Genomic DNA, 109,924 nt, shown 5'->3' on the forward strand with positions numbered 1-109,924 from the left:
GATCCGGGGCCGCGTCGCGATCTACAACGAACACGTCCGCGGCATCGCGGCCCGGCACGGCGCGCTGCTGGTGGACATGTGGGCGATGCGGCAGCTGCGCGACAGGCGGCTGTGGGCGCCCGACCGCTTGCACCTGAACTCGTTGGGGCACAACGAGATCGCCATCGCCGTCCTCGACGCCCTTGGCGAACCGCACAAGCTGACGCCCGCCGAACTCGGCCCGCGACCGTTGCTGAGCCCGCAGGCGCGGCGCACCGAGAACCTCCAGTGGGGCAAGGAGCACGCTGTCCCGTGGGTCAAACGCAGGCTGCGTGGGGAATCCTCGGGCGACGCTCTCGCGCCGAAACGACCGACGATGGAGCCCTACGCCTGACGCGGCCGGAGCCCGTCGAAGAGGACGCAGATCGTCCGGGCCCGGAACTCGGGCCCGGCATGCTCCGCCGCCTTCGCCGTTCCGATGATCACCGCGATCAGTTCGTCGACGCCGATGTCCTTGCGGACGTCGCCGGTGTCCTGTGCCCTGCCGAGCAGTACGCCCAGCGCGTCCTTCAGGCGGACGCCGATGACCGACCCGGCCGACGGCACGGTGACGCCGGCCGCCGACAACGCTTCGAAATAGGCGTTCTTGGCACCCGCCATCTCGATCCAGCCGGTCAGGAATCCGAAGAACGTGGCGCCAGGGTCGGGTGATTCGACGGCCACCGTGGCCTCTGCTTCGTCGACGAAGCGGTGCAACCGCGCGAAGAGCACTGCCTCGAGGAGCGCTTCTTTCGTCGGAAAGTGGCGGAACACGGTGCCGACCCCGACGCCTGCTTCGCGGGCGACTTCTTCGGTCGGCGCGCTGGTGCCTTTGGCCGTGAAGACGCGCTCCGCGGCCTCCAACACCCGGGTGCGGTTACGGCGGGCATCGGCTCGGAGCGGTTTCTCGTCCGTCACAGCGGGGATCCTAGACCCGTTGTCGAGAGGCTAGGCCGTGTCCTGCAAGTCATGTTCGCGGTCTCCGCGCCCAGGCGCTCCCTGACGGCACGGGCGGGCTCGGCCGAGTACGACCCGGTACGAGGCCGACCCGCCCGCACCGTCAGGAACCACCTGGATCACGAAGCCCATCGAACAGACTTACAGGACACGGCCTAGTCCGGCATCTCGTCCAATACGCGCGCCAGCGCCCTCGGGACTCCGGTACGCCAGCCGCCGCCCATGATCCGGCGCGACATCCGCTGAAACTCGTCTTCGGGGTCGAAGCCCTCGTGGCTGAGGAACAGCCGCGTCCCACGGCCCTCCGGTTCGAGCCGCCAGGTGACCGTCCACTTCGGACCCCAGCTGATCCTGAGCAACCGCTCCGGCTCGACGGCCAGCACCTCGCAGTCGACCGGGCCGCCTGCGAAACCGGCGGCGGGGACAGGATCGGCGAGCAGCTGGAACCGATGTCCCACAACGGGTTCGATATCGTTCGGCATCCGAAGCCAGCGTTCCAGCAGCTGTGGTTCGGTCAGCGCGCGCCACACCTTGCGCGGCGGATGCGCCAGGAACTGGTCGACGTGAACGGCCGTCGGATCCTCGGCGTTCAGAAGTCCTCCTCGTCCAGCAGGTCGCGCAGGTCGCCCAGTTTGCCGCGCCAGTACCGCTCGTACGGCGAAAGCCAGTCGGAAACCACCCGCAGCGGCTCGGCCTCGAGCGAATATACGCGATTGCGGCCCTGCCTCTCTTCCCGGACGAGCCCGGCTTCACGCAGCACCCGAAGGTGTTCCGACAGGCTCGGCCGCCGCATGTCGAACCGTTCGGCGATCTCCCCCGCCGCCCGCGGGCCGTCGAGGAGGATGCCGAGAACTTCGCGGCGGGCCGGGTTGGCGAGCGCGGCGAAGACGTCGTCGTTGACCGGCACTAGCGCGGCCAGTTCCCGTAACCCGAGGGTTCGAGCAGGCCCATCGCGTTGCCGTCAGGGTCTTTCAAGGAGGTCACGCGGCCCCACGGCATCTCCTCCGCATCCCCGACCTCGACGCCTTGGGCGCGAAGCTCCGCGATGTCGGCGTCGACGTCGGTCGTGCTCAGCTGGAAGTGCACACGGATATCCGGGTCCAGGTCGCCGACAGCGCGGTCCACGAGGACGATTCCGGTGTCCGCGCCCTTGGGGCCGACCATGACGAACGGACCGTGCGGGCCACTGACGTCGACAAGCAGGTCGAAACCCAGCGTGCCGACGTAGAAGTCCCGCGCCTTCGCCTGGTCGGAGACCGGCACGGTGAGGAACTGGATGCGATCGATGTTCATGCCGAGACCATACGTAGGAGTTTTCCTACATGGCAAGCCTTACAACCTCGTCTTGAATGGAGGTCCAGGGTTCGTGACCAGCGACGCAAGAGCTTGAGTTCACCTATGGACGAACTTTTAGCGTCGTCCTCATGAGCGAAGAGATCACCACCCAGTCCCCCGTCCGCCTCGCCGTGATCATCGGCAGCGTCCGTCACGAGCGGTTCGCCGACGCCATCAGCGGCTGGCTGCTGTCCGAACTCGCCGCGATCGACGGCCTGGAGGTCGACCCGATCGACCTCGCCGACGTCGATCTCCCGCTGCAGGGAACGCGTCCCGGCGGGACCCGGACGGCGATCAGCGACAAGCTGCACGCGGCCGACGCCTACCTCGTCGTCACCCCGGAGTACAACCACAGCTTCCCGGCGGCGCTGAAGAACGCGATCGACTGGCACTTCAAGGAATGGGCGTACAAGCCCGTCGGGTTCGTCGGTTACGGCGCGGGTTCGGGCGGCATCCGCGCGATCGAGCAGCTGCGGCTGATCTTCCCCGAGCTGCGCGCGACCACGATTCGCGACGCGGTCCTGCTGAACGCGCCGTGGACCCGTCTCGGACCGAACGGATACGAGGGCACCGAAGGCGAACGCGGCGCACTGGCCGCGACGATGACCGAACTGACCTGGTGGGCCCGCACCCTGCGCGCCGGACGCGTCGCGGAGCAGGTGAGTGCGGCATGAACCGCCTGACCGCACAAGAACTCCGCATCGCGGCGGTGATCGCGCTCGGCGGATTGATGGCCGTTCTCGACACCACGATCGTCGCCGTCGCACTGCCGCGGTTCATGACGACCTTCTCCGCGTCGCTCACCACGATCCAGTGGATCGTGACCGCCTACGCACTCGGCATGGTCGCGGCGATGCCGCTCGCCGCTACTTTCGCGCAACGGTGGGGAGCGCGCCGCGTGTACCTGACCGCCCTGCTCGTGTTCACGGTGGCGTCCGCGGCCGCCGGGGCCGCCGGTGATCTGGGCTGGCTGATCGCCGCACGAGCCGTGCAGGGCCTCGCCGGTGGCCTGATCAACCCCTTGGGTATGACCATCGGCTTCGGCGCGGTGGCCCCGGAACGCCGCAGCCGGATGACCGCGATCACCGGGCTTCCCTTGCTGATCGGGCCGATCCTCGGCCCGATGCTCGGTGGCGTCCTGCTGGACAGCCTTTCGTGGCGGGCACTGTTCTTCATCACCGTTCCACCCGCTCTGCTCGCCGTCGTGGGCGTGCTTCGCTGGGTGCCCGCCGATACCCCGTCGGCGAAACGCGCTCCGATCGATTTCGCCGGCGGCCTGCTGCTCGTCCCCGGTGTGGTCGCGGTGGCGTACGGCTTCAGCGAGGAGACGCTCGGCATGGACGTCCGGTCGGGCATCGTCGCCGCCGGGCTGGTGCTCATGGCCGTGTTCATCCGAAGGTCGTGGAGCCATCACGCGCCGCTGCTGAACGTCCGGCTTCTGCGTGACCGGACATTCGGCCGCAACACCGCGGTCTTGGTCCTGTATGCCGCGCCGTATTTCGGCTCGATGCTGCTCATGCCCGCCTACATTCAGGTGATGCGCGGCGACTCGGCCCTGACCAGCGCGCTGATGATGGTCCCCGCAGCGATCGGGATGGGTATCACCATCCAGTTCGCCGCCCGTGTCCTGGAACGCTTCGGCCCGAGGATCGTCGTCGGGACGGGACTGAGCCTGGCGATCGTCTCGACCGCCCTGACGGCGCTCGTCCTCACGCCGGACACTCCATACCTGGTGCTGGGGATCTTGGGACTGGTCCAGGGAGCGGGCACCGGAGCGATCATGATGCCCACCATCGTGAGCGCGGGCCGCGAACTGCGCGGATCGGATCTCGCGTCCGGTTCCGCGATCCTTCCCTTGGCCAGCACCATCGCGAGCGCGGTCGGCACCGCGGCGGTGAGCGCGGTGTTCACCGGGCTGATCGCGGCCGCCACCGCCGGGCAGGGTCTCGCCGCGCTGAGCGATCCGGGCTCGGCACTCACCGGGGAGGTCGTCGACGCGTATCGTCTGACACTCGTCGGAGTCCTCGCGGTCATGGTGTTCGCCCTGGTGGTCAGGTTGCGGACACGGCCCGCCCCGGCGACGGAACCAGCCACGGTACGGAGCGCAGCATGACGACGTCGACACTCCCCCAGCTCGATGCCCGGCTGACCGTCAGCGAGGTCGCGAGCAAAGCCGGGGTCTCGGCCAACGCCGTCCGGTACTACGAGCGCTACCGCGTCATCACCGCGGAGCGGACCGCGGGCAACGCACGCCGGTTCACGATCGACGCCATCTGCCGCATCCGGCTCGCGGTCGCCGCCCAGCGGGTCGGGCTCAGCCTCGCCGAAAGCGCGGAGATCCTGGCCGAGATCCCGCCGATGTCCCCCGATCTCGAACTGTGGTCGCGGGCCGGGCAACGACTCATCGACGCCGGGCAGGCTCGTATCGCCGAGCTCGCGTCGGTGGTCGACGAGTACCGGACGCTCGAGTTCCTCAGGAGTTGAACGGTCCGTCCGCCGCGCTCGACCAGCGGAACACAGGACGGTTCTCGAGACCGGGGTAGGCCACGGCCATACCCCGGTCAGGGGACATGGACCACAGACGCGCGTCGGGTGAGGCGGCGTGATCCGCCCAGTCTGTCGACCAGGCTGGAATGTAACGCTCGTAGATGCGTCGGATCCGGGTCACATCTTTGACTTCAAGTCTCGCGGGGCCGGTCATGCGGACCTGTCGGACGTCATCGGGCGGGTCGAAGGTCGCGACCATGACAGCGACCTCTCGGTTGTCGCGGGCGGCGGCCAGGAACGGCGACGGCAGGCCGTCGGACACCGGGGTGTGGAACCACACCCGCCCTCCTCGGCCACGAACCACATCATCGCCAATGCCGGCTTCCCTCGCCCGGTGGTGGTGGCGACGCTGGCGGGTAGGAGCGGCTCGTCGAGAAAGTCTTGTACCGCGAGTATCGATCGGTCCATGACGTCACCCTGCAACCTCGACCGCAGTAGAGGTCCAGAAGTACGTGAAGGCCCCCTTCCTTACGTCTAGCGCAAGGAAGGGGGCCTTCACGTACTTCGAGGAGACAGTCACCGCTGCGGCGGCGGACCACCCTGCGGACCACCGAACGGCCCCTGCTGCGGGAACGGACCGCTGCCCGGCCCCTGCGACGGCGGTCCCTGGTACGGACCACCCTGCGGACCGGCGGGCGGCTGCGCCTGCGGCAACCGAGTGGCAGGCGGGGCCTGCGGCGGCTCCGGAGCGGCCTCCGGCTCGGGAGCCGGAGCAGCCTTGGGAACCTGACGCGGAGCGGGCGGCTCTTGCCGCGGCGTCGCGACACCCAACGCCGGGACCTCCTTGCGCGCCACGGCTTCCGCGGCCGCGACGGCCTCGGCGACCTTCGGGTCGCTGGAGGTGTCGAACCAGCCCTGGACCTCTTCGTCCTCCAGGTCCGGCTTCTCGACCGGGTCTTCCTTCGGCGGCTCGTAGCGGAACACGCCGTCGTCGCCGGGTGCGCCGAGCGCGCGGGCGAAGCCCTCCAGGGCCTTGCCGTAGTCGCTCGGGATCATCCAGACCTTGTTCGCGTCGCCCTGCGCCAGCTGCGGCAGGGTCTGCAGGTACTGGTACGCCAGGACCTCGGGCGTGGGACGTCCGGCCTTGATCGCCGCGAAGACCTTCTCGATCGCCTTCGCCTGACCCTGTGCCTGCAGGTACCGTGCGGCACGTTCACCCTGCGCGCGCAGGATCCGCGACTGCCGCTCGGCCTCCGCGCTCAGGATCGCGGCCTGCTTGGCACCTTCGGCCGCGAGGATCTGGCTCTGCTTCTGGCCTTCCGCGGTCTTGATCGCCGATTCACGCTGACCTTCGGCGGTCAGGATCATCGCGCGCTTCTCACGGTCGGCACGCATCTGCTTCTCCATCGAATCCTGGATGGAGGGCGGCGGGTCGATCGCCTTCAGCTCGACCCGGGCGACGCGGATGCCCCAGCGGCCGGTGGCCTCGTCGAGCACACCGCGCAGCTGGCTGTTGATCGAGTCACGCGAGGTCAGGGTCTGTTCCAGGCTCATGCCACCGACGACGTTACGCAGGGTCGTGGTGGTCAGCTGCTCGACACCGACGATGTAGTTCGAGATCTCGTAGACCGCGGCGCGCGAGTCGGTGACCTGGAAGTACACGACCGTGTCGATGGAAACCGTCAGGTTGTCCTCGGTGATCACGGGCTGCGGAGGGAACGAGACGACCTGCTCGCGGAGGTCGATCCGCGCCCGGACCTTGTCCAGGAAGGGCACCAGAAACGTCAGGCCGGGAGAAGCCACCGTCCGGAACCGGCCCAGCCGTTCGATCACAGCGGACTGCGCCTGTGGCACCACCATGATCGCCTTGACCACGACGACGACCACGAACAACGCGAGCAGTCCGACGACGATGAACACCACTGTCTCTGACAACTACCTTCCCCTTACGTAGAAACCCTGTTGCGGTGCGGCCGTCCGGCTCACAGCTCGGCCGAGACGACCGCCGTGGCGCCCGAGATCTCGACGACCGTCACCGATGTCCCCGGGGCGATCGGTTCCCCATGGGTCATGCTCCGTGCCGACCAGACGTCGCCTGCCAGCTTCACCTGGCCGGCATCGCCGTCCACTGTGGACACTACTACCGCCCGCGCGCCGATCAGCGCGTCGGTGTTGGTCTTGATGTCCGGCCCCGCGAGGAACCGGCGTTTGAGGGTCGGCCGGACGAGGACGAGCATCCCGACCGAGGCGACGGCGAACACCGCGACGTCGATGAAGGGGTTCCCGGTCAGTGCGGCCGATCCCGCCCCGAACAGAGCTCCGACGCCGACCATGAGCAGGAACAGATCACCCGAGAGCAGCTCGGCGATGATCAAGAGGATGCCGGCGATCAGCCAGATGAGAGCGCCTGTCATGCGTTCATGCTCCCAGATCGCGCCGATTCATACCGAAGAAGCGAAACCGACGTGACCGACGCGTGACCTTGAGTGACCTCGCGCAAACCGGGCATTCAGGACTCTTCATCCGGGTCCGAGACGAAGTCGATGAGCCGTTCCACCGCTCCGATCAGCGGCGTTTCCAGATCCCGGTAGCTGCCGACCGCCGCCAGGATCCGCTGCCAGCCCTCCCACGGCTCGCCCCAGCCGAGCGCGTCGCAAACGCCCTCTTTCCACTCCGTGCCGCGCGGGATCTTCGGCCAGGCCCGGATGCCGACGACCGACGGCTTCACGGCCTCCCAGATGTCGATGTACGGATGGCCGGTGATCAGCACGTTCTCGTCGCGGATCGCGTCGACGATCCGCGACTCCTTGCTGCCGGAGACCAGGTGGTCCACCAGCACGCCGAGGCGGCGGCCGGGCCCGGTGCCGAACTCGTCGATGCGGTCGGACAGCACATCCACCCCATCGAGTGGTTCCACCACCACGCCTTCGACTCGCAGGTCGTGTCCCCAGACCCGTTCGACGAGTTCGGCGTCGTGCTTGCCCTCCACCCAGATCCGCGAATCGCGGGCGACCCGGGCCTTGAGCCCCTGGACCTGGACCGACCCGGACGCCGAGATCCGCCGTGCCGGGGCTTTCGGCGCGGCCTTCGCCGGCACCAGCGTCACCGGCTTGCCTTCGAGCAGGAACCCCGCGGGGTTCAGCGGGAACACGCGGTGCTTGCCGTGCCGGTCTTCGAGGACGACGTTGCCGTACTCGATCTTCACCACGGCACCGCAGTAGCCGCTGGCCGGGTCCTCGACCACGAGCCCCGGCTCAGCGGGCACCTCGGGGATCTTCCGCTTGCGCGGGCCGGACAACACGTCGTCGTACGAATGGGAGCGCACGGCGCCCGACGCTATCGGTGCCGAGTGGCGACGTCTTCCCGCCACGCCGGTCAGGCGGCCATCCAGCGCCCTGCCGACGTCGATCGGAGACTCGGGTTCACCTACAGAATGACAGCATCGCGTCGACGAACGGAGTCCGCTCGCCCCGCTCCAGCGGGCGCATCACGAACAGCGGCGCGAGCGCGACACACCACGCGCGCACTCGTCCGGCGTCGAAACCCGGCAGATGCGGGGCGATCGCGTCGAAGCCGTCTTCGAGAGTTCCACCTGCCCGCATCGGCAAGGTGACCCAGTCGGCCAGATCGAACGACGGGTCACCGACACTCGGGCGCGGGTCGATCGCGACCGCTCCCCGCCCGGGCCCGCCGTCGAGGACGTTGCCCGGATGCAGGTCCCCGTGGACGATTGCGTTCCCCTCCCCGCCGGTCGCGAGTTCGAGGGCCCGCAACCGCGCGCGATCGAGGGTCTCCAGCGAGAGCGTGGCCTCGGCCACCGAGCCGCGCAGCCCGCGCTCGGCCAGCTCGTACATGAACACGACACGGTCTTCCAGCGGCGGGAAATCCGACGGCGGGGTCACCGAGTGGATCTGGGCCATGAGGTCACCGACCTCGGTCCACGGGACGTCCGCCCCCGCCTCCATCAGCTCCGTGCCAGGCTCGATGCCCTCCAGCAGGATCGCCCCGGCGGCGAGTTCCGTGTCGAGCACCTGCACGACCCGCGAGCAGCCGTCCCACGCCCTCAGGGCGGCGGCTTCCGATTCGGCGATCGTGCGATCCGGCGTCAGTTTGAGGACCTTCTTCAGTCCGTCGGGCCCGGTACAGATCAAGGTCCGGCCAGAGTTGCCCGGTTTGGCGTCGACGACGGTGAGACCCCACCGTGCGGCCAGCCGCTCCACGAGGGCGGGCAGCTCGTCGCACCACGTCGCGACGTCCGCGCCGAACCGCTTGACCAGACGCGCACGCGCCTCGTCGTCGATCAGAACAACGGCCATGGGATGGCCCGCCAGTCGTCGCCGGGCTCCGGGAAGACACCTTCCGCCAGAAGGAGTTCGGTACGTTCGGCCAGCGCGCGGATCTCGAAACCGGTGAGGTGCTCGCCCAGCGCTTCACCGAGCTCTCCGTCCAGCTTCTCGCGAAGGCCGCGGAGCTTGCCGACCTCGGCGTCGGTCAGCCGCTCGCCGATCCAGCCCCAGAGCACCGTCCGCAACTTCGGATCGGTGTGCAGGCAGATCCCGTGATCAACGCCGTAGATCCGCCCGTCGGCGCCGGCGAGCACGTGACCACCCTTGCGGTCGGTGTTGTTGACCACGATGTCGAGCACGGCCAGCTCCCGCATGCCCTGCCGGTCCGCGTGGGCGAGCACCGCGGGCTCGCCGTCGCGATCGTGCGCGTGGAGCACGACACGCCAGTCTTCCGGCAGGCTCTCCGGTGACCTGACGTCGACGAGTTCCTCGTCGGTGGTCTCGATCCACAGCTGCACCATGCCCGGCCCGAACGGCCCGTCGCGCAGCACCGTCGGCGGGATCGCGCCGAGCCCGGAGGCGTCGGCGACCATGGCCGTCGCGACCTCGCGGCCCGCGAGCGTCCCGTCCGGGAAGTCCCACAACGGCCGCTCACCGGAAACCGGCTTGTACACGACGTTCCCGGTGACGCCGTCGAGCTCGATCGTGCAGAACAGCGTGACGTTGGAGGCGTCGACGAGCCTGCCTTCGACGTCGATCTTGCCGCGCGTCACCAGCTCCCGCGAAGACTCCTCCACCTCGTCAGTCCTCGAGGACGTCGACGTCGCGCCGGTACCCGTTCTGGCGCGGGCAGATGTGGCCCGCCGGGTCGAGCGGTTCCGCGCACAGCGGGCACGGCTTGCGGCCGGCGTTGACCACCCGGTCCGCCCGCTCCGCGAACGCCCGCGCCGCACCGGGGCTCAGGAAGACGCGCACGGCGTCCGGCCCCTCTTCGGTGTCGTCCAGAACGACCGTTTCGTCCACCTCGCCCTCCGTCATCGCGAGCAGCTCGATGACGACGGCACTGCTTTCGGCGTCCCAGCCGAGCCCCATCGTGCCGACGCGGAACTCCTCCTCGACCGGGACGGTCAGGGGGTCGACGTCGAGGAGCTCGTCGGGCGCGTCGTCCGGTACGTCCGCGCCGAACCGGCTGGCGACCTCTTCCAGCAGCGAGCTGAGCCTTTCGGCCAGCACCACCACCTGCTGTTTTTCGATCGTCACACTGATCGTGCGGACGTCCTCGGACGCCTGGAGGTAGAACGTGCGGTCGCCGGGCTCACCGACGGTTCCTGCGACGAACCGGTCGGGCTGGCGGAAGACGTGGATTACGCGAGACATGGCACCTTCGACCCTAGGCCACGGCCCCATGATCGGCATCCGCCGCCCCAAGGTTAAGCCCAGGGCGAAACCGCCGCGCCCCGGGCCGTCACGGGCAAAGGGCCGAACCTAGTCTGCAACCGTGGTTGAGATCGCCCCTTACGGCACCTGGACGTCTCCCCTGTCGGCCGCCGCTGTCGCGGCCTCGGGAGTCAGCGCGCAATGGCTCGATACCGTCGGAAACGAGGTCTGGTGGGCCGAAGCGAGAACCGGTGAAGGCGGTCGCGTCACCCTCGTGCGGTCCCGCGCCGACGGCACGGTCGAAGACGTCCTCCCCGCTCCCTGGAGCGTCCGGAACCGGGTCCACGAATACGGCGGCAGGCCCTGGCTCGTCCTCGGCGACGTCCTGGTCTTCACCCACTGGGCGGATCAGCGCGTCTACCGCCGCGACCTGACCACCGGCGAGACGACACCGCTGACCCCGGAACCGGCGACCCGGCACGGGATCCGCTACAGCGACCTGCGGCCCGGTCTCCCCGGCGAGGTGTGGCTGGTCCGCGAGCGCAGCACCGGACCCCGGCGCGTCGACATCGCCCGCGATCTCATCGCGGTACCCCTCGACGGCGGCCCGGAACGCGTCCTTACGGCGAGCCACCACTTCCTCACCGCGCCACAGCTCTCGCCGGACGCCACGCGCGCGGCGTGGATCGGCTGGAACCACCCCGCGATGCCTTGGGACGGCACCGAACTGTGCGTCGCCGAACTCGGCGAGGACGGGACGTTCGGGCCGCACCGGGTGCTCGCCGGTGCGGCCGACGTCTCCGTCTGCCAGGCCGATTGGGAGTCGGCGGACAGCCTGCTGGCCTTGCTCGACCCGGGCGGCTGGTGGAACCTGCACCGCGTCGGGCTCGACGGCGGCGTCGAGAACCTGGCCCCGGTCGAACAGGAGATCGGCGGCGCGCAGTGGAAGCTCGGCACGCGCTGGTTCACTCCGCTCAGCGACGGCAGGTTCGCCGTCATCGCGTCGGGCAGGCTCGCCATCCTCGACGAAGCGACGCGGGAAGTGACCCCGGTGGCGGCCGCCGCCGAGCTGACCGCGTGGTCCACCAACGGTTTCGCCGTCCACGAAGGCGGCATCGTCGGCGTCGCGGCGGGACCGAAGCGCGAAGGTGCCGTCGTGAAGGTCGGTCTCGACGGCGGGACGGTGACCGAACTCGCGTCAGCACCTGAACCGCCGTCACCCGCCTACCTGTCGACGCCCGAGGAACGGATCTTCAAGACCGACGACGGCGACCGGATCCCCGCCTTCGTCTACCTCCCCGCGAACGCCGACTTCGCCGCGCCGGACGGCGAACTGCCACCGCTGCTCGTCTACCCGCACGGTGGCCCGACCGGCCGGGACAGCGCGGTGCTCGATTACGAGATCGCCTACTTCACCAGCCGCGGGATCGCCGTCGTCACCGTGAACTACGGCGGCTCCACCGGCTACGGACGTGTTTATCGCGAGCGGCTGCGGGAACAGTGGGGCGTGGTCGACGTCGCCGACTGCGTCACCGTCGCCGAAGCCCTCGCCGCCGAAGGCACCGTCGACGGCGACAGGCTGGCCATCCGCGGCGGCAGCGCGGGCGGGTACACCTCCGCCGCCTCGCTGACCACCACCACGACCTACCGCGCGGGCACCGTGATGTACCCAATCCTCGACCTCACGCAGTGGACCGGCGACGGCGGCGAGACACACGACTTCGAATCCCGCTACCTCGACGGGCTGGTCGGACCGCTGCCGGAGGCCGCACAGCGCTACCGGGACCGGTCGCCGATCAACAACGCGGGCACCCTCGCCGGTCCTTTGCTGTTCCTGCAGGGGCTGGAGGACGAGATCTGCCCGCCCGAGCAGGCGGACCGGTTCGTGGCCGGCCTGGAGGGACGCGGCATCGAGCACGCCTACCTGAGGTTCGAGGGCGAGCAGCACGGTTTCCGGAAGGCGGAGACGATCGTGGCCGCGCTCGAAGCGGAGTTGTCGTTCTACGGTCAGATCCTCGGCTTCGAGACGCCTGGTGTGCCGAAGCTCCGGCTGAGCCGGTGAGGCCGCCGAAGACGCGGCCGGGTGACACCATCGCCTTGGTCGCCCCGGCGGGGCCGGTCCCGCCGGACCTCGTCGAGAAGGCGCTGCCGGTGCTCCGCGGCTGGGGCGTCGAGGTCCACGTCGGCGAGTGCGTCCGCGCGACCTCCGCCGGTTACCTGTCGGCTTCCGACGAGGCACGGGCCGCCGAATTCACCCGCGCCTGGCTGGACCCGGGAGTCACCTGCGTTCTCGCCGCCCGTGGCGGCTACGGCTCGCAGCGGATGCTCGACCTGCTCGACTGGACGGCGCTGCGGGCGGCCGGGCCCAAGATGTTCGGCGGATCGAGCGACGTCACCGCGCTGCACCGGGCGGTGAACGTCCACATGGGACTGGAGACGCTGTTCTCCCCCATGCCCGCGACCACCCTGTTCGACGCGGTGGCCGCCGAACATCTGCGGCTGTCGTTGTTCGAACCGGACAGCGTGCGGCTGATCGCCTCACCGACGTCGTCGCCACTGGTGCCGGGCACCGCGACCGGAACGCTCATCGGCGGCAACCTCGCCCTCGTCGCGGCAGGCCTCGGCACACCCGAACAGGGCTCGGGACGTGAGGCGCTCGTCCTGCTGGAGGACGTCACCGAAAGCCCCTACCGGATCGACCGGATGCTGACCCAGCTGCTGCGTTCCGGCTGGCTCGACGGCGTTCGAGGGTTCGTGCTGGGCTCGTGGAAGTCCTGCGGTGATCCGGAGGCGATCCAAGCCCTGATGCTCGACCGCCTCGGCCCGCTCGGCGTCCCGATCGCCTGGAATTTCGGTGTCGGGCACGTCCCGGCGTCGCCGACCATCCCCCTCGGCGCGCGGGCCACCCTCGACGCCGATGCGGGCACACTGCTGGTTTTGCCATAACGGCAACAGGACTTGCGGAACCCGCCGGAACGGAGGCATCTTGCGGTCATGGATGCCACACAGCAGTTCTGGGAAGACTTCTACCGGGACAAGGATCAGGTCTGGAGCGGGAACGCGAACCCGATCCTGGTGAACGAGGTCGCCGCGCTCACGCCGGGGACGGCGCTCGACCTCGGCTGCGGCGAGGGCGGCGACGCCATCTGGCTGACACAGCAGGGCTGGCGAGTGACCGCCGTCGACATCTCGGACGTCGCGCTCCAGCGCGCCGCCGCACACGCGGCCGAGGCCGGCGTCGAGGGCATCGTCTGGGAGCGCCACGACCTGGCGAAGTCGTTCCCGGAGGGGCACTTCGACCTCGTCTCCGCACAGTTCTTCCACTCCCCCGTCGCGGACGACGGCGAGCGGGACAAGGCGCTCCGCCGCGCCGCGGAAGCCGTCGCGCCGGGCGGCACGCTGGTGGTCGCGGGCCACGCGGGCTGGCCGACGTGGATGGAGGAGCCGCCGCACAAGGACGTCCACTTCCCGACCACCGCCGAGGTACTCGAATCGCTGGCACTGGCCGACGGCGAGTGGACGGTGGAACGACAGGAGCTGATCACCCGCGACTTCCCGGGGCCGGACGGCCAGCAGGGAACGCGTTCGGACAACGTGCTCCGCGTGCGCCGCTCGGGATAGGTACCGTCACGGCATGCGGATGACGCCTGCCGAAGCCCGGTCACGGTTCGAAGGCGAGCGGATAGCGAGGCTGGCGACGACGGGTTCGGACGGCGTGCCCCATGTCGTGCCGGTGACGTTCGTTCTCGAAGGCGACTCGGTGGCGTTCGCGATCGACCACAAACCCAAGAGCACGACGGCGTTGCGGCGATTGAGGAACATCGCCGAGAACCCTGTGGTCAGCTTCCTGACCGACCACTACGACGAGGACTGGGCCGGACTGTGGTGGGCGCGGGCCGACGGCGTCGCCCGCGTGCTGACCGATCCCGTCGAACAGGCGCTACCGGCGCGGCTGCTGCGGGAGAAGTATCCGCAGTATGAGGCGCAGCCCCCTCCGCACGCCGTGGTCACCACACTCGTTCACTCATGGAGCGGGTGGCGCGCTTCCTGAGCTTTTTGGCCTTGTTGCCGTTCTACGGCAACAAGGCCCGTCGCCACGCCGTATAGGTCGTTATACACATTGGTGACGGGCAGAAGTACGTGAAGGCCCCCTTCATTGCGCTAGACGCAATGAAGGGGGCCTTCACGTACTGAAAAATCAGGACCGAGGAGCCTCGGCCGGCAGGAACTGCTCCACCGGCTTCCCCCGCCAAGCGGCGATGATCCCGAGTGGGTCCGGCCGCAGCAGCGACGCGGCCGCGTACACGCTCGCCGCGACGACGCCGGCCATGAACCACCAGTCGTACAGCGCCTGCTCCCCCGTCGGGTAGTAGACCAGCGTCACGAACACCGACACCGCGACGACGACCGCGAGGTTCCGGCGCCGCCATTCGAAGGCCGACAGGACCACGAAACCCCAGGTCAGGTACCACGGCAGCGAGGGCGGCGGGACGATCGCGCCGGCCAGCAGCACGATCGCCATCCGGTGGATCGCCGGGTAGCCGCCGTCGCGGGCGAGCCACCACTGCCAGCCGGCGAAGACGAACAGGCCGACCATCGCGATCGCCCGGAAGACGGTGACGAACGGCGAGACCTCGACGTCGATCACCAGGTTCACCAGTGAGTAGAAGATCTCGCCGATCCCGGTCGGGAAGTTCATCCAGTTCGCGATCAGCGTCGGCGCCTTGAGACCGGTCAGCCAGCCGAGGTTGACCGAGCCGAGCGACAGCCACGTGCCCGCGACGAACACCGGCAGGAAGATCCCGACCGACGCGGCGCCAGCGCGGAAGAAGTTGACCACCTTCCGGTCGCCGGGCAGGTGGTTCGCCCACACCCAGACCAGGAACGGCAGCGCCCACGCCGCGGTGGGTTTGATCAGCATGCCGATGGTGACCAGGACGATCGCGACGACGTGCTTGCGCTCCAGCGCGGCCAGCACGCCGACGGTGAGGAAGCCCAGCATCAGCAGGTCGTTGTGCGGTCCGCCGACGAGGTGGATCACCGTCATCGGGCTGGCGATGGCGAGCCACAACGTGATCGGCAGCTTGCCGCCGAGGTGCTTGACCAGCCGCGGCAGCGACCACAGCATCCCGATCAGGCCGATCATCAGCACCAGCCGGGTCGCGATGACCCCGGCGATCATGTCGTTGCCGGTGACCGAGACGATCGCCTTGGCGACCAGCAGGAACAGCGGGCCGTACGGCGCGGGCGTGGTCTGCCACAGCGGATGGACGTTCTGCACGACGTCCGGCAGCACCGACAGCTCGGCCGGGCCGTTGGCGTACGGGTCGAGCCCGTTGAGCAGCTGCGCGCCCTGCGCGAGGTAGGAGAAGACGTCGCGCGTGAACAGCGGCGGCGAGACCAGCAGCGGCGCCATCCAGCAGGCGGCGGCGATGACGATCGGGCGGCTGCCGATGCGGCCCGCGAGCGCGTAGCGGCCCAGCCGTACCCACGCCCAGATGATCAGCGCGAAGCCCGTGTAGAGCACGACGTTGGCGAGGATGCGGCCGTGGCCGTAGCGGATCCACGACAGCGGTCCGTGCCCCAGGATCGGGTCACGGACGAGAGTGCCGCCGGCACCGAGCGCCGCCAGCATCAGCAGCGTGCTGCCGATGGTTCCCATCGCGATGGTGCGGTACGGGAACCGGGAAGGCACCCGGAGCCGCTCGCCGAGGGAACCGGCCGAGGGCGTCTGCTGGGGGTCTGTCGTGGTCGCCATTTCGAGATTGGAGGTTACACACCGCGCCTGTGCGAGTGCGCGGCAATGGGTGTTTCCCGCGCCGTTCCACCGGGCAACGCGGCCAGCAGCGACTTCGTGTAGTCGTGCTTCGGGTCCAGCAGGACCTCTTCCACGGTACCCACTTCCACCAGCTCGCCGCGATACATCACGGCGACCCGGTCGGCGATGTTCCAGGCCAGCCCGAGGTCGTGCGTGATCACCAGCCCAGCGAGCCCCAGTTCACGCCGCAAGCGCAGCAACAGCGCGAGGATCTCCCCGCGCACCGACGCGTCGAGCGAGGCCACCGGTTCGTCGGCGACGATCACGCCGGGATCCAGCGCGAGCGCGCCCGCGATGACGACCCGCTGCCGTTGCCCGCCGGACAGCTCGTGCGGGAGCCGGTCGAGGAACTTCGCCGCGGGCCGCAGTTCGGCCGCTTCGAGCGCCTTCGTGACGATCTCGTGCTCGTTCGCGCCCATTCCGTGGATGCGGGGGCCTTCCGCGACGGCCTCGTACACCGTGTGGTTCGGGTTCAGCGCGCTCGTCGGATCCTGCAGCACCAGCTGGACCTGACGCCGGTACGCCTTGAGCCCGGCACCACCGAGCGGGACCGGCTTGCCGTCGTACCGCACCGCGCCGGAGTCGGGTTTCTGCAGGCCCAGCAGCGTCCGGGCGAGGGTCGTCTTGCCGGAGCCGGACTGGCCGACGAGCGCGACGATCTCGTCCTTCCGCACCTGGAGGCTCACCCCGGCGACCGCGTTGATCCGCTTGCCGGTGCGGTCGCGGAAGCTGACGCGCAGGTCCTCGGCTTCCAGCAACGCGGGCTGGTCGGCACTGCGTTCCGGTTCGGGCGGCAGCGGCGTGCTGGTCGCGGGCGCGAAGCGGGACACCGGGTCGCCGACGGTCGGGAACGCGGCCGCCAGCGCCTTGCTGTGCTCGTGCTGCGGCGCGCTCATCAGCTCGGCGCTCGGCCGTTCCTCGACGATCTCGCCGTCGTACATCACCGCGATCCGACGACAGGTGGCGGCCAGCACCGACAGGTCATGACTGATCATGATCAGCCCGATCCCCTGCTCGGCGACCAGCCTGCCCAGCAGGTCGAGCACCTGCGCCTGGACGACGACGTCGAGCGCGGTCGTCGGCTCGTCCGCGATGATCAGCCGCGGCGAACAGGCGAGCGCCATCGCGATCATGACGCGCTGCTTCTGGCCACCGGACAGCTCGTGCGGGTACGCGCCGGCACGGCCCGGCGGAAGGTCGACCTGTTCGAGCAGTTCCTTGACCTTGGCCTGGATCTCGGCGTCCGAAAGCGCCTTGCCACCGGGCGGGTGCAGCCGGATCGGCTCGGCGATCTGCTCGCCGATCTTCCGCACCGGGTTGAGCGCGTGCATCGCGCCCTGGAAGACGACCGAGGCCTCGGCCCAGCGCACCGCGCGCAGCCTGCCCCATTTCATGGCCGTGACGTCTTCGCCGTCCAGCAGGATCTCCCCGCTGACCTTCGCCGACCGCGGGAGCAGCCGCAGCACGCTCATCGCGACCGTCGACTTCCCCGACCCCGACTCCCCCGCCACTCCGAGGGTGTCGCCGGGTTCGAGCACGAGATCGACGCCGCGGACGGCGGCGACCTCGCCGCCGCCGGTGGCGTAGGTGACGCCGAGGTTCTTCAGTTCCAGCAAGGGGCTCATGAGTGCTGTCCCTTCAGGCGCGGGTTCAGCACGGTTTCCAGCGCGCGTCCGACGAGGGTGAAGGCGAGGACGACCACGACGATCGCGACACCCGGAGGCAGCAGGTTCCACCAGGCGCCCTTGCTGATCGCGCCGTTGTTCAAGGCGGTCTGCAGCATGGCTCCCCAGGAGACGGTGTTCGGGTTGCCGACGCCGAGGAATGCCAGCGTCGCGTCCGCGATGACCGCGTTGCCCACGACGAGCGTGGTGTTGGCCAGTACGAGCGGCATGACACCGGGAAGGACGTGCTTGCCGACGATGTGCAGGTGCCCGCCGCCGAGCGCTTTCGCTCGCTCGATGTACGGGCGGCCCTCGATCGTGAGGGTCTGCGCGCGGACCAGACGCGCGGTACTGGGCCAGGCGGTGACGCCGATCGCGATGATCACCGTCATCGTCCCCTGATCCAGCACCGAGGCGAGCGCCACGGCCAGGACGAGCGACGGCAGCACCAGGAAGAAGTCCGTGAACCGCAGCAGGAGCCCGGACAGCCAGCCGCCGAAATGCGCGGCCGCGATCCCGATGACGGTGCCGATCAGCACCGAGAGGAACGCCGCCGAGAAGCCGGTGAGCAGCGAGATCCGCGCCCCCCAGAACGTCATCAGCAGCACCGAACGGCCGTCGATGTCGGTGCCCAGCCAGAATTCCCCGCTGGGCGGGTCCAGGGAAGTGCCTTCGGCCTTGGTGACGTCGAGACCGGACTCGTCCGAGATCACCGGCGCGAGGATGGCCAGCAGCGTGAGGACACCGAGGAAGGCCAGCCCGAAGACGCCCGCCTTGTTCGTCGTGAACTCGTGCCAGCGCTTCGCCACGGCCTCACGGCGGCGGCGCCAGACGATCGAACCGGGTTTTTCCGCTGTGGTCATGCCGTCCGCACCCTGGGGTCGAGCACGCGGTAGAGCAACTCCGCGAGCAGGTTCATCAGCACCACCGCACCCGCGAGGGTGACGAAGACTCCTTGCAGGACAGGCAGATCAGGCCCGCGGAGCGCTTCGTAGAGCAGCTGCCCGAGCCCCGGCCAGCTGAACACGGCCTCAACCGAGACCGCGCCCGAGACAACCATGCCGAACTGCATGAAGACCAGCGTCACCGTCGGGAGCAGGGCGTTGGGCACGGCGTGCCGCTTGCGGACGAGGTCGTCGCGCAGGCCCTTGGCCCGCGCGGTGGTGAGGTAGTCCGAATTCATCTCGCCGATCAGGGACGACCGCATGACCAGCATGTACTGCGCGTAGAACACCACCAGCAGGGTCACGCACGGCAGCACCAGATGGTGCAGCACGTCGAGCCCTTCGCTGAAGAAGCCCGGCTCGACGTCCGGGGAATGCATGCCCCGGCTGGGGAAGAGGCCGTTGGTGGCCACCAGCAGCATGAGGCCGAGCCAGAACTGCGGAACCGACCAGAGCGTCAGCGCGATCCCGGTCTGGACCTTGTCGAACCTGCTCCCCCGGCGCCAGCCCGCGCGGACGCCGAGCCACAGGCCGAGCGCGACGGCGAGCACGGTCGCGCTGCCGACCAGCAGGATCGTCGGCCACAACCGCTCACCGACCATGTCGAACACCGGACGCCGCTGCAGGTACGAGACGCCCATATCGCCCTGGAGCAGGCCGACGACGTAGTCCCAGAACTGTTGCAGCAAGGGCTTGTCCACGCCCATCTGCGCGCGCAGTTCCGCCATCATCTTCGGATCGGTCGGCCGGTCGCGGACCATGAACCGCACGGGGTCGCCGGGCAGCGTCCGGAACAGGAAGAACCCCAGCACGACGACGAGCGCGAGGCTCGCCAGCGCGCCGCCGATCTTGGAGAGCACGAACCGGGCGGTGCCGGTCCCGCCCCGGCGCTCTTCGGGATCACCGAGCGCCGGGGGCTTTTCGAGGGAACTGAGTGCTTCGGTCAACGCGCTCTTACTCCCGGTCGTCCGCCGACTTGCCGCGCCGCCCGAGCAGCACGCCGCCACCGACGAGCACCACGAGCACGACCGCGCCGATGCCGATCCACAGGCCTGTGTTGCTGCTTTCCTCGGCACCCGCGGCGGCCGCGTCGGCCGGGGTGGCGCCGTAGACGCCCCAGTAGCCGGACTGCTCGAGGATCGCGCCGTCGGGCTGCGGCTGCTTGGTGAACGAGGAGAACTTGTCCGACCGGTAGGCCTCGAGCACGTTGTCGTAGTCGAGGACGACGTCGACGTACTCACCGGCCAGCACGGCCTGCGCCTGCTTGACGAGCTCGGCGCGCTTCGCCGGGTCGAACTCGGTCAGCTGCTTCTTGTACAGGTCTTCGTAGCGCGGGTCGCAGAAGAACGTCGCCGAGCTGCCGCCGTTGCCCTCGGCGTTCGGACGGCCGGCGCAGGTGTTGAGACTGAGGGCGTAGTCCGGGTCGGGCGAGGTGCCGTAGCCGGAGATCGCGAGATCGTAGTTGCCCGCGGTGGTGCGGTCGTCCAGTTCGTCGTCGGAGACGAGTTCCTGCTTGACCCCGATGCCGACGTCCTTGAGCCAGCCGCTGACGAACTGCGCGACCCGCTGGTCGAACGGCCGGTTCGCGTGACCGGCGAGCCGGAACTCCAGCTTCGCGCCGCCGGGAGCCACGCGGATGCCGTCCGCTCCCTTGGCGTAACCCGCCTGGTCGAGGGTGGCGTTCGCGGCCGCGATGTCGAACTTGGTCTTCTCGGCGTCCGACGGGGACCAGGTGTAGGCCTTGTAGATGGCGGGCACGACACCGGTTCCGGGCTGGCCGTAGCCGTTCATCACCTTGTCCACGATGGTCTTGGTGTCGACGGCCTGCGCGATCGCCTTGCGGACGCGGATGTCCTTCAGGATCGGGTTGCCGTCACCGATCGGCTGGTCGAGGACGTTCTTGACGCCGAAGTTGATGATGAGCTCGTTGTACCGGCGGCCCGGCGCCTTGTTCGTGGTGATGTTCTTCTCGCCTTTGAGCGCGTCGAACTGGGTCGGCGTGAGCCGGTTGATGACGTCGACCTCGCCCTGCTTCAGCGCGTTGACCGCGGCCTCGGCGTCCTTGAACTGCAGCAGCTGCAGTTCGTCGACCTTGGGCGCTCCGCGCCAGTAGTCCTTGTTCGCCTTGAACTTCACGAACTCGTTCTTCTTGTACTCGGTCAGCAGGTACGGCCCGCTGCCGACACCGACGACGGAGATGTCGTCGGTCGAAGGGTCGTTGAGATCCTTGATCGGCTCCCAGATGTGCTTCGGCACGATCGGGACGTCGAGCGAGGTCATACTCGACTGCGGGGCCTTGGTCTTGATGACGAGCGTCTTATCGTCCGGCGCCGAAACCGAGGCGAAGTTGGTGACGTAGCTGCCGTTCGCGGTTCGGGCGTTCTCGTCGTCGAGCATCCGCTGGAAGGTGTACGCGGGGTCCTGCGCGGTGATCGGCTTGCCGTCGGACCACTTCATCCCCTGGCGGATGGTGAAGGTCCAGGTGAGTTTGTCGTCGGAGGTCTTCCACGACTCGGCGATCCCGCCCGTGGGCTGGGTGTCCTCGGCCGAGGGCAGGGTCAGGAACTCGTAGTTGAACCGGCCGACCTGTGTCGACGCCGCCAGCTGGGCGGTGAAGGGGTTCAGGTGGTCGATGCCGGTCGTGAGCGCCACCCGGAGCACCTTGCCCTGCTGCTGCGCCGCCGCGGCGGGCACGAAAGGCACCGTCGCGACCGCCGAAGCGGCGAGGACCGCGACCACGCGAAGACCGCGCCGTCGCCTGGGAAAACGCTCTGTGCGCACGAAGACCACCCCATCGAAACTCGCTGTAACCCAACCCCCAAGGCGGAAAAGTAACCACATGTCGCGGTAACCGCGCAATGACTCGCCAATACCGATCGTGCACAGCGGATGCCGTCGCGTGGTCGGCGGCTACTTTACGTCTCCCGAGCGTCGCCCTGCGTCACCGCTTCGGCGCGCGAACCGGCGAGACGTGCGGTGTCCTGGGTATTCAAGGGAAGCGGGCTTGCAGAAGCCTTGCGCGCGATGATGCCCAATCGATACGTGCGACGAAGTGAGAGCAAAGCGTTTCGTCCTCTGGATGCGGTGGTTGCACACGCAAGTACCGCATCCAGAGGACGAAAGGCGGGAGAAGTCAGCCGACGGAGACCTCACGACGCCGCGCGGTGGCCGCGGCCGCGTAGAGCCACGCGAACAAGGCCCACATACCGGCGAAGATGAGCCCGACGGTCACGTACGCGACCGTCCACAGCACGGCGGGCGTCTCCGACTTCCGCTCCCGCTGCAGGAACTCGATCTCCGACATGAACGGGCGCGTGCCGGACGTCGCGTCGATCGAAGGCGCGTTCGCGGCCGGGTCGGCGGGCGCGTAGATCGGGGCGAGCCCCATCACCCGGTTCGGGACGTGCACCCGGATCCCGGTCTTCCACTGGCCGAACACCGGCAGCGGCTGGGCGGTGCGGTACACCCCGTCGCCGATCTTCTCCAGCGGCGCGGTGTAGAAGTCGCCGCCCTGCCAAGCGAAACCGTTGAGCCACACCGCGTCGTCGGCGAGGTCCGGCCGGGAGATCGTGACGGTCGCGTCGACCCAGCGCGGTGTGCCGCCACCATGCGGGTTCGAGATCGGCAGCCCGGTCGCGGCCTCGGTCAGCCGGACGTCGGCGGTGAATCCCGGCTCCGGATCCTGCGGGACGGCGACCGAGGACATCAAGGCGACCGCGCCCAGCGCGCCGACGAGCCCGACCACGTGACGGGGTCCCGCCGCGGGCACCCGCGTCGCCGTCTCCTCCACTCGCTGGTACTGCCAGACACCGATGAACGCGCCCGCGAGGGCCGCGCCGGTCCCGAACAGGACGAACAGCGGCAGATGGGCGGCGGGCCACGGATTCGGCATCAGCCAGTGGGTGAACGCCGCCTCGGCGAGCATTCCGGCCGTCCCCACGAGCAGACCGGCGACAGCGGCGAACGTGTAGCCCTTCCGGTCGCGCATCGCGAGGGCGACGACCTCGATGATCAGCGCTTCGGCGACGTACGGCAGCAGCGACGCCACGTGCAGATCGGCGAACAGCGGGATGACGGCGAACGAAGCACGGGACACGAGGAAGACCGCGAGCACGATCAGCGCGCCGCCCGGCCCCCAGGACAGCCGCCCGTAGGTCAGCGTCCAGGCGCCGATCAGGCCGACGAGCACGACCTGCGACAGCATCGGGAACTGCGGGACGCCGAGGTCGAACTCCATCAGGAACGCCGAAGCGCCCATCATCCAGGCACCGGCGAGCACCGGGCCGAGCAGCCGCACGACCGGCCCGGTCGCACCGACCTGACGCGCCTCGCCGAGCAGCAGTTGCAGCCCCAGCACGACACAGACGCCGCCGCCGATCATCAGGACGTGCGTCGGCCCCCATTCGGTGACGTCCTGGCCGAACAGGCGGTGCCACACGTCGTCGAGCGGGAATCCGGCGATGCCGACCAGACCGGTCGCCATCATCTGGATGGAGCCCATCGGCGCCCGCCAGTGCGGGCCGATCTTGAACGTGCGCTTGGGCAGGTCCTTGGTCGCGAGGGTCGCGCTGAGCACGCCGCTGGCGAAGATGCCCATCAGTCCGAAGTAGATCGGGTAGTGCGACGGGTTCGCGAGCGGACCTTCGTCGCGGCCGAGCTCCATGTGGATCGGCACGTCCCAGTAGACGCCGATCAGCGCCGACATCCCGGAGAGGAAGGCGACGAACATCGGCAGCGCCGCCCAGCGCGGCAGACCGCTGAACTCCGCCATCCAGTCCGCGACGCGGCCGAAGACCGTCCGCTTCCCCGCGCGCTCGCGAAGCACGAAGAGGGCCAAGGGCAGGAAGACCGCGGTGAACATCAGGCCCGCGATGACGATCTGCCCGAATTGCGCGCCGCCGGCAGGCGGGCTCTCCTGAGCCATGAACACCGTTCTCGCCTTCCTGCTAACCTAAGTAACTGTTACCTTGGGGTAACACGATAGGCGCAAGGTCCCGGGCGGGCAAGCCGGGGCGTACGACTTGGAGGCACCTCGATGCGGAGGATCGGCGCGATCACCGTGGCCGCACTGCTGACCGTGGCCGGCTGTTCGGCCGGTTCCGAGCAGGCGCCGGGCAGCGGCAGCCGGACCGTCAAGTTCTCGATCACCGAGGGCAAGCGCACGGCGGGGCCGGAGGAGGTCGCGGTGCGCACCGGCGAGAACGTCACGCTCGAAGTCGCCTCCGACCAGCCCGACGAACTGCACGTCCACGGCTACGACAAGGCCGCCCAGCTGGCGCCCGGGGTTCCGGGGACGGTCGCCTTCACCGCGAACATCGACGGGATCTTCGAGGTGGAACTGCACAAAAGCGGCGCGGCGGTGACCAAGCTCCGGGTGAGCGGATGATCCTGGCGCACGGTCTCGGCGGCCGGTCCGATCTGCCGGTCCCGCTGTGGCTCGCGCTCTACGCGGGAGCGGCGGCCGTCGTGGTCTCCTTCTTCGCGCTCACCGTGCTATGGAAGGAGCCCAAACTCCGCGGCGCCGACGCCGGCCGCCCCCTCCCCCTGCAACGGTTCGTCGACGGCGGGTTCTCGCGGGTCGCGATGCGCGTGCTCGGCGTCGCGCTGTTCGCGGGCTTTCTGGCGATGGCGTGGGCAGGTCCCGGCAACTCGGCCGGCAACCCCGCTCCGGCCTGGTTCTACGTCTGGTTCTGGGTCGGACTGGTCCCGCTTTCCCTGCTGTTCGGTCCTGTCTGGACGCGATTGAATCCACTGAGGACGATCGCGACACTGATCCCCGCCCGCCATCGCGAACTCCCGGACCGGCTGGGCTACCTGCCCGCGATCGTCGGCCTCCTGGCTTTCCTTTGGCTGGAACTGGTGTTCCCGTATTCGGACTCGCCACGGGCGATCGCCCTGTTCGCCACCGTGTATGCCGTTATACACATTGCTCTCGGCGCGGTGTTCGGTCCGCGCTGGTTCGACCGCGGTGACGCCTTCGAGGTCTACGCGCGGCTGATCGCGGCGCTTTCCCCTTTCGGCAGGCGCGCCGATGGGTGCCTGGTGGTCCGCAATCCGCTGGACGGCCTGCTCACCGTCTCCCCCGCGCCGTGGCTGACCGCGCTGGTGCTGGTGGTGCTCGGCTCGACGGCGTTCGACGGTCTCACCCGGCTTCCGTTCTGGACGTCGCTGGACGCCGGTGTCCTCGGCGGCACCGCCGGGCTCGCGGCCTGTATCGCGCTCACCTACGGCGCCTATGCGGGCGCCATCAGCCTGACCAGGCCGTATCTGCGCCGGGGGTTCGACCCGTATCCCGCGTTCGCGCCGTCGTTGATCCCGATCATGGTCGGCTACACGGTCGCGCATTACTTCTCGTTCGCCGTGTTCTCCGGGCAGCAGGGCTTCGGCCGCGCGATCGACTACACGGTCGTCTCGACCGGCGTGATCGCGCTGGTACAGATCGCCGGGATCGTCGCCGGGCACGTGCTGGCCGTAACCTCGGCCCATGACCGTTCCGTCGGCGTGCTGCGCGCGAACTACGTCAAGGTGGGCCAGTACCCCATGCTGGCGCTGATGATCGGCTACACCGCGCTCGGGATCGCGCTGGTCTCCGGCTCATGACCAGCGCGGCGCGGGTGGTGATGATGCACCAGGGCGGCTGGGACGAGATCCTGATCTTCGTCGGCCCCGTGGTGATCATCGGGCTGCTCATCTACGTCGCGCGCAAGCAGGTCCCGACTACGCCCGAGGATGAGGACGACTGAGGGGGACGTAGTCGCCACCGGCCAACGCGGTGGCGAGATCAGGGTACGTGGACGCGCTTCCTGCGAAGCGACCTTGGACGACACGGACGTAGGCACCGTCCAAAGGGAAGACGAGCACGAACTTCTTGCCGTGGTTTCCCCGCAGGACGGCTCCCCTTTTCAGGTTGTCGAGGAACTCGATGATGTCGCGCTCGATCTCCTCCGCGAAGCCACGCTGGTCGTCCCGCGTCAGGTCGTACAGGTCGGTGTCGATGTCGTAGGTGGCGCGCTTGCCCGTCACCGGGTCCAGCGCCTCGAATGCCAGCGCGAGCCACCGGTGCGGCACGACGTCCACCACCGCTTCCCACTCCGGGCCGCCGAACCCCCACGTCGAATCCGCGACCTTCACCGCCTGAAGCTCGCGCAGGAAGGCCAGGAGGCGTTGGCCCGCCTCAAATTCCACGACCGGGCCCGCCGCCGAGAAGGAGTGCTCCGGCCAGCTCGGTGACCTCTTCCCGAGTGCGGCCACCGTGGTCGGCGGCCATGAAGTGCTTGCCGATCAGGAGCGAGAACGCGAGCAGGCAGCGGGCTTCGACCTCGTCCTCGTCGGCGAAGATCTCGCGCATGAGGGAACGCAGGTAGTCCATCCGCTGGTTGTCGACCCGCCGGAGCCGTTCGGCCACCACCGCGTCGCGCCGGGCCCAGTCCCGGATGGCGAGGTCGATCGGCAGGAGACGATCCCCGGCGAGCAGACCCGCGCGCCGGATCTTCGCCCTGGCGTCACCGCCTTCACTCTCCACGCTCTCGAAGAGCAGGTCCGTGCTCATCCGCTCCCACGTGGCGAGCATTTCCTCCAGCAGCGCACCCCGATCGGCGAAATGGCCGTAGAAGCCGCCCTTGGTGACGCCCAAGGCTTTCGCGAGCGCCTCGACGCGCACGGCGTCGGGACCTCCGGCGGCGAGGGCGTGCAGCCCCGCGTCGATCCAGGCGCTCGGCGGGGTCCGGGTTTCGGCGGCCATGGGATCACCGTATCTCCCGTCACTCCGGCACCACGAGGACGATATATACGCTACCGTATAGATGGCGGAAGTTACTGGGAGGAACAACGACGATGACTGTCGGATTCGTGGCCACGCATTACCCGCACACCGATCACCACGACGAATTCGTCTCGCGTGTCCGGCGAGTCGCCGACGTCCTGCGCTCCACTCCGGGCTGTCTCGCCGCCGAATGCTGGGTCACCGCCGCCGGCGACGCAGTGGTGTCGATCGTGCGCTGGGAATCCGAGGCGGCACAGGCGGCCTCGATGCAGGCGCTTGGATCGGCGGACGTGGACGTCGCCTTCGACGAACGCGAGGTCCGCCCGCGCGAGATCGTCCAGCTGGTGTCGGCATGAAACTCGCGAACACGGCTCACAGCACGCGCTCGTGGCGGATCCACGAAATCGCCGGCGACTTCGACCTCGAAGATGTCTGGGCGCTCGATACACCCGGCGGGCCGGACGATTTCGGCAAGCTGGTGAAGCAGTTCTCGTCGGGTAACTTCCCGGACGGGGCGCCGCTCCCCGTCCGGGCGCTGTGGGCACTGCGCTGGAAGCTCGGCGCACTGCTGAGGCTGGACAAACGAGATGCCGGCCTCGATACCCGGGTGGGGTCGCTCCGCGGCAGGCTGCCGGAAGACGTCCGCGACACTCCGACCGGACCGGACGAGGACTGGCTGCCGTTCACCCCGCTGTACCGGCTCGACGACGAATTCGCCGCCGAGATGGCGAACCGGACCATGCACGGGGTCCTGCACATCGCGTGGGTCGAGGACGGGCAGGGCGGACATCGCGGCCAGATGGCGGTGCTGGTCAAACCCAACGGCCTGTTCGGCCGGGCGTACATGGGATTCATCAAGCCGTTCCGGTACCTGATCATCTACCCGGCACTCATGCGGATGATCGCGCGCGAATGGGCTGCCCGCTCCTGACCCCGACCTCGTGAGTGGTGAGGACGGTTAGGGCCAAGGGTGTCTTGTGTACCTACTGCGGGTGCACGGGTGGCGTTTTCGCGTGTCGGCCTGTACTGCCGGGTCCTGTTGCTGGGCTTGGCTCAATGCTGCGAAAGCCACTTTCGCAGCATTGAGCGTTGCGAAAGTGGCTTTCGCAACGTCGGCGGCGGCCGGGCCCGGCACGGCCCTGGCGAGCATGTCGCGAAAGCCACTTTCGAGACGTCTGATGTCCCGAAAGTGGCTTTCGCGACACCCCGGGGCCTTCACCGGCCGGACGTGGCACGCCTGCTGCTCCGCACCAGCGTCATGTCCTTCTCCCGCACCGGTTCGCGGCAGTGCGCGCAGACGGTCTCCGGCGCGAGGACCTCGCCGCACGCATGCCGCCACACCGTCGGCGGCGGCCCCTCGGTGACGTACGCGTCGCCCCACGCCATGAGGTTCAGCAGCACGTGGTTGAGCGCGTGCCCCGCCTCGGTGAGCACGTACTCGTAGCGCGGCGGATGCTCCTCGTAGAGCCGTTTCTCGAGAATCCCCGTCTCGACGAGCTTCCGCAGCCGCGCGGTCAGGATGTCCCGGCTCGCCCCGGTGTTGCGGACGATCTGGTCGAACCGCCGCGCACCGAAGAACACTTCGCGCAGCGCGAGCAGGCTCCAGCGCTCCCCGATCACCTCCATCGCGTTGGCGATCGAGCAGTCCCTCGGTCCTTCGGTCATGCGACCAGCGTAAACCCAGTGAGTCTTGATTTCCAACCCACTCGATGCCACAGTGAGTTGGAGATACCAACTCACTACTGGAGGCAGCCGTGCACGACGCGGTCATCGTCGACGCCGTCCGTACCCCGATCGGCAAGGGAAAACCCGGTGGCGCCCTGCACGGGGTCCATCCGGTCCAGTTGCTCGCCCACACGTTGCGCGCTCTCGTCGACCGCAACGGCATCGACCCGGAGTTGATCGACGACGTCGTCGGCGGCGCGGTCGACCAGGTCGGCGAGCAGGCCCAGAACGTCACGCGCTGGGCGGCCCTCGCTGCCGGGCTACCCGAAAGCGTGCCCGCGACCACCGTCGACCGGCAGTGCGGGAGCAGCCAGCAGGCCGTGCACTTCGCCGCTCAGGGAGTGATGGCGGGCGCGTACGACGTCGTCATCGCCTGCGGGGTCGAGTCCATGAGCCGCGTCCCGATGTGGTCGAACGTGCTGCCGGGCACCGATCCGCTCGGCCCCGGCGTCGCCGAGCGCTATCCGGAAGGCCTGGTGCCGCAAGGGATCAGTGCCGAACTCATCGCCGCGAAGTGGTCGCTCAGCCGCCAGGCGATGGACGAGTTCGCGATGGCCTCGCACCGGAAGGCTGCGCGGGCGCACGAACTCGGACGGTTCGCGAGCCAGATCGTGCCGATCGAGACACCGTCGGGCCGAGTGTCCACCGACGAGTCCGTCCGGCCCGGCACCGATCTCGAAACGCTCGCCAAGCTGCGCCCGGCGTTCCAGGATCCGGCCGTGTCCGCGCGTTTCCCGCAGATCGACTGGTCGGTGACCGCGGGCAACAGCAGCCCGATCAACGACGGCGCCTCCGCCCTGCTCATCACCTCCAGCGAGACCGCGGCCCGGCTGGGCCTCCGCCCGCGCGCCCGCCTGCACAGTTTCGCCGTCACCGGCTCCGACCCGCTGCTCATGCTCACCGGGGTCATCCCCGCGACGGAGAAGGTGTTGCGGCGCGCGGGATTGAGCCTGGCGGACATCGACCTCTTCGAGATCAACGAGGCGTTCGCCAGTGTCGTGCTGGCGTGGCAGCAGGAAACCGGGGCCGACCCGGCCAAGGTCAACGTCCACGGCGGCGCGATCGCGTTGGGCCATCCGCTCGGCGCGAGCGGGACCCGGCTGATGGGCACCCTGGTCAACGCGCTGCACCACCACGGCGCCCGGTACGGCCTGCAGGCGATGTGCGAAGGCGGCGGCCAGGCCAACGCGACCATCCTGGAGGCGTTGTGACCGGCAGGCTCCCCAAGAAGCTGGCGGACCATCCGTCGGTGCGGGCCGTGCTCGCCGAACCGCGGGACAAGCCGTCGCCGGTGATCGACGCGGCCTGGCTCAAGGAGATCTGCCTCGCGGCCGGCGCCGACGACGCGGCCGCGGTCTCGCTCGGCCATCCGGATCTGGCGGGTGAACGCGAGCATGTCGAGCGCGCCCTGCCCGGCACCAAGACCCTCGTCTCGCTCGTGGTGCGGATGAACCGTGACGACGTCCGCTCCCCCGCCCGCAGCGTCGCCAACCAGGAGTTCCACCGCACGGGCGAGATCATCAACGAGGCCGCGCACACGATCGTCCGGACGCTGCAGGACGCCGGCTACCGCGCGATCAACCCGTCCGCGACGTTCCCGATGGAGATGGAGCACTATCCCGGCCGGATCTGGGTCGTCGCGCACAAGACGGTCGCCGTCGCGGCCGGCCTCGGCGCGATGGGTCTGCACCGCAACGTCATCCACCCGAAGTTCGGCAACTTCGTGCTCCTCGCGACGTTGCTCGTCGACGCCGAGGTGTCCACCTACGGCGAGGCGCTCGACTACAACCCTTGCCTGGAGTGCAAGCTCTGCGTCGCCGCCTGTCCCATCGGGGCGATCTCGAAGACCGGCGAATTCGATTTCCTCGCCTGTTCGACGCACAACTACCGCGAGTTCATGAGCGGCTTCACCGACTGGGCCCAGACGGTGGCCGACAGCGAGGACGCCGCCGACTTCCGGTCGAGGGTGACCGACTCGGAGAACGTGTCGATGTGGCAGAGCCTCGCGTTCAAGCCGAACTACAAGGCCGCGTACTGCATGGCGGTCTGCCCGGCGGGCGAGGACGTGCTCGGCCCGTACCTCGAAGACCGGCGCGGCTTCCTCGGAACCGTCGTGAAACCGTTGCAGGACAAGGTGGAGACGCTGTACGTGCGAGAGGGATCGGCGGCGAAGGCCTACGCCGAACGGCGTTTCCCGCACAAACCGGTGAAGGAGGTCGACGGCGGCTACCCGCGGCGGTAGGGCCGCCCCCACCCCGCGTCCGGGGGCCTGTCCCATGCCAGGCGCCGTCCGCGCTCCCTAGTCTGGCGGCAAAGCCTGGGGAGGACCTTCCGCATGATCGCGATCAGACTGGCGTTCTCGTCGCTCCACCGTCGTCCCACCGGATTCCTCGCGAGTTTCGTCGCGCTGTTCTCCGGCGCCACGATCCTGATGACGTTCGCGTCCCTTTTGGACACCCGTGCCGCCGCCGGACCGGAAACCGCCAAGACGCTGCTGATCATGGCGAGCGTCGTCGGCGGCTGGGGCCTGGTGATCGTCCTGTTCGCGACGCTGTCGACGCTCTCACTGCTGATCCGGCAGCGCGCCGCGGAGATGGCGTTGCTGAAGAGCGCCGGCGCGACGCCGTCGCAGATCGGCCGGATGGTCGTCGGCGAAGCGGCGGCCGTCGCGGTCGTCGCCGCGGCCACGGCCGTCGTACCGTCGGTCTTCGCCGGACGGTGGCTGGTCGCGCTGCTCGGTGACACGGGCCGCGTACCGGCCGGGCTGGAGGCACGGTTCGGCCCGATCGCGGTCGCGATGGGCACCGGCATCACGCTGCTCGCGGCCCTGGCGGCGGCGACGGTCGCCGCGCGGCGGGTGACCCGGCGCGGAGCGGTGGAGGCGATTCGCGAGGCCGGCGTCGACACCCGGCGGACCAGCCGGCTCCGCGTGGCCGGCGCCGCGGTCGTGCTGGCCTCCGGGCTCGGCTGCGGCGTGGTGACGATGACCGTGTTCACGGGGACCGAACCCGCGCTGATGGCGATCGGCGGCCAGGGCGCGATCCTCGCCGCGATCGGGTTGGCGCTCCTCTCCCCCGTGCTGCTCGGCCCGATCGCGGCCGCGCTGGCCGCTCCGCTGCGACGCGCGGGCGTCAGCGGCCACCTCACGGTGGCGCACCTTCGGGTCCGGAGCCGTCAGATGGCCGGGGTCCTGGTGCCGATCATCCTGTTCACCGGCATCGCGACCGGGACGTTGTACATGCAGGCCATCGAGAACGCCGCCGTCACCGCGCCTGCCGGGATCGCGGGCAGTATCGAAACCCTGAACTACGTCGTCGTCGGCATGATCGCGCTGTTCGCCGCCGTGATGCTGGTGAACACCGTCGTGGCGGCGATCATCGGACGCCGTCGTGAATTCGGTCAGCAGCGGCTCATCGGTTCGACACCATCGCAGGTCCTGCGGCTCGTCGGGACCGAAGGCACCGTCCTGGTGGTGGTCGGCGTCCTGTTCGGCTCGCTCGCCGCGGCCGTCACCGTGATCCCCTACAGCGTCGCCAGGACCGGCGGTCCCGTACCGGACGCGACGATCGGGGTCTATCTCGCCATCGTCGCGGTCGCGGTGGCACTGACGCTCGGTTCGCATCTGGGCGCGGCGGTGAAGGCGATGCGCACCCCGGCGATCCAGGCGGGCACCCGCGGCTGAAGGCCTGTCACATCTCCGATCCCCCACGCGTCAGGGTTACGACTGATCGATGAAGGATGGGGACCGTGGACGAACACGACTGGCTGGCACGGCGCTTCGAAGGGCACCGGACGCATCTGAGGGCGGTGGCGTACCGGATGCTCGGTTCGCTGAGCGAAGCGGACGACGCCGTGCAGGAGGCCTGGCTGCGGCTGAGCCGGTCGGACTCCGGCGACGTGGACAACCTCGGCGGGTGGCTGACCACCGTCGTCGGCCGGATCTGCCTCGACATGCTGCGCTCACGCAAATCGCGGCCGGAGGAGCCGGTCGGCGCGCAGCTCCCCGATCCGATCATCGGCCGTGAGGGCGGGATCGACCCGGAACACCAGGCCCTGCTGGCGGACTCGGTCGGGCTGGCGTTGCTGGTCGTGCTCGACACCCTGGACCCCGCCGAGCGGCTGGCGTTCGTCCTGCACGACATGTTCGCCCTGCCGTTCGACGAGATCGCGCCGATCGTGGGCCGGTCCTCCGCGGCGACCCGGCAGCTCGCCAGCCGCGCGCGCCGCCGTCTGCACGGCTCGCCGACGGTCCCCGACGCGGATCTGAGCCGTCAGCGGGCCGTCGTCGACGCGTTCTTCGCCGCCGCCAGGGGTGGCGACTTCGACGCACTGGTTTCGGTGCTCGACCCGGACGTCATCCTGCGCGCCGAGGGCGGCGCCGCTCCGGTGGGAACGTCGCGTTTCGTGCGCGGGGCGGCCACGATCGCGAGCCAGGCGCTCATGTTCCGGACGGCTGGCGAGGGCGGAGAGCTGCGGCCCGCGCTGGTCAACGGCGCGGCCGGGATGGTGGTCACCAAGGACGGTGTCCCGACGACGGTCTTCGCGTTCACCGTCGTGGACGGCAGGATCGCGGCGATCGACATCCTCGCCGATCCGGACCGCCTCGCCGCGCTGGACTTCGAACCGCTCGGCTGAACGGCCGGAAAGGGGCTTTCGGAATGTCCTGAAGGCCCCTTCCCGGCGTGCGCACTGTCGGGATCAGGAGGTCGGGAAGTTGTCCGCGGTACGGATGCGGTCCCGGATCCAGACACCGGCGGGCTTCAGCGGAGCCGTGCCGGTGAACGAGCTGCCCGAGCAGGTGCCCGGCTTGAACACCGCGCCCGAACGGCTGTCGTCGGAGAAGTTCCAGTTGGTCCAGCTGATCTTCTTCGACGCGAGGAAGTCGAGGTACTTCTGCGAGTTGGTGAAGTCGTTCCCGCCGTCACCGCTGGCGGTCTGGGTGCCGAACTCGGTCACGAACAGCGGGATCTTGCTCGCGGCGCGGCTCAGCGCGTTGAAGTACTCGGTTTTGTGGGACGCCGCGTAGAAGTGGAACGTGTACATGAAGTTGCTGGCGCGGACCGGGTTGTTGATGATGTCGGTCTCGTTGCGGCCGTCGGAGATGCCGAGCGAGCCCCAGCCGTGCGTGCCCACGAGCACGACGCCGTCGGAGTCCTGGGCGCGGATGACCGGGATCATCTGCTCCGCGTAGCTGCGGACCCGGTCCCAGCTGACGTTGTTGGGCTCGTTGGCGATGTCGTAGATGATGTTGGTCTTGTCCTTGTGCCGCTGGGCGATCTCGGTGAAGAACGTCTTGGCGCGGCTGAGGTTGGCGTTCGGGTCGCCGGGGGTGAGCTGGTGCCAGTCGACCAGGGCGTACATCCCGCGTTTGGTGGCCTCTTCGATGTAGCCGTGCACCATGTCGGTGAACTTGCGCGGGTTGGTCTCGTAGCCGCCTTCCTGGATGTACATCGAGATCCGGAGGACGTCGGCCTTCCAGTCGTTGGCCAGCGCGTCGAGCGAAGCGGTCTTCACGCACTGGCTGAACCACTGGATCCCGTGGGTGCTCATGCCACGGAGCTGGATCGGCTTGCCGGCGGAGTTGCAGAGCTGGAGGCCGCAGACCTTCAGCTGCCCGTTGATCGCCGCGGGGCTGCCCGGCGGCAGCGCGGCGGCTGCCTGCGTTGCGGGCTCTGCCGCGGTCTCGGTCGCCATCGAGGTGCTCGCGGCCGCGACCGGTGCCAGCAGTCCGGCGGCCAGTGCGGCCGTCACCCGGAGACGGATCTTGTCCCAACGCATTCGGCTTCTCCTCTCGCGTCGACGGCACCGACGTTGGCGCGCCGACGGTCAGGGCGGCGGAGTTAAATAGGAAACTTTCCTTACTATTGGAAAGTAAAGGGAAGATTACCCACAGGGTCGACGGACGGTCAAGGGTCCACCACCGTCCGTTCCAGCGGTTTCGGGCATGCTCGGAGCGTGACGACCATCGTTGCCTTCCACGCCCATCCGGACGACGAAGCCCTGCTGACCGGCGGCACCCTCGCCCGCGCCGCCGCGGACGGCCACCGTGTCGTCCTCGTCGTCGCCACCATCGGCATGCGGGGCGTGGACGCGTCGCGCCGGGCCGAACTCGAGGCGAGCGCGGAGGTGCTGGGCGTCGCGCGCGTCGTCCACCTCGGCTATGCCGACAGCGGTCACGGCGCGGTCCTCTACCCGGATCCGCCAGGCCTGGTCCGTTTCGTGCGCGCGAGCACCGACGAAGCGGCGGCTCGGCTCATGGCGATCCTGCGTGAAGAGGGCGCTTCAGTCCTGCTGAGCTACGACCGCAACGGCGGCTACGGTCACCGCGACCACGTCAAGGTGCACGAGGTCGGCAAACGGGCGGCGGAACTCGCCGGCGACGTCCGCCTCCTGGAAGCCACGATCCCCCGCGACGCCGTCGCGCGCCTGATCCGGATCGTGCGCCTGGCACGGATCCCGTTCCGCTATGACGTCGACGCGCTTCTCCGTGCCTACAGCGCCAAGTCCGAGATCACGCACACCTTCGACGTCCGGCGCTTCGCGCGTCAGAAGCAGGCCGCGATCGCCGCCCATTCGTCGCAGGTGAAAGGGGACGGCAGGCTCGCGCCGCTGATGCGCGTGATCACCCGGCTTCCGGCGCCGCTCTTCGGCCTCGTGTTCGCCCGCGAGTGGTACGTCGACGCGACATCGCGAGGCTCACGATCCTGAGCGGCGGGCGCGGTACGCGGCGGCCTTCACCCGGTTCTGGCAAGCCAGCCCGCAGAACCGCTTGATCTGCGCCTGGCTCGCGTCGAGGTACACCTGGTCGCACCGCGGCGCCGCGCACAACCCGACGCGATGCGGGATGTCGTCGCCGAGGGCCGCGGCCACGGACACCGCGAGGCCAGCCGCCCACCGCTGGACGAGGTCGGCTTCGGGGCCGTGGAAACGCAGATGCCACGACTGTTCGCCGTGGCGATGCAGGGACGGCCGGGCCTTGCTGTCGACGAGCATCCGGTTCAGCAGCCCGGCCGCCAAGTCCGGTTCCCGCCGGGACAGCGACTCGATGATCTCCCGCAGCCGCGACGCGAGATTCCGCAGGCGCTCCGCGGTCAGGAGATCGACCTGGCCGTTCCCGGTTCCGAGCGCTTCGGCCGCGGCCCGGACCAGATCTTCCCCCTGGAGCACCGGTTTCGGCCTGCCGTGGACATGCTCCCCCGTCAACGCGTTGACCAGCGTGACCCCGGTTTCCAGCCGCATCGCATGGTGCGCGTCAGCCATTCCGCCCTCCCCCGGGACGTCACTGGTTCGCAGGACGCCCGCGGTGACGCTAGCAAAGGCGGGCGGCGCCGCAAGGGCGATGAAGTCTTTCGGAGCAACGAAATCCAGCGAACGGCGGCGGGCTGGTCCACTGTGGACGCCGTCGGCCGCAGCTCACCAGCGAGGCGGGCCCGCGTCCACGATCTTCTGCGAAAGCTCCAGCGGGTCGAGGTGCATCAGCGACTCCATCCACCACGTCATCCCCGCCTGCCCCAGCGCGGGCAGGTCGACCTTGATCGGCTCCTCCCACGCCGGGCTCGCGTTCCCGGCGACCGCGACGTCGAAGGGCCGCCCCGGTTCCAGCCCGGCGAGGCCGAGCGCGCGGTGGGTCTCCGCGATCTCCTCGGCGGTCGGCGTGTGGTCCTCCGGGTTCGGGAAGATCCCGTCGCACAACGCCGCGCGCCGAACGACACGCGGATTGTCGGTGGAGCTCGCCACCCAGATCGGGATCGGGAACGGCTCGGGCGGAGCCTCGGCGAGCGCGACCTGATAGTGCGCGCCGTCGTGGTCGAAACGCCTGCCGGACCAGATCGCGCGGATGACGTCGAGGCCCTCGTCGAACATCGCCGACCGGGTCAGCAGGTCGGTCTGCTCGCCGAACCGGCTGAAGTCGCCGGATTCGTCCGAACCGAGCCCGGTGCCGAGGATCAGCCGCCCACCGGAGAGCCTGCTGACCGTCGACGCGTGCCGCGCCACCACCCACGGCCGCCGCCGGGCGGGCGGGGTGATCATCGGGCCGAACAGCAGCCGGCTCGTGGCGTGCGCGATGGCGCCGAGCGTCGTCCACGGATCCGCGATGGGCATGGTGTCCGCGACGACGTGGTCCCACAGGAAGAACCCGTCCCAGCCCGCCGCTTCGGCGCGGACGGCGAGGTCGACGAGCACCCCCGGCTCACCGAACGGGCCGAAAGGCGGCAGATAGACGGCGTGCCGGACCGTGCTGCCGGTCAAGTCGATCAACTCCCCAACGTCATCGTCGAAGTCCCCGGACGGCCGCTTGTTTACGCCGTTCACCCACGTTAGCGTGCCGAGGATGACGGACGCTGGTGAACGATCGACGAAGTGGCCGGAGCATCGGGGAAGGTTACGCCGGGTGGTGTCCTCGGTGGTCGCCGTCTCACTATGCGCGACACTTTCCGCGGTGGACGCGTCCGCATCGCAGGACGACGGCTGGTCCCGGGACTTCTACTGGGGCGTGGCGTCGTCGGGTTACCAGTCCGAGGGCAGCGCTCCGGACAGCAACTGGAAGCGGTTCGTGGACCGGTCCGCCGGGAAGGACGGCGTCGACGAATACCGCGACTCCGTGGACTTCCGGCACCGCTACGCCGACGACATCCGCCTCGCGTCCGGGCTCGGCGTCAACACCTACCGCTTCGGCATCGAGTGGGCCCGCGTCGAGCCCGCGCCAGGACGGTGGGACGAAACCGAGCTCGCCTTCTACGACGACGTGCTCCGCCAGGTCCGCGCCGCGGGCATGACCCCCATGATCACGCTCAACCATTGGGTGTACCCGGGGTGGGCGCTCGATCAGGGCGGCTGGGCCGAGTCGCGGACGGCCGACGCGTGGCTGGAGTTCAGCCGGAAGATCGTCCAGCGCTACGCCGGGCAGGACGTCCTCTGGGTGACGTTCAACGAGCCGCTGATCTTCCTCAAGAACGAGCAGAAGGTCGGGGCGCTGAACGCCACGCGGTACTTCGCGGCGCAGTCCAACGTCGTCCAGGCGCACCGGCGGGCCTACGACCTGATCCACGAACTCGACCCGACCGCGAAGGTCACCAGCAACCAGGCCTACATCACCGGCGTCAACGGGATGGCCGACTGGTTCTTCCTCGACCAGGTCAAGGACAAGCTCGACTTCATCGGGATCGACTACTACTACGGCCTGAGCATCGACAACTGGACCGTCTTCGCCGCGGCCGGCGACAAGTTCTGGGACGTGAAGCTCCAGCCCGAAGGCATCTACTACGCGCTGCGCAGCTACCACAACCGGTTCCCGCGTCTGCCGCTCTACATCGTCGAGAACGGCATGGCGACCGACAACGGGAAGCTCCGCGACGCGGATTACACCCGCGGCGACCACGTCCGAGACACCGTGTACTGGCTCCAGCGGGCGAAGGCCGACGGGATGAACCTCATCGGCTACAACTACTGGAGCCTCACCGACAACTACGAATGGGGCAGCTATCGCGCCCGGTTCGGACTGTACACAGTGGACGCTCTCACCGATCCCGCGCTGACCCGGCGCCCCACGGACGCCGTTCCCGCCTACCAGGGTCTGGTGGCGGCGGGTGGCGTGCCGCAGGACTTCCGGCTCAAGCGCGGTCCGGGGACCTGTTCCCTCGTGGACGGGCTGGACAGCTGCCTCAATCCGGCCAAAGTGGACGGACCGCTCATGCCGCTGAAGTGACCAGTTCCAGCCGCCTGCCCTCGAACGTCCGCCGCATCCGCCGGTCGTGGGTGACGACCACGAGCGCGCCGGAGTACTCCGCGAGCGCCTGTTCCAGCTCCTCCACGAGATCCGGGGCGAGATGGTTCGTCGGCTCGTCGAGCAGCAGCAGATCGGTCGTTGCCGTCACGAGCCTGGCCAGTTCGAGCCTGCGCCGCTGCCCGATGGACAGCTCCCGGACCGGCTTGCGCAGATCCGGCGCCCGGAACAGGCCCAGCGACAGCAACCTCTCGGCCGCTTCGTCCTCGTCACCGTTTCCGGCGAAGACCGCCAGAACGGTTCGAGCGTCCGCGGCGAGTCCGCCGTTCTGGTGCAGGAACCCGATCCGGCCCGTCCGTTCTGCCGACCCCGTCGAGGGAGCCAGCTCGCCGGCGAGGACCCGCATCAGGGTCGTCTTGCCCGCCCCGTTGGGCCCGGTCACGAGGACGCGTTCACCCGGCAGCACGCTGAGAGACGTTCGCGGCAGACGGCCGTCGACCGACACGTCGTCCACCTTCACCACGTACTGACCGGCCTCGGTCTCCCCCGCGGCGATCCGCGCGGTGAACCGGAGCGGCTCGGGCGGCGGCGGAACACGGTCCGCTTCGAGCCGCTGGATCCGCTCGCGGGCCGACCGGATCCGGCTCATCGCCCCGTGCGCCCGCGATCGGGCCCGGAACGCGCCGGCCCCACTGAAGGCCGCCGGAGCCTTGCGCGGGATCGCCGAGAACCGGTCGATGTTGACGTCCGCCATCCGTTCGTAGCGGGCCTTCTCCAACCGCCACTCCTCGTACTCGCGGACCCATCGGGCCCGCGCGGCCGCCTTCGCCGCGAGGTAGCCCGCGTAGCCGTCGCCGTGGCGCTGCACGGTCCGGCGGTCTGCGTCGACCTCCAGGATCGTGCTGGTGACCCGGCTGAGGAACGTCCGGTCGTGGGTGATCGCGACGATCCGGCCGCGATGCCCGCGAAGGTGGTTCTCCAGCCAGGCGACGGCTTCGTCGTCGAGATCGTTGGTCGGCTCGTCCAGCAACAGCAGTTCGGGTGACGCGGCCAGGGTGGCCGCGAGCGCCAGCCGGGACCGCTGGCCGCCGGACAGGCTGCCCAGCGCGCGGCCGCGATCGAGGCCAGGCTGCCCGAGCCCGTGGAGTGCGACCTCCACCCTGGCGTCGGCCTCGTAACCGCCACGGGCTTCGTATTCGGCCATGAGGTCGCCGTACGCGGCCAGGTCTTCGGCGGTTTCGAGCGACGCCTCGGCCGCCCGCAGCCTCGACTCCAGGTCCCGGATGTCGGCAAGGGCGAGGTCGATCGCGTCGCCGACCGTGGCGGTGCCGGGCAGCTCCAGCGTCTGCGGGAGATAGCCGACACCGCCGGGCGCGGTGACGGTCACCGTGCCGTTGTCCGCCCGGTCCCGGCCGGCGATCAGCCTCAGCAAGGTGGACTTGCCCGACCCGTTGTCGCCGATCACGCCCGCCTTCTCCCCCGGTTTGACGGTGAAGGAGACCTGGTCGAGTACGACATGGTCGTCGAAACGCTTGGTGACACCGGAGAGCACGAGTTGTGTTCCGGGATTTCGATACGGGGTACGCACAGGGGCGTCCTCCTGATTCTCGCAAAGGAAGAAGGACATGCGGAAGGACGCGGCCCGGCGGAGCGAAGGCTCTACGCCAGGGCCGCGTCGAAGGCGAGAATCACAGAGTGAAGAAAATCCCCATGGCGAAGACGGTAGCGGGGGAACGCGGACGGGTAAAACGAATTAAAGGTTGTGTACGGGTTCACAGAGTGGTCTGTGTCCCCATACCGCGACAGCGGCGCCCCGGTGACCGAGAATCGAAGGTGGAGGTTTTCGCGGTCTGAGGGAATGGGGTTCCTCGTGCACGGGTCCAGCGGTCCGATCGCCCGGTTCGGGCGGCGGCTCTTCCCAGCTCGCAATTCGCTGGCTCGCGGCTCCGATCGGTTCGAAGCCCTGGTGCTCAAGCTCGTCATCCTCGCGGCGCTGCTCGCCATCCCGGTCGCGGCCGCCGTGGGCTCCGCCAACCACGGCAGGCAGGTCGCCGCGGCCGCCGCCGACGCCACCGGGCGCACACCCGCCACCGCGTACCTGCTGACGGCCGCGCCCGTCCGCATCGTCGACAGCGAGAGCGTCGGGACCGACAACTCCACCACCCAGGCGACCTGGACGGACTCGCGCGGCGCGCGGCACACCGGTGGCGTCCTCGCGACGCCCGGCAGCCCCGCCGGAACGGCCGTACCGGTCTGGATCGACGCCCGCGGTGAGCTCACCGCCGCTCCGAGGAACGCGTCGACGGCGGTCTTCGATTCCGTGCTCGTGGGTCTTTGGCTCTGGTTCGCGGTGGTCGGCTCGCTCGTCCTGTTCCACCGGCTCGTCCGGCTGGTGCTCGACCGGCAGCGCGCAGCGGCCTGGGAGCGCGCTTGGGCGGTCTACCCGCGGTCCGGTTCCTGGCCCTGAGCCCGGCGGCGACGGCAAAGCGCCTCGGCTAGGGTGCCCCGCATGCGCATCATGATCTCGGCGGACATGGAGGGCGCCACCGGCGTCACCTGGACCGAGGACGTCATCCCCGGTACCGAGCAGTGGCAACGATTCCGCCGCCTGTTCACCGGTGACGTCAACGCCACCATCGCGGGCCTGTTCGATTCCGGCGCCACCGACGTGCTGGTCAACGAGGCGCATTCGTCCCAGCGGAACCTCCTGCTCGAAGACCTCGACGGCCGCGCGCGCATGCTCACCGGCAGGCACAAGCCGCTCTCGATGATGCAGGGCATCGACACCGGCGTGGACGGCGTCGTCTTCCTCGGCTACCACGCCGGCGCGGGATTCGACGGCGTCCTGTCCCACACGTACCTGGAGAACCAGATCACCGGCGTGTGGCTCGACGACGTGCCCGCCAGCGAAGGCAGGCTGAACGCCGCGATGGCCGCCGAATACGGCGTCCCGGTACTCGTCGTTTCGGGTGACGACAAGGCCTGCGACGACGCCCAGGACTACGCGCCGGAGGCCGAACTGGTCACGGTGAAGGAATGCGTCAGCCGGTACGCCGCGATCTGCCTGCCGCCCGCGAGGACGGCCGAACTGCTGAGCTCGGCGGCGGCGGACGCGATGAACCGGGCGGGCCGGGTCGAGCGGTTCACCACGCCGCACCGGATCGAGGTCGAGTTCGACGCGAGCCACCTCGCGCAGGCCGCGGCGGTGATCCCGACGGTGGAACAGATCGGCGTGCGGCGGGTCGGCTTCGACGCGCCGGACATGACCGAGGCGATGAAGGCGTTCAAGATCGTCACGGCGATCGCGGCCGGGGCGGTGCAGGGTATCTATGGCTGAGTTGGATGTCGTCGAAGTCTGTTCGCGGCTGATCCGGTTCGACACCACGAACCGCGGCGACGGGGATTCCGCGGGCGAGCGCGAGGCCGCCGAGTACGTGGCGTCGCTGCTTTCGGATCTGGGGATCGACTCGAAGATCATCGAGTCCGCGCCGCGCCGCGCGAACGTGATCGCCCGGGTGCCCGGCACCGACCCGAGCCTGCCCGCGTTGCTCGTGCAGGGTCACCTCGACGTGGTCCCGGCCGACGCCGCCGACTGGTCGGTGGATCCGTTCTCGGGCGAGGTCCGCGACGGGTTCCTCTGGGGCCGCGGCGCGGTCGACATGAAGGACTTCTGCGCGATGGTGCTCGCCGCCCTCGCGACGGGCGTCCGGCCGCGGCGGGACATCGTCCTGGCGTTCGTGGCCGATGAGGAGGACAAGGGCGAGTACGGGGCGCACTGGCTCGCCGCGGCGCACCGTGACCTGTTCGACGGCTGCGCGGCCGCGATCAGCGAGTCGGGCGGGTACACCTACCACGTCCCCGCCGCCGACGGCCGGACCGTGCGGCTCTATCCGGTGGCGACGGCCGAACGCGGCACGGCACACCTGCGCCTGACCGCCAAGGGCCGCGCGGGCCACGGATCGCGCCCCAACGACGAGAACGCGGTCACCCGGCTGGTCACCGCGCTCGGCAAGATCGCCGCGCACCGCTGGCCGGTCCAGCTGACCCCGACGGTCCAGGCGTTCCTCGAACGCACCGGGGAAGCACTCGGCGTCGCGGTCGATCTGTCCGATGTGGACGGAACGATCGCGCGGCTCGGACCCGCCGGGGCGCTGGTGGTGCCGACCGTCCGCAACAGCACGACGCCGACCATGCTCGACGCCGGCTACAAGGTGAACGTGATCCCGACCTCGGCCGAGGCCCAGGTAGACGTCCGTGTTCTCCCCGGCTCCGAGCCGGAACTGCTCGCCGAACTCGACGCGATGCTCGGCGAAGGCGTCAGCCGCGAGTTCGTCGCGCACCAGCCGCCGGTCCAGGCTCCGGTGGATTCGCCGTGGTTCGACGCGATGGCGGACGCGCTGCGCTCGCAAGACCCCGAAGCCGTCGTCGTCCCCTACTGCATGGGCGGCGGCACGGACGCGAAGGCGTTCAGCCCGCTCGGGATCGACTGCTACGGTTTCGCGCCGCTGTGGCTGCCGGAAGGCTTCCCGTACCGAGCGATGGCGCACGGCGTGGACGAGCGCGTCCCGGTGGAGGGCCTGCGGTTCGGCACCCGGGTGCTGCGGCACTTCCTGGAAAGCTGCTGAGGAACCCTGCCGAGCCGCGTGTCGTCCGTCCAGACACACGAAGCCGGCCGTCCGGTGCCTTTCATGCGAATTTCATGAAGGCTCCATAACGTCAGCGGCGTGAGACCTCTGACTTCGCGCGTCCTGGCGGGCGTCCTCGTGATCGGCCTCGGCACCGCTCTCGCGGCGTGCCGAAGCGGGTTCACGATCCCGCGACCCGACGCCGCCTCCGCGACGTCCACCTCGGACTCCGCTCCCCCGGCCGAGACACGGACCCTGACTGTGACGCCCACGGCACCCTCGACGTCATCCGCGCCCGGTCTGGAACCCGCCGCGATCGACCGGGTGTTCCAGGTCTACATGAACGGGCTGGCCAATCACGACATGACCGCGTTGCGCAGCGGTACCTGCCCGCGGCTGCGGGCGACGCTACTGGGATTCGAACTCCACGGGCACTACGTCGAGCGCTGGGAGATGCTGCCGTACTCCGTCCCACCGGGCGAGGAGTTCGTGACGGTTCAGGCCAAGGTCACGCAGCGGAACGCGCGCAACGGCAAACTCGCGGGCGACGTGGTCTATTCCTGGTATGTCGAGCGGAACGAGGACACGAACTACTACGTTTGCGGGTGGCTCGACTACGAATAGCCCAAGGAGGCCGCTGGTGGACTCTGTCGCGCGACTCGCCCGGGACGAACGTTCCGACTTCGCCGCGTTCCTGCGAACGCTGTCCCCCGAGCACTGGGACGCGCCGACGTTGTGTTCGGAGTGGACGGTCCGGCAGGTGGTCGCCCACGTCGTCGACTACGACGCCCAGCGGTTCCGCGATCTGGCGGGCCAGGCCGTCCGCGGCGGGCTGCGGCTGAACCGGATGAACGCGCTCGGTGTCGCACGGAATCCCGGCCGGACACCGGACGAGCTGATCGCGCGGTTCGAGGAGCACCTCGAACCGCGCGGCCTGACCTCGGCGTTCGGTGGGCGGGTGGCGCTGCTCGACGGGATCCTCCATCACCAGGACATCCGGCGTCCACTGGGGTTTCCCCGCGAGGTGCCGCCGGAACGGTTGCGTCACGCCCTGGCTTTCGCCCGCTACGCCCCGCCGATCAAAGCGCGCAAGCGGGCGCGCGGGCTCCGGCTCGTCGCCACGGACGTCGGCTGGTCGGCCGGTTCCGGACCGGAAGTCCGCGGCCCCGGGGAGGCGCTCCTGCTGTCGATCGCCGGCCGGGCCGTGGCTCTGGACGAGCTTTCCGGGCCTGGCGCGGCGATCCTCGCGCGCAGAGTGGACGGCCGTTGAGGCCGAGGGCTCAGAACGCGGTGGAGCGGCTCAAGGACTCCCAAGCGGCCAGCTCCGCCGCCCTGGCTTCGTGGACGGATCGCAGACCGTCGACAGCGTCGTCGCCGAGCGCGAGCCGCAGCGGAGCGTCGTCGCTGTCCAACACCTTCAGGATCGCGGCGGCGGCCTTCGCCGGATCTCCGGGCTGCGAGCCGTCCATCCCCTCGACGAAGTCCCGGATCGCGCCGGTCGATTCGCGGTAGGCGTCGATCACCCGCGAGCGCCGCAGCCTGCTGCCGCCGAACTCGGTCCGGAAGGCCCCGGGCTCCACGATCAGCACCCGCACGCCGAACGGCGCGACCTCGGCGGCCAAGGACTCCGACATCGCCTCCAAGGCGAACTTCGCCGAGCAGTAGGCCCCGAAACCGGGCGGGCTCTGCTGCCCACCCATCGAGCTCATCTGCACGATGGCACCGCTCCCCTGCTCACGCAGGTGGGGCAGGACGGCCTTCGTCACCTCGACGGCGCCGAAGAACATCACGTCCATCAGGGATCGCAGGTCGGACATGGTCAGTTCTTCGACCGCCCCGACCGAACCGTGCCCGGCGTTGTTGACCACGACGTCGATCCGGCCGAACTCGGTGAGGGCCGCCCGCACGGCGGCTTCGATCTGTGCCGGATCGGTGACGTCGAGCGCCGCGGTGCGCACCCTGCCCCGGCCGAGCTCTTCCAGTTCGGCCAGAGCCTCCGGACGGCGAGCCGTGGCCATCACGCGGTCGCCGGCGTCGAGTGCGGCCAGCACGAGGTGCCTGCCGAACCCGGACGAACAGCCGGTGATCAGCCAGACGCGGCCCTCGGTTTCCTTCGTCATTCCTGTTTCCTCCAGTGAAGTTCCTGGGATCCATCGTGCGAAGGTCACGCCCGGGCCGCCAACACCGGCTTCCTGACACGGCTACAGTCAGAGCCTGTGACCCCCGAGTTGCGGCAGTTGCGCTATTTCGTCGCCGTCGCCGAAGACGCGAGCTTCACCAAGGCCGCGCGGCGGCTGCACATCGCCCAGCAGTCCCTTTCGCAGCAGATCACCGTGCTGGAACGACTGCTCGGCGCGAAGCTGCTGCAGCGTGACACCCGCGGAGCCCGGCTCACCGAAGTCGGTTCACTGTTCCTGCCCGAGGCCCGTGCCGTCCTGGCGCGCAACGATGAGGCGCTGTCGGTGCTGAGCCGGGCGGTACGCGGCGAAATCGGCACACTGCACCTCGGTTTCCTCACCACCACGGCCAACTACCTGCTCCCGCCGGTGGTACGGGCGGTCCGTGAGCGGCTCCCCGACCTCACCCTCACCACGGACGACACCCAGATCGCGCCGCTCGTCGACGGCCTCGGCAGCGGACGCTACGACCTCGTCTTCACCCGGCCTCCCCTGGTCGACGGGTTCGAGACCCGCACACTGATCACCGAGGACGTCTGTGCCGTTCTTCCGGAGGGGCACCGCCTCGCGGCCGCGAACGAACTGAAGCTCGCGGATCTGGCCGATGAGCCGTGGGTGCTCACGCCGCGAAGTTCGTGGGAACCCTGGCATCGCCGCTACGACCGCGAGTTCGAGGCGGCCGGCTTCACGCCGCGGATCGTCCAGCGGGCGGCGACCGTCCAGGGCCTGCTCGGTCTGGTCGCCGCGGGCGTCGGGGTCACGAGGCTGGCCCGGTCCTCGCACAGCCTGCGCCGGAGCGGCGTGGTCTTCGTGCCGCTGGCGGGCGACACCGCCCGGACGGTGGTGGCCTGGTCGCCGGAAAACGACAAGCCGGCGCTCCCCGGGGTGCTCGAGATCGTGACGGAACTGGCGGCCGGAACGGACCTGACGGAGGCGGGCTGACCCGGACATCGCGACCGTCACACCGCCATGATCACCCTGTCGGGCCACGGGGTCCGTAGAATCCGGTGACGATGCGACGTTTCCGGTGGTGGTGGGGTGCTCTCGCGCTCACGTTCGTGGTGGTTCTCGTCGGGTTCATTGCCTTTACCGGGTCGGAAAGCCGCCCAGGGCAACCGTCCCCGCGCCAGGGGCCGCCGGGAACGGGGCCGCTGACGGTCGTCGCCATCGGCGACAGCACCGTGTCCGGTGAGGGCGCGGGTGACTACACGCCCACGACCAACGGGCAGGGCGGCAACTGGTGCCACCGCTCCCCCAACGCCTTCGTCGAGCAGATCAAGATCCCCGACGTCACCGCGCGGGTGAACCTCGCGTGTTCGGGGGCGCCGTCGGAGCAGATCGCCCTCGGCGAAGCCAAGCAGTGGACCGAGCCGTCACAGGCCCACCAGCTCGCGAACCTGATCAAGGACCACCGGGTCGCCGCGGTGGTGATCGCGATCGGCGCGAACGACGAGCCGAAGTTCTCCGCTCAGGTCAACGAATGCTTCAAGGCTTGGTTCTCCCCGCAGAACCCGCCGTGCAGTGCGGCTCTCCGCACCACGTGGAAGTCCAAAGTGGACGCCATGGTGCCGAAGGTGACCAACGCCGTCGCCGACGTGAAGAAGGTTCTGGCACAGGCCGGTTACGTGCCGGCGGACTATCAGCTCGTGCTGATGTCGTACGCCTCGCCTGTCGGCCCCCAGATCCCGGAGGCCCTGCGCAGTCTCAACGGCTGCCCGTTCCGCACCGAGGACCTGGAGTGGATGCGCCGCGACGGCGTCTCGGTCCTGTCGGACGGGCTCAAGCAGGCGTCGAGGGCGACCAGCGCGCGGTTCCTGGACCTCTCACGGGCGGGCGCCGGGCGCGAGGCGTGCAGCAGCGACCCCGCGAACGAGTGGTTCAGCAGGCTGACGCTGCAGCTGCGCGATCTCGGCCAGGCGGACCGCGCGAGCCACGCGTTGCAGGAGTCGTTCCATCCCAACGCGAACGGCCACGCGCAGATCGCGAACTGCCTCAACGAGTTCCTCGCCGCCCGTGGCGGCAACGCGTCGTGCCTCTCCGGCCCCGACGGCAAACTGCACGCCGCGCCCGAGGTGATCGCGCGCTAATCGCGTGCTTGGAGACGCGACTCGCGTGCTTGAAAGCGCAACACACGTGATCAGAGACGCGACTCGCGTGCTTGAAGGCGCGAAACGCGTGGTCCGAGGCGCGAAACGCGTGGCTAGAGGTCGAGTGCGGCGCGCAACGCGATGTCGATGCGCTCCTGGACCTCTTGGTCGATCTCCGCGATCTTCTCGTCGAACCACGGCCGGTACAGGCGCGTGAGGTTCAGCGTGGAAACCCAATACCGCGCGTCGACGGCGACGCCGAGGATGTCCTGCGGATCACGGTCCAGCAGCTCGGTGCCGAGCAGCCAGGGGCGCTCGGATTCGTTCACCCCGTCCGAGGACAGCAGGACGACGGTGCGCTGCCGTGCCGGTTCGGTCGGGGGGTGGTACGTCCAGACTTCACCCCTGTGCACGCAGATCCTTCTCCGCGGCGGTCAGCTCGGCCTCGTCCGATTCGGCGGACGGTTCGACCGGGGCGCGCTGCGGGGTGTAACCGGTGCGGACGGCCTCCCTGCGGGCCGCTTTGGACAACCACGACGAGACCGAGATCCCGTGTGCCTTCGCGGCCCGCTCGGCGAACTCGAGCGCACCACTGTCGAGTGAGAGAGTGACCTTACGTGTTGCCATACCTTTTATCGTACCAGCGCCGCGCAAGCCCACCCCTTTTCTCGTCTCACAGGGTGGGCGAGCGGCCCTCGAACGGCGTCGACAGCACCACCGTGGTCCGGGTCGAGACCTTGGCGGACTCCCGGATACGGCGGAGCAGGTCCTCCAGGCCGAGCGGCGACGCCACCCGGACCAGGAGGATGTACGACTCGTCCCCGGCGACCGAGTAGCAGGACTCGATCTCCTTGATGTGCTCGAGACGCTGCGGGTAGTCGTCCGGGGCGGCCGGATCGTTCGGCGTCAGCGAGATCAGCGCCGTGAGCGGCAGGCCGATCTGCTCGCCGTCGAGCCGCGCGGTGTACCCGAGGATGACCCCGCGCTGCTCCAGGCGGCGCACCCGCTGGTGCACCGCCGACACCGAAAGCCCGACCCGCTCCGCCAGATCGGTGAAACTGCGCCGTCCGTCCGCGGCCAGTTCCTGCACGATGGCCTGATCCAGCGGCTCCAGGGAACCGGTCATGCGTCGAGCACGATCAGGTCGTGCGGGCGCTGGTTGACCGGCTCGACGCCGTCCTCGGTGACGACGACGATGTCCTCGATGCGGGCGCCCCAGCGGCCCGGCTGGTAGATGCCGGGCTCGACGCTGAAGGCCATGCCCGGTTCGAGCGGCAGCGCGTTGCCCTTGATGATGTAGGGCTCCTCGTGCACGTCGAGGCCGATGCCGTGGCCGGTGCGGTGGATGAAGTACTCGCCGTACCCCGCCTCGGCGATGATGTCGCGCGCGGCGGCGTCGATCGACTCGGCGGTGACGCCCGGGCGGACGGCGTCGACAGCGGCCTTCTGGGCACGCTGCAGGACGGCGTAGGTCTCGGCGACGTCGGCATCACGCGGCTCGCCGACCGCGTACGTGCGGGTGGAGTCGGAGTTGTAGCCCTCGGCGATCGGGCCGCCGATGTCGACCACGACGACGTCACCGCGCTCGATGACCCGATCGGAGACGTCATGGTGCGGGCTCGCGCCGTTCGGGCCCGAGCCGACGATCACGAAGTCCGCGTGGGTGTGGCCCTCTTCGACGATCGCGGCGGTGATGTCCGCGCCGACCTCGGCCTCGGTGCGGCCGGGGCGCAGCCATTCGTGCACGCGGGCGTGCACGCGGTCGATGGCGGCACCCGCGTCGCGCAGCGCCTGGATCTCGGCGGCGTCCTTGCGCATCCGCAGTTCGCGCACGATCGGCCCGGCGAGTGTCTGCTCCGCGTCGCCGAGCGCGCCGCGGAAGGCGAGCACGTGCAGCGCCGGGGTGAAGTCGCTGACCGCCACGCGGCCTGGCTTGCCGAGCCGGTCGGCGACCAGTTCGTAGGCGTTGTCACCGTCGACCCAGGTGACGATCTCGATGCCGAGTTCGTCGGCCGGGACGTCGGCGTAGCCGGGAGCCTCCAGCTTCGGCAGCACCAGCGCCGGGACGCCGTCGGCCGGGATCACCAGCGTGGTCAGCCGTTCGAAGGAGCCCCCGGCCTGGCCGATGAGGTAGCGCAGGTCCGAGCCGGGTGCGATCAGCAGGGCGTCGGTGCCGGCGGCGGCCGCGGCGGCGCGGGCCCGGTCGAGGCGGGCGCGGAGGCTGGCGGCGTCGGGGGCTGGGTTGTGAAGGGAACGGCGCGACATGAAGGCGAGCCTAGTCGGTCCGCGCCCCTTGGCTCACCGGCCGGTCACCCCCGATCGGGGCGGGATCGTCGAGCCCGCGCCACACCCGGAAGATCGCCGGGAAGCTGCCGGCGATCAGGTACAGACCGCCGAAGACGGCGAGCGCACCGACGAGGCCGATGCCGTCCAGCAGCAACCCGGCCGCCATCGAGCCGAGCGGCATCGCGGCGAGCACTCCGCCGACGAGAAGGCTGAGCACGCGGCCGCGGACGGCTTCGGGGACCCGTTCGTAGACCGCCGGCAGCACGATCGGGTTCAGCGCGCCCGCCCCGATCCCGGCGACCACGAGTCCCGCGAGCAGCACGGACGGCGCGGGTTCCAGCGCAAGCAAGGCGAAGCGTGGCGCGCCTTCGATCGCGACGGCGAGGAGGATCGCCGTCCGGCGGGAGAACCGGTGGCCGATCCAGCCGTAGATCGCCGAACCGAGCAGAGCGCCCGCCGCGACGGCGGTGATCATCGCGCCGATGAGCGCGGTGCTGTGCAGGACCTGGTCGCCATAGGCCGGGTACAGGACGCCGAGCAGCCCGAAATCGAGGCTGTTGGTGAGCATCAGCATGCCGACCACCGCGCGCAGTACCGCGTCGCGTTTGACGTACCCGAGCCCTTCGCGCAGTTGCCTGAAGTACCCGCCGGACGGCGGCCTCGGCGGGCCGGCCGCGGCCGGGATCAGCGCGAACACCAGCGCCGAAGACAGCAGGAGCGCGCCCGCGTCGACGAACAGCACCGGTATCGGGCCGATCAGCGCGATCAGCGCTCCGGCGGCGGGTCCGCCCGCCATCCGGCCGGTTCTCATCGCCGCTTCGACGGCGCTCGCCGCCCGGCTCACACCGACACCGCCGAGTTCCGCGACGCCGGGGAGCAGCACCTGCTTCGCCGTGTCGGCGGGACCGCGGGAAACCCCCATCACGAACGACAGCACGATTAACCCGGGCAGGCTGAGCCCTGTCGTGCCCATCGCGAGCGGGATCAGGAGCACCGTGACGGTGGTCAGCAGGTCCGCGCCGACACTGGCCCGGCGCGTGCCGACGCGGTCCACGATCGGCCCGCCCAGCAACGCGGCGACCATCAGGCCCAGCACCTCGGCCGCGGTGACGAGGCCGGTCTTGGTGCCGCTGCCCGTGCTCTGCAGCACGAACCAGGGAATCGCGAGCAACGTCATCATCACTCCGGCCGAGGAGATCCCCGAAGCCACGACCAGAGCCCCCAGTGGCATCCGGCTCATGGCGTCTCCGGCCGGGATTTCCTCGGGAAGGCCGCCCAGTGCACGCGGACCTGGGTGTCGCCGTCCTTCTCCGGTCGGCGGTAGCGGCCGATCACGTCGAGGATCTCGTCACTCAGCGCGGCGGCCTCGTCCGGTGTCAGCGAAAGAGGCGAGTCATGGAAGCTGACCTTGTCGATCCACTCGTCGGCCCAGTCCCGCACTTCGGCGACGAACTGCGCTTCGGCTGCGTAGCGCCGCTCGATCATCGTGTGGGCGTATGCGTTGAACGGACCGGCAAGGTCGGGATCGTCGATGAAGTCCCGGGCGCGCATCTGGTCGCCCTCATGTACGGCCTTCCACCAGCGGTCGCGCCTGCTGCCGCGTTCGGTGTCTTCCGTGATGAGCCCGGATTCGGCGAGCTGACGCAGATGCCAGCTCGTGGTCCCGGAACTCTCTCCCACCCGTTTCGCCAGCCCGGACGCCGTCGCCGGGCCGTCCTCCCGCAGCAACTCCAGGATCTTGACGCGCAGTGGATGCGACAGCGCCCGCAGGATTCGGCCGTCGACCCGCGCGAGATATCTCTCGCTCTTCCCCATGCGCCACACCGTACAACCGCAGAGACTTCTCTGCAAAGAGTTCTCTGCGATTGGACCCGGATATGCGGCGATTCTGGAGTTTGACTTCAAGTTAAGTACAGGTTTTACGGTCTTGGGCATGACAACGAACCCGACTTACCAACTCGCCGTCGTGATCAGCAGCGTCCGCGAGGGCCGCTTCGCCCCCGTCGTCGCGAACTGGTTCCTCGACCGCGCCAAACAGCGCGACGACGTCACCCTGTCCGTCATCGACCTGGCCGAAAGTCCCGGCGATCTCTCTCCCGGCGTCGCCGCCGCGGACGCCGTCGTCGTGATCGTCCCCGAGTACAACCACAGCTACCCCGGCCCGCTCAAGACCGCGCTCGACGCCACCGGCCCCGAATGGCACGGGAAACCGGTCGCCTTCGTCTCCTACGGCGGGATCTCGGGCGGCCTGCGCGCGGTCGAGCACCTGCGCCCGGTCTTCGCGGAACTCCACGCCGCCACGATCCGCGAGACCGTCAGCTTCCCGTACGCCTGGAACCACTTCGGCCCGGACGGTGCGCACGACGACTTCGAAGGCGCCTCCGCCGCGGCCACCACGCTGCTGAATCAGCTGAACTGGTGGGCCAACGCCCTCCGCGACGCGCGCCGGGCGCGGCCCTACGCGGCCTGACGATGCCCGTGGAGGACCCGGCTGGGGGTCGGGTCCTTCACGGACATCCGGGGCCGGACGTGGCAGGCTGTCCGCGTGACCGGACCACTCGCTCTCCTCGATTCCGCGAGCCTCTACTTCCGCTCGTTCTACGCGCTGCCCGATTCGATGACCGCCCCCGACGGGACACCGGTCAACGCGGTGCGCGGATTCACCGACACCATCGCGCGGATCCTCGTCGACCGGCGGCCTTCGCGGCTCGTGGCGTGCCTCGACGCGGACTGGCGGCCGAAGTTCCGCACCGATCTGCTGCCCAGCTACAAGGCGCACCGGGTGGCCGAAGAGGTCCCGGAAGGCAGCGACGTCGAAGAGGTGCCGGACACCCTGACGCCCCAGGTCCCGATCATCCTGGAGCTGCTGGAGGCCTTCGGGATCGCGACGGCCGAGGCGGCCGGGTACGAGGCCGACGACGTCATCGGCGCGCTGGCGATCCGCGAGAAGGAGTCCCCCGTCGAGGTCATCACGGGTGACCGCGACCTGTTCCAGCTGGTCCGCCACGAACCGACGGCCACGGTGGTCATCTACGTCGGCAAGGGCTGGAACAAGGCCGAGGTCCTCGGCCCGGAGGAAATCGCCGAGAAGTACGGCATCCCGGCCGCGAACGCGGGCCCCGGGTACGCCGACATGGCGGCGCTGCGCGGCGACCCGTCGGACGGGCTGCCCGGCGTCGCCGGGATCGGCGAAAAGACGGCGGCGAAGCTGATCACCCAGTTCGGTTCGCTGCAGGACCTGATCGAGGCGTCCAACGCCGGCGACTCGCGGGTACCGCTCAAGACCCGGCTCCGGCTGACCGACGCCGCCGACTATCTCGCGGTCGCCCCGACCGTCGTCCGGGTCGCCGCCGACGCACCGGTCGAGCAGTCCCGTCCGGACGTCGTCCCGTCCGAGCCCGCCGACCCGGACAAGGTCGCGGAACTCGCGGAGCGCTGGAATCTCGGCCGTTCGGTGGAGCGTCTGCTGGCCGCGCTCCCGAAGTCATGAGCAACACCGAGGCCGACCCGGCCGAGCTGCTGTGTTCCGAACGACCGGGCGAAGGCGTCACCGTGCTGACCCCACGCGACGTCCCGCTCGGCGGTCCGCGCGCCATCCGGGTCCGCCGGACACTCCCCCAGCGCCAACGGTCCTTGATCGGCGCCTGGTGTTTCGCCGACCACTACGGCCCGCAGGACGTTTCGGAGTCCGGCGGGATGGACGTCGCGCCGCATCCGCACACCGGGCTGCAGACCGTGAGCTGGCTGTTCAGCGGCGAGATCGAACATCGCGACAGCATCGGTACCACCGCCATGGTGCGGCCCGGAGAGCTCAACCTGATGACCGCCGGGCACGGCATCGCGCATTCGGAAGTGTCCACACCGGACACCTCGACGCTGCACGGTGTCCAGCTCTGGATCGCGCTGCCGGACGAACATCGTGACACCGCCCGGGACTTCCGGCACTACGCGCCGCCACTGCTCGAACTGCCCGGCGCGACCGCCCGGGTCTTTCTCGGCAGCCTCGCCGGGACGACGTCGCCGGTCCCGGCGTTCACTCCCTTGCTGGGCGCCGAACTCACGATCGAGCCCGGGGCGACCTTGGCGCTCGACGTCGACCCGGCCTTCGAGCACGGTGTCCTGCAGGACACCGGCTCCGTCACCGTCGCCGGGGCCGCGTTGGGCACCGGGGAACTCGCCTACCTCGCGCCCGGTGCCGGACGGCTCGAACTGACGAACTCCGGCGGTGAACCGGCTCGGGTGCTCCTGCTCGGCGGGACCCCGTTCACCGAGGAACTCGTCATGTGGTGGAACTTCGTGGGCCGGAGCCACGAGGAGATCGCCGAGTACCGCGAGGCGTGGCAGGCACAGGCGGACCGGTTCGGTCGAGTGGAGGGCTATCAGGGCACCACGGCGTGGCTGCCCGCACCCGCGCTGCCGCAGGTGCGGATCAAACCTCGCCGGAATCCCTCGTGAGTGGTCAGGACGGTTAGAACCGTCCTGACCACTCACGAGTGCCTAGAAGAACGTCCCGCACCACGGCGTGCGCGCGGTGTGGAACAGCGCGTCGGCACGGGCCACCGCGGCCTCGTCCAGCACCTCGACCCGGCCGGACAGGGCCAGATCGCCGAACAGGCCGTGCCCGAGGTACAGCGACGACAGGGTGGCGACGTCCAGCCGCAGATCCGCCTCGGTGGCCGTGCGTTCCACACCGTCCGGGCCGACGACGTAGCGGCCGTCGTTGCCCGGGAGCTGCTTGTCGTGCACTTCCAGCACCACGGGCTCGGCCGTGCCATACGAGCGTGCCCGCAGCGCCGCGAAGACGTCGACGAGCCGCAGCCACAGGTCGTCGATGACCTCGGTGGTGTTCACCGCACGTGGGTCGGTCAGCAGTTCGGCGAGCGGCTCGTCCAGCGGGCGACCCCGGCCCGCCACGGCCGAGACCAGGTCGATGGACAGCAGGAAGCGCCACAGGCCAGCCCAGGCCTGTGGCGTGGCGGCATGGAGTTCCCGGATGTCCAGGAGCGCGCCGCGCTCCGGCGCCTGCCGGTCGCGTGTGTCGATGGTCTGGTAGACGACGAAACCGTCGTCCCCGTCTGGTCCACTGTGGACGGCCACGCGATAGCCGTCGTCCCCGGTGACCACTCGGTCGAAGAAGCCCGGCCACCAGCCGGCGGGCCGGGAGACGAAACCCGGCCGGGTCCCCTCGAAGCGGTTGTACAACGCGGGAACGCGCTCGACTGCTTCGGCCGGGGTGACGAACCTGACCACACCCTCCCGGCCCACGCCGTCGCGCAGCTGGGCGCGTGGGCGTTCGACGGAAACGCCTCGGCAGAAAGTGGCCGCGCCGTAACCGAAGCGGCCGTAGATCACCGCTTCCGAAGCGTGCAGCGCGGCGAGCGGGACACCGCGCGCCGCGAGATCTTCCAGCTGTGCGGCCATCATCGAGGTGAGGATCCCGCGGCGGGTCCAGTCGGCGCGGACGCCGACACCGTCGACGGCGGCCGTGACGAGCTTCTGTCCACCCGGGACGGTCAGCTCCACCTCGAACGAACTGGTGATGCCCACCGGGGTGCCGTGGTCGTCGAACGCGGCGAATTTCCCGGCCGCCGGCCAGGACGGAGCCATCTTCGCCCAGACTTCGTCCGACGCGGGCTTGCCGTGCAAGGACTGCGACAGGACGTCGAGACACGCCCGCTGTTCGCCTTCGGCCACGGCACGCACATGGAATTCGCTCATACCGCCGATCCTGCCGCCAGGGCCGGGCGAACCCAACCGGTTTTCAGGCGGGCGCGCCGACCTCGTAGCGGCCGTCGTCCCCGGTGACCGTGATGGTCACGGTCTTGCCCTCTCCGCCGACCTGGACGGTGCAGGTGAACGTGCTGCCGTCCTTGACCGTCTGGTTCGCCGGGCAGAGCACGTCGCCGACTTCCCGCACCTGATAGGTCTCGGTGAGGATCTTCCGCACGTCCGCCTGCATGGTCCGCGGGTCGAAGACTCTGCCCGGAGCGGCGGAGGACGAACCGCCCGACGTGGCGGACGTGCTCGGCGAAGCGCTCGTCGTCGGCGGGACCGTGACGGTCTTCGTCGCCGGTGCGGGCGCCGGGGTGTCCGAACACGCCGCCAGCATCGCGAAAGCGGCACAACACAGACCGACCGTCGAGACGGCTCGCCTGCTCAAGCTTCTCCACCCCCACCGGTGTGATCATCCAACGTCAGAAGAAGGTACCGCACCAGGGGTCGACCCGCGTGCCGAACAGCAGGTCCGCGCGTTCCAGCGCGGCCGCGCCGGTGGCACGGACCCGGCCGGCGGCCGCGAGATCCGACGGTCGCCAGCCGCCGAGGTACACCATCGACAGCGTGTCGGCGTGCAGTTCGAGATCCGCCGGGTCGGTGGTCCGGACGGCGCCGTCCTCGGCCAGGCGGTAGCGGCCGGAGTTGTGGTCCAGGAAGGGATCCGTGACCTCGATGACGACCGGCTCGCCTCGGTACGTGCGCGCGTCGAGCATCCTCGCCACGTCGACCAGCCGGAGCCAGCCTTCGTCCTGGATCTTCTGCACGGTCACGTGCCGTGGGTCGGTGAACAGCAGCTCGACCGGCTCGTCGAGCGGCCGCTTCTCGGCGGTGATGACGTCGACCAGATCCACGGACACCAGATAGCGCCACAACCCCGCGAACGCGTCGGGACTCGCGTAGTGGAACGACTGGATCTTCAGGGTCGTCTGAGCGCCGAAATGCGCCCGCTCGACGGTGTAGGTGACATAGCCGTCGACCCCGTCCTGACCGCGGTGCACCGCGGTCGTGACCGGCGTGGTCGCCCGGCGCAGTTCCCGCTCGTAGCCCGGCCACAGATGCGGGCTCCGCGCGATCATGCCCGGCCGGGTGCGGGGTAGCGCGTCGAAGAGCGATGGCCACTGCTCGACGGTGTTTTCCAGATCCAGCAACGAGATCTCACCGCCGGCCGGCGCCTCGGGCCGGAAGCGGGCGCGGCGCTTGTCGACCTCGATCGACTTCGCCCGCACTGCGACGCCGTACCCGAACCTGCCGTAGATGGCGCCTTCGGACGCGTGCAGCATCGCGGCGGGAACGCCCCGGGCGGCGAAATCCTCGAACTGAGCGCGCATCAAGCCGGTCAGGACGCCGCGGCGGATCCGGTCGGCGCGGACGCCGACCAGGCTGACCGCGGCGAGCGGCGTGGTGCCGCCGCCAGGCAGCGTCACCTCCGAATCGAAGGACCGGAGGGTGCCGATCAGCTCCTGGTCGAACGCGCCGAACCCGCGATCCGGCTGCATCGAAGGCGCGATGGCCGACCATTCCTCGTCGGTCATCTCCTTGGCGTGCAAGGCGCGCCTGAACAGATCGGTCGCGGCCCGTTCCTCGTCGGACCGCAGCCGCCGCACTGAGAAGTCGCTCATGACCCGATCATGCAGGATCGACCGCGTCCGGCGCCCGCCGTTATTTGGTGGCGGGCGGTGAGACCTCGTAGTTGCCGGTGTCACCCTTCACGGTGATCGGCACCTCCTGCGGCTTGCCCTCGATCGTGGCGGTGCAGGTGAACTTCACGCCGTCCTTGACCTCCTGGCCGGAGGGGCAGGTGACCGCGCTGATCTCCTTGATCCCGTAGGTCTCGGTGAGCAGCTTCTGCACGTCGGTCTGCATCTGCGTGTTGTTGAACACCTGGGTGTTGAACCAGCCCGGCGTGACGAAGCCGAGGATGCCGACCGCGGCGATGATCACCACGAGCGCGCCGATCCCGATGAAGAGGCCCTTCTTGGACTTCGGCTTGTCCTGCGCCTCGCCCTGGGTGCCCGGGAACTGGCTCTGGCCGTAGTCGTACTGGCCTGGCTGCTGCTGCCCGTACTGCGGCTGCTGCTGCGGGCCGCTCTGGGGGTAGCCGGGCTGCTGCTGGGGCCCACTCTGCGGATATCCCGGCTGCTGCTGGGGCCCGCTCTGCGGGTAACCCGGCTGCTGGCCGTACTGCGGTGGTTGCTGGCCCCATTGCGGCTGCTGTTGCTGCGTCTGCGACGGGTCCTGCTGCTGCGGGTAGCCCGGCTGCTGCTGAGACGGGTCGTAGGGTGCGGGCTGCTGACCCCACTGCGGCTGTTGCTGCTGGGTCTGCGACGGGTCGTACTGCGGCTGCTGGCCCCACTGCGGTTGCTGCTGCGGGCCGCTCGGCGGTTGAGCGCCGCCCGGCTGTTGCCCGTAGCCCGGCTGCTGCCCCCACTGGGGCTGCTGCTGCGGGTCGTTGCCGCCATACGGCGTGCTCATCGTTCGCCTCCGCCTGTTCCGCCATCGTCACCGGCCGACCTGCATGGCCGTCGTGGGCGATCCAACCACAGGTCGGCGCCCCTGCCCACTGTTCCCGGCCGGTGTCGGGGCAACTCGCCGCGACCGTGCTCACACCGGAGGCGTGTCCGCTCCGCCGGTCAGCCCAACGCCTCGTTGCCGGTGTCTGTCCTTCCCGAGTATGTGAAGGCCCCCTTCCTTGCGCCTAAGTACGGGAAGGGGGCCTTCATGTACTCAGCCAAGGTGTGAAGGTCGAGTTTCCTCGGCTGAGCCGAGGGAAGGGGGCCTTCACGCGCAACCCCTTGTGACTCCTGGTGCAGGTGGGGCGCACGTGGCGATCGTCGAGTCCGTGAAGGCCTCCTTGAGGGACTCTGGGTCACTCAAGGAGGCCGTCACGGACTTCGGCCGGCAACCAACCGCAGCGGATCTGTCGGTCGAAGGCGTTGGGAGCCTTCACCCCACCGGCCGGCCTCAGGAAGTCACGAGGCCGGTCAAGCGCCGCCGGCCGCCACGACACCGCGCCGCAAGGCTTTCACCGCGTCCGAGGCCGCCGCTCCGACCGGATCCGCCTTGCCGAGAACGTCGCGGATCTGGTCCAGCAGGTCGATGACCTGCCGCGACCACCGCACGAAGTCACCGGCCGACAGCTCCTGCCCGTTCGCCTCGGCGGCGGTGAGGACCTTCTCCAGCGATTCGCCGCGCGCCCATCGGTAGACGGGCCACGCGAAACCGGCGTCGGGTTCGCGGGTGCGGTCCAGTTTGTGGCGCCGCTCGTCCTCGGTGAGCTCCATCCAGAGCCGCGTGGTCGCCTGCCAGGCGTCGAGTACCTTGCCCGCGGGCAGACGAGGCTCCCCCGCGGTGTCCCGGCGCGCCTCGAAGACCAGCGTCGAGACGACGGCGGCGAGTTCGGCGGGCGCCAGGCCCTTCCAGACGCCGTGCCGGATGCACTCGGCGGCGAGCAGATCGGACTCGCTGTAGAGCCTGGTGAGCCGCTTGCCGTGTTCGGTGACGCGGTTCTCGCCGTCGCCCTTCGACTCGGGGCCGAGGTACCCGCGCTCGCCGAGCAGCCGCAGGATGCGGTCGAAGGCACGGGCGAGCGAGTGCGTGGTCGCGGCGACCTTGCGTTCCAGCTGCTCGGTCTCGGCCGTGAGCCGCTGGTACCGCTCGACCCAGCGCAGGTTCGCCTCGCGTTCGGCGAGGCCGTGGCACGGATGTGCGCGCAGCGCCCGCCGCAGCGCGGCCAGCTCACCGTCCTCATTGGCCCCGGCGCGGCGCTTTTGCCTGCCGGGCAAGGAGATTCCCGCGTTGCGCAGGCTCGAAGCGATGTCCCGCCGGGTCTTGGGCGAGCGCAGCTCGATGTGCTTCGGCAGCTTGATGTTCCCCAGCGCCTCGACCGGCGACGGGAAGTCGGAGACCGAAAGCGGCCCGGACCACCGATCCTCGGTGACCACGACGGGACGCGGTTCGCGGATCGGGTCGAGCCCCGGATCGACGACGACCGCCAGCCCGGCACGCCGTCCCGCGGGCACGGCGATGACGTCTCCCTTGCGGAGCTTCTCCAGCGATTCGGCGGTTCCCGCGCGGCGGGCGGAGGTGTTCTGCCGCGAGAGCGCCTTCTCCCGGGCGGAGATCTTCGCCCGCAGATCGACGTACTCCAGCATCTGGTCGAAATCGCCGGTGATGGCCGAGGTGTAGCCCCGCAGGGCCTCCTTGTTCCGCTCGATCCGCCGCGCCGTCCCGACCACCGACCGGTCGGCCTGGAACTGCGCGAACGACTGCTCCAGCAGATCACGCGCCTCTTCCGCGCCGACCTGGGCGACCAGGTTCACCGCCATGTTGTACCCGGGCCGGAAGGACGACCGCAGCGGATACGTCCTGGTCGAGGCCAGACCGCCGACCTGCTTCGGGTCGATACCCGGCTGCCAGGCGACGACGGCGTGGCCTTCGACGTCGATCCCGCGCCGTCCGGCCCGCCCGGTGAGCTGCGTGTACTCCCCCGGTGTCAGGTCGACGTGCGCCTCGCCGTTGTACTTCACCAGCCGCTCCAGCACGACGGTGCGCGCGGGCATGTTGATGCCGAGCGCGAGCGTCTCGGTGGCGAAGACGACCTTCACGAGGCCCTGGACGAACAGCTCCTCGACGGTCTCCTTGAACGCCGGCAGCAGCCCGGCGTGGTGCCCGGCGATCCCGCGTTCGAGCGCCTCACGCCATTCCCAGAAGCCGAGGACGCCGAGGTCGCCCTCGGGGAGGTCCTTGGTGCGCTCGGCGACGATGCGGCGGACCTTCTCGACCTCTTCGGGGCCGTTGAGCCGCAGGCCCGAGCGGACGCACTGGCCGACGGCGGCGTCGCAGCCGGCGCGGGAGAAGATGAACACGATGGCGGGCAGAAGCCCGGCGTTGTCCAGCCGCTCGACGGTGTCGGTGCGGGACGGCGGCCGGTACCGCGGCATCCGCGAAGGCACCCCTCGCCGCCCTCTCGGCCCGCGCAACCCGGCCGGGGCGAAACGTCCGCCGATCTCCTCGGTGCGGCGGAGCAGGCTGGGGTTGATCCGCAGTTCGGCGCCGGGCGCGTGTTCCTCCTGGCCGGCGAACAGGTCCATCAGCCGGTTCCCGACCAGCATGTGCTGCCACAGCGGCACGGGACGGTGCTCGTCGACGACGACGGTGGTGTCGCCGCGGACCTCGACGAGCCATTCGCCGAACTCCTCGGCGTTGCTCACCGTGGCCGACAGGCCGACGACCCGGACGTGTTCGGGCAGGTGGAGGATGACCTCTTCCCAGACGGCGCCGCGGAACCGGTCGGCGAGGTAGTGGACCTCGTCCATCACCACGTACGCGAGTTCGCCGATGGTCGAGGACCCGGCGTACAGCATGTTGCGGAGGACCTCGGTGGTCATGACCACGACCTGCGCGTTGCCGTTGATCGAGGTGTCGCCGGTCAGCAGGCCGACGGCGTCGGGCCCGTAGCGGCCGACGAGGTCGGCGTACTTCTGGTTCGACAACGCCTTGATGGGCGTCGTGTAGAAGCATTTGCGGCCTTCGGCGAGGGCGAGGTGCACCGCGAACTCGCCGACCACGGTCTTCCCGGCGCCGGTGGGCGCGCAGACGAGCACGCCGTGACCGTCTTCGAGCGCCTCGCAGCCGCGGACCTGGAAGTCGTCGAATTCGAACGACGATTCCGCCGCGAAGCGGGTCAGCTGGGGATATCGAGCGCGGCGCTGGGAGGCCGCGTAGGCCTCGGCCGGGGTCTGAGAAGGGCTATTGACCACTTCGTCAGGGTTCCATACCCCACCGACAGTTCGCACTCGGTGTGACGATCCCGGGAACGGCCGCCACTCCCGCGTCATCCAAGGGGTGGAGCCGTGATCGAGAGGGGACCCCATGGAGATCGCTTGCCCGCAATGCGCGCAGGTCGACCAGGTGCAGAGTGTGCCGGCGGTGTTCCAGAGCGGGCAGACGACCTACCGGGTGCGAGGCGGCATGACGGCCATCCCGGCGGGCGACGGCGTGGTCTACACCGCGACGGCGCACACCGGCGTGTCGGTGACCGCGACCGCGGCGTCGCTCAACCCGTATCCGGTGTCCCGCGGCGGGGGCTGCTTCCTGGCGCTCGCGCTGGTGCTGCTGATCCCCGCGTTCGTGTTCCTCGCCTTCGCCAACGACGTGCTGGACGAGAACGTCGCGCCGACCGCCGACGGCAGGGCCGCGCAGTACGTCGGGGCGTCGATCTTCCCGGTCGGCGCCTTCGCGCTGGTCGCCTTGTTCGCCGTCCTGTTCGTGCTCCGGATGCGGCGCAACGCGCGGGTCCGGCGAGGCATCCCCGACGCGCTGGACTACTGGCGGCGGGCGTGGTTCTGCCACCGCTGCGGCGGGGTGTTCTTTCCTGGCGGCGAACTCATGTCGGTCGCGACGTTCCGCGGGCAGGTGTGGCGGGCCGGCGACTACGCCGGGCTCACCCGACGACGGTGAGCGCGCCGGGGACGCAGGTGACGTCGAGCGGCAGCCTGCCCAGCGGCTCGCCGTCGGCGTAGACGGGCAGGTCGCTGCCCGCCAGGTGGATCTCGCTGGCTTTGAGGACCCGCACCGCCGGATGGGCGATGTGGTCTCCCGACCGGACCCCGGGCAGCATGCGGAGCAGGTCACGCCGGGTCGCCTCGCCGACGACGGTGACGTCGAACAGGCCGTCTCCGGGATCCGCGCCGGGGCAGATCGGCATGCCACCGCCGTAGAACGGGGTGTTGCCGACGGCGATCATCGTGGCGTCGAGCTCGAGGGTCTCGACGTCCGTGCGGAGTACGACCGGCCGGGGCCGGAACGCGGCGAGTTCGGCCAGGATCGCGACGTCGTAGCGGCGCGGGCCGCGAGGCCAGGTCAGCCGGTTGGCGCGCTCGGTGACCAGGGCGTCGAAGCCCGAACACAGCACCGTGGCGAACCATTCACCACCGGCCCGGCCGAGGTCGATCCTCCGCCGTTTCCCCTCCGCGATCCGCCTGGCGACGAGATCCGCGGCGGCGTGCGGGCGTTCGGGGATGCCGAGCGCCCTGGCGAAGTCGTTGCCGGTGCCCGCCGGGATGAGCCCGAGCGCGACGCCGGATTCGGCGCAGAACTGGACGCCTTGGTGAGCCGCCCCGTCACCACCGAGGACGACGAGGACGTCCAGCCCGGCCGCGCGCGAGTCGGTCGTCAGCGCGCGGGATTCCTCGACCGTATGGGCGACGAGGACGTCGAGCCGGTCCACGACGGGCCGCAGCCGCGCCGCGACCGACTCCATCAGCCGTCCCGCGGCCCCGTCACCGGAGGCGGGGTGGACGGCCAGCGCCGCGTGCATCCCCGGCTCAGGTGACGTCGTCGGTGCTGGTGCGCTTGCCGTTCGTGGCGGCCGACGGCTCCTCGTCGATGGTGCTCGGCGTGTAGTCGAACGGCGCGGCCTCGTCGTCGGCGAGCTGGTCCCAGCCCTCGGTGCCGCGTTCCTTGTCGAGCTTGCGGTCGTGGAAGCGCGCGATCTGGATGGCGAGCTCCAGGAGCACCACCAGCGCGCCTGCCAGGGCGAGCATCGAGAACGGGTCCGAACCGGGCGTCGCGAAGGCGGCGAAGACGAATACGACCATGATCAGGCCGCGGCGCCACTTCTTCAGCGTCTGGTACTTGAGGACGCCGACGCGGTTCAGCATCACCACGAACAGCGGGAGTTCGAAACTGACACCGAAGATCAGCAGCAGCGACAGGATGAACGAGATGTACTTGTCGCCGGTGAGGGCGGTGATGAACTGGTCGCCACCGAAGTTCATCAGCAGCTCAAGTGCGTGCGGGATGAGCAGGTACGCCAGGACGGCGCCGGCGGCGAAGAGGATCGACGCGAAGAAGACGAAGGTGAGCGCGTACTTGCGCTCTTTCGAGTAGAGGCCGGGCGCGATGAACGCCCAGATCTGGTAGAGCCACAGCGGGGCGAACAGGACCGCGCCAGCGGCGAGACCGACCTTCAGCTGGATCATGAAGGCTTCGAACGGGACGGTCTGCAGCAGCTGGCAATGCCCCGGCTGCCCTCCGAGCCTGCGCTCGGGCGGAATTCCGCAGTACGGGCCGGTCATGATGTCGCCCAGCGACGGGATCGGACCCACCCTGGTCTGGAACCAGAGGAAACCGATGATCCCGCCCGCCAGGATGGCGAGCAGGGCGAAGCCCAGACGGCGGCGGAACTCGTAGATGTGCTCGATGAGCGTCATCGTGCCGTCGGGGTTGGCCCGACGGCTGCGCTTGCGCCGCTTGGTGCCGCGGCGCTCCTCACCGGAGGCGGAATCCGCCACTGGACAGTCCGTTCTCGTCAGGGTCCACCATGAGCGCGCCGGGACTCCGGCGCGCTCATCCGCGAACAGGCTCCGCTTGGCTAACTAAAGACCGCTCAGCTGGCGTTCTTCTGCGCCTGCTCGGCCGGAGCGGGCGCGGCGGCCTGCTGCTTCTTGAGCTCGTCGAGCTGACGCTGGAGGTCGGCGACCTGCTTGTCCTGCGCGGTCGCGGCGGGCGCGGGCGTGGTGGCCTGCGGCAGCTGCTTGGTCTCGACCTCTTCGGTCTCGGCGGCCTTGTCCTTGTCCCCGGCCATGTCCTTGGTCTCGGCCTTGAAGATCTTCATGGACTTGCCGATGGACCGCGCGGCGTCCGGAAGCCTCTTGGCGCCGAACAGCAGGACAACGACGAGCACCAGGATGATGATGTGCCACGGCTGCAGCGCGTTCATCGTTTGCGGCCTCCTTCTCGAGTCTCTCGTATGTGATGTTACCGGTCTTCGAGCCCACGTCGTCGCGCGATCGCCACGCGCAGCGCGGCCGACCGGGCGCGAAGGAGCCCTGTCCGTTTTCGGGTGTTCGTAGCCACCATGCTCATCGTATGGGTGAGCACGCGCAAGACTCTGCGTAATTTGATCAGCAGAACAAAGAGCAGGATCAGCCCGGCGACGGCGAGCGCGATGCTCGGCAGGTACGACACGGCGTCACCCTACTGCTCGTAGGTTGACGTTAGGTGACGAGCCCGGGCCAGTGCGTCGGCCGCCCGTCGACGAACTGCCTCTCCGAGCTCGACCGGGCTTTCGACCTGCGCGTCTCCGCCCAGTCCCAGGATGAGCCGGACCATCCACGACTCGTCGGCGTATCGCATCCGGATACGCAGCCGTCCGCCGTCGAGCTCGTCGAGCTCCTCGCAGGGGTAGTACTCGGCTACCCAGCGTGTGTCGGGGTCGAGGACGAGCACTGCTTCCTGCTGGTCGGGGCGCGGGCGGAAAACACCATCGGAAATGTCAGTGGGCCGCGCGTGCGCCGGCGGGACGGCGGGTTCGTCGAGCATGGTGAGCTCGTCGATGCGGTCCAGCCGGAACAGCCGGACACCCTCTGCACGGCGGCACCACGCTTCGAGGTAGCCGACCGCCTGGACGATGAGCAGGCGCATCGGGTCGACGGTGCGTTCGGTGATCTCGTCCTTCGACGCGGTGTAGTACCGGATCCGCAAGGCGCGCTTCGCGGTGAGCGCGGACCGGACCGCTTCACGCGTCCCGGCGGTCTTCTTGCCTTCCCGCACTCCCCCGCCGACGACGATCCCTGACGGCTGAGCCTGCCCCGCGGCGGCCTCGATCTTCGCGATGGCGCGGCGGACCGCGTCGGCGTCGACCACTCCGGGCGTCTCGGCCAACGCGCGCAACGCGACGAGCATGGCCGTCGCCTCGCCGCCGGTGAGCCGCAACGGGCGGTTCATCCCGGCGTCGTGCGTGACGACGATCGTGTCGCCCTCGAAGGACAGGTCGATCAGGTCACCGGGTCCGTAGCCGGGCAGCCCGCACATCCACAGCAGTTCGAGGTCCTTGCGCAGCTGCTTGGGCGTGACGTCGAAGTCGTGGGCGGCGTCGTCGATCTTGATGCCGGGCCGCGCGAGGAGATACGGCACGAGCGCGAGCAGGCGCGGCATCCGTCCGGTGGCGCTCATCGGGCACCGCCGGCGTGCGCGATGGCTTCGAGACGGCTGAAGACCGACTTCGCGAGCACCTCGGGTTCGAGGACGAGGACGTCCGGGCCGTGCGCGGTGAGCCAGTCCGCGGCGGATTCGGGGTAGTACAGCTCGATCTCCACCAGGTCGCCTTCTTCTCCCCCGGCGTCGCTGCGGCCGACCACCCGGCCCCGGCGACGGACCCCGGCGGCCCGGCCGTCCGCGACCCAGACACTGGCGATGATCGGCGCGGACGGGTCCTCGCCACTGCTGGCGGAGACCATCCGCAGCAGGTTGACCCCTTCCGGGCGTTCGACGACACCGGTCGGCCCGAAGGTGTCGACCTTCCCGGTCACGCGTGAAAGGCGGAAACACCGGGGAGCGCCACGGTCCCTGTCGTGTCCGACGACGTACCAGCGGCCCTTCCACGACACCACGCCCCATGGTTCGAGGGTGCGGATCTTGCGTTCGGCCGAACCACTGCGGCGGTACTCGAAACGCACCGCCTGCCCGGCTTGCACGGCGGCGAGCAGCGGGCCGAACGCCGGTTCGGCGCGGACGCGGGGTTCGACGACGGTCGGGGCGTGATCGTCGACCTCGACGCCGGCGGCGCGGAGTTTCACCAGCGCGCCCTGCGCCTCACCGGTCAGTTCCGGGGAATCCCAGAGCCGGACGGCGAGGCCGACCGCGGTGGCCTCGTCGGGCGCGAGGTCGATCTCGCCGAGTTCGTAGTCGCGGCGCGCGATGCGGTAGCCGTCGATCGCGTCGAACGCGGAGTTGCGGCCGGTCTCCAGCGGGATGCCGAGTTCGCGCAGTTCGGTCTTGTCGCGCTCGAACATGCGGAAGTACGCCTCGTCGCTGGCCGCGTCGGCGTACCCGGGCACGATGCCCCGGATCCGCTCGGCGGTGAGGTACTGCCGGGTGGACAGGAGGGCCAGAACCAGGTTGACCAGACGTTCGGCGCGTGCGGTGGACACCCGGCTACCCTAGCCCGCGCCGTCCGACTCGATGGTGACAGCCGTCGATCGCGCGTCGTAACGATCCCTGGCGGTCTCGACCTCGTCGAACCTGGTCTCGGCCCAGTCCTTGATCCCGGCCAGCAGCTGCCGGAGGCTCCGGCCGAGTTCGGTCAGTTCGTAGTCCACCCGGACCGGCACGCACGGGGTGACCGTGCGGGTCAGGAGGCCGTCGCGCTCCAGGGTCCGCAGGGTCTGCGTGAGCATCTTCTGGCTGACCCCGGCTATCCGGCGCGCGAGGTCGCTGTAGCGCTGGGGTCCGTCGCCGAGGGCGACGAGGACGAGGCTGACCCATTTGCCCGAGACCTCGTCGAGCAGTTTCCGGGCGGGACAGGCCGCGAGATAGGCGTCGTAGGCCCGTTTCTCCTCGTCCCGGCGTTCCTGTGCCGTGCGCGTGACCACGGTGCGCGTACCTCCGCGTGGGTTGGGCACCTCGAGGTGCGTACTTCCCGAAGGAGAGTAACTCCCCATACGTTCGCGGGGAACGATCCCCCTTGAAGGAGAAACGATGCGCGCAGTGGTGGTCCGCCGGTTCGGTGGCCCAGAAGTCCTGGAATTCGCCGACGTCCCGGTGCCCGCGCCGGGGCCGGGCCAGGTACGGGTGAAGGTGGCCGCGGCGGGGGTCAACCCGGTCGACGCCGCGACCCGTTCGGGTTTCCTGACCGAGGCGGGGATCGTCCCGCCGCGTGAGGTGCTCGGCATCGGCTGGGATGTCGCCGGGACGGTCGACGCCGTGGGCGACGGCGTCACCGGGTTCGCCGCGGGCGACAGCGTGATCGCGCTGCAGGACCGGCCGTCGGCGGCGCTCGGCACCTATGCCGACTTCGTCGTCCTCGACGCGGACGCGATCGCCGCCGCCCCGCAGACGGTGTCCCCGGTGGAGGCCGCGACCTTGCCGCTGAACGGTCTCACCGCGGTCCAGGCTCTCGATCTGCTCGACCTGCCAGCGGGTGCGACGGTCCTGGTGACCGGCGCGGCGGGCGCTGTCGGTGGCTACGCGGTGACCTTGGCGAAGGCGAGGGGTTTCCGCGTCGTGGCGGTCGCCGGTGCGGCCGACGAGGCGCTGGTTCGCGGGTTCGGCGCGGAGGTTTTCGTGCCGCGCGGCGATTTCCTCGCCGATCGCGTGCGGGCGGTGGTCCCCGGCGGCGTCGACGCGACACTCGACACGGCGCTGCTCGGGCTGGAGGCGTTGGACGCGGTGGCGAACCACGGCCGGTTCGTCGTGTTCGCGGCCGGGGCCGCCCCGATTCCGTTGCGGGGCATCGACGTCGCGCACGTCTGGATCGCCGCCGACGGCGCGGCACTCGCGGGACTGGTGAGCATGGTCGACGACGGCGAGCTCAGCCTCCGGGTCGCGGACACCTTGCCGTTGGCGGAGGCGGTGAAGGCGCACGAACGCCTGATGCAGGGCGGACTCCGCGGACGCCTTGTCCTGACCAACGAAATAAGTTGACGCTTAATTAAGCCTACGGTTATCTTCGCATCATGGACAACGAGGAGACCCGGCTCGAACTCCGGCGCGAGTACCCGGACCCGATCGAGGACGTCTGGTCGGCGCTCACGGAGTCCGAGCGGACGGCCCGCTGGATCGGAACCTGGACCGGCGAAGCCGGAGTCGGCAACACGATCATGCTGACGATGACCGCCGAGGAGGGCTCCGAGCCGGGGCCCGCCGTCATCCGTGAATGCGATCCGCCGAAACGACTGGTCATGGATCTGCACAACACCGATGAGCCGACGTGGCGGGTGGAGCTGACCCTGACCCCGCGCGGCGAGGGAACGGTGCTCGACTTCGTGCACCGGATGCCCAAACCCGACTGGGACACCTCGGACATCGCCAAGGGCTGGCACTTCTACCTCGACCGGCTCGGCGCTTCACTCGCCGGCGAACCGGTGCCCGAATGGGACGGCTACACGCCGCCTAGTTTGGAGTCATGAACGATCGAGTACTGCTGATCACCGGCGCTTCCCGTGGCCTGGGCGCGGCCACCGCGCGCCGGGCCGCGGCGGCCGGATTCCGGCTGGCGTTGCTCTCCCGCGACCGCGAGGCGCTGCTCCCGCTCGTCGCCGAACTGGGCGAGGACCGGGCCCTCGCGGTCGCGGCGGACGTCACCGACTGGGATTCACTGTCCGCGGCCGTCGAGACGGTGAAGTCCACCTTCGGCCGGCTGGACGCGGTGTTCGCCAACGCGGGGCAGAGCGTCGTCGTCTCGTTCTTCGGCGACGGCGGCGCGGACCCCGGACAGTGGCGGGACATGGTGCTGACGAACGTCTACGGCACCGCCCTCACCGCGCGGGCGACCCTTCCGTCATTGGCGGAATCGAAGGGGCACCTGGTGCTCACCGGCTCGGTCGCCGGGCGCTACCACCGGCCGGGGAACCTCTATTCGGCGACGAAATGGGCGGTGACCGGGCTCGCTGGGTCCATCCGCGAGGAAGCCGTCGGCACCGGCGTGCGGGTCACCGTCGTGCAGCCGGGCCTGGTCGACACCTCGATGATCCCCGAGGACTCGAAGTCCAAGCCGAAGCTGGACCCCGACGACGTCGCGAGGGCGGTGCTCTTCGCGTTGGAGCAGCCGCCCTCGGTCGACGTCAACGAGATCGTGGTCCGCCCGACCGGCCAGGTCCGCTAGCGCGGCAGCAGCGACTCGGCCAGCCGTCGCCAGTGCGGCATGGCCGATTCGCCGGGTTCGACGCCGACGACCTGGATGCCGACATGGTCGGCACCCGCGTCGAGGTGGCCGTGCAGTTTCGCGGTCACGGTCTCGAGGTCGCCCCAGAACACGAGATCGTCGACGAGCCGGTCGCTGCCCCGGCCGCCGTCGAGGTCGGCTTCGGTGTAGCCGAGCCGGAGGTACTTGGCCACGTTGTACTTCGACGTCAGGTAGGGGTGCAGATGCTCGCGGGCGATCGCGCGCGCCTTGCCCGGGTCGGTTTCGAACAGCACGGCGTGCTCGACACCGAGGAAGGCCTTCTCCCCCAGCACTTCCCGCGCCTGGGCGGTATGCGCCACCGGCACGTGATAGGTGTGCGCACCCTCGGACCGGTCGCGGGCGAGTTCGAGCATTTTCGGCCCGTACGCCGCCAGCAGCCGCCGGATCGGCTCGGCGGGCAGCGGGTTCGCGCTGGTGACCGTGTCGAGTTCGTCGAGGTAGTCGTTCATCGCCTCCAACGGCTTCACGCCGGGCTGTGCGCCTCCGAAGCCGAGCCCGAGGACATGTCTGCCCGGATAGGCGTCGGCGAGCAGCAGCGCGGCACCGTGAGCCCACCGCGGCCCACGTGAGCCGATCCGCGCGATCCCGTTGACCACGGCCATGCGTCCGGTGGACGCGAGCAGGAATCCGGCGTGGGTCAGCGCTTCGCGGCCGTCCCGTTCCGGGATCCAGATCGCGGGCCAGCCGAGTTCGTCCAGTTCTCGCACCGAATCCCGGAGCATGCTCGCGGGCTGATCCTCGAAGTCGAACGTCCAGATCCCGAAACGCCCCAGTTCCATCTGTCTCTCCTCAGGTCGAGTCCAACGTATCGAAGTATCGCAGATTTTCGATACGTTATTCCCGGCCAGGGTCAGATGGAACGTCCCAGCAGGTCGACGAGCTGCGCGATCCGCTGCTCGTCACGGCGATAATGCGTCCACTTGCCCACCCGGGTGGACCGGACGAGCCCGGCGCGCTGCAGCAGCGCCATGTACGCCGACACCGTGGACTGTGCGAGCCCGAGTTTCGCCTGGAGATGGCTGACGCAGACTCCGACCTCGTTCTGGTCGGCGATCGCGTTCTCCGGCGGGAAGTGCCGGTCCGGTTCGCGCAGCCAGCCGAGCACCTGGAGGCGGATCGGGTTGGCGAGCGCCTTCAGCACCTCGACCAGATGATCGGTGGTCTCCGGGACTGGTTCGGCTTGTGCGGTCATAGTCCTTCGAGCTTAGGCCGTACCGAGCCGCGCGGCCCTGCCGTTGGCCCCGCTCGCCCAGCACGCGCCGCGGGCGCAGTCGACCGAGTCGAACGATCCGGTGTCGAACGACCTCCAGTGCCGTCCGCCGTCCGGGCTCAGATCGCTCCCGCCGGGGCCGACGGCGATCACGGTGTTCCCCAGCCACGCCAGGCCGGAGCGGTAGCCGACCGGGGCCTCGGCCGGGGTCCGCCAGGTGCGCCCCCTGTCCGCGCTGAGCGCCACGGCCGGGCCGGGAGCGTTCGGCGCCGCGTAGTCGCCACCGATGGCCACGCCGTGCCGCGGATCCCGGAATGTCACCGAGAAGACCCCGGCCGAGGCGCCGCTGGGCAATGGGGTGTCGGCGGCTTCCCAGGTCGTCCCGCCGTCGCCGGAGTGCAGGACACGTGCACGGGCCCCGCCACCGGTGGCGATCCAGGCGTCGCGCGGGCCCGACGTGGTGAGGCACTGGCCGCTGGCGGCGAACCCGAACTCGCCGTCGAGCGCGGGGACCATCCCCTCGGCTGGGACGGGTTTCCACGTGCGGCCGCCGTCCGAAGTGGACTGCAACCGGAACTTGCCGTCCACCGGATCGCTCATCGCGAGACCGCGCCGGCGGTCGAAGAACGCGACACAGTCGTAGAAGGCGGCGGGGTCGGTGTTCTGGAAGGACAGTCGCCAGCTCTGGCCGCCGTCGTCGGTGCGGTAGATCCGGGACGCGTCGCCGGGCCCGATCGACAACGCGACGGCGTGCTCGGCGTCGAAGGCCTCGATGTCCCGGAAGTCGAGCGCCTCGGTGCCCGCCGGGGCGACAGGCTTCCAGGTGCGGCCGCGGTCGGTGGTGCGCAGGATGGTGCCCCTGCTGCCGCTGACCCAGGCCGTCCGGGAATCCACCGCGGACAGGCCGCGCAGCTGGGCGTCCGTGCCCGTCGGCGTCTCGGTCCACCGGGGTTCGGGACGTTCCGGTGCGGCTTGCGCGACGCCGGTGAACGCCAGCGGGACGACCGCACCCAGCAGGACCAGCAACGCACGGCGCATCGGCGCACCTCTCCCTCGAAGATCCGTGAAGGCCACCTTAGAGGGCACGGAGCCTTCCAAGATGGCCTTCACGGAGTAATTCAGAGCGAGGAGATGAGCCTCTCGACGCGCTCGTCCACCGAACGGAACGGGTCCTTGCACAGCACGGTCCGCTGCGCCTGGTCGTTGAGCTTGAGGTGCACCCAGTCCACGGTGAAGTCACGCCCGGCGGCCTGCGCGGCGGCGATGAAGTCGCCGCGCAGCTTCGCCCGCGTCGTCTGCGGCGGGGTGTCCTTGGCCAGCTCGATCTCGCCGTCGTCGGTGACGCGCCGCACGAGCCCCTTCCGCTGCAGCAGGTCGAAGATGCCCCGCCCGCGCCGGATGTCGTGATAGGCCAGGTCGAGCTGCGCGATCCGCGGGCTCGACAGGTCGAGGTCGTGCTTGTTGCGGTAGCGCTCGACCAGGCGGTGCTTGATCGCCCAGTCGATCTCGGTGTCGATCTTGCTGAAGTCCTGCTGCTCGACCGCCTCCAGCGCCCGGCCCCACAGCTCGACGACGCGCTCGGACTGCGGCGACGAACCGGTCTCCTTGACGTGCTGGACGGCGCGGGCGTGGTACTCGCGCTGGATGTCCAGCGCGGACGCCTCGCGGCCTCCGGCGAGCCGCACCTGGCGGCGGCCGGTGAGGTCGTGGCTGATCTCGCGGATGGCCCTTATCGGGTTGTCCAGGGTGAAGTCGCGGAACTGGACGCCCGCTTCGATCATCTCCAGCACCAGGTTCGCCGATCCGACCTTGAGCAGCGTGGTCGGCTCGGCCATGTTCGAGTCGCCGACGATCACGTGCAGGCGCCGGTAGCGTTCGGCGTCGGCGTGCGGCTCGTCGCGGGTGTTGATGATCGGCCGCGAGCGCGTGGTGGCGCTGGAGACGCCTTCCCAGATGTGTTCCGCTCGCTGGGACAGGCAGTACACGGCGCCGCGCGGCGTCTGCAGCACCTTGCCGGCGCCGCAGATGAGCTGCCGGGTCACCAGGAACGGCAGCAGCACGTCGGCGATCCGGGAGAACTCACCCGCCCGGGTCACCAGGTAGTTCTCGTGGCAGCCGTAGGAGTTGCCCGCCGAGTCGGTGTTGTTCTTGAACAGGAAGATGTCGCCGCCGATGCCCTCGTCCGCCAGCCGCCGCTCGGCGTCGACCAGGAGGTCCTCGAGGATCCGCTCCCCCGCCTTGTCGTGCGTGACGAGCTGGACGAGGTCGTCGCATTCGGCCGTCGCGTACTCCGGGTGGGAACCCACGTCGAGGTAGAGCCGCGAGCCGTTCGACAGGAAGACGTTCGACGAACGCCCCCAGGACACGACACGCCGAAACAGGTAACGCGCCACTTCGTCCGGGGAGAGCCTGCGTTGCCCGTGAAAGGTGCACGTGACCCCGAACTCGGTCTCGATGCCAAAGATCCGCCGCTGCATCCCACCAGAGTAGGCGGTGAAGACCCACTGAAGGTGCGCCGTTCGGGCGGCGACACGCGGTCGGTACGTTGCATTCGGTGAAAGGTGTGCGGGACGTCCCGATCGGGTATCACGCGCATGACGTCCTGGCCCGGAAGTGGGGAACCCGTGTTAAAGCAGCTCAAACGCCCTTTCCGCAAGGTCGGACGGACCGATCGGCGGCTGATGGCACGGAGTGCGGCCCTGCCGAGGAGCAGGGCCGACGAAGTGATCACCTCGCTCTCCAAAAGTGCGGACAAATCCAAGCTTTGGTGGTGTGTCGCGGTCGTGCTCGCGGCGAAGAAGGGGCCGACGCGCCGGGGCGCGCTCCGCGGCGTGGCCGCGATCGCCGGGGCCAGCGCGGCGGCGAACCTGGTCGGCAAGCCGCTGTTCCCCCGCCGCCGCCCCGCGGCCGAGGAGGTGCCGATGCACCGGCGGCTCGTCCGGCGGCCGACCTCGTCGTCGTTCCCGTCCGGGCACTCGGCGTCCGCGGCCGCCTTCGTCACGGCCGTCGCGATGGAATCGCCCAAGGCGGGCGCCGCCCTCGCCCCGCTGGCCGCCGCCGTCGCCTATTCCCGGGTCCACACCGGCGTCCACTGGCCCAGTGACGTCGGAGTGGGGATCGGGATCGGGATCGGCGCCGGCCTGCTGACGCGGCACTGGTGGCCGCTGAACGACGACGTCCCCGGCCGCACCGCGCACACCGCCGAGGCGCCCGAGATGCGCGACGGCGAGGACATGCTCGTCCTGGTCAACCCGCATTCGGGGATCGACGGCCAGGATCCGACCGAGGAAGCCCGGTTCGCCTGGCCCAAGGCGACCATCCTCTACCCGGACGCGAAGCGGGACCTGCGCGATCAGCTCTGCGACGAGATCGCCTCCCGCGACAACACCGTGCGCGCGCTCGGTGTCGCCGGCGGTGACGGGACCGTCGCCGCCGTGGCCGCCGTCGCGGCCGACCACGACCTGCCGCTCGCTCTCATCCCGGCGGGCACCCTCAACCACTTCGCCCGGGACGTCGGCATGCGCTCGATGCCCGACGCGGACGCCGCCACCGAAGCGGGCAACGCCGTCGGCGTCGACCTCGGCGAGGTCGAGATCAACCACGACGACGACCACCGCTACTTCGTCAACACCGCCAGCCTCGGCGGTTACCCGGAAATGGTCCGGATCCGGGAAAGGCTGCAGAAGCGGCACCCGAAGTGGCCGTCGGCGGCCATCGCGCTCGCCCGCACCCTCCGGCGCGCGAAGCCGCTCGAAGTGACCCTCAACGGCAAGCACACCAGCATTTGGCTGCTGTTCGTCGGCAACGGCACCTACTCGCCGAAGGGCTTCGCGCCCTCACGCCGTCCAGCGCTCGACACTGGCCTTCTCGACGTCCGCTACCTGCGCGCCGACGTGCCGTACTCGCGGGCGCGGTTCATCCTCGCCACCATCACGAACAGCCTCAACGCCAGCCACGTCTACCAGGAACTCGACGTGCCGGAGCTGCATGTCCGGCTGCTGAACGGCAACCGCCGCGTCGCCACCGACGGCGAGGTCGGCCCGCTCGGCAACGACTTCCGCTTCCGGTCACGGCCCAGCGCGCTCACCATCTACCGCCTGTAGGCGCTGTCGTGGCGGCCGCGTCCACTGTGTACTGAGGGGCAGGACAACGTCAGCGAGGTGAGCCTCACGGCCTCGAAACACGTCGCGACAACACGCAGCCCCAACTACGTGAAGGCCCCCTTCATTGCGCTAGACGCAATGAAGGGGGCCTTCACGTACTTCGGAGAGACTCAGTCCTTCTTGGACTCACCGTCGGGCTTGTCGCCGTCGGCGTCGTCCTTCTTCGGCTCCTCCGGCAGGGCGGGCAGCAGCGCGTCGAGCGCGGCACCGGCGACCCGGCGGAACTTGCGGCCGCGCCGGTCCCGCTCCAGGACGGCGACCTCGAGCTTCACCGGGTCCGAGTCGCCGTTCGCGGGGGTGGGGGTGTTGGCGCGCAACGCCTTCACCGCGACGCCGAGCGCCGCTTCCAGCTCCATGTCCGACTCGAAGCTCTCCTTGAGCTTCGTGGTGAGCGTGTCGGCCTGACCGCCCATCACGACGAACTTCGGCTCGTCGAAGATCGAGCCGTCGTAGGTCAGCCGGTACAGCTGGTCTTCGGCGGCGGTGTCGCCGACCTCGGCGACGCAGACCTCCACCTCGAACGGCTTCAGCTGCTCGGTGAAGATGCTGCCCAGTGTCGCGGCGTACGCGTTCGCCAGCGCACGAGCGCTGACGTCCCGCCGGTCGTACTGGTAGCCCTTCAGGTCCGCGTGCCGGATGCCGGCGACGCGGAGGTTCTCGAACTCGCTGTAGCGGCCCACGGCCGCGAAACCGATCCGGTCGTAGATCTCCGAAACCTTGTGCAACGTCGCCGAGGGGTTCTCGGCCACGAACAGCACGCCACCGCGGTACTTGAGCACGACCACGCTCCGGCCACGCGCGATGCCCTTGCGCGCGATCTCGGAACGCTCCCGCATCAGCTGCTCGGGAGAGGCGTACAACGGCATCGTCACTGTGGTGCTCCGCTCTTTCGGGCTCTCATCGGGAAGGGACGGGGGTGGACGGCTAGCGCCCGCGCTCGGCTCGTGCGGCCACGACGGCCTCGGCCACCGCGGTCGTCTGCTCCAGCGGCAACGCCACCGCGCCCTGCTCCGCGGTGACGGTCACGATCGTCGGGAAGATCCGGCGCACCAGATCCGGCCCGCCGGTCGCGGTGTCGTCGTCCGCCGCGTCGTACAGCGCCTCCACCGCCGTCCGGATCGCGGCTTCGGCGTCCGCGTCCGGGTCGTACAGCTTCTTCAGCGAGCCCTTCGCGAACAGCGAACCCGAGCCGATGGCGTGGTAGCCGGCGTTCTCCTCGTAGCGGCCGCCCGTGGCGTCGTACGAGACGATCCGGCCCGCGTGCTTCGCGTCCTCGGCGTCGAGGTCGTACCCGACGAACAGCGGCAGCACGGCCAGCCCCGCCATCGCCATCTCGAGGTTGGACTTCACCAGCCCCGCGAGCTTGTTCGTCTTACCGTCGAGCGAGAGCGAAACACCCTCGATCTTCTCGTAATGCGCCAGTTCGACCGCGTACAGCCGCACCATCTCGATCGCCAGCCCGGCCGAGCCCGCGATGCCCACGGCCGAGTACTCGTCGGTGACGTGGACCTTCTCCATGTCGCGCGAAGCGATCAGGTTGCCCGACGTGGCCCGCCGGTCACCGGCGATCAGCACCCCGCCCGCGAACTTGACCGCGACGATCGTCGTCCCGTGCGGGGCGTCCAGCCCGCCCGCCCCGGCCGAGACCCGCCGCTCCGGGAGCAGCTCGGGCGCCTGCGCCCGGAGGAAGTCCGAGAACGACGAGGTCGCCGACGAGAAGTACGCGGCGGGCAGCGCCGACTTACCCGAGGTGTGTTCCATACGTGCTCAAAGTTCCAATCTGTGTGATCCGCCGGCTCCGCACGGGCGGCCCCGGCCCGGGGCCGCCGGAAGACGAGTTACTCGCCGCCCTTTTGCACGTAGGCGCGGACGAAGTCCTCGGCGTTCTCCTCGAGCACGTCGTCGATCTCGTCGAGGATCGTGTCGACGTCTTCGCCGAGCTTCTCGCGCCGTTCCTGACCCGCCGGACCGCCGTCCTCGAACTCTTCGTCCGAGTCGCCGCCGCCGTGCTTTTCGATCTTTTCCTGAGCCATCTCGCCTCCCGGTGTGGCCGATGTTTCCTAGCCTACCCAGCGGTCCCGACAATCCGCGGGATCCGTGATCGCTTAACCCCGATGAAAGGAAATCCCGCTAGTCCGAACCGGTGAGCGCCTCCACCAGCTCCTCGGCGGTCGCGGAGTCGTCCAGCAACTTCCCCACGTGGGCCTTCGTGCCCCGCAACGGCTCCAACGTCGGGATCCGCACCAGCGATTCCCGGCCGACGTCGAAGATGACCGAATCCCACGACGCCGCGGCGATGGAGTTGGCGTACTTCTCCAGCGTGCGGCCCCGGAAATAGGCCCTGGTGTCCGAAGGCGGGGTCGTGACCGCCTCCAGCACCTCCTCCTCGGTCACCAGCCGCTTCATCGAACCCCTGGTGACGAGCCTGTTGTACAGGCCCTTGTCCAGCCGGACATCCGAGTACTGCAGGTCGACCAGCCGCAACCGCGGCGCGCCCCAGGCCAGCTGGTCCCGCGCGCGGTAGCCCTCGAGCAACCGCAGCTTCGCCGGCCAGTCCAGCCTGTCCGCGCATTCCTGAGGGTCCCGCGCCAGCGCGTCCAGGATCTCGCCCCAGACCCGCAGGACCTCCTTGGAGGCCTCGTCCGCGCCGGTGCGCTCCAGGTTCGCCGACGCGATCTCGTGGTAGGCGAACTGGAGGTCCAGCCCGGTGTACTTGCGCCCGTTGGCCAGCGACACCTTCGCCTTCAGCGTCGGGTCGTGGCTGATCTGGTGCACGGCCCGGACCGGCTCGTCGAGTTTCAGGTCGTCGAACCGGACGCCCGCCTCGATCAGGTCCAGCACCAGCGCCGTCGTGCCGACCTTGAGGTACGTCGAGTACTCGGCCAGGTTCGCGTCGCCGATGATGACGTGCAGGCGGCGGTACTTGTCCGCGTCGGCGTGCGGCTCGTCGCGGGTGTTGATGATGCCGCGTTTGAGCGTGGTCTCCAGGCCGACCTCGACCTCGATGTAGTCCGAACGCTGCGAGAGCTGGAAACCCGCTTCCTCGCTCTGCTGCCCGACACCGACGCGGCCGGAGCCCGTGATCACCTGGCGGGACACGAAGAACGGCGTCAGCCCGGCGATCACCGCGGTGAACGGGGTCGACCGCTGCATCAGGTAGTTCTCGTGGGTGCCGTAGCTCGCGCCCTTGCCGTCGACGTTGTTCTTGTACAGCTGCAACGGCGGCTGCCCGGGCACGGTGGCGGCCTTGCGCGCCGCCTCCTCCATGACCCGTTCGCCCGCCTTGTCCCAGATGACCGCGTCGCGCGCGTTCGTCACCTCGGGCGCCGAGTACTCGGGGTGGGCGTGGTCGACGTACAGCCGCGCCCCGTTGGTCAGGATGACGTTCGCCGCGCCGAGATCCTCGACGTCCGGGTCGTGCCCGGGGCCGCTCGGGCCGGTCAGGTCGAACCCGCGCGCGTCGCGCAGGGGCGATTCCACCTCGTAGTCCCATCGCGCCCGCCTGGCCCGCGGGACGTCCGCCGCGGCCGCGTAGGCGAGCACGACCTGGGTCGAGGTGAGTACCGGGTTCGCCGTCGCGTCGCCCGGCACCGCGATGCCGTACTCGACTTCGGTTCCCATGATCCGCCGCATACCCACCACCCTACGGGGTCGGGGCCGTGCGACGATGCCCCCCATGTCAGGCAGTGACGAACTCGTTGCGCTCTATGACCTCGGCGGAACCGCCGTTGGCGCGGCCACGCGATCCCGGGTCCGCGCCGAAGGGCTTTGGCACGCCGCGGGCGTGGTGTTGGTCCGTTCGGGTGACGGGAACTCCGTCTACGTGCACCTGCGCACTCCCACGAAAGACGTCTATCCCTCCACATGGGACTGCTGGGCGGGCGGCGTCGTCGCGGCGGGCGAGACCCCCGAGGAGTGCGCGCGCCGGGAGCTGGCCGAAGAACTCGGTGTTCACGGAGTGGAACTACGGCCGCTTTTCACCCACGTCTACGACGAAGGCACGATCCGCTGCCACAACTTCGCGTTCGAAGCACGCTGGGACGGCCCGTTCGTCCATCAGCCTTCCGAAGTCGTCGAAGGGCGCTGGCTGACGCTCGACGAGTTGCGTTCGTGGCTCGACGATCCTTCGAGCGCGTTCGTGCCGGACGGCCGTCTCGGTGCGCTGGAGTGGTTCCGGCGGGAGAACGCCCGCTAGGCCGAACGGAGGCGCTGCGTGACGATCGGCAGCAGCCGCCTCGCCGCTTCCGTCGCCCTCGCCTCGGTTCCGGCCGTCACGCTGAGAGCGGAGACGAGCTTCCCCTTGGCGAGCAACACCGTGCACGTCGTGCCGTCGCACCAGGCGCGCTGGACCTCGACGCCGGTTTGCTTCGCGAGAGTGAGCTTCTTGCCGTCGCAGTCCGCCCGGGCGACGACGTCCGAGGCGGCACGGTCGGTGTACTCGGTGACCTGATGTTCCAGCGTCGAACCGCTGGCGTACGACCACGTGGCCGAGCGGCTCGTGCCCCGGGTGAGCCCGGTCAGACAGCCGGACACCTTGCCCTCACCGGGGACAACCTCTTCCTCGGCGACGTCCTCGTCGGTCAGCAGCGCGGCGGAAACGGCCGCGGGGACGGGAGCGCGGGTGGACGATGGGGGCACCGGGTTGGCCTGTGGCTTGACCGAAGGCTGTGACGGCTCGGCCGCGGGTGTCGGCGTCGGATCGTCGTAGTAGGTGTCGAGATCGTTCGGACGGTCCGCACAGCCCGACAACCCGAACAGCGCGACCGTCGCCACCGCGAGCACCTGCCGATGACGCACCCTCGAGCCCTCCCGGCTTCCGCCTGACGTTTGCCGCGAGACTAGTCCAGCCCCTCAATGCCAGCCGAGGCAGGATCGGTGCCGCCAGTAGGCGACCGGTTCCTCCGCGAGCGCGGCCAGCTCCGCCAGTTCCTCCTCGGCGAGTTCCACCTTCGCGGCAACGAGATTCTCCGCGAGCTGCGCGGTGCTCGACGGGCCGATGACCGCGATCGGGCGCCAGTCCTGTGTCAGCACAGCCGCGACGGCCACCGCGTCCGGACCCGCTCCGTGCTCCCGCGCGATCCGCGCGAGCGGCACCGGCGGCTCGACCACCAGGCGTCCGTTCGCGACGGTTTCCTTGACCAGTACCCGTTTCCCGGCGGCGTGCGCTTCCGCGAGCGCCGGGCCGACGGAGGGTTCGAGCAGGTTCCACGTCGATTGCACGGCGCTGAAGACCGGCGTCCCAGACACCTCCAGTTCGAACGCCCGGCGGACCGCGTCGGCCTGCGACGGCCCGGACGTCGAGAACCCCACCGGCACGCCGTCCGCGGCGAGTTCCGCGAGCGCGCCGATCAGCCGGTCGTCGGTGAACAGTGGACTGTCCACAGTGAGCGAATGGACCTGGTAGAGCGAGATCGCCTTCCCCAGCAGGCCAACGGATTCGGTCCACTGGTCGGCGAACCGGGCCGCGGTGTGCTCCTTGACCTCGTGCACTTCCGCGTCGAGCTTCCACTCCCCCACGTAGCGGTAGCCCCATTTGCTCGACACGGTGACGTCCGCGTGGCCGCGCCCGGCGAGCCAGCCGGCGAGGAACTCCTCCGAAGAACCATACGAACGGGCGACGTCGATCCAGCGGACGCCCGCGCGGTACGCGTCGTCCAGCACGTCGTAGGTCGCCGCGCGCATCGCCTCGAAGTCGCGTCCGGGCGGCAGCGCGCCGACCCGGCCGAGGTTGATGTACGCGGGCCTGCCGAGCGCCGCCAGCCCGACGGCGATCCGGTCGCCGACGGTGATTTCCGAGTCTGTCACCGGGCTCCTTCGTTCTTGTGGCGGAGGATCGCGAGCCACTGGCTCGAGTTCTGCGCCTGCCGATGGAGCTTTTCGAGGCGCGCCGCCGGAGCCCGAACGTAACCCTTGCCGAAGACGGGCGCGATCTGACGGAGGCTGGCTCCCTCTTCCCTGGCGGCGAGCAGAGCCCAGTCCGACGCGTCGGCGCAGGCCGCGGAGGCGCGGCGCAACTCCCCCAGGATCTCGATGAGCTCGGGGGCGCTCACCTCCCCCGCGCGTACGGCGGCCGCCGTCGTTTCCAGCCATGCCAGGACATCGGCTTCGGTGATCGGCGCGCGCGGGCGCCCGGAAGATTCGCTCACAGCGCTGAAGTATAGGCCGTTATACAGACGATTCGGGTGACCGCCACCCGCGAGTCGTCGGACACATCGTCCGAAAACCGCTGGAACGCCGAAGGATTACGGGTTTCACTGGGTTCCGACTTGAGGATTCAGGAGAAGAACAATTGGGACGTTTCGGTATCGCGATCCGGTTCGCGGCGCTCGCGGTCGTCTGGGGTGCGAGTTTTCTGTTCATCAAGGTCGGCCTCACCGGCCTCTCGCCCGCCCAGGTGGCGCTCTCCCGCGTCTGCCTCGGCGCACTGGCACTGATCGCCATCGCCGCGTGGCGCCGTAAGCCGCTCCCCCGCGATCCGGCGCTCTGGGGTCATCTCGCCGTCGTTTCCGTACTGCTGTGCGTGATCCCGTTCCTGCTGTTCTCCTGGGCCGAGCAGTACATCTCCTCCGGGCTCGCCAGCATCTTCAACGCGACGACGCCGCTGATCACCATGCTCATCGCCGCCGCGGCCCTGCCGTCCGAACGCTTCACCAAGGCCAGGACGACCGGCCTGGTCCTCGGCTTCCTCGGCGTGCTCACCATCGTCGGTGTCTGGCAAGGGATCGACGTCTCCCACGAACTGACCGCACAGCTGGCCTGCCTGGGCGCGACGACCTGCTACGGCATCTCGTTCGTCTACGTGCGACGGTTCATTTCCTGGCGGAACCTCGACGCGCCGACCATCGCGCTCGGGCAGGTCTGCTGCGGTGCCGTCGTGATGCTGGTGCTCGCGCCGTTCATCGCGACGACGCCGGTTCGCCTCGACACGCCGATCGTCCTCAGCATGATCGCGCTCGGCGCGCTGGGCACCGGCCTCGCCTACGCGTGGAACGCCTCGATCATCGCGGCGTGGGGCGCGTCCAACGCGTCGGCCGTGACCTACCTCACACCCGTCGTGGGTGTGCTGCTCGGCGTTCTCGTACTCGACGAACCCCTGGCGTGGAACCAGCCCGTCGGCGCGTTGCTCGTCGTCCTGGGAATCCTGGCCGCACACGGGCGGCTGAGCCCGCGCAAGAAGGTCGGGGAACCCGTACCCGTGTGACACGAAGGGGCCCTTCACCGCGACGCATGCGGTGAAGGGCCCCTTCGGTTCGCGCTACAGGTACTGACCGGTGTTCGTGGCGGTGTCTATCGCCCGCCCCGAATCCTGGTTCTTGCCGGTGACGAGCGTGCGGATGTAGACGATCCGCTCGCCCTTCTTGCCGGAGATCCGGGCCCAGTCGTCCGGGTTGGTGGTGTTGGGCAGGTCCTCGTTCTCCGCGAACTCGTCGACGATCGCGTCCAGCAGATGCTGCACGCGCAGGCCGGGCTGCTTGGTCTCCAGCACCGACTTGATGGCCGACTTCTTCGCCCGGTCCACGATGTTCTGGATCATCGCGCCCGAGTTGAAGTCACGGAAGTACAGGACCTCCTTGTCACCGTTGGCGTAGGTGACCTCGAGGAACCGGTTCTCGTCCGTCTCCTCGTACATCCGCTCGACCGTGTGCTGGATCATCGCGTCGAAGGTCGCGCGCACGTCCCCACCGAACTCGGCGAGGTCGTCCGCGTGGATCGGCAGGCCGTCGGACAGGTACTTGGAGAAGATGTCCTTCGCGCCTTCGGCGTCCGGACGCTCGATCTTGATCTTGACGTCGAGCCGGCCCGGCCGCAGGATCGCCGGGTCGATCATGTCCTCGCGGTTGGAGGCGCCGATGACGATGACGTTCTCCAGCCCTTCCACACCGTCGATCTCCGAAAGCAGCTGCGGGACGATCGTGGTCTCCACGTCGGAGGACACGCCCGAACCGCGGGTGCGGAAGATCGAGTCCATCTCGTCGAAGAACACGATCACCGGGGTGCCTTCGGAGGCCTTTTCCCTGGCTCGCTGGAAGATCAGGCGGATGTGCCGCTCGGTCTCCCCGACGAACTTGTTCAGCAGTTCCGGACCCTTGATGTTCAGGAAGTAGGACTTCCCGTCCGCCGCGTCGCCGCGGGCTTCCGCGACCTTCTTGGCGAGCGAGTTGGCCACCGCCTTGGCGATGAGGGTCTTACCGCAGCCAGGAGGCCCGTAGAGCAGCACGCCCTTCGGCGGGCGCAGCTGGTACTCCTGGTAGAGATCAGCGTGCAGGAACGGAAGCTCGACGGCGTCGCGGATCTGCTCGATCTGCCGGGTGAGGCCACCGATGTCCTCGTAGCGGACGTCGGGCACCTCCTCCAGCACGAGATCCTCGACCTCCGCCTTCGGCACGCGCTCGTAGGCGTAACCGGCTTTCGAGTCCACCAGCAGGGAATCGCCCGGCTTGAGGGGCTGTTCGGCCAGCGGATCGGAGAGCAGGACGACCCGCTCCTCGTCCGCGTGCCCGACCACGAGCGCACGGGGGCTGCCGCCCTCGACGTCCGGGGCCAGCACCTCGCGCAACGCGCAGACCTCGCCGATCCGCTCGAAGTCACCGCCTTCGACGACGGTGAGCGCCTCGTTGAGCCGCAACGCCTGTCCGCGCTGAAGCGACGAGACCTCGACCGCGGGTGAGACCGAAACCCGCATCTTGCGGCCCGCGGTGAACACGTCCACCGTGTTGTCCTCGTACGCGGTCACGAACACGCCGTAACCGCTCGGAGGCTGGGCCAGCCTGTCGACCTCCTCTCGCAACGCGAGCAACTGGCCACGCGCCTCGCGGAGCGTCTCGACCAGTTTCGTGTTGCGTTCCGTGAGTTGGCTCACTCGTTCCGACGCCTCGGCGAGTCGCTGCTCCAGCACTCGGTTCTGACGTGGGGAATCGGTGAGCTTCCGGCGCAGCAGTGCGACTTCCTCCTCGAGGAAGCGGATTTGACGTGCCTGCTCGTCGGACGTGGTTCCAGCTCCGGTCGTTTCTGAAGGGTCGGCCTCCTCGCGCCGACCTCCGGGAAGGTCATGATGCATCGGGCACCTCCTCGGAGTGCTTTTCATTCCACGGTACCGGCGATCACCGACAATAAAAGGCCTTTCCGCATCACAAGATCGGCGCGTCGCGTTCCGGAGGGCCCGCCAGCACGTACGTTCCCGCCGCGCAAGAGGCCATCCCGGTGCCGGGTCCGGCGCACTCATGGTCACAATCCGTCCACCTGGCCTGACCTGCGGCGGAATACCCGGCTCCGTCCGGGTGCAAACGGGATTCCGGTATCAGTTCGGCCCTAATCGAGCGGCGATCCGGCTCGATGGCTAGCATCGGGCGACGTTCGCCGGGGAGGCGGACCCGCAGGTCATGTTGAGCATTTTCGCAGAACAGCTAGGGGGCACCAGCCATGACTTACCCGCCGCAGCAGCCCGGCGGCTACGGACAAGATCCGTACGGCCAGCAGGGCGGGTACCCGCAGAGCGGCCCCCAGCCGCAACAGGGATACCCCGGTGGCGGCCAGTACGGACAGGACCCGTACGGCCAGCAACAAGGCGGCTACCCGCAGAGCGGTCCTCAGCCGCAGCAGGGATACCCCGGCGGCACGCAGCAGTTCGGCCAGCCGGACCCGTACGGGCAGCAGGGCGGCTTCAACGCTTACCCGCAGGAAGGCGGTTACGGCGGCGGAGAGCCACCCAAGAAAAAGAAGACGGGCCTGATCGTCGGCATCGCGATCGGCGCGGTACTGCTGGTGGGTGGCGGTGTCACCGCGCTGGTCATCGCGCTGAACTCGGGCGACGACAACCAGACCGCCGCGCCGCCCACCAGCAGCGCGGCCCCGTCGGAGGCACCGTCCTCGTCGTCGCAGAAGCCGAGCTCGACCCGGACCAGGTCCAGCTCGCCGAGCACTTCGTCGACCAAGAGCTCAGGTCCGGCACCCGGCGGCAAGGCCACCCCGCAGGAAGTCTTCGAAAGCGCCGCGACCTCGTACAGCGCGGGCGACAAGAGGACGTTCCTCGATCTGATCTGCCGCAGCGAGAACACCAAGGACGAGGGCAAGCCGCTCGACCCCATCAAGCTCGAGATCACCGAGCCCGCCAAGGAAAGCGGCGACCGGGCGACCGGCCGTTACCGCGCCACCCAGGGCACCAAGATGGCGGAAGGCACGATCACGGCGGCCAAGGAATCGAACCTGTGGTGCCTCAAGGACATCAAGGCCGACAAGAAGTGACCTGTCCGTGACGGTGAGCCACAAGCTGACCGCCGTGGCGGTGGTTTGTGGCGCGGTCGTGGCCGGGGTCGTGGTGGGGCTGCTGCTGGTGGCCCCCTCCGGCTCCGACCCGGCCGCGTCGAGCACCGGCGCGCCCTCGCCACCGCCGGCTTCGTCCCGTCCGGTTCCGGTGGATCCGGACGTGGCGGCGGTCGAGGTGGTCGGCAAGGCGATCGCGGCGGCCATCGTCAACCACGACGCGACGGCGTTCGGGAAACTCACCTGCACCCAGCAGTCGTCGGCCGATCTGGCCGAGCTCGGCCGGAAATGGGCGGCGGCGGGCAAGGTGACCGCGACCGTCCCCGATCCGCCGGTGGTCAGCGGCGATTCCGCCACCGTGACCGTCCACGTCGAAGGGGTCGGCGGTCAGAAGGACACTCCGTTCCCGCTCAGGAAGCAGGGCGGAAAGTGGTGCGTGCCCTGACGTTTCGGGGTGGAGCCAAGGGTCTCTCGGGTTCCTGCTGAGGGCTGGCCTGGCCGGGCGTTGTGAAAGCCACTTTCGCAACGTTGAGGGTTGCGAAAGTGGCTTTCACAACGTCGGGCATGGCTGTCCGGCACCGCCCCTTCGATCATGTCTCGAAAGCCACTTTCGAGACGTCTGATGTCCCGAAAGTGGCTTTCGCGACACCACCCGCCAGAACCCGCGGGCCAGCAGGAACCCAAGCCACCCTCGGCTCGAGCCCGAAAACGCCACTCAAGACCGGCGGTACCGATCAGCCCTTGCCCGAGCGGCGGTGCACCCGCGGCGAGACGGTGCCGTCCGCCAGACGGCGCGCCGTCAGCAGGAACGCGGTGTGCGCGACCATCCGGTGGTCCGGCCGCACCGCGAGGCTCACGACGTGCCAAGGCCGCATGAGCGTCTCCCACGATTCCGGCTCGGTCCAGCACTGCTGGTCCCGCAGGGCTTCCGTGATCCGGGAAAGCTGTGTGACGGTCGCCACATAAACCGTGAGCACGCCGCCCGGCACCAGATGCGCGGCGACCGTCTCCAGCTGGTCCCAAGGCGCCAGCATGTCGAGGACGACGCGGTCCACTTCGCCGGTGTGCGTCGACAGGTCCGCGACCGTCAGCGACCAGTTGTCCGGCTTGCGCCCGAAGAACTTCTCGACGTTCCGTTCGGCGTGTTCGGCGTGGTCGTCGCGGATCTCGTAGGACTGCACGGTCCCTTCCGAACCGACCGCCCGCAGCAGCGAACACGTCAGCGCGCCGGAGCCGGCGCCCGCTTCGAGTACCCGCGCGCCCGGGAAGATGTCGCCCCACATCACGATCTGCGCGGCGTCCTTCGGGTAGATCACCTGCGCGCCACGCGGCATCGACAGCACGTAGTCCGGCAGCAGCGGGCGAAGCGCCAGATAGTGGCTGCCTCCCGCCGAAGTGACGACCGAACCCTCCTGCGCGCCGATCACGTCGTCGTGCGCCAGCGCGCCCCGATGGGTGTGATACTGCTGTCCCTCGGCGAGGACCATGGTGTAGTGCCGCCCCTTGGAGTCGGTCAGCTGAACCCGGTCACCAACACGAAACGGCCCTCGGACCGACACTGAACCTCCATACGCGCGAACACAGATCGACGACCGATCCTCGCAGGTGGCCGTACCGCGCTACGCCGGGGGTCGGCTCCGGGTCATCGCGGCGCGCAGGTCTTCGCGCCTGAGCACCCCCGCGGGCCTGCCCTCGTCGTCCACCACGAGGAACTGCCAAGCGGCCGTTTCCCGGACCCGCTCGGCGATCTCCTCCCCCGACTCCGACGAAAGCAGCACGGTGTCGGCGCGGATCGGCTCGGCGGCCATCTCCGCGGGCGCGTGCGGCGACGTCCCGGCGAGCTGCGCGGCGGCTGTCTCGTCGAGCAGGCCCGCCGCGACGCCGTCGGCACGCACCAGGACCACCCCGCGGCCCGCCGAAGCGGCCAGCGCGTCCGAGACGGGGCTTTCCGCGGGCAACTGGAGGACGGGACGGACGAGTTCGCTCAGCCGCACGCCTTCCGGCCATCCCCGGCGGGTTTCGGCGGCGAGTTCGCTTCGGGCGCCGAGGACCACGAACCACGCCGTCACGACGCAGACGCCGAGCCGGAGCCAGCGGTCCTCACTGCCCGCCGCCAAGCCCCACAGCGCCCAGACGACCAGTCCGGCGGCGACGATCCCGCCACCGACGACCGCCGCCCGCGTGCCCTTCTCACGGCGGCCGGTCGCCGCCCAGACCCCGGCGCGGACCAGGCGGCCGCCGTCGAGCGGAAGGCCGGGAAGGAGGTTGAAGATCCCGACGGCGAAGTTCGCGACGGCGCATTCGGCGATCAGCAGCCACGCCGCGCTTTCCGAGGGAACGGCGAACATGAGCAGACCGCAGAAACCGCCGAGCAGCAGGGAAACGATCGGTCCCGCGGCGGCGACGAGCCCTTCCTGTCTCGGCTCGCGGGGGGTCCTGGCGACCTCGGAGAGACCACCGAGCAGGAACAGCCGCAGGCGCCGGACCGGGATGCCGAGCCGCAGCGCGACCAGGCAGTGCCCGAGTTCGTGCGCGAGCACCGAGAGGCCGAGAAGGACCGCGAACGCGGCCGCCAGGAGCCAGGAGGTCAGCGTCGTCGCGCCGGGCAGGATCCGGCCGACCAGTGGCGTGTAAAGCACCACGATGATCAGGGAGCCGATCCACCACGAAGGGGCCAGCAGCACGGGGATCCCGGAGACCCGGAACAGCAGGAGCCCACCCTCCGGTGCCACGCCTCGTCGAGGCGGGCCCTGCTCACCCGTCACCGCCATGTGTCAGAGCGTAGATGCCCGGATGTGGGCTACCCGTAACCCGCCCTTCCCGTCCGGGTGGTGTCGGTCATGCCACTCCGGTGCGTCGCGGTCCCGGAACTGTCGGTACCCGGCGATACGCTCACCCCATGCCCGACACCGACACGGTCACCGCCGATCCGCCGCCCGGCGCCGAAGTCCCGCGCCGTCGGCCGGCCCTGTCCCCGTCGCGTGCCAGCGACTTCAAGCAGTGCCCGCTGCTCTACCGCTTCCGCGCGGTCGACAGACTGCCCGAGATCCCGACGAAGGCCCAGCTGCGCGGCACGCTGGTGCATTCCGTGCTGGAGCGCCTGTTCTCCCTTCCCCAGGCCGATCGCACCCCGCCGCAGGCCAAGGAGCTGCTCGCGCCGGCGTGGGAGGACCTGTCCACGGAACGTCCGGAATGGATCGAGCTGTTCGACCAGGACGACCCCGAAGCCGTCACCTCGTGGCTCTCGTCGGCCGAGCAGCTCGTCGACACCTACTTCGGCCTGGAAGATCCGCGTCGTCTGGAGCCGGAGGCGTGCGAGCTGCACGTCGAGATCGAGCTCGGCTCCGGGGTGTTGCTCCGGGGCTACGTCGACAGGCTGGACGTCGCGCCGACCGGCGAGATCCGGGTCGTCGACTACAAGACCGGCGCCGCGCCCCGCGAGATCGGCGAGGCCAAGGCGATGTTCCAGATGAAGTTCTACGCCGTGGTCCTGTGGCGGCTTCGCGGCGTCGTGCCGCGTCAGCTGAAACTGATGTACCTCACCGACGGGCAATCCCTGGCCTACACGCCGGACGAGGGCGAGCTGATCCGCTTCGAGCGCACGCTGGAGGCGATCTGGCAGGCGATCCTCAAAGCGGGCAAGACCGGCGATTTCCGCCCCAATCCGAGCAAACTCTGCGCGTGGTGCGATCACCAGGCGCTCTGCCCGCAGTACGGCGGCACTCCTCCGCCGTATCCCGGCTGGCCGGAGCCTGATCCCGGGGAAGAGTCCGTATTGGACCGTGCGGACTAGGCCGTGCCGTCAGGGCCCGCAGACCACGGTTCTTTCGTTCCTGGGGCAAAGTCCGGGTGCCCTCCAGGACACCGGGATGCCGGACTCCGCGCATGCCTCGTGAATGGCGGCCGCGCCCGGACTCACCGGACACGGCCTAGAGTGCCCTTGTGACAGAAGCCTTCTACGTGCCGTCGGGTGACGGCGTCTACCTCCCGACCCCGCACACCGCCGGCCCTTGGACCCCCGATGCGCAGCACTTCGGGCCGCCATCGGCGTTGCTGGTGCGAGCACTCGAAGAGGTCGAGGCGCCGCACGCAAGTCAGCTGGCGAGGGTGACGGTCGAGATCCTCGGGCCCGCGCCGCTGAAGGAGCTTTCGGTGCGGGCGTGGGTGGAGCGGCCGGGCCGGTCGGTCGAGTGGCTGGTGGCGGAGCTCGCCCACGGCGAGCGGGTCGTCGCCCGTGCGTCGGCCTGGCGCATCGCGACCTCGGACACCACGGCGGTCGCCACCGCGGAAGGTCCGGTGCTGCCTTCGCCCGACGGGTTGCCGACGTCCTCTTGGCCGGAGGGCTGGCACGGCGGCTACCTCGACGCCGTCGAGTGGCGGCGCGTCAAGGGCGCGCTGGACGCGGCGGGACCGGCGACCGTCTGGGGCCGCCAGCGCGTCGCCCTCGTCGACGGGGAGAAGCCGAGCCCGCTGCAGCGGCTGTTCGTTCTCGCGGACTCCGGAAACGGGATCTCGAACTTCCTGGACCCGCGGGACTGGTGGTTCATCAACTCGGAGCTGACGGTGCACCTCCGCCGCCCGCCGCTGGGCGACTGGATCGGCGTCGACGCGGCCACCCTGGTCGGCCCGAACGGCATCGGGACGGCGACCACCACGCTGCACGACGCCTCGGGCCCGATCGCCTCCGGAGCACAGGCCCTCCTGGTGCGGCCACGACAGGCGGGCTGATAGACGCGCTTTCTCGGCGGGTTTCCAATAGCCTTCCCGGAACAACAGACACAGGGAGCGCTTCGGCATGCAGATCACCTCGGTGGTCAACCAGAAAGGCGGGGTCGGCAAGACCTCACTCAGCGTGGGCGCGGCGGCCGCACTGGCCGAACGCGGCCGCCGGGTGCTGCTGATCGACCTCGACCCACAGGGCCACGCGACCACCGAACTCCTCGGGCTGGACGAGGTGGCGCACGACATGCCCAGCCTCGCGAAAGCCCTGACCAAGGTGTGGAAGGGGCCGATCGAGGAACTCGCCGTGCGGCATCCGCGCAGCAACCTCGGCCGGGGCGGCGCGTTCGACGTCATCCCGACCTCGCCGGGCATGTTCGACCTGATCCGGCGGCTGGACCAGTTCCGGGTACCGGGCTGGCAGCTGGCCAGGGTCATCCAGTTCGCCAACTACGACCACATCATCATCGACTGCCCGCCCGCGCTCGACGTCCTGACCAACAACGCGCTCGCCGCCTCACACGGGATCCTCGTGCCGGTGCAGCCGGACCGGACGAGTATCCGTGCCCTGCGCCTGCTTTCGGACCAGGTGCGTTACGTCGAACAGACCGTCGGCCGTCCGCCGATCGCCTACTACGGTCTCGTGCCCGGTCTGTACCGCCGCCCGATCTCGCACTACGCGGCCGCGGCTTTGCAGGAGTTGTACGCGTTCGGGATCCCGATGCTGTCGCACGTCCCGCTCGGCGTCGTGATGAACGAGGCCGCCGCGCACGGCGTGCCGGTGACGACCTACGCGCCGGAAACCCTGCAGGCGCTGTCGTTCCGGGAGATCGCGGAGACGCTGGACGGCTACCTGCAGAACCATCCGGCCGCGGCGATCGTGCCCGCCGACGAGGAGTTCGTCTTCGAGGACTTCATCACCGAGGTGTCGGTGACCCGCAGCGCGAAGGACAACGGGACGCGCAAGAAGCTCTACGACCTCATGCCCAAGAAACCCAACCGGCCCCGATAGCTTCCGCGCGTGAAGGCCCCCTTCCCTCGGCTGAGCCGAGGGAAGGGGGCCTTCACGCGCGTACCCGGTTTCAGAGGCGGCAGGCCCGGATGTCCGAAGCGAGGACGGCCTTGGCGCCGGTCTCGGCGAGTTCGTCCATGATCCGGTTGACCTCCTTGCGCGGCACCATCGCCCGCACGGCCACCCAGTCGTCGTGGGCCAGCGGCGCGACGGTCGGCGACTCGAGTCCCGGCGTGATCGCGATGGCCGCGTCGAGCAGCGAACGCGGGCAGTCGTAGTCCAGCATCATGTAGTGCTGGGCGAAGACGACTCCCTGCAGCCGCGCCTTCAGCTGGTCCTTCGGCCGGGTGTGCTCGGTTCCCGCCCGCTGCAGCAGAACCGCCTCCGACACGCAGATCGGATCGCCGAAGGCCACGAGGTTGTGCTGGCGCAGCGAACGTCCGGACTCGACGACGTCCGCGATGGCGTCGGCGACGCCGAGCTGGATCGAGATCTCGACGGCGCCGTCGAGGCGGATGACCTCCGCCTCCACCCCGTGCTGCTTCAGGTTCTCGCGCACGAGGCGCGGATACGACGTCGCGAGCCGCTTACCCTGCAGGTCTTCGGCCTTCCACTCCCGGCCCGCGGGTGCGGCGTACCGGAAGGTGGAACCGCCGAAGCCGAGGCCGAGGATCTCCTCGACCGGGGCGCCGGAGTCGAGCGCGAGGTCGCGGCCGGTGATGCCGAGATCCAGCTCGCCGGAGCCGACGTAGATCGCGATGTCCTTGGGACGCAAGAAGAAGAACTCGACCTCGTTGACGGTGTCCAGCACGGTCAGGTCGCGGGCCTCATGTCGCCTGCGGTAGCCGGCCTCTCCGAGCATCTCCGACGCGGCGGCGGCGAGGGCTCCCTTGTTCGGCACGGCGACACGCAGCATTGCTTCTCCTTGGTTCTCCGGACGCGAACGCGTCACAGGTACCGGTACACGTCCTCTGTCGACAGTCCTCGGCCGAGCATGAGCACCTGTACGCGGTACAGCAGCTGTGAGATCTCCTCGGCGAGCCTGTCGTCGGATTCGTGCTCGGCGGCGATCCACACCTCGCCCGCCTCTTCGAGCACCTTCTTGCCCTGCGCGTGCACTCCCGCGTCGAGCGCGGCGACGGTGCCGGAACCGTCGGGCCGCGTGCGGGCGCGGTCGGCAAGCTCGGCGAACAGCTCATCGAAGGTCTTCACAGTCTGGAGATCCTTCCATCCGCGCCCGCGCCGCGCTGCCCCGGGCCGGTGTGGTGCCGGTCGCGTCACACTTCAGAACAGCGCCGCGCCACCTCGCTCGAAGTCGAGCAGCTGCCGCTTCCGTTCGACGCCACCGCCGTAACCGGTGAGATCGCCGGTGGAACCGATCACCCGATGGCACGGCACGATGATGCTGATCGGGTTCTTCCCGTTCGCGAGGCCGACCGCACGCGAGGCGGTGGGCCTGCCGAGCCGGTCGGCGAGCTGCCCGTAGGAGACCGTCTCGCCATACGGGATCCCGAGCAGCCCTTCCCAGACCATCCGCTGGAACGGGGTGCCGCCGAAGCTCAGCGGAAGATCGAAATCCTTGCGCTGACCGGCGAAGTACTCCTTCAGCTGTTTCTCGGTGTCCACGAAGATCGGCGCGCCCGGGTCCGGATGGCCGAACGTCTCCTCGGCCGGGCGGTGGCGCTGCTGGACCATGTAGACCCCGCAGAGGCTTTCGCCGTCCGCGACCAGGGTCAGCTTGTCGTACGGGCTGTCGATGACGGTGTGCGTGCGCATGGCGCTCCTCGGCATTCAGGCGGCGGGCAGCCGGTTGATGGGGTGATCTCCGGTCGCCCAGAGGTGTTGGACGGCGTAGGCCCGCCACGGGCGCCACCGTTCGGCGTGCGCGGCGAAGGCGGCCGGGCCGAGCCCGAGGCCCTTCGCGGCGACCTTGACGCCGAGGTCGGTCGGCAGGAAGGCGTCCGGATCGCCGAGCGAGCGCATAGCGATGCTCTCGACGGTCCACGGGCCGAAGCCGGGCAACGCGTGCAGCCGCTCGCGGGCCCGTTGCCAGTCGCTTCCCGCGCCGAGGTCGAGGTCGCCTTCGTTCAGCTCGGCCACAAGACCGAGCAGGGTCCGCTTGCGGCTCTGTGGCATCGCGAGGCTTTCCGGATCGATGTCCGCGAGCGCGGCGGCGTCCGGGAAGACGTGCGTGAGGCCGCCGTCCGGGTCGTCGATGGCGGCACCGTGCGCGAGGACCAGCCGGGCGGCGTGCGTGCGGGCCGCGGCGGTGGACACCTGCTGCCCCAGGACGGCGCGGACGGCGAACTCGTCGCCGTCGACGGTCCTCGGCACCCGCCTGCCCGGCGCGGTGGCCACGAGGGGCGCGAGCAGCGGGTCCGCCGCCAGCGCTTCGTCGACCGCGACCGGATCGGCGTCGAGGTCGAGCAGGCGGCGGCAACGGCTGATCGCGGTCGAAAGGTCCCGCAGGTCCGACAGGGTGAGCCGGCACCCGATGTAGCCGTCTTCCGGCTTGAGGGCGACGACGGCGGGGCCGTGCGGGAGCCGCAGGGTGCGGCGGTAGGCGCCGTCGCGCCATTCTTCGACGCCGGGGACACCCGTCGCGACGAGATGCCCGAAGAGGTTGTCCGGGAACAACGGCTTCCGGTACGGCAGGCGCAGGTTCAGCGTCCCGGGGGCGGTGGCAGGCGCGCTCCGGACACGGGCCCGCAGTTCCGTCGGGGACAGCGCGAAGACCTCGCGGACGGTGTCGTTGAAGGTCCGGACGCTGCCGAACCCCGCGGCGAGGGCGACGTCGATCATCGACAGCCCGGTGGTCTCGATCAGCAGCCGCGCCGTCTGCGCCCGCTGGGCGCGGGCGAGGCTGAGCGGGCCCGCGCCAAGTTCGGCGCGCACATGCCGCTCCACCTGCCGGACGCTGTAGCCCAGCCGGGCGGCCAGCCCGCGCACGCCGTCAGTGTCGACGACGCCGTCGGCGATCAGCCGCATCGCCCTGGCCACCAGGTCCGCGCGCTCGTTCCACTGCGGCGAACCCGGGCTCGCGTCCGGACGGCACCGCTTGCAGGCGCGGAACCCTGCCTCCTGCGCGGCCGCCGCGCTCGGATAGAACGTCATGTTCTCCGGTTTGGGCGGGACGACCGGGCAGCTCGCCCGGCAGTAGATCCGCGTCGTCAGGACCGCGGTGAAGAACCAGCCGTCGAACCGGGCGTCGTTCGACTGGACCGCCCGGACGCAGCGCTCGAAATCCTCATGCACCCGGCAAGCATCACCGACCGCACCGGGCGGGGTCTAGCGGAAATGCGACATGGCGGTCAGGGCAGGAGCGCGGTCAGGGCCGCCACGTCGAGACCCACCAGCGACGAGCGGAACACGCGCCGCTCACCCGGTTCGACGTCGACGTCGTTCGGGATCACCACCACCGTGCAGCCCGCGGCGGCCGCGGAAGCCGCGCCCGGCGGTGAATCCTCGATCGCGACGCACCGGGAAGCCGGGACTCCCAGCAGCTCCGCGGCCAGCTGGTACGGCCTGGCGTTCGGCTTGTTCAGACCATCGACCTCGTCACCGCAGACCGTGGCGGCGAAGTACTCGCGGCCGATGGTGTTGAGCGCGAGTTCGGTCAGCGAGCGTTCGGTGGAGGTGACCAGCGCCATCGGGACCCCGTTGGCGCGCAACAGTTCGAGTAGCTCCTGAGCCCCGGGGCGCCACGGGAGCGGGCCGTCGAACAGGTTGGCCGTGCGGCGGCGGATCCAGACCCCCATCTCCGCGATCGACTCGGGCGTCACGGGCTTGGCGCACACTTCGAGGAGGAACGCGGCCGTGTCGTCCATATTGGACCCGACGAGACTCAGGCGCTGCTCCTCGGTCAGGGTGCCGCCGAGGCTCTCGACGGCCTCGTAGAGCGCGACGTCCCACAGCTTCTCCGAGTCGACCAGCGTGCCGTCCATATCCCACAGCACGGCGGCGAGTCCGTCCAGTGTGGACGGTTCGGTCACGGTTCCCCCTCACGTTCGGATGGGCCTTCTCCGACCCACGGTAGCCGAGACGGATTCACGTCGGCGGCGAGGTCGTTGCCCGAAATGTCGCGTTGAGTCGGCTCCGTGCGGTTCGCCCCGGCGAAACGCCACCGGACATGCCCAACGCCACATGGCCGCCTGGTCGTAGGCTGGTCCGGTGAGTGAGCCCGTCGACGAGACCCAGCGGCCCGGCCGCGACCACCCGGATGACAACAAGCCGATCATGATCGTCGCCTTCGAAGGATGGAACGACGCAGGTGACGCGGCCAGCCGGGCGGTCGAGCATCTCCAGCTCAACTGGGATGCGACCCCGCTGAGCGAGCTGAGTCCTGACGAGTACTACGACTTCCAGGTCAGCAGACCGACCGTGCGCATGGTGGACGGCGTCACCCGAAGGGTCGACTGGCCGACCACCCGGCTCTCGGTGTGCCGCCCGGAGGGCTTCAGCCGGGACATCGTGCTGGTCCAGGGGCCCGAGCCCAACATGCGCTGGCGGGCCTTCTGCGCCGAACTGCTGGAGCACATCCAGCAGCTGGAAGTCGCCACGGTCGTCACCCTCGGCGCGCTACTGGCCGACACCGCGCACACCCGCCCCGTCCCGGTCACCGGGACTGCGTACGACAAGGACACCGCTTCGCAGTTCGGCCTGGAGCTGAACAACTACCAGGGGCCGACCGGCATCGTCGGGGTCCTGCAGGACTACTGCGTGCAGGCGGGTGTCCCGGCGGTGTCGATCTGGGCCGCCGTCCCGCACTACGTCTCGCATCCGCCGTCGCCCAAGGCCACGCTGGCGCTGCTGCACAAGCTCGAAGACGTCCTCGACGTCGAGATCCCGCTCGGCGCCCTGCCCGAGCAGGCCGAGGAGTGGCAGCGGACGGTCACCGAGATGGCCGAGGAGGACGAAGAGATCAGCGAGTACGTCCGGGGGCTCGAGGAGCGCGGCGACGCGGAGACCGAGTTCACGCTGGACGACGTGAGCGGGGACAAGATCGCGGCCGAGTTCGAGCGGTACCTGCGGCGTCGGCGTCCCGGCCAGGACGGTCCCGGCCGCGGCTGAGCCGGCCCGAAGTCCGTGAAGGCCTCCTTGAGGGACTCTGGGTCTCTCAAGGAGGCCTTCACGTACTGGGACCACAAGGTTTGCGGCGTGCGTCAAGGCGTAACTCGCGTGATCAGGCGCGTAACTCGCGTGTCTGGAAGCGACACTCGCGAGTTACGCCGCTGATCACGCGAGTTACGCCGCTGATCACGCGAGTTACGCCTTCAAGCACGCGAGTGCGGCGCCACCGCACGTCTCGTGAGTGGTTAGGACGGTTCTAACCGTCCTAGCCACTCACGAGCGTCAGAAGATGCGCCGCAGCGGGATCGGCCCTCGCGACCGCTTCCGCCACTCACGCGGATAGCCGAGCGAAACCTCCTCGAAGCGCACCCCGTCCGCCTCCGTGGAGCGAGGGATGTGCAGGTGGCCGTAGACGGCGACCTCCGCCCGGAAGCGCCGGTGCCAGTCCTCGGTCTCCGTCGTCCCGCACCACAGCGCGAACTCCGGGTAGTACAGCGGCTCGGTCGGGTGCCGGTGCAACGGCCAGTGCGACATGAGGATCGTCCCGTGGTCCTCGGGGATCGCCTCCAGCCGTTCCGTGCTGATCTTCACCCGGTCGGCGCACCACGCCTGCCTGCTGGGATACGGGTCCGGGTGCAGGAAGAACTCGTCCGTGCAGAGGACACCGGCCTCCCGCGCCTGCTCGATGGCCGCCAGCATCGGCAGGCCGTCGGCCGCGGGGGTGCGCCAGCTGTAGTCGTACAGCACGAACAGCGGGGCGATCGTCAGCGGCTTCTCCTGGTGTTCCCACACCGGGTACGGGTCCTCCGGGGTGAGGACGTCGATCTCGCGGCAGCGCTCGACCAAGTGCTCGTAGCGAGCCTGTCCTCGCAGCTGACATTCATCCTTCTGGGTGGTCCACAGCTCGTGGTTTCCGGGCACCCAGACGACCTTCGCGAAACGTTCGCGCAAGGTCCTGAGCACCCCGATCACGGATTCGGCGCGTTCGGCGACGTCACCGGCCACGAGCAGCCAGTCGTCGGGGGTCCGGGGGACGACCTCGTCGACGAGCGGGGCGTTGCCCTCATGGGTGACGTGGAGGTCGCTGGTGGCGAAGAGATGCGGCACTCCACCACCGTAGCTTCACCCGGACCGGGGAACCGCCGGAATCGCGTCACGGCGCCGCCTGCCTGACGCCGACACGCCCAGCACGACCAACGCCGAGACGGTGTGCAGACCCGCCTGGACGTTCAGCAGGACACCGGTGCCCAGCACGTCGAGCAGGACGCCCGTCAGCAGAGCGCCCAGCGCGGTGAACCCCGCCGTCCCGGCGAAGACCGTGCTCAGGACGCGGCCGGAGCGTTCGGGGGACGCGGCGGTCTGGACCAGCGACAGCAGACCGGAGCCCGCAAGCACTCCGGGCGCGCCGACCAGGCCGAAGAGTCCGATGAAGACACCTAACGATGCGGTCAACGCGGGCAGGTTCCAGATCAAGGCCGACAGCAGGCCCAGCGCCAGACCGCCCCAGCCGAGCAGAGCGGGAGGCGCGACCTTGCGGGCGACGGTGGCGACGGCGAACCCCGCGGCCAGCCCGCCGAGCGCCTGCACGCCGCGCAGCAGGCCGACGTCGCCTTCGGTGCCGTCGAGGATGTCGAGCACGAAGACCACGAACAGCACCAAGAACATCCCCTGCGCCAGGGACGTCAGCACCACGACGACACCGGCGAGCCGCAGGCGCCCTTCACGGCCGATCTCGCGCAGGCCGTCGATCCAGGCTCGCACCACCGGTTCGTGCGGTCCGGCCGGCTTCGGCGCGGCGACGCGCGGAAACGGGCGCGCCAGCAGGGCCGAGCCGATCACCAGCACGCCGAGATACGCGACCACGACCCAGCCCAGGCCGCCGAAGCCGAGCAGGAGGCCACCCGCCCAGCCTCCGGCGAGACGGGCGACGCTGCCGTTGATGCTCATCAGGCCGTTGGCGCCGATCAAGTCGCCGGGAGCGACCAGCTCGGGCACGAGCGCGTTGCGGGCGGGTTCGAACAACGAGGCCAGGCCCGCCTGCGCGGCCATCACCCCATAGATCACGAAGACCGGGCCGCCGGACGCGACGAACAGCAGCGGCAGCGCCACGAACGCCTGCCCCGCGCACACCACGCACAGCACCAGCCGCCGGTTCCAGCGGTCCGCGATCACGCCGGCGACCGGGCTCAGCAGCACCGCGGGCACCAGGCCGAGGACGATGCTCAACGCCGTGGTGGCCGCCGAACCGGTCGCCTGGAAGACGAACACCGGCAACGCGATCTGCAGCATCCACTCGGCGGTCTCGGAGAAGAAGCTGGCGATCCACAACCGCGCGAAAGCGGGTTCTCTCAACGGTTTCATCTGCTCGGCTTCCCCTCGGCGTCGATGCGAAGGAAAGCCCGCAGTCCCAAGTGGACCGGAAGAGCCTCCGCTGGAGCGTCTTCACGGATCGCACCGACGTAGGGCCGCACGAGCGCGTCGATCTCCCGCACCAGCTCGTCCAGCTCCGTCGCGGTGACCCGCAGCGAGTAGTTGCTGATCCCCGACGCGTCCCGCCACTCCTTGCCGAGCCGGTCGGCGGCGTCGAGATAGCGCTCGGTCAGCTCCTTTTCCCGCGCGAGGGTGGTGCCGACGACCGCCAGCTGCGTCCCTTGCAGCTCCGGGTCGTCGCCGAACTCGATGCCGACCTGGCACGCCCGCCACGGCCGCTCGCGTCCGTCCTCCCCGTCGACCCGCTCCACGAGACCGTGTCGCGCCAGCTGACGGAGATGCCAGCTGCAGTTCGAAGCCGTCGAGCCGACGGCCGCCGCGCACTCGCTCGCGGTCCGCGGACCGACCGCCATCAGGTGGTCCACCAGCGCCGAACGCAGCGGATGCGCCAGCGCCCGCATCAGCTCGACGTCTTCGATCCGCTTGCGCGGCGGCAACCCGGTCATCGCCCGATCCAATCTGAAAGGACTCTTTCGAAAGTTCCCTTTCAGATTCACAGATGGCCGTCCGGATGTCAAGCGAGCCTCGATACCCTTGCCGAAGCAGTTGCTGCACAGCGCAGCAGCTGCTCAATTCAACCACTGACCTAGGAAGCGCATGCCTGACCAGCGAGAACTCGCCACCGCGGCGGCCTTGGAGATCCCCCGGTTCGTCAGCGCGACCGTGCTGTTCCAGACGGCCATGGCGGAGCGGCTCGGGATCAGCGCCACCGAACTGCACGGGCTCCAGCTGGTGATCAGCGGCGCCGCGACCTCGCCGACCGGGCTGGCGCGGGCGCTCGGCATGACCACCGGCGCGGTCACCCGGATGCTCGACCGCATGGAGGAACAGCGTCTGGTCGAGCGCGTCCCCGATCCCGCCGACCGGCGGCGTCTCGCGATCCGCCCGCTCCCCGACCGGCTGGCGGAGGTCGCCGACCTCTACTCCCCCATGGCCCGCTTCTTCGGCGACCGCCTCGGCAGGCTCGACCGCCGTCAGCTCGCCGCGCTTCTCGGCGTCATGACCGACGGGCGCGCGTTCGCCGAACAGGAGGCCGCGCGCCTGCGGTCCGAAAAGGGGGTTGACTAACGCTACATAGGTTGCGTTAGACTGCTCGCATCATGGACAACTGACATCACGCCTTCCCCGCTCCGAGGCGGCTTCGGTCGAGCACCGCTCCCGTAAGCCATGAGGCCCGGCGGGGTTCCCTCATGTCCGAGAAGCGCGGTGATGTCGTATGTCTCTTTCCCTGATCGCCAAGGACCTGGTCCACTCCTACGGTGCCCGCGTCGTCCTCGACGGCATCGACCTGACGGCTTCGGCCGGACAGCGGCTCGGCCTGGTCGGCGAGAACGGCGTCGGCAAGTCCACGCTCCTGCGCCTGCTGGCCGGGGTGGAAGAGCCGCACGGCGGCGAGGTGCTGCGCGGCGACGACGTCGGATTCCTCTTGCAGGAGCTGCCTTTCGCGCTCACCGCGCGGTTCTCCGACGTCATCGACGACGCGCTCGCCGAGATCCGGCAGGCGGCGGCGAGGCTCGACGAACTGACCGCGGCGCTCACGGATCGCCCCGACGACGAAGCCGCGCTCGACGAGTACGGCACCGTCCTCGAATGGGCCCAGGCACATGACCTGTGGGACGCCGACCGGCGGGCCGAGGTCGTGTGCGCGGGCCTCGGGCTCGCCGGGATCGACCCGGCGCGCGAACTGGGCACGCTGTCCGGCGGGCAACGGTCGAGGCTCGGCCTCGCGGCACTGCTGATCCGCCGGCCGGGCACGCTCATCCTGGACGAGCCGACGAACCATCTCGACGACGCCGCGATGGAGTTCCTGGAGCGGCATCTCGCGTCGCTGACCGGGGTTCTCGTGCTGTCGTCGCACGATCGCGTGTTCCTCGACGCGGTGTGCACCGACATCGTCGACCTCGACCCGGCTCTGGGCGGCCCGACCCGGTACGGCGGCACGTATTCCGACTACCTGGACCAGAAACGGGCCGAACGGGCGCGCTGGGAACAGCGCTACGCCACCGAACAGGACGAGCTCAAGGAACTGCGTGAATCGGTGGCCGTCACCGCGCGCAACGTCGCGCACGACCGGCCGCAGCGCGACAACGCCAAGATGCTCTACGACTTCAAGACCGGGAGGGTGCAGAAACAGATCTCGCGCCGCGTCCGCAACGCCCAGCTCCGGCTGGCCGAACTGGAACGCGATCAGGTGCGGAAACCGCCCGCGCCGCTGCGGTTCCAAGGCGGCCTGACCGGCGAGCCAGGAGAGGGCAAGACGGCGATCTCGGTACGGAACATCGAGATCGCCGGGCGGTTGCGACTGGCGACACTGGACGTCACCACGACGTCGAGGCTCCTGATCACCGGCGGGAACGGCGCCGGGAAGTCGACGCTGCTGTCCGTCCTCGCCGGCTCGCTGACGCCCGACTCCGGCACCGTCCTTTCCGGACGCGGAGTGCGGATCGGCATGCTGGCCCAGGACGTCGCGTTCGCCGAACCGGAGAAGACCGCGCAGCGGACCTACGCCGAAGCCCTCGGCGAGGACGCTCCCCCGTTGCGCGGCCTGGGTTTGCTGGCTCCGCGCGATCTCGGGACCCGCGTCGGCGCGTTGTCGGTCGGGCAGCGGCGGCGGCTCGCGCTGGCGTTGCTGATCGCCGACCCGCCGGAGGTGCTCCTGCTGGACGAGCCGACGAACCACATCTCGCTCACGTTGGCCGAGGAGTTGTTCGCCGCGCTCGATTCCGCGCCGGGTGCCGTCGTCATCGCTTCGCACGATCGGTGGCTGCGGCGTGATTGGGCGGGCGACCATCTCCGGCTGGAAGCCGGACGCGTCGCCGTGTAGGGCGTTATACACACTGATGGGGCGGCGCTTCCCGCCCCATCAGTGTTCGTCAGAGCTCGATGCCGAGCAGCGCGTCGACCGCGTTCCGGATCAAGCCGGGCGCGGCCGGGTCGGTGCCGGAACGGTTGAGCGCCTGCTCCGCCCAGGCGTCGACGGCCGCGAGCGCCTTGGGCGTGTCGAGGTCGTCGGTGAGGTGGTCACGCAAGCGTGCGACCGTGTCCTCCGCCGCCGGGCCGGTGCCGAGGGACACGGCTTCGCGCCAGCGCGCGAGGCGTGCTTCGGCGTCCGTCTGCAGCTGCGCGGTCCACGGCCGGTCTTCGCGGTAGTGGCCGGCGAACAGCGCGAGCCGGATCACGCCGGGGTCGACCTTGTCGGCCCGCAGCCGCGAGACGAACACGAGGTTCCCGCGCGACTTCGACATCTTCTCGCCGTCGAGGCCGATCATCCCGGCGTGCACGTAGTGCCGCGCGAACGGCCTGTCCCCCGCGACGGCCTCCGCGTGCGCGGCGCTGTACTCGTGGTGCGGGAAGATCAGGTCCGAACCACCGCCCTGGACGTCGAAGCCGAGGCCGAGCCGGTTGACCGCGATCGCGCTGCACTCGATGTGCCAGCCCGGCCGTCCCGCGCCCAGTTCGGACTCCCACGACGGCTCACCCGGCCGCGCCATGCGCCACAGCAAGGCGTCGAGGGGGTGCCGCTTCCCGGGACGGTCCGGATCGCCGCCGCGTTCGGCGAAGAACTTCGCCATGGTCTCGGCGTCGTAGTTGGATTCCGAACCGAAGTGCCCGGTCGCGTTGTGCTCGAAGTAGATGTCCGGGTACTCCGCGTCGTCCGCGCGGTACGCGCTCCCGTTCGCCACCAGCTTGGCGATGACCTCGACGATCTCCGGGATGCTCTCGACCGCCCCGACGAACTGCCGCGGCGGCAGCACCCGCAACGCGGTCATGTCCTCGCGGAACAGCGCGGTCTCGCGCATGCCGAGGACGACCCAGTCGTCCTTGTCCCGCTCGGCGCGCTCCAGCAGGGGCTCGTCGATGTCCGTCACGTTCTGCACGTAGTGGACGTCGTGCCCGGCGTCCCGCCACAGGCGGTTCACCAGGTCGAATGTCAGGTACGTGGCGGCGTGCCCCAGATGGGTGGCGTCGTACGGCGTGATGCCGCAGACGTACATCCGGGCGGTCGACCCGGGCGCCGTGGGGCGGATCTGCCCCGTCGCCGTGTCGTGGAGCCGCAGCGGACGGGGGGTGCCGGGGATACGGGGCACGTCGACCGATGACCAAGTCTGCATACCCCGACTGTAAGCGGAGCCGCCACGCCGTTCCCGTCCGGTGGGAGAGCAACACGGCCGGAGTAATCGATTCGCTATCCCTCGACCCGTTCGGCGTTGGCGTGGACGGCGTCCCGGATGTACTCGCCGAGGCCCGGTCGCTGGTCCGGCTCACGCACCAGGAAGCCGAGCTGGACCGGCTCGGTCGCGTACAGCCTGGCGAGCTCCCGGTGCGTCGCGAGGTCGCAGTTCCCCATGAACGCCGAGAGCATCCGGCGGTGCTCCTCGGCGAGGTCCATCGCCTCGCGGCTGCCCGCGGGCGCGCCGGAGTCGAAGACGGCGAGCAGCCGCCGGACCCAGTCCTCCCGGACCTTCTCCGCCTCGATCCATTCCTGTTTGGTGCGCGGCACGGCCGCCGCCCGCCAGTGCGGGGTGTCACCCCATCGGCGGACGGCCTCCTCCGCGTAGCCCTCCGGCTCACGGAACTCGCCGAAGACCTCGAACCGCTCCTCCGGGGCCAGCGCGGCGCCGGCCTCCTTCGCCGCGATCACCCGCTCGACGGTCTCGGCCATCCGCGTCAGCTCACCGATCCGGTCGGCGAGCAGCGACCGCTGGCGCCGCAGGTGCTCCAGCGCGTCCACCGCCGGATCTCCGGTCATCTCCGCGATCGTGTCGAGGCCGAACCCGAGTTCGCGGTAGAACAGGACGCGCTGCAGGCGGTCGAGATCGTCGTCGCTGTAGCTCCGGTATCCCGCCGCCGTCCGCCCGCTCGGGCTCAGCAGCCCGATCTCGTCGTAGTGATGCAGCGTGCGCACGGTGACCCCCGACAGCGCCGCGACCTTTCCGACCGAGTACCCCATCGGGCCAGCGTAAGGGAGTTCAGCGCTTCCTGGTCCGCAGGTAGTCGCCGACCACGGCGGCGCCGAGCCCGTCCAGATCCGGAGCGACGACCCGGCCGCCCGAGCGGCGCGCGATGACGTCGACGAACTCCGTCAGGCGCGGATCGTCCCCGAGCCGGAACACCGTCACCGACGCGCCCAGCTTCGCCATCCTGTCCACTTCGGACAGGGTTTTGAGCAGGGTCCTCGGCTGTGGCGGATAGTCGAACTCCGCCGTGCCGTCGGGTTCCAGATGCGCCGTCGGTTCGCCGTCGGTGACCATCAGGACCACCGGCTGCGCGTCGGGGTGCCGCCGCAGATGCCGTCCGGCCAGGAGCAGCGCGTGGTGGGCGTTCGTGCCCTGTTCCCAGGTGCCCTCCAGGCCCACCAGCTCGGCCAGTTCGACCGACGTCGCGTAGCGGCCGAAGGTGATCAGCTGGAGCGCGTCGTTGCGGAACCGGGTGCTGATCAGCTGGTGCAACGCGAGCGCCGTCCGCTTCATCGGCAGCCAGCGGCCCTCCTGCACCATCGACCACGACGTGTCCACGAGCAGCGCCACCGCCGCGCGCGACCGATGTTCGGTCTCGACCACCTCGACGTCGGAGACGTCCATCCGGACCCGCCGCTCGCCCACCGAAACCGAACGCAGCACCGCGTTGCGGACCGTCCTGGAGACGTCCCACGGCTGCATGTCCCCGAACCGCCACGGCCTGGTGGCGCCGGTCGGTTCGCCCGCGGCCCCGGCGGACTCCGTCTCCCGCTGGCCGGTCTTGCCGCGCAACGCGTTCACGACGTCGGCGAGCGCCGACTCCCCCAGCCGCCGCAAAGCCTTGGGCGACAACCGGAGCGTGCCGTCGGGCGCACGTTCGAAGAGACCTTGCCGCCGGAGCTCGCGTTCCAGTTCGGACAGCCGTCGCGCGTCGACGCCCGCATCCGGCCCGAGCTGGCGTTCGAGAGCCTCGACGTCGATGTCCTCCAGTCTCGCGCCGGGATAGGACTGGCCGAGCTGTTCGGCCAACGCGTCCAGTTCGGCGAGATCGGACATCGCCCGGGCGCCTTCGCCGAGGCCGAGCGGATCGTTGCCCCGGAAGCGTTCCGACGACGTCCAGTCCTCGCCCGGCCGCAGCGCCCGCAGCTGGGCGTCCAAAGTGGACAGCTGCTGCGCGAGCCGGGGGTCGCCGAACGCCTGCTGCGAGAGTTCGGCCAGTTCGGCCCGCTGCTCCGGCGTCATCGAGTTCAGCATCCGTTGCGCGGCCGCGGCGCGAGCGGCGAGGACGTCGATCAGCTCTTCGACGTTCTTCGGGTTCTCCGGGAAGAACTCGCCGTGCTCGCGCATGAACTCCGCGAACCGCTCCGGGACGTCGTCGCGCCCCTGGGCGTGCGCGGCCAGGAGCGCGTTGAGGTCGGCCAGCATCCGGTTGACCTGCTCGGCCTGTTCCGGCCCGGCGTTCCGCAGCGCCTCCTTCATCCCCTCGAAACGGGAATCCAGCAGTTCACGGCCGAGCAGGTCGCGGATCTTCTCGTAGTTCTCCCTGCCCTCCCGCGAGCGCCAGTCGTACTCGGCGAGTTCGCGCACCGCCGCGGCCGTCCCCGGCGGCAGAGCGTCCAGTTGTGCCTCGCGGAAGCGGGCGTCGTCGTCGGGATCGGGGAACAGCTCGCGCCGCTCGGCCTCCAGTGCCTGGTCGAGCAGCCGCTGGACCTCCTGGAGCGTGCCGTCGAGCCGATGCCGCCGCTGGATCTCCGACCGGCGCTGCCAGAGCCGCCTGGTCAGTTCGTCGAGCCCGGCGGTGCGCGGGGTGCCGCGGCGCAGCAGTTCTTCCAGCGCGGACCGGGGCGAAGCGCCGGCCATGACGTCGCGGCCGATCTCGTCGAGCGCGTCCCGCAGATCCGCCGGCGGCGCCAGCGGATCCGGGCCGTTGTCCCACGGCCCGTACGAATAACCTTCCGGCAGTGTCATCGCCGCCTCCGCGGGAAAAAGTACGTCGGCGGTAGGCTCATCGGCCGTAGACGGTCGAGTCGTCGTCGGAGTCCTTGGCGAGTTTCCTCGACAGGAACAGGGATTCCAGCGCCAGTTCGACCGCGGCCGCGATCCGCCCGGCCGGCTCATCCGGGCCGACGCCCGCACGAGCGGCGACGTCGTGGAGTACGGGCAATTCGGGCAAGGCGGCGAGGACGTCCTTGCCGGGGACGCGTTCACCGGTGGCGACCAGATGCCCGGACTCGACGGCGTCGGCCAGCGGCAGCAGATCCAGTCCGGCGAACCGCGAGCGGGCCGTCTCCGCGACCGCCCGGCGCAGCAGGTGCACGAGGTGCTCGGTCTCGCGCCCCTCCTCCCCCGGTTCGAATTCGAGCTTGCCGCGCAGGACTCCGGGGACCGCGTCGAGGTCGACCGGGCGGGCCACGGCGGGTTCCTCGCCGGTCAGCGCGGACCGGCGCAGGGCCGCCGCGCCGACCGTTTCCGCCGCGGCGACGGCGAACCGGGCGGAGACACCCGACCGCTGGTCGATCACCGGGGATTCACGCAGATTCCGGACGAACCGGGCGAGCACCTCCAGCAGCGGCTCACCGACTTCGGCGACCAGATGGGCCTCCTGCCGGACGACGGCGACCTCCGCCTCGACGTCGAGCGGGTAGTGCGTGCGGATCTCGGCGCCGAACCGGTCCTTGAGCGGGGTGATGATGCGGCCGCGGTTGGTGTAGTCCTCCGGGTTGGCCGTCGCCACCAGCAGTACGTCCAGCGGCAGGCGCAGCGTGTAGCCGCGCACCTGGATGTCGCGTTCCTCCATCACGTTCAGCAGCGCGACCTGGATGCGCTCGGCGAGGTCCGGCAGCTCGTTGATCGCCACGATGCCGCGGTGGGCGCGCGGGACGAGTCCGAAGTGGATGGTCTCGGGATCGCCGAGGCTGCGGCCTTCCGCGACCTTCACCGGGTCGACGTCACCGATCAGGTCACCGACCGAAGTGTCCGGTGTGGCCAGTTTTTCCGTATACCGCTCGTCGCGGTGACGCCAGGTCACCGGCAGCGCGTCGCCGAGTTCGGCGGCACGGCGGCGCGATTCCGGGGTGATCGGGTCGAGCGGATGCTCGGCCAGCTCGGCGCCCTCGATGACGGGCGTCCATTCGTCGAGAAGCCCCGCGAGGGTGCGCAGCAGGCGGGTCTTGCCCTGGCCCCGTTCACCGAGGAGGACGACGTCGTGCCCGGCCAGCAGCGCGCGTTCGAGCTGCGGCAGCACGGTGCGCGAGAACCCGACGATCCCCGGCCAGGCGTCTTCCCCGGCGCGGAGCTTGGCGAGCAGGTTGTCGTGCAGTTCTCGGCTGATCGACCGCGGCAGGTGACCCGCCGCGCGAAGGTCCCCGGCGGTCCGGGGCAGGTTTGCGGGAACATCGTTCACCCGTTCGACGCTACGTCGCGAGTCTGGCCCTGTCGACGTGAAGCAACTCCAGCTCCGGTGATCGCGAACGGCAAGCCGGGGTTAACCCTCCCATAGCCGGGTTTCGCCGAAGCACGACTAAAATCAATCCGGTGTGCCGTCCTAGTGCGACCCTCGCGGTCTGGTCTTCGGCGTGGCTGAACGGAGCCGCCGCCTCCGACGACGTCCTTGACGCCCTGCAGGTCTGGGGCGAAGCCCACGACTTCGTCGCCGCGGACGCGGCGGCCGCCGAGGCGTTCGACCTGCCGCTCGCGTTCAACCGGGCGGCGACCCCGGTCCAGCTGCTGCTCGCGCTGCGCGCGCAGGGCGCCAAGAGCATGCAGCTCCTGCTGCCGGTCCCCGGCGACGTGCGCGGCCTGGGTGGCGGCGGGCCGTTCACCGAGGCCGCGCTCCGGATCGGCGAGGCCGTCCTGCTGCCGGACCTCGGCTACGGAGTGGTCCCCGAGGCGATCGCCGAAGGGCTCATGCGGTGGACGGTGTACTCGGTACCGATGCCGGGCGTCCTCGAATACCGCCCGCTGGGCGAGGCCGAGCACGGCCTGACCGACGCGATCCGCGCGAGCGCGGGGGCCCTTCAGTCACTGGACGTCGCCAGCGAGCGGCCGGGGGTGCGGGCGGAGCTTTCGGCGCGGCTCCGGGCCGCGACCGACGCGCCCTGGCCGGCCGGGATGCCCAGCAGGGCGCTTCGGGTGCTCCAGCGTTCCCAGGAGATCGCGGCGATCCTCGCCATCGCCGAAGCCGACGACCCGGGCGGCGCGCTCTCTTCGTCGGCGGCGCTCCGGCGGGCGGAGGCGCTGCGGCCGCTGACCGAAGCGGTCCGCAACGCCCGGTACGCGGCGATCAACGAAGCGGTGCGAGTGTTCGCCGAGCAGGCGGACAGGCACCCGTAGGTCTTCACGTGGCGACCGCGTGCCTTTTCTGGACTTTCTCGGCATAACGAACGGACCACAGCGAAAGTCCGCCGATGACGGCGAGCAGTAGCACCACGCTGAGCGCGTTCATCACGTCGGCAGACAGGGTGTAGACCAGCGGCACCCGGATCGCGGCCTCCAGCAGCAGCGCCACGCCCCAGACCGCCGACATCCGGGTGAACGCCCGCCGGAAACCGGGGACCTCGTCGCTCAGCCGGTCGATCTCCGCGCGTTTCGCCGCGTTGGATCCGGCCCGCACGGCGACGAGCACCATGGGCGTACGGCTGAAGCAGCTGAGCAGCAGGACGATCGCGGCGGTCGCGGTGGCGAAGGATTCCTTCAGCAGCAGGAATTTCGCGTCCCCGGTGACAAGGGAAAGCACCAGCCCGACGCCGAGCACACCGGCCAGCAACGCGGCGAAGCCGTCGAACGACCGCTCCCGGACGGCGACCCACGCGATCCTGGCCGCCGCCACCCCTGCCCCGGCCAGCAGCGAGATCTGCTCGCTCTGCCCGGCGAGCCGGAGCCCGTAGTAGGCGGCCAGCGGGAGCGCGACGTCCCAGAGCAGCAAGGCCAGCGTGGGGTTCTTGGCGCGCCCGCTCACGAGTCCGTCTCGCATTCCGCCAGGAACTTCAGGACGCGCGCGTTGACCTCGGCAGCGGATTCGCCGGCGATGGCGTGCGTCGCCGACGGCCACAGCTCGACCTGACCTCGCGACAGGAACTCACGGGCGCGGGCCGCCGCGCGTTCCGGGTTGTGGATGACGCTGCGCCCGGCGATGAGGGCCAGCACAGGCAGCCGCAGGGAGCGCAGTTGCTCGTCGGTGAACAACCTTGGCGACGGCAGGGCGATGCGGTAGGTCCGCATTCCCTCGTCGATCACCCGCGCGACCGGATCCGTGGCGTCGACCTCCGCGCCGCCGGAGATCCAGTCGAGGAACGACGGGCGGGCCCATCGGTCGATCCCGGGGATCGCGGCGAGCGTCGCGCGGACGACCAAACCCGCGGTCATCCCGCCGAAAGTCAGCACGGGGTCGATCACGGTGAGCGATTTCAGCCGTTCCGGCGCCCGTACGGCGAGGTTGGTCGCGAGCCAGCCACCGAACGAGTACCCGATCAGGTGCACGGACGGCAGGTCGAGTTCGGCGAGCACCGTGCTCAGCCACGCGGCCTGGTCCGCACCGTCGCGGATCGGGGCGGTCTGTTCGCTGCGGCCGGCTTCGCCGATCAGGTCCACCGCGAAGACCTCGCCGTGCGTGAGCAGCGTGGCGAGGTTGGGTTCCCACATCACCGCGGTCCCCGCGCGGCCGGGCAGCAGCACGATCGGCGTCGCACCCGGCTGCCCGAACCGGTACACGCGCGCCACCCCGAACGCCGTCCGGACGTCGTGGATCCCGGCCGGCGCGGGCAAAGCCGCCATCCCTCGTTCGTAGACGGCCTCGTATTCGGCACGCGCCTCCGGCGAGGCGAATCCGCCCACCTTCATTCTCACCCCTCCTTTTTACGGTACGATCGGATTGTAAACAGTTGGTGAGAAGTTTGCAATCCGATCGGACTGTGAAAAGGAGTACAGGTGCCCAAACGAGTCGATCACGAGGAGCGGCGGCGGCAGATCGCCGCGGCCGTTCGCCGCATCGCGGCCGACCGGGGACTCGAAGGGGTGAGCCTGACCGAGGTCGCGGCGGAAGCCGGCATCTCGAAGGGGTCCGTCCAGCACTACTTCTCGTCGCGGGACGAGATGCTGCGGTACGCGACGACCACCCTGCGGGGCGGCATCGAGGAGCGCATCGCCACCCCGTCCGGACCGAGTGTCCGGGACCTGCTCATCGCCTTGCTACCGCTCGACGAGGCAGGCCGGGGCCACGCGCTCGTCGCGAACGCCTTCGTGGTGCGCGCGCTCAAGGATCCGGAGATCGCCGGCCACTTCCGGACCGGGCACGGCCAGCTCCGTGACGCGGTGGCAGCCCTGCTCTCCGTCGCCCGCGATGATCTCCTGCCCACCGTCGACCCGGTCACGGAGGCCGATCTCCTGCTCGCCCTGGTGGCCGGCCTCGGTGACGCTGTGCTGCTCGGCTACCAGTCCGGCGACGAGGCCATCGCCCTCATCGACCTGCACCTGTCAAGGATCGCGGCACGATGACTTATGGCTCCTGAGTGGTGAAGCCGGTTATGCCTGAGGGGTCTAAGGTATCTACCGGACGCGGCCTGGGTCGAAGGTCCGTGAAGGCCCCTCTCCTCGGCTCACCCGAAGAAACTCGACCTTCACACCTCGCCGAATACGTGAAGGACCCCTTCACTGCGCTAGGCGCAATGAAGGGGTCCTTCACGTACTGCCAGGAACGGCCGCGGTGGCGTGGTGGGGCCAGGTCTCGTGAGTGGCAAGGACGGTTCTAACCGTCCTTACCACTCACGAGGCCTGGGCACTTAAGGGCGCGCGGGCCTCTTCGCGGGCTCGCAGCATCCGATCGCGCAAGGCGCGCCGTTGACCGTGCACCCGGCCGCCGGGAACGGCGACAGCTTCCGCGCCGGCAGCCCCTCGGTGTGCTCCCGGACCAGCTCCACGACGAGCTCGGCGAAACGCGGGTCGGTGTCCGGCGTCGCGGCCCGCGCGAACCCCATGCCGTGCTCCGCGGCCCGCTCGGCGGCCTCGTTGTCGAGGTCCCAGATCACTTCGAGGTGATCGGACACGAAACCCACCGGGCAGACGACCACCGAGGTGACGCCTTCCGCGTGCAGCGCGTCGATGTGGTCGACGATGTCCGGCTCCAGCCACGGCACCTGCGGCGGGCCGGAGCGCGACTGCCAGACGACGTCGTAGGTCTCGATCCCCGCTTCGGCGGCGACGAGGCGCGCGGCCTCGGCGATCTGGCGCGAGTAACGCCGTCCGCCCTCCGAGGGCGGCCCGGACGCGGTATCGGCGGACTCGGGCACCGAGTGGGCGCAGAACACAGTGCGG

The 109,924-nt window shown here is 69.7% G+C and carries 118 protein-coding genes (2 of these 118 only partly in view); 46 read left to right on the forward strand and 72 right to left on the reverse strand.

The genetic code is table 11. The features are described from left to right. Positions 1–373, forward strand: partial view of an SGNH/GDSL hydrolase family protein gene (locus H4W30_RS20505; protein ID WP_192744353.1) — the 3' portion only. The gene continues 386 nt to the left of window position 1, outside the view; only the last 373 of its 759 coding nucleotides appear in the window; the start codon falls outside the window, past its left edge; it ends in the stop codon at positions 371–373. Here the strand turns inward: H4W30_RS20505 and H4W30_RS20510 are convergent. From H4W30_RS20510 to H4W30_RS20525, 4 genes are all read right to left on the reverse strand, one after another. Then, positions 364–936, reverse strand: coding sequence for a TetR/AcrR family transcriptional regulator (locus H4W30_RS20510; RefSeq protein WP_192744354.1), 573 nt, complete (start codon positions 934–936; stop codon positions 364–366). The two genes, H4W30_RS20505 and H4W30_RS20510, sit on opposite strands and share 10 nt — an antisense overlap. A gap of 194 nt (positions 937–1,130) precedes the next feature. Then, entirely contained in the window at positions 1,131–1,682 is a 552-nt protein-coding gene (locus H4W30_RS20515) for an SRPBCC family protein (RefSeq protein ID WP_318780729.1), read from the reverse strand. Next, entirely contained in the window at positions 1,565–1,882 is a 318-nt protein-coding gene (locus tag H4W30_RS20520; protein ID WP_192744355.1) for a metalloregulator ArsR/SmtB family transcription factor, read from the reverse strand. The genes H4W30_RS20515 and H4W30_RS20520 overlap by 118 nt, the downstream gene beginning before the upstream one ends. Then, the gene (locus H4W30_RS20525; protein WP_192744356.1) at positions 1,882–2,268 is read right to left on the reverse strand and encodes a VOC family protein; all 387 of its coding nucleotides are present in this window, start codon (positions 2,266–2,268) and stop codon (positions 1,882–1,884) included. Before H4W30_RS20525 ends, H4W30_RS20520 begins: the two co-directional genes overlap by 1 nt. A 131-nt stretch (positions 2,269–2,399) precedes the next feature. On the opposite strand from H4W30_RS20525, the gene H4W30_RS20530 reads away from it, so the two are divergent. The 3 genes from H4W30_RS20530 to H4W30_RS20540 are packed head-to-tail and all read left to right on the forward strand — an operon-like array spanning position 2,400 to position 4,794. Next, positions 2,400–2,984, forward strand: coding sequence for an NADPH-dependent FMN reductase (locus tag H4W30_RS20530; RefSeq protein WP_192744357.1), 585 nt, complete (start codon positions 2,400–2,402; stop codon positions 2,982–2,984). Then, the gene (locus H4W30_RS20535) at positions 2,981–4,423 is read left to right on the forward strand and encodes a DHA2 family efflux MFS transporter permease subunit (RefSeq protein ID WP_192744358.1); all 1,443 of its coding nucleotides are present in this window, start codon (positions 2,981–2,983) and stop codon (positions 4,421–4,423) included. The genes H4W30_RS20530 and H4W30_RS20535 overlap by 4 nt, the downstream gene beginning before the upstream one ends. Further along, a complete protein-coding gene (locus H4W30_RS20540) occupies positions 4,420–4,794 on the forward strand; it encodes a MerR family transcriptional regulator (protein WP_192744359.1) in 375 nt (124 codons plus the stop codon). Before H4W30_RS20535 ends, H4W30_RS20540 begins: the two co-directional genes overlap by 4 nt. On the opposite strand, the gene H4W30_RS20545 is transcribed toward H4W30_RS20540, so the two are convergent. The 7 genes from H4W30_RS20545 to H4W30_RS20575 form a co-directional block, all read right to left on the reverse strand. Continuing rightward, positions 4,784–5,137, reverse strand: coding sequence for a hypothetical protein (locus H4W30_RS20545; RefSeq protein ID WP_225949793.1), 354 nt, complete (start codon positions 5,135–5,137; stop codon positions 4,784–4,786). The genes H4W30_RS20540 and H4W30_RS20545 overlap by 11 nt on opposite strands. Positions 5,138–5,373: 236 nt before the next feature. After that, positions 5,374–6,720: an SPFH domain-containing protein gene (locus H4W30_RS20550; RefSeq protein WP_185927112.1), complete on the reverse strand. Its 1,347-nt coding sequence runs from the start codon at positions 6,718–6,720 to the stop codon at positions 5,374–5,376. 59 nt (positions 6,721–6,779) lie between these two features. Beyond that, positions 6,780–7,211 carry an NfeD family protein gene (locus H4W30_RS20555; protein WP_126732925.1) on the reverse strand — a complete coding sequence of 144 codons (432 nt, stop codon included), beginning with the start codon at positions 7,209–7,211 and terminating at the stop codon, positions 6,780–6,782. A 95-nt stretch (positions 7,212–7,306) separates the two neighbouring features. Further along, positions 7,307–8,122: a DUF3097 domain-containing protein gene (locus tag H4W30_RS20560; protein ID WP_192744360.1), complete on the reverse strand. Its 816-nt coding sequence runs from the start codon at positions 8,120–8,122 to the stop codon at positions 7,307–7,309. A gap of 97 nt (positions 8,123–8,219) precedes the next feature. After that, a complete protein-coding gene (locus H4W30_RS20565) occupies positions 8,220–9,113 on the reverse strand; it encodes an aminoglycoside phosphotransferase family protein (RefSeq protein WP_192744361.1) in 894 nt (297 codons plus the stop codon). After that, on the reverse strand, positions 9,098–9,880 hold the full coding sequence (locus H4W30_RS20570) for an SCO1664 family protein (protein ID WP_192744362.1): 783 nt from the start codon (positions 9,878–9,880) through the stop codon (positions 9,098–9,100). The genes H4W30_RS20565 and H4W30_RS20570 overlap by 16 nt, the downstream gene beginning before the upstream one ends. Before the next feature lie 4 nt (positions 9,881–9,884). Continuing rightward, a complete protein-coding gene (locus H4W30_RS20575) occupies positions 9,885–10,460 on the reverse strand; it encodes a DUF3090 domain-containing protein (protein WP_126732921.1) in 576 nt (191 codons plus the stop codon). Between the two features lie 121 nt (positions 10,461–10,581). Between H4W30_RS20575 and H4W30_RS20580 the strand changes: the two genes are divergently transcribed. The 4 genes from H4W30_RS20580 to H4W30_RS20595 are packed head-to-tail and all read left to right on the forward strand — an operon-like array spanning position 10,582 to position 14,511. Further along, entirely contained in the window at positions 10,582–12,522 is a 1,941-nt protein-coding gene (locus H4W30_RS20580) for a S9 family peptidase (RefSeq protein ID WP_192744363.1), read from the forward strand. Continuing rightward, on the forward strand, positions 12,519–13,406 hold the full coding sequence (locus H4W30_RS20585) for a S66 peptidase family protein (RefSeq protein WP_192744364.1): 888 nt from the start codon (positions 12,519–12,521) through the stop codon (positions 13,404–13,406). Before H4W30_RS20580 ends, H4W30_RS20585 begins: the two co-directional genes overlap by 4 nt. 48 nt (positions 13,407–13,454) lie before the next feature. After that, on the forward strand, positions 13,455–14,081 hold the full coding sequence (locus H4W30_RS20590) for a class I SAM-dependent methyltransferase (RefSeq protein WP_192744365.1): 627 nt from the start codon (positions 13,455–13,457) through the stop codon (positions 14,079–14,081). Positions 14,082–14,094: 13 nt separating this feature from the next. Next, the gene (locus H4W30_RS20595; RefSeq protein ID WP_192744366.1) at positions 14,095–14,511 is read left to right on the forward strand and encodes a TIGR03668 family PPOX class F420-dependent oxidoreductase; all 417 of its coding nucleotides are present in this window, start codon (positions 14,095–14,097) and stop codon (positions 14,509–14,511) included. A 147-nt stretch (positions 14,512–14,658) separates the two neighbouring features. On the opposite strand, the gene mptB is transcribed toward H4W30_RS20595, so the two are convergent. The 6 genes from mptB to H4W30_RS20625 form a co-directional block, all read right to left on the reverse strand. Then, complete coding sequence (gene mptB, locus H4W30_RS20600) at positions 14,659–16,218, reverse strand: polyprenol phosphomannose-dependent alpha 1,6 mannosyltransferase MptB (RefSeq protein ID WP_192744367.1); 1,560 nt, start codon at positions 16,216–16,218, stop codon at positions 14,659–14,661. A 14-nt stretch (positions 16,219–16,232) separates the two neighbouring features. Further along, a complete protein-coding gene (gene nikE / locus H4W30_RS20605) occupies positions 16,233–17,903 on the reverse strand; it encodes a nickel ABC transporter ATP-binding protein NikE (protein WP_192744368.1) in 1,671 nt (556 codons plus the stop codon). Beyond that, positions 17,900–18,805, reverse strand: a complete 906-nt coding sequence (locus H4W30_RS20610; protein WP_126732914.1) for an ABC transporter permease — start codon at positions 18,803–18,805, stop codon at positions 17,900–17,902. The genes nikE and H4W30_RS20610 overlap by 4 nt, the downstream gene beginning before the upstream one ends. Next, positions 18,802–19,833 carry an ABC transporter permease gene (locus H4W30_RS20615; protein WP_192744369.1) on the reverse strand — a complete coding sequence of 344 codons (1,032 nt, stop codon included), beginning with the start codon at positions 19,831–19,833 and terminating at the stop codon, positions 18,802–18,804. Before H4W30_RS20615 ends, H4W30_RS20610 begins: the two co-directional genes overlap by 4 nt. A gap of 7 nt (positions 19,834–19,840) precedes the next feature. Next, positions 19,841–21,625: an ABC transporter substrate-binding protein gene (locus H4W30_RS20620; protein WP_192746735.1), complete on the reverse strand. Its 1,785-nt coding sequence runs from the start codon at positions 21,623–21,625 to the stop codon at positions 19,841–19,843. 394 nt (positions 21,626–22,019) lie between these two features. Continuing rightward, a complete protein-coding gene (locus H4W30_RS20625; protein WP_225949795.1) occupies positions 22,020–23,810 on the reverse strand; it encodes a hypothetical protein in 1,791 nt (596 codons plus the stop codon). Positions 23,811–23,921: 111 nt separating this feature from the next. On the opposite strand from H4W30_RS20625, the gene H4W30_RS20630 reads away from it, so the two are divergent. From H4W30_RS20630 to H4W30_RS20640, 3 genes are read left to right on the forward strand one after another with little or no spacing between them, the layout of a single operon-like run. Beyond that, the gene (locus tag H4W30_RS20630; RefSeq protein WP_192744371.1) at positions 23,922–24,272 is read left to right on the forward strand and encodes a cupredoxin domain-containing protein; all 351 of its coding nucleotides are present in this window, start codon (positions 23,922–23,924) and stop codon (positions 24,270–24,272) included. Then, positions 24,269–25,486, forward strand: a complete 1,218-nt coding sequence (locus tag H4W30_RS20635) for a hypothetical protein (protein WP_192744372.1) — start codon at positions 24,269–24,271, stop codon at positions 25,484–25,486. Before H4W30_RS20630 ends, H4W30_RS20635 begins: the two co-directional genes overlap by 4 nt. Beyond that, positions 25,483–25,629, forward strand: coding sequence for a hypothetical protein (locus H4W30_RS20640; protein WP_185927096.1), 147 nt, complete (start codon positions 25,483–25,485; stop codon positions 25,627–25,629). Before H4W30_RS20635 ends, H4W30_RS20640 begins: the two co-directional genes overlap by 4 nt. On the opposite strand, the gene H4W30_RS20645 is transcribed toward H4W30_RS20640, so the two are convergent. Next, positions 25,604–26,071 (reverse strand): hypothetical protein, encoded by a 468-nt coding sequence (locus tag H4W30_RS20645; protein WP_318780634.1) that lies wholly within the window; start codon positions 26,069–26,071, stop codon positions 25,604–25,606. The two genes, H4W30_RS20640 and H4W30_RS20645, sit on opposite strands and share 26 nt — an antisense overlap. Then, positions 26,061–26,627: a TetR/AcrR family transcriptional regulator gene (locus tag H4W30_RS20650; protein ID WP_192744373.1), complete on the reverse strand. Its 567-nt coding sequence runs from the start codon at positions 26,625–26,627 to the stop codon at positions 26,061–26,063. The genes H4W30_RS20645 and H4W30_RS20650 overlap by 11 nt, the downstream gene beginning before the upstream one ends. Positions 26,628–26,719: 92 nt before the next feature. Between H4W30_RS20650 and H4W30_RS20655 the strand changes: the two genes are divergently transcribed. Together H4W30_RS20655 and H4W30_RS20660 are read left to right on the forward strand one after the other, a co-directional pair. Then, on the forward strand, positions 26,720–27,004 hold the full coding sequence (locus H4W30_RS20655) for an antibiotic biosynthesis monooxygenase family protein (protein WP_192744374.1): 285 nt from the start codon (positions 26,720–26,722) through the stop codon (positions 27,002–27,004). Next, entirely contained in the window at positions 27,001–27,579 is a 579-nt protein-coding gene (locus H4W30_RS20660) for a DUF2867 domain-containing protein (RefSeq protein ID WP_192744375.1), read from the forward strand. The genes H4W30_RS20655 and H4W30_RS20660 overlap by 4 nt, the downstream gene beginning before the upstream one ends. 284 nt (positions 27,580–27,863) lie before the next feature. On the opposite strand, the gene H4W30_RS20665 is transcribed toward H4W30_RS20660, so the two are convergent. Then, entirely contained in the window at positions 27,864–28,313 is a 450-nt protein-coding gene (locus H4W30_RS20665; RefSeq protein WP_192744376.1) for a winged helix-turn-helix transcriptional regulator, read from the reverse strand. An 89-nt stretch (positions 28,314–28,402) separates the two neighbouring features. Here H4W30_RS20665 and H4W30_RS20670 point away from each other — a divergent pair, with 89 nt between their 5' ends. The 4 genes from H4W30_RS20670 to sigJ all read left to right on the forward strand — a co-directional run bounded on the left by H4W30_RS20670 (position 28,403) and on the right by sigJ (position 33,008). After that, positions 28,403–29,584, forward strand: coding sequence for a thiolase family protein (locus tag H4W30_RS20670; protein ID WP_192744377.1), 1,182 nt, complete (start codon positions 28,403–28,405; stop codon positions 29,582–29,584). Next, complete coding sequence (locus H4W30_RS20675) at positions 29,581–30,615, forward strand: (4Fe-4S)-binding protein (RefSeq protein ID WP_192744378.1); 1,035 nt, start codon at positions 29,581–29,583, stop codon at positions 30,613–30,615. The genes H4W30_RS20670 and H4W30_RS20675 overlap by 4 nt, the downstream gene beginning before the upstream one ends. A gap of 93 nt (positions 30,616–30,708) precedes the next feature. After that, positions 30,709–32,055 carry an FtsX-like permease family protein gene (locus H4W30_RS20680; RefSeq protein ID WP_192744379.1) on the forward strand — a complete coding sequence of 449 codons (1,347 nt, stop codon included), beginning with the start codon at positions 30,709–30,711 and terminating at the stop codon, positions 32,053–32,055. A gap of 65 nt (positions 32,056–32,120) precedes the next feature. After that, on the forward strand, positions 32,121–33,008 hold the full coding sequence (gene sigJ / locus H4W30_RS20685) for an RNA polymerase sigma factor SigJ (protein ID WP_192744380.1): 888 nt from the start codon (positions 32,121–32,123) through the stop codon (positions 33,006–33,008). 63 nt (positions 33,009–33,071) lie between these two features. On the opposite strand, the gene H4W30_RS20690 is transcribed toward sigJ, so the two are convergent. After that, the gene (locus H4W30_RS20690; RefSeq protein WP_037337618.1) at positions 33,072–34,151 is read right to left on the reverse strand and encodes a glycoside hydrolase family 5 protein; all 1,080 of its coding nucleotides are present in this window, start codon (positions 34,149–34,151) and stop codon (positions 33,072–33,074) included. A gap of 177 nt (positions 34,152–34,328) precedes the next feature. Between H4W30_RS20690 and H4W30_RS20695 the strand changes: the two genes are divergently transcribed. After that, positions 34,329–35,081, forward strand: a complete 753-nt coding sequence (locus H4W30_RS20695; protein ID WP_192744381.1) for a PIG-L deacetylase family protein — start codon at positions 34,329–34,331, stop codon at positions 35,079–35,081. Here H4W30_RS20695 and H4W30_RS20700 read toward each other — a convergent pair. Then, positions 35,070–35,633: a CGNR zinc finger domain-containing protein gene (locus tag H4W30_RS20700; protein ID WP_192744382.1), complete on the reverse strand. Its 564-nt coding sequence runs from the start codon at positions 35,631–35,633 to the stop codon at positions 35,070–35,072. The two genes, H4W30_RS20695 and H4W30_RS20700, sit on opposite strands and share 12 nt — an antisense overlap. A gap of 153 nt (positions 35,634–35,786) precedes the next feature. Then, positions 35,787–36,632, reverse strand: a complete 846-nt coding sequence (locus H4W30_RS20705) for an LLM class flavin-dependent oxidoreductase (RefSeq protein ID WP_038513774.1) — start codon at positions 36,630–36,632, stop codon at positions 35,787–35,789. Between the two features lie 181 nt (positions 36,633–36,813). On the opposite strand from H4W30_RS20705, the gene H4W30_RS20710 reads away from it, so the two are divergent. Next, a complete protein-coding gene (locus tag H4W30_RS20710; RefSeq protein WP_192744383.1) occupies positions 36,814–38,079 on the forward strand; it encodes a family 1 glycosylhydrolase in 1,266 nt (421 codons plus the stop codon). On the opposite strand, the gene abc-f is transcribed toward H4W30_RS20710, so the two are convergent. Then, positions 38,063–39,685: a ribosomal protection-like ABC-F family protein gene (gene abc-f, locus H4W30_RS20715; protein WP_192744384.1), complete on the reverse strand. Its 1,623-nt coding sequence runs from the start codon at positions 39,683–39,685 to the stop codon at positions 38,063–38,065. The genes H4W30_RS20710 and abc-f overlap by 17 nt on opposite strands. A 270-nt stretch (positions 39,686–39,955) precedes the next feature. Here abc-f and H4W30_RS20720 point away from each other — a divergent pair, with 270 nt between their 5' ends. From H4W30_RS20720 to H4W30_RS20740, 5 genes are all read left to right on the forward strand, one after another. Continuing rightward, entirely contained in the window at positions 39,956–40,564 is a 609-nt protein-coding gene (locus tag H4W30_RS20720) for an Rv1733c family protein (RefSeq protein WP_192744385.1), read from the forward strand. Between the two features lie 42 nt (positions 40,565–40,606). Continuing rightward, positions 40,607–41,434 carry a M55 family metallopeptidase gene (locus H4W30_RS20725; protein ID WP_005150961.1) on the forward strand — a complete coding sequence of 276 codons (828 nt, stop codon included), beginning with the start codon at positions 40,607–40,609 and terminating at the stop codon, positions 41,432–41,434. After that, positions 41,427–42,722, forward strand: a complete 1,296-nt coding sequence (locus H4W30_RS20730; protein WP_192744386.1) for a M20/M25/M40 family metallo-hydrolase — start codon at positions 41,427–41,429, stop codon at positions 42,720–42,722. The genes H4W30_RS20725 and H4W30_RS20730 overlap by 8 nt, the downstream gene beginning before the upstream one ends. Positions 42,723–42,821: 99 nt before the next feature. Continuing rightward, entirely contained in the window at positions 42,822–43,346 is a 525-nt protein-coding gene (locus H4W30_RS20735; RefSeq protein ID WP_318780635.1) for a hypothetical protein, read from the forward strand. A gap of 16 nt (positions 43,347–43,362) precedes the next feature. After that, a complete protein-coding gene (locus tag H4W30_RS20740) occupies positions 43,363–43,992 on the forward strand; it encodes a maleylpyruvate isomerase family mycothiol-dependent enzyme (RefSeq protein WP_192744387.1) in 630 nt (209 codons plus the stop codon). Between the two features lie 10 nt (positions 43,993–44,002). Here H4W30_RS20740 and H4W30_RS20745 read toward each other — a convergent pair whose 3' ends face one another. After that, positions 44,003–44,842: an oxidoreductase gene (locus tag H4W30_RS20745; RefSeq protein WP_192744388.1), complete on the reverse strand. Its 840-nt coding sequence runs from the start codon at positions 44,840–44,842 to the stop codon at positions 44,003–44,005. A 96-nt stretch (positions 44,843–44,938) separates the two neighbouring features. Here H4W30_RS20745 and H4W30_RS20750 point away from each other — a divergent pair, with 96 nt between their 5' ends. Together H4W30_RS20750 and H4W30_RS20755 are read left to right on the forward strand one after the other, a co-directional pair. After that, positions 44,939–45,841, forward strand: coding sequence for a LysR family transcriptional regulator (locus H4W30_RS20750; RefSeq protein ID WP_192744389.1), 903 nt, complete (start codon positions 44,939–44,941; stop codon positions 45,839–45,841). A 71-nt stretch (positions 45,842–45,912) separates the two neighbouring features. Beyond that, the gene (locus H4W30_RS20755) at positions 45,913–46,986 is read left to right on the forward strand and encodes a GDSL-type esterase/lipase family protein (protein WP_192744390.1); all 1,074 of its coding nucleotides are present in this window, start codon (positions 45,913–45,915) and stop codon (positions 46,984–46,986) included. A 113-nt stretch (positions 46,987–47,099) separates the two neighbouring features. Here H4W30_RS20755 and H4W30_RS20760 read toward each other — a convergent pair whose 3' ends face one another. From H4W30_RS20760 to H4W30_RS20785, 6 genes are read right to left on the reverse strand one after another with little or no spacing between them, the layout of a single operon-like run. Further along, entirely contained in the window at positions 47,100–47,399 is a 300-nt protein-coding gene (locus tag H4W30_RS20760; protein WP_005150941.1) for a hypothetical protein, read from the reverse strand. Beyond that, positions 47,386–47,613: a hypothetical protein gene (locus tag H4W30_RS20765; protein WP_007035425.1), complete on the reverse strand. Its 228-nt coding sequence runs from the start codon at positions 47,611–47,613 to the stop codon at positions 47,386–47,388. Before H4W30_RS20765 ends, H4W30_RS20760 begins: the two co-directional genes overlap by 14 nt. Positions 47,614–47,659: 46 nt before the next feature. After that, entirely contained in the window at positions 47,660–48,112 is a 453-nt protein-coding gene (locus H4W30_RS20770) for an Lrp/AsnC family transcriptional regulator (protein WP_016334198.1), read from the reverse strand. Then, positions 48,109–49,251 (reverse strand): M24 family metallopeptidase, encoded by a 1,143-nt coding sequence (locus H4W30_RS20775; protein WP_126732890.1) that lies wholly within the window; start codon positions 49,249–49,251, stop codon positions 48,109–48,111. Before H4W30_RS20775 ends, H4W30_RS20770 begins: the two co-directional genes overlap by 4 nt. A 10-nt stretch (positions 49,252–49,261) precedes the next feature. Beyond that, positions 49,262–50,512 carry an MFS transporter gene (locus H4W30_RS20780; protein WP_192744391.1) on the reverse strand — a complete coding sequence of 417 codons (1,251 nt, stop codon included), beginning with the start codon at positions 50,510–50,512 and terminating at the stop codon, positions 49,262–49,264. Beyond that, positions 50,509–51,087 (reverse strand): ArsR/SmtB family transcription factor, encoded by a 579-nt coding sequence (locus tag H4W30_RS20785; protein ID WP_192744392.1) that lies wholly within the window; start codon positions 51,085–51,087, stop codon positions 50,509–50,511. Before H4W30_RS20785 ends, H4W30_RS20780 begins: the two co-directional genes overlap by 4 nt. A 118-nt stretch (positions 51,088–51,205) precedes the next feature. Here H4W30_RS20785 and H4W30_RS20790 point away from each other — a divergent pair, with 118 nt between their 5' ends. The 3 genes from H4W30_RS20790 to H4W30_RS20800 all read left to right on the forward strand — a co-directional run bounded on the left by H4W30_RS20790 (position 51,206) and on the right by H4W30_RS20800 (position 53,727). Next, a complete protein-coding gene (locus H4W30_RS20790) occupies positions 51,206–51,742 on the forward strand; it encodes an NADPH-dependent FMN reductase (RefSeq protein ID WP_192744393.1) in 537 nt (178 codons plus the stop codon). 75 nt (positions 51,743–51,817) lie between these two features. Then, the gene (locus tag H4W30_RS20795) at positions 51,818–52,762 is read left to right on the forward strand and encodes a 5'-3' exonuclease (RefSeq protein ID WP_192744394.1); all 945 of its coding nucleotides are present in this window, start codon (positions 51,818–51,820) and stop codon (positions 52,760–52,762) included. Next, positions 52,759–53,727 (forward strand): pirin family protein, encoded by a 969-nt coding sequence (locus H4W30_RS20800; protein WP_192744395.1) that lies wholly within the window; start codon positions 52,759–52,761, stop codon positions 53,725–53,727. The genes H4W30_RS20795 and H4W30_RS20800 overlap by 4 nt, the downstream gene beginning before the upstream one ends. Before the next feature lie 42 nt (positions 53,728–53,769). Here the strand turns inward: H4W30_RS20800 and H4W30_RS20805 are convergent, their stop codons facing one another. From H4W30_RS20805 to H4W30_RS20825, 5 genes are all read right to left on the reverse strand, one after another. Continuing rightward, positions 53,770–54,990: a GNAT family N-acetyltransferase gene (locus tag H4W30_RS20805; protein WP_192744396.1), complete on the reverse strand. Its 1,221-nt coding sequence runs from the start codon at positions 54,988–54,990 to the stop codon at positions 53,770–53,772. Positions 54,991–55,033: 43 nt separating this feature from the next. After that, on the reverse strand, positions 55,034–55,432 hold the full coding sequence (locus H4W30_RS20810) for a DUF4333 domain-containing protein (protein ID WP_192744397.1): 399 nt from the start codon (positions 55,430–55,432) through the stop codon (positions 55,034–55,036). A gap of 34 nt (positions 55,433–55,466) precedes the next feature. Continuing rightward, complete coding sequence (locus H4W30_RS20815; RefSeq protein ID WP_192744398.1) at positions 55,467–56,666, reverse strand: GNAT family N-acetyltransferase; 1,200 nt, start codon at positions 56,664–56,666, stop codon at positions 55,467–55,469. A gap of 40 nt (positions 56,667–56,706) precedes the next feature. After that, positions 56,707–57,519 carry a DUF4333 domain-containing protein gene (locus tag H4W30_RS20820; protein ID WP_192744399.1) on the reverse strand — a complete coding sequence of 271 codons (813 nt, stop codon included), beginning with the start codon at positions 57,517–57,519 and terminating at the stop codon, positions 56,707–56,709. A 509-nt stretch (positions 57,520–58,028) separates the two neighbouring features. Continuing rightward, positions 58,029–60,806: a DEAD/DEAH box helicase gene (locus tag H4W30_RS20825; RefSeq protein WP_192744400.1), complete on the reverse strand. Its 2,778-nt coding sequence runs from the start codon at positions 60,804–60,806 to the stop codon at positions 58,029–58,031. A 112-nt stretch (positions 60,807–60,918) separates the two neighbouring features. On the opposite strand from H4W30_RS20825, the gene H4W30_RS20830 reads away from it, so the two are divergent. Beyond that, the gene (locus H4W30_RS20830) at positions 60,919–61,506 is read left to right on the forward strand and encodes a hypothetical protein (protein ID WP_192744401.1); all 588 of its coding nucleotides are present in this window, start codon (positions 60,919–60,921) and stop codon (positions 61,504–61,506) included. On the opposite strand, the gene H4W30_RS20835 is transcribed toward H4W30_RS20830, so the two are convergent. From H4W30_RS20835 to H4W30_RS20865, 7 genes are all read right to left on the reverse strand, one after another. Then, positions 61,490–62,365 carry a diacylglycerol/lipid kinase family protein gene (locus H4W30_RS20835; RefSeq protein ID WP_192744402.1) on the reverse strand — a complete coding sequence of 292 codons (876 nt, stop codon included), beginning with the start codon at positions 62,363–62,365 and terminating at the stop codon, positions 61,490–61,492. The genes H4W30_RS20830 and H4W30_RS20835 overlap by 17 nt on opposite strands. Positions 62,366–62,372: 7 nt before the next feature. Then, entirely contained in the window at positions 62,373–63,341 is a 969-nt protein-coding gene (gene tatC, locus H4W30_RS20840) for a twin-arginine translocase subunit TatC (protein ID WP_192744403.1), read from the reverse strand. Between the two features lie 95 nt (positions 63,342–63,436). Continuing rightward, complete coding sequence (gene tatA, locus H4W30_RS20845; RefSeq protein WP_044853269.1) at positions 63,437–63,769, reverse strand: Sec-independent protein translocase subunit TatA; 333 nt, start codon at positions 63,767–63,769, stop codon at positions 63,437–63,439. A 38-nt stretch (positions 63,770–63,807) separates the two neighbouring features. Then, the gene (locus H4W30_RS20850; protein ID WP_192744404.1) at positions 63,808–64,017 is read right to left on the reverse strand and encodes a bacteriophage holin; all 210 of its coding nucleotides are present in this window, start codon (positions 64,015–64,017) and stop codon (positions 63,808–63,810) included. A 9-nt stretch (positions 64,018–64,026) separates the two neighbouring features. Beyond that, complete coding sequence (locus H4W30_RS20855; RefSeq protein WP_192744405.1) at positions 64,027–65,004, reverse strand: helix-turn-helix transcriptional regulator; 978 nt, start codon at positions 65,002–65,004, stop codon at positions 64,027–64,029. Further along, entirely contained in the window at positions 65,001–65,981 is a 981-nt protein-coding gene (locus tag H4W30_RS20860) for a helix-turn-helix transcriptional regulator (RefSeq protein ID WP_126731975.1), read from the reverse strand. The genes H4W30_RS20855 and H4W30_RS20860 overlap by 4 nt, the downstream gene beginning before the upstream one ends. Before the next feature lie 9 nt (positions 65,982–65,990). Next, positions 65,991–66,422 carry a winged helix-turn-helix transcriptional regulator gene (locus tag H4W30_RS20865; protein ID WP_192744406.1) on the reverse strand — a complete coding sequence of 144 codons (432 nt, stop codon included), beginning with the start codon at positions 66,420–66,422 and terminating at the stop codon, positions 65,991–65,993. Between the two features lie 106 nt (positions 66,423–66,528). Here H4W30_RS20865 and H4W30_RS20870 point away from each other — a divergent pair, with 106 nt between their 5' ends. Genes H4W30_RS20870 through H4W30_RS20880 form a run of 3 tightly spaced genes read left to right on the forward strand, consistent with a single transcriptional unit; the run spans position 66,529 to position 68,653 of the window. Next, entirely contained in the window at positions 66,529–67,473 is a 945-nt protein-coding gene (locus H4W30_RS20870; protein ID WP_192744407.1) for an NADP-dependent oxidoreductase, read from the forward strand. 32 nt (positions 67,474–67,505) lie between these two features. Next, positions 67,506–67,958, forward strand: a complete 453-nt coding sequence (locus tag H4W30_RS20875; protein ID WP_192744408.1) for an SRPBCC family protein — start codon at positions 67,506–67,508, stop codon at positions 67,956–67,958. Next, positions 67,955–68,653, forward strand: a complete 699-nt coding sequence (locus H4W30_RS20880) for an SDR family oxidoreductase (RefSeq protein ID WP_192744409.1) — start codon at positions 67,955–67,957, stop codon at positions 68,651–68,653. Before H4W30_RS20875 ends, H4W30_RS20880 begins: the two co-directional genes overlap by 4 nt. Here H4W30_RS20880 and H4W30_RS20885 read toward each other — a convergent pair. The 4 genes from H4W30_RS20885 to pafA all read right to left on the reverse strand — a co-directional run bounded on the left by H4W30_RS20885 (position 68,650) and on the right by pafA (position 72,421). Then, entirely contained in the window at positions 68,650–69,513 is an 864-nt protein-coding gene (locus tag H4W30_RS20885; protein WP_192744410.1) for a TIGR03620 family F420-dependent LLM class oxidoreductase, read from the reverse strand. The two genes, H4W30_RS20880 and H4W30_RS20885, sit on opposite strands and share 4 nt — an antisense overlap. Positions 69,514–69,584: 71 nt before the next feature. Then, complete coding sequence (locus H4W30_RS20890) at positions 69,585–69,926, reverse strand: ArsR/SmtB family transcription factor (RefSeq protein ID WP_034306643.1); 342 nt, start codon at positions 69,924–69,926, stop codon at positions 69,585–69,587. Positions 69,927–69,938: 12 nt separating this feature from the next. Continuing rightward, positions 69,939–70,982 (reverse strand): WD40/YVTN/BNR-like repeat-containing protein, encoded by a 1,044-nt coding sequence (locus H4W30_RS20895; protein WP_192744411.1) that lies wholly within the window; start codon positions 70,980–70,982, stop codon positions 69,939–69,941. 80 nt (positions 70,983–71,062) lie between these two features. Continuing rightward, complete coding sequence (pafA, locus tag H4W30_RS20900) at positions 71,063–72,421, reverse strand: Pup--protein ligase (RefSeq protein WP_126731988.1); 1,359 nt, start codon at positions 72,419–72,421, stop codon at positions 71,063–71,065. A gap of 147 nt (positions 72,422–72,568) precedes the next feature. Between pafA and H4W30_RS20905 the strand changes: the two genes are divergently transcribed. Beyond that, positions 72,569–74,047: a bifunctional phosphatase PAP2/diacylglycerol kinase family protein gene (locus H4W30_RS20905; protein WP_192744412.1), complete on the forward strand. Its 1,479-nt coding sequence runs from the start codon at positions 72,569–72,571 to the stop codon at positions 74,045–74,047. 170 nt (positions 74,048–74,217) lie between these two features. Here the strand turns inward: H4W30_RS20905 and prcA are convergent, their stop codons facing one another. The 4 genes from prcA to dop all read right to left on the reverse strand — a co-directional run bounded on the left by prcA (position 74,218) and on the right by dop (position 77,740). Beyond that, positions 74,218–74,979 carry a proteasome subunit alpha gene (gene prcA, locus H4W30_RS20910; RefSeq protein WP_192744413.1) on the reverse strand — a complete coding sequence of 254 codons (762 nt, stop codon included), beginning with the start codon at positions 74,977–74,979 and terminating at the stop codon, positions 74,218–74,220. A gap of 52 nt (positions 74,980–75,031) precedes the next feature. Further along, positions 75,032–75,868, reverse strand: a complete 837-nt coding sequence (gene prcB / locus H4W30_RS20915) for a proteasome subunit beta (protein ID WP_125678144.1) — start codon at positions 75,866–75,868, stop codon at positions 75,032–75,034. Between the two features lie 77 nt (positions 75,869–75,945). Next, complete coding sequence (locus H4W30_RS20920; RefSeq protein WP_037319666.1) at positions 75,946–76,140, reverse strand: ubiquitin-like protein Pup; 195 nt, start codon at positions 76,138–76,140, stop codon at positions 75,946–75,948. Positions 76,141–76,237: 97 nt separating this feature from the next. Beyond that, positions 76,238–77,740 carry a depupylase/deamidase Dop gene (gene dop, locus H4W30_RS20925; RefSeq protein WP_126731994.1) on the reverse strand — a complete coding sequence of 501 codons (1,503 nt, stop codon included), beginning with the start codon at positions 77,738–77,740 and terminating at the stop codon, positions 76,238–76,240. Between the two features lie 43 nt (positions 77,741–77,783). On the opposite strand from dop, the gene H4W30_RS20930 reads away from it, so the two are divergent. After that, entirely contained in the window at positions 77,784–78,302 is a 519-nt protein-coding gene (locus H4W30_RS20930; protein WP_126731996.1) for an NUDIX hydrolase, read from the forward strand. On the opposite strand, the gene H4W30_RS20935 is transcribed toward H4W30_RS20930, so the two are convergent. Genes H4W30_RS20935 through H4W30_RS20945 form a run of 3 tightly spaced genes read right to left on the reverse strand, consistent with a single transcriptional unit; the run spans position 78,299 to position 80,253 of the window. Next, a complete protein-coding gene (locus H4W30_RS20935) occupies positions 78,299–78,904 on the reverse strand; it encodes a hypothetical protein (RefSeq protein ID WP_192744414.1) in 606 nt (201 codons plus the stop codon). The two genes, H4W30_RS20930 and H4W30_RS20935, sit on opposite strands and share 4 nt — an antisense overlap. A gap of 54 nt (positions 78,905–78,958) precedes the next feature. Then, positions 78,959–79,912, reverse strand: coding sequence for an aldo/keto reductase (locus tag H4W30_RS20940; RefSeq protein WP_192744415.1), 954 nt, complete (start codon positions 79,910–79,912; stop codon positions 78,959–78,961). Beyond that, on the reverse strand, positions 79,909–80,253 hold the full coding sequence (locus tag H4W30_RS20945; protein ID WP_125678154.1) for a hypothetical protein: 345 nt from the start codon (positions 80,251–80,253) through the stop codon (positions 79,909–79,911). Before H4W30_RS20945 ends, H4W30_RS20940 begins: the two co-directional genes overlap by 4 nt. Positions 80,254–80,396: 143 nt before the next feature. On the opposite strand from H4W30_RS20945, the gene H4W30_RS20950 reads away from it, so the two are divergent. Continuing rightward, a complete protein-coding gene (locus H4W30_RS20950) occupies positions 80,397–81,308 on the forward strand; it encodes a DMT family transporter (protein ID WP_192744416.1) in 912 nt (303 codons plus the stop codon). A 54-nt stretch (positions 81,309–81,362) separates the two neighbouring features. Here the strand turns inward: H4W30_RS20950 and arc are convergent, their stop codons facing one another. After that, positions 81,363–83,165, reverse strand: coding sequence for a proteasome ATPase (gene arc, locus H4W30_RS20955; RefSeq protein WP_126732003.1), 1,803 nt, complete (start codon positions 83,163–83,165; stop codon positions 81,363–81,365). A 362-nt stretch (positions 83,166–83,527) separates the two neighbouring features. Between arc and H4W30_RS20960 the strand changes: the two genes are divergently transcribed. Together H4W30_RS20960 and H4W30_RS20965 are read left to right on the forward strand one after the other, a co-directional pair. Then, a complete protein-coding gene (locus H4W30_RS20960) occupies positions 83,528–84,349 on the forward strand; it encodes a flagellar basal body-associated FliL family protein (protein WP_192744417.1) in 822 nt (273 codons plus the stop codon). Between the two features lie 7 nt (positions 84,350–84,356). Next, positions 84,357–84,812 (forward strand): hypothetical protein, encoded by a 456-nt coding sequence (locus tag H4W30_RS20965; RefSeq protein ID WP_192744418.1) that lies wholly within the window; start codon positions 84,357–84,359, stop codon positions 84,810–84,812. A 289-nt stretch (positions 84,813–85,101) separates the two neighbouring features. Here the strand turns inward: H4W30_RS20965 and H4W30_RS20970 are convergent, their stop codons facing one another. After that, the gene (locus H4W30_RS20970) at positions 85,102–85,926 is read right to left on the reverse strand and encodes a tRNA (adenine-N1)-methyltransferase (protein ID WP_192744419.1); all 825 of its coding nucleotides are present in this window, start codon (positions 85,924–85,926) and stop codon (positions 85,102–85,104) included. A 60-nt stretch (positions 85,927–85,986) separates the two neighbouring features. After that, on the reverse strand, positions 85,987–87,138 hold the full coding sequence (locus tag H4W30_RS20975) for a M50 family metallopeptidase (RefSeq protein WP_192744420.1): 1,152 nt from the start codon (positions 87,136–87,138) through the stop codon (positions 85,987–85,989). 128 nt (positions 87,139–87,266) lie between these two features. Here H4W30_RS20975 and H4W30_RS20980 point away from each other — a divergent pair, with 128 nt between their 5' ends. The 3 genes from H4W30_RS20980 (at position 87,267) to H4W30_RS20990 (ending at position 90,098) form a co-directional block, all read left to right on the forward strand. Continuing rightward, a complete protein-coding gene (locus tag H4W30_RS20980; RefSeq protein ID WP_192744421.1) occupies positions 87,267–88,160 on the forward strand; it encodes a RecB family exonuclease in 894 nt (297 codons plus the stop codon). Between the two features lie 149 nt (positions 88,161–88,309). Further along, positions 88,310–89,095, forward strand: a complete 786-nt coding sequence (locus tag H4W30_RS20985; RefSeq protein ID WP_192744422.1) for a thioesterase family protein — start codon at positions 88,310–88,312, stop codon at positions 89,093–89,095. Positions 89,096–89,162: 67 nt separating this feature from the next. Then, positions 89,163–90,098, forward strand: a complete 936-nt coding sequence (locus H4W30_RS20990) for a ParA family protein (RefSeq protein WP_192744423.1) — start codon at positions 89,163–89,165, stop codon at positions 90,096–90,098. A 70-nt stretch (positions 90,099–90,168) separates the two neighbouring features. Here the strand turns inward: H4W30_RS20990 and hisG are convergent, their stop codons facing one another. The 5 genes from hisG to H4W30_RS21015 form a co-directional block, all read right to left on the reverse strand. Further along, entirely contained in the window at positions 90,169–91,014 is an 846-nt protein-coding gene (gene hisG, locus H4W30_RS20995) for an ATP phosphoribosyltransferase (RefSeq protein ID WP_126732010.1), read from the reverse strand. Positions 91,015–91,046: 32 nt separating this feature from the next. Further along, entirely contained in the window at positions 91,047–91,310 is a 264-nt protein-coding gene (locus H4W30_RS21000; RefSeq protein WP_034306611.1) for a phosphoribosyl-ATP diphosphatase, read from the reverse strand. Positions 91,311–91,382: 72 nt separating this feature from the next. Continuing rightward, the gene (locus H4W30_RS21005; RefSeq protein ID WP_192744424.1) at positions 91,383–91,874 is read right to left on the reverse strand and encodes a methylated-DNA--[protein]-cysteine S-methyltransferase; all 492 of its coding nucleotides are present in this window, start codon (positions 91,872–91,874) and stop codon (positions 91,383–91,385) included. 15 nt (positions 91,875–91,889) lie between these two features. Beyond that, complete coding sequence (locus H4W30_RS21010) at positions 91,890–93,353, reverse strand: AlkA N-terminal domain-containing protein (protein ID WP_192744425.1); 1,464 nt, start codon at positions 93,351–93,353, stop codon at positions 91,890–91,892. A gap of 56 nt (positions 93,354–93,409) precedes the next feature. Beyond that, a complete protein-coding gene (locus tag H4W30_RS21015; protein WP_192744426.1) occupies positions 93,410–94,090 on the reverse strand; it encodes an HAD family hydrolase in 681 nt (226 codons plus the stop codon). Positions 94,091–94,268: 178 nt separating this feature from the next. Between H4W30_RS21015 and H4W30_RS21020 the strand changes: the two genes are divergently transcribed. After that, positions 94,269–95,168, forward strand: a complete 900-nt coding sequence (locus H4W30_RS21020; protein ID WP_192744427.1) for a PAC2 family protein — start codon at positions 94,269–94,271, stop codon at positions 95,166–95,168. A 282-nt stretch (positions 95,169–95,450) separates the two neighbouring features. On the opposite strand, the gene H4W30_RS21025 is transcribed toward H4W30_RS21020, so the two are convergent. Genes H4W30_RS21025 through H4W30_RS21035 form a run of 3 tightly spaced genes read right to left on the reverse strand, consistent with a single transcriptional unit; the run spans position 95,451 to position 98,104 of the window. Next, positions 95,451–96,275: a metallophosphoesterase family protein gene (locus H4W30_RS21025; RefSeq protein WP_192744428.1), complete on the reverse strand. Its 825-nt coding sequence runs from the start codon at positions 96,273–96,275 to the stop codon at positions 95,451–95,453. Between the two features lie 15 nt (positions 96,276–96,290). Further along, positions 96,291–97,529, reverse strand: coding sequence for an MFS transporter (locus H4W30_RS21030; RefSeq protein WP_192744429.1), 1,239 nt, complete (start codon positions 97,527–97,529; stop codon positions 96,291–96,293). Then, on the reverse strand, positions 97,526–98,104 hold the full coding sequence (locus H4W30_RS21035; protein ID WP_192744430.1) for a winged helix-turn-helix domain-containing protein: 579 nt from the start codon (positions 98,102–98,104) through the stop codon (positions 97,526–97,528). Before H4W30_RS21035 ends, H4W30_RS21030 begins: the two co-directional genes overlap by 4 nt. Positions 98,105–98,255: 151 nt before the next feature. Between H4W30_RS21035 and H4W30_RS21040 the strand changes: the two genes are divergently transcribed. Then, positions 98,256–98,726, forward strand: coding sequence for a MarR family winged helix-turn-helix transcriptional regulator (locus H4W30_RS21040; protein WP_192744431.1), 471 nt, complete (start codon positions 98,256–98,258; stop codon positions 98,724–98,726). A 148-nt stretch (positions 98,727–98,874) separates the two neighbouring features. Next, positions 98,875–100,482, forward strand: coding sequence for an ABC-F family ATP-binding cassette domain-containing protein (locus tag H4W30_RS21045; protein WP_192744432.1), 1,608 nt, complete (start codon positions 98,875–98,877; stop codon positions 100,480–100,482). Positions 100,483–100,531: 49 nt separating this feature from the next. Here H4W30_RS21045 and mshC read toward each other — a convergent pair whose 3' ends face one another. From mshC to H4W30_RS21065, 4 genes are all read right to left on the reverse strand, one after another. Beyond that, positions 100,532–101,770, reverse strand: coding sequence for a cysteine--1-D-myo-inosityl 2-amino-2-deoxy-alpha-D-glucopyranoside ligase (gene mshC, locus H4W30_RS21050; RefSeq protein WP_192744433.1), 1,239 nt, complete (start codon positions 101,768–101,770; stop codon positions 100,532–100,534). A gap of 74 nt (positions 101,771–101,844) precedes the next feature. Continuing rightward, positions 101,845–102,609 (reverse strand): MerR family transcriptional regulator, encoded by a 765-nt coding sequence (locus H4W30_RS21055; RefSeq protein WP_192744434.1) that lies wholly within the window; start codon positions 102,607–102,609, stop codon positions 101,845–101,847. A gap of 19 nt (positions 102,610–102,628) precedes the next feature. Beyond that, complete coding sequence (locus H4W30_RS21060) at positions 102,629–104,584, reverse strand: vWA domain-containing protein (RefSeq protein WP_192744435.1); 1,956 nt, start codon at positions 104,582–104,584, stop codon at positions 102,629–102,631. Positions 104,585–104,621: 37 nt separating this feature from the next. Beyond that, the gene (locus tag H4W30_RS21065; RefSeq protein ID WP_192744436.1) at positions 104,622–106,019 is read right to left on the reverse strand and encodes an ATP-binding protein; all 1,398 of its coding nucleotides are present in this window, start codon (positions 106,017–106,019) and stop codon (positions 104,622–104,624) included. A 131-nt stretch (positions 106,020–106,150) separates the two neighbouring features. Between H4W30_RS21065 and H4W30_RS21070 the strand changes: the two genes are divergently transcribed. Continuing rightward, the gene (locus H4W30_RS21070) at positions 106,151–106,948 is read left to right on the forward strand and encodes a hypothetical protein (RefSeq protein WP_126732024.1); all 798 of its coding nucleotides are present in this window, start codon (positions 106,151–106,153) and stop codon (positions 106,946–106,948) included. 4 nt (positions 106,949–106,952) lie between these two features. Here H4W30_RS21070 and H4W30_RS21075 read toward each other — a convergent pair whose 3' ends face one another. Together H4W30_RS21075 and H4W30_RS21080 are read right to left on the reverse strand one after the other, a co-directional pair. Then, complete coding sequence (locus H4W30_RS21075; protein WP_225949799.1) at positions 106,953–107,588, reverse strand: VC0807 family protein; 636 nt, start codon at positions 107,586–107,588, stop codon at positions 106,953–106,955. Continuing rightward, a complete protein-coding gene (locus H4W30_RS21080) occupies positions 107,570–108,454 on the reverse strand; it encodes an alpha/beta fold hydrolase (RefSeq protein WP_192744437.1) in 885 nt (294 codons plus the stop codon). The genes H4W30_RS21075 and H4W30_RS21080 overlap by 19 nt, the downstream gene beginning before the upstream one ends. Before the next feature lie 87 nt (positions 108,455–108,541). Here H4W30_RS21080 and H4W30_RS21085 point away from each other — a divergent pair, with 87 nt between their 5' ends. Beyond that, entirely contained in the window at positions 108,542–109,108 is a 567-nt protein-coding gene (locus tag H4W30_RS21085) for a TetR/AcrR family transcriptional regulator (RefSeq protein WP_192744438.1), read from the forward strand. A 284-nt stretch (positions 109,109–109,392) separates the two neighbouring features. Here the strand turns inward: H4W30_RS21085 and H4W30_RS21090 are convergent, their stop codons facing one another. After that, on the reverse strand, positions 109,393–109,924 hold the 3' portion of the coding sequence (locus H4W30_RS21090) for a ferrochelatase (RefSeq protein WP_192744439.1). It continues 515 nt past the right edge of the window; only the last 532 of its 1,047 coding nucleotides appear in the window; the start codon falls outside the window, past its right edge; it ends in the stop codon at positions 109,393–109,395.

The sequence above is a fragment of the Amycolatopsis roodepoortensis genome (genome assembly GCF_014873915.1).
Lineage (GTDB): Bacteria > Actinomycetota > Actinomycetes > Mycobacteriales > Pseudonocardiaceae > Amycolatopsis > Amycolatopsis roodepoortensis.

What these genes read in the sequence shown, in the direction of transcription:
- H4W30_RS20530 (WP_192744357.1), top strand. Translation starts at nt 2,400, where the DNA reads ATGAGCGAAGAGATCACCACCCAGTCCCCCGTCCGCCTCGCCGTGATC.
- hisG (WP_126732010.1), bottom strand. Translation starts at nt 91,014, where the DNA reads ATGCTGCGTGTCGCCGTGCCGAACAAGGGAGCCCTCGCCGCCGCCGCG.
- H4W30_RS20640 (WP_185927096.1), top strand. Translation starts at nt 25,483, where the DNA reads ATGACCAGCGCGGCGCGGGTGGTGATGATGCACCAGGGCGGCTGGGAC.
- H4W30_RS20575 (WP_126732921.1), bottom strand. Translation starts at nt 10,460, where the DNA reads ATGTCTCGCGTAATCCACGTCTTCCGCCAGCCCGACCGGTTCGTCGCA.
- nikE (WP_192744368.1), bottom strand. Translation starts at nt 17,903, where the DNA reads ATGAGCCCCTTGCTGGAACTGAAGAACCTCGGCGTCACCTACGCCACC.
- H4W30_RS20655 (WP_192744374.1), top strand. Translation starts at nt 26,720, where the DNA reads ATGACTGTCGGATTCGTGGCCACGCATTACCCGCACACCGATCACCAC.
- prcB (WP_125678144.1), bottom strand. Translation starts at nt 75,868, where the DNA reads ATGGAACACACCTCGGGTAAGTCGGCGCTGCCCGCCGCGTACTTCTCG.
- H4W30_RS20990 (WP_192744423.1), top strand. Translation starts at nt 89,163, where the DNA reads ATGCAGATCACCTCGGTGGTCAACCAGAAAGGCGGGGTCGGCAAGACC.
- tatA (WP_044853269.1), bottom strand. Translation starts at nt 63,769, where the DNA reads ATGAACGCGCTGCAGCCGTGGCACATCATCATCCTGGTGCTCGTCGTT.
- H4W30_RS20690 (WP_037337618.1), bottom strand. Translation starts at nt 34,151, where the DNA reads ATGCGTTGGGACAAGATCCGTCTCCGGGTGACGGCCGCACTGGCCGCC.
- H4W30_RS20745 (WP_192744388.1), bottom strand. Translation starts at nt 44,842, where the DNA reads ATGACGAAGGAAACCGAGGGCCGCGTCTGGCTGATCACCGGCTGTTCG.
- H4W30_RS20630 (WP_192744371.1), top strand. Translation starts at nt 23,922, where the DNA reads ATGCGGAGGATCGGCGCGATCACCGTGGCCGCACTGCTGACCGTGGCC.
- arc (WP_126732003.1), bottom strand. Translation starts at nt 83,165, where the DNA reads ATGCATCATGACCTTCCCGGAGGTCGGCGCGAGGAGGCCGACCCTTCA.
- H4W30_RS21030 (WP_192744429.1), bottom strand. Translation starts at nt 97,529, where the DNA reads ATGAAACCGTTGAGAGAACCCGCTTTCGCGCGGTTGTGGATCGCCAGC.
- H4W30_RS20755 (WP_192744390.1), top strand. Translation starts at nt 45,913, where the DNA reads ATGCGACGTTTCCGGTGGTGGTGGGGTGCTCTCGCGCTCACGTTCGTG.
- H4W30_RS20930 (WP_126731996.1), top strand. Translation starts at nt 77,784, where the DNA reads ATGTCAGGCAGTGACGAACTCGTTGCGCTCTATGACCTCGGCGGAACC.
- mshC (WP_192744433.1), bottom strand. Translation starts at nt 101,770, where the DNA reads ATGCAGACTTGGTCATCGGTCGACGTGCCCCGTATCCCCGGCACCCCC.
- H4W30_RS20700 (WP_192744382.1), bottom strand. Translation starts at nt 35,633, where the DNA reads ATGGCTGACGCGCACCATGCGATGCGGCTGGAAACCGGGGTCACGCTG.
- H4W30_RS20960 (WP_192744417.1), top strand. Translation starts at nt 83,528, where the DNA reads ATGACTTACCCGCCGCAGCAGCCCGGCGGCTACGGACAAGATCCGTAC.
- H4W30_RS21075 (WP_225949799.1), bottom strand. Translation starts at nt 107,588, where the DNA reads ATGCGAGACGGACTCGTGAGCGGGCGCGCCAAGAACCCCACGCTGGCC.
- H4W30_RS20660 (WP_192744375.1), top strand. Translation starts at nt 27,001, where the DNA reads ATGAAACTCGCGAACACGGCTCACAGCACGCGCTCGTGGCGGATCCAC.
- H4W30_RS20720 (WP_192744385.1), top strand. Translation starts at nt 39,956, where the DNA reads ATGGGGTTCCTCGTGCACGGGTCCAGCGGTCCGATCGCCCGGTTCGGG.
- H4W30_RS20805 (WP_192744396.1), bottom strand. Translation starts at nt 54,990, where the DNA reads ATGAGCGAATTCCATGTGCGTGCCGTGGCCGAAGGCGAACAGCGGGCG.
- H4W30_RS20665 (WP_192744376.1), bottom strand. Translation starts at nt 28,313, where the DNA reads ATGACCGAAGGACCGAGGGACTGCTCGATCGCCAACGCGATGGAGGTG.
- H4W30_RS20555 (WP_126732925.1), bottom strand. Translation starts at nt 7,211, where the DNA reads ATGACAGGCGCTCTCATCTGGCTGATCGCCGGCATCCTCTTGATCATC.
- H4W30_RS20765 (WP_007035425.1), bottom strand. Translation starts at nt 47,613, where the DNA reads ATGGCAACACGTAAGGTCACTCTCTCACTCGACAGTGGTGCGCTCGAG.
- H4W30_RS20875 (WP_192744408.1), top strand. Translation starts at nt 67,506, where the DNA reads ATGGACAACGAGGAGACCCGGCTCGAACTCCGGCGCGAGTACCCGGAC.
- H4W30_RS20590 (WP_192744365.1), top strand. Translation starts at nt 13,455, where the DNA reads ATGGATGCCACACAGCAGTTCTGGGAAGACTTCTACCGGGACAAGGAT.
- H4W30_RS20730 (WP_192744386.1), top strand. Translation starts at nt 41,427, where the DNA reads ATGGCTGAGTTGGATGTCGTCGAAGTCTGTTCGCGGCTGATCCGGTTC.
- H4W30_RS20975 (WP_192744420.1), bottom strand. Translation starts at nt 87,138, where the DNA reads ATGGCGGTGACGGGTGAGCAGGGCCCGCCTCGACGAGGCGTGGCACCG.
- H4W30_RS20800 (WP_192744395.1), top strand. Translation starts at nt 52,759, where the DNA reads ATGAGCAACACCGAGGCCGACCCGGCCGAGCTGCTGTGTTCCGAACGA.
- H4W30_RS20680 (WP_192744379.1), top strand. Translation starts at nt 30,709, where the DNA reads ATGATCGCGATCAGACTGGCGTTCTCGTCGCTCCACCGTCGTCCCACC.
- H4W30_RS21080 (WP_192744437.1), bottom strand. Translation starts at nt 108,454, where the DNA reads ATGAAGGTGGGCGGATTCGCCTCGCCGGAGGCGCGTGCCGAATACGAG.
- dop (WP_126731994.1), bottom strand. Translation starts at nt 77,740, where the DNA reads ATGCGGCGGATCATGGGAACCGAAGTCGAGTACGGCATCGCGGTGCCG.
- H4W30_RS20870 (WP_192744407.1), top strand. Translation starts at nt 66,529, where the DNA reads ATGCGCGCAGTGGTGGTCCGCCGGTTCGGTGGCCCAGAAGTCCTGGAA.
- H4W30_RS21040 (WP_192744431.1), top strand. Translation starts at nt 98,256, where the DNA reads ATGCCTGACCAGCGAGAACTCGCCACCGCGGCGGCCTTGGAGATCCCC.
- H4W30_RS20920 (WP_037319666.1), bottom strand. Translation starts at nt 76,140, where the DNA reads ATGGCTCAGGAAAAGATCGAAAAGCACGGCGGCGGCGACTCGGACGAA.
- mptB (WP_192744367.1), bottom strand. Translation starts at nt 16,218, where the DNA reads ATGGCGACCACGACAGACCCCCAGCAGACGCCCTCGGCCGGTTCCCTC.
- H4W30_RS20880 (WP_192744409.1), top strand. Translation starts at nt 67,955, where the DNA reads ATGAACGATCGAGTACTGCTGATCACCGGCGCTTCCCGTGGCCTGGGC.
- H4W30_RS20595 (WP_192744366.1), top strand. Translation starts at nt 14,095, where the DNA reads ATGCGGATGACGCCTGCCGAAGCCCGGTCACGGTTCGAAGGCGAGCGG.
- H4W30_RS20525 (WP_192744356.1), bottom strand. Translation starts at nt 2,268, where the DNA reads ATGAACATCGATCGCATCCAGTTCCTCACCGTGCCGGTCTCCGACCAG.
- H4W30_RS20535 (WP_192744358.1), top strand. Translation starts at nt 2,981, where the DNA reads ATGAACCGCCTGACCGCACAAGAACTCCGCATCGCGGCGGTGATCGCG.
- H4W30_RS20890 (WP_034306643.1), bottom strand. Translation starts at nt 69,926, where the DNA reads ATGACCGCACAAGCCGAACCAGTCCCGGAGACCACCGATCATCTGGTC.
- H4W30_RS21060 (WP_192744435.1), bottom strand. Translation starts at nt 104,584, where the DNA reads ATGACACTGCCGGAAGGTTATTCGTACGGGCCGTGGGACAACGGCCCG.
- H4W30_RS20855 (WP_192744405.1), bottom strand. Translation starts at nt 65,004, where the DNA reads ATGAGCGCCACCGGACGGATGCCGCGCCTGCTCGCGCTCGTGCCGTAT.
- H4W30_RS20885 (WP_192744410.1), bottom strand. Translation starts at nt 69,513, where the DNA reads ATGGAACTGGGGCGTTTCGGGATCTGGACGTTCGACTTCGAGGATCAG.
- H4W30_RS20780 (WP_192744391.1), bottom strand. Translation starts at nt 50,512, where the DNA reads ATGAGCCGGATGCCACTGGGGGCTCTGGTCGTGGCTTCGGGGATCTCC.
- H4W30_RS20895 (WP_192744411.1), bottom strand. Translation starts at nt 70,982, where the DNA reads ATGCGCCGTGCGTTGCTGGTCCTGCTGGGTGCGGTCGTCCCGCTGGCG.
- H4W30_RS20790 (WP_192744393.1), top strand. Translation starts at nt 51,206, where the DNA reads ATGACAACGAACCCGACTTACCAACTCGCCGTCGTGATCAGCAGCGTC.
- H4W30_RS21035 (WP_192744430.1), bottom strand. Translation starts at nt 98,104, where the DNA reads ATGACCGGGTTGCCGCCGCGCAAGCGGATCGAAGACGTCGAGCTGATG.
- H4W30_RS20835 (WP_192744402.1), bottom strand. Translation starts at nt 62,365, where the DNA reads ATGCACGCGGCGCTGGCCGTCCACCCCGCCTCCGGTGACGGGGCCGCG.
- H4W30_RS20785 (WP_192744392.1), bottom strand. Translation starts at nt 51,087, where the DNA reads ATGGGGAAGAGCGAGAGATATCTCGCGCGGGTCGACGGCCGAATCCTG.
- H4W30_RS20635 (WP_192744372.1), top strand. Translation starts at nt 24,269, where the DNA reads ATGATCCTGGCGCACGGTCTCGGCGGCCGGTCCGATCTGCCGGTCCCG.
- H4W30_RS21045 (WP_192744432.1), top strand. Translation starts at nt 98,875, where the DNA reads ATGTCTCTTTCCCTGATCGCCAAGGACCTGGTCCACTCCTACGGTGCC.
- H4W30_RS20820 (WP_192744399.1), bottom strand. Translation starts at nt 57,519, where the DNA reads ATGAGCACGCCGTATGGCGGCAACGACCCGCAGCAGCAGCCCCAGTGG.
- H4W30_RS21005 (WP_192744424.1), bottom strand. Translation starts at nt 91,874, where the DNA reads ATGCGCACGCACACCGTCATCGACAGCCCGTACGACAAGCTGACCCTG.
- H4W30_RS20565 (WP_192744361.1), bottom strand. Translation starts at nt 9,113, where the DNA reads ATGGCCGTTGTTCTGATCGACGACGAGGCGCGTGCGCGTCTGGTCAAG.
- H4W30_RS20830 (WP_192744401.1), top strand. Translation starts at nt 60,919, where the DNA reads ATGGAGATCGCTTGCCCGCAATGCGCGCAGGTCGACCAGGTGCAGAGT.
- H4W30_RS20980 (WP_192744421.1), top strand. Translation starts at nt 87,267, where the DNA reads ATGCCCGACACCGACACGGTCACCGCCGATCCGCCGCCCGGCGCCGAA.
- pafA (WP_126731988.1), bottom strand. Translation starts at nt 72,421, where the DNA reads ATGCAGCGGCGGATCTTTGGCATCGAGACCGAGTTCGGGGTCACGTGC.
- H4W30_RS20775 (WP_126732890.1), bottom strand. Translation starts at nt 49,251, where the DNA reads ATGTCGCGCCGTTCCCTTCACAACCCAGCCCCCGACGCCGCCAGCCTC.
- H4W30_RS20770 (WP_016334198.1), bottom strand. Translation starts at nt 48,112, where the DNA reads ATGACCGGTTCCCTGGAGCCGCTGGATCAGGCCATCGTGCAGGAACTG.
- H4W30_RS20540 (WP_192744359.1), top strand. Translation starts at nt 4,420, where the DNA reads ATGACGACGTCGACACTCCCCCAGCTCGATGCCCGGCTGACCGTCAGC.
- H4W30_RS20650 (WP_192744373.1), bottom strand. Translation starts at nt 26,627, where the DNA reads ATGGCCGCCGAAACCCGGACCCCGCCGAGCGCCTGGATCGACGCGGGG.
- H4W30_RS20725 (WP_005150961.1), top strand. Translation starts at nt 40,607, where the DNA reads ATGCGCATCATGATCTCGGCGGACATGGAGGGCGCCACCGGCGTCACC.
- H4W30_RS20625 (WP_225949795.1), bottom strand. Translation starts at nt 23,810, where the DNA reads ATGGCTCAGGAGAGCCCGCCTGCCGGCGGCGCGCAATTCGGGCAGATC.
- H4W30_RS20815 (WP_192744398.1), bottom strand. Translation starts at nt 56,666, where the DNA reads ATGAGCGACTTCTCAGTGCGGCGGCTGCGGTCCGACGAGGAACGGGCC.
- H4W30_RS20610 (WP_126732914.1), bottom strand. Translation starts at nt 18,805, where the DNA reads ATGACCACAGCGGAAAAACCCGGTTCGATCGTCTGGCGCCGCCGCCGT.
- H4W30_RS21055 (WP_192744434.1), bottom strand. Translation starts at nt 102,609, where the DNA reads ATGGGGTACTCGGTCGGAAAGGTCGCGGCGCTGTCGGGGGTCACCGTG.